Source organism: Campylobacter sp. RM19072 (assembly GCF_024723485.1).
In the GTDB taxonomy this organism is placed as follows: domain Bacteria; phylum Campylobacterota; class Campylobacteria; order Campylobacterales; family Campylobacteraceae; genus Campylobacter; species Campylobacter porcelli.
In genome coordinates, this window is the sequence record NZ_JANQCU010000006.1 from 1 (window position 1) to 86003 (window position 86003).

Annotated in this window: 95 protein-coding genes, 2 tRNA genes and 1 pseudogene; 72 read left to right on the forward strand and 26 right to left on the reverse strand. The window is 34.3% G+C overall.

Going from position 1 to position 86003, the window contains the following annotated elements; all coding sequences use genetic code 11:
- The 13 genes from CSUIS19072_RS04235 to CSUIS19072_RS04295 form a co-directional block, all read left to right on the forward strand.
- The coding region (locus tag CSUIS19072_RS04235) for an autotransporter outer membrane beta-barrel domain-containing protein (RefSeq protein ID WP_337212029.1) at positions 1 to 1278 on the forward strand (1278 nt) is incomplete at its 5' end.
- A gap of 13 nt (positions 1279 to 1291) precedes the next feature.
- Positions 1292 to 2431 carry an ABC transporter substrate-binding protein gene (locus CSUIS19072_RS04240; RefSeq protein ID WP_086237329.1) on the forward strand — a complete coding sequence of 380 codons (1140 nt, stop codon included), beginning with the start codon at positions 1292 to 1294 and terminating at the stop codon, positions 2429 to 2431.
- Positions 2428 to 3429 (forward strand): FecCD family ABC transporter permease, encoded by a 1002-nt coding sequence (locus CSUIS19072_RS04245; protein WP_236845292.1) that lies wholly within the window; start codon positions 2428 to 2430, stop codon positions 3427 to 3429. The genes CSUIS19072_RS04240 and CSUIS19072_RS04245 overlap by 4 nt, the downstream gene beginning before the upstream one ends.
- Entirely contained in the window at positions 3410 to 4189 is a 780-nt protein-coding gene (locus tag CSUIS19072_RS04250) for an ABC transporter ATP-binding protein (RefSeq protein WP_086237331.1), read from the forward strand. Before CSUIS19072_RS04245 ends, CSUIS19072_RS04250 begins: the two co-directional genes overlap by 20 nt.
- An 11-nt stretch (positions 4190 to 4200) precedes the next feature.
- Positions 4201 to 4746, forward strand: coding sequence for a DJ-1 family glyoxalase III (locus CSUIS19072_RS04255; RefSeq protein WP_086237332.1), 546 nt, complete (start codon positions 4201 to 4203; stop codon positions 4744 to 4746).
- A gap of 159 nt (positions 4747 to 4905) precedes the next feature.
- Positions 4906 to 5730: a polyphosphate kinase 2 gene (gene ppk2, locus CSUIS19072_RS04260; protein ID WP_086237333.1), complete on the forward strand. Its 825-nt coding sequence runs from the start codon at positions 4906 to 4908 to the stop codon at positions 5728 to 5730.
- Between the two features lie 46 nt (positions 5731 to 5776).
- Positions 5777 to 6253 (forward strand): 3-isopropylmalate dehydratase small subunit, encoded by a 477-nt coding sequence (locus tag CSUIS19072_RS04265; RefSeq protein WP_086293181.1) that lies wholly within the window; start codon positions 5777 to 5779, stop codon positions 6251 to 6253.
- A 9-nt stretch (positions 6254 to 6262) separates the two neighbouring features.
- Complete coding sequence (gene leuB / locus CSUIS19072_RS04270) at positions 6263 to 7333, forward strand: 3-isopropylmalate dehydrogenase (RefSeq protein ID WP_086293179.1); 1071 nt, start codon at positions 6263 to 6265, stop codon at positions 7331 to 7333.
- Positions 7330 to 7581: a tetratricopeptide repeat protein gene (locus CSUIS19072_RS04275; RefSeq protein ID WP_086237336.1), complete on the forward strand. Its 252-nt coding sequence runs from the start codon at positions 7330 to 7332 to the stop codon at positions 7579 to 7581. The genes leuB and CSUIS19072_RS04275 overlap by 4 nt, the downstream gene beginning before the upstream one ends.
- Positions 7578 to 8057 (forward strand): CiaD-like domain-containing protein, encoded by a 480-nt coding sequence (locus tag CSUIS19072_RS04280; RefSeq protein WP_086237337.1) that lies wholly within the window; start codon positions 7578 to 7580, stop codon positions 8055 to 8057. Before CSUIS19072_RS04275 ends, CSUIS19072_RS04280 begins: the two co-directional genes overlap by 4 nt.
- A complete protein-coding gene (locus CSUIS19072_RS04285; protein ID WP_086237338.1) occupies positions 8017 to 9111 on the forward strand; it encodes a CCA tRNA nucleotidyltransferase in 1095 nt (364 codons plus the stop codon). Before CSUIS19072_RS04280 ends, CSUIS19072_RS04285 begins: the two co-directional genes overlap by 41 nt.
- The gene (locus tag CSUIS19072_RS04290; RefSeq protein ID WP_086237339.1) at positions 9098 to 9943 is read left to right on the forward strand and encodes a Ppx/GppA phosphatase family protein; all 846 of its coding nucleotides are present in this window, start codon (positions 9098 to 9100) and stop codon (positions 9941 to 9943) included. The genes CSUIS19072_RS04285 and CSUIS19072_RS04290 overlap by 14 nt, the downstream gene beginning before the upstream one ends.
- Positions 9940 to 10383 carry a GatB/YqeY domain-containing protein gene (locus CSUIS19072_RS04295; RefSeq protein ID WP_086237340.1) on the forward strand — a complete coding sequence of 148 codons (444 nt, stop codon included), beginning with the start codon at positions 9940 to 9942 and terminating at the stop codon, positions 10381 to 10383. The genes CSUIS19072_RS04290 and CSUIS19072_RS04295 overlap by 4 nt, the downstream gene beginning before the upstream one ends.
- 30 nt (positions 10384 to 10413) lie before the next feature.
- Here the strand turns inward: CSUIS19072_RS04295 and CSUIS19072_RS04300 are convergent, their stop codons facing one another.
- The 7 genes from CSUIS19072_RS04300 to glmM form a co-directional block, all read right to left on the reverse strand.
- Positions 10414 to 11148, reverse strand: coding sequence for an SIMPL domain-containing protein (locus CSUIS19072_RS04300; RefSeq protein ID WP_086293177.1), 735 nt, complete (start codon positions 11146 to 11148; stop codon positions 10414 to 10416).
- Positions 11149 to 11438: 290 nt separating this feature from the next.
- Positions 11439 to 11515, reverse strand: a tRNA-Met gene (locus CSUIS19072_RS04305).
- 12 nt (positions 11516 to 11527) lie between these two features.
- A tRNA-Val gene (locus tag CSUIS19072_RS04310) sits at positions 11528 to 11603 on the reverse strand.
- A gap of 75 nt (positions 11604 to 11678) precedes the next feature.
- Positions 11679 to 12125: a protoporphyrinogen oxidase HemJ gene (hemJ, locus tag CSUIS19072_RS04315; RefSeq protein ID WP_086237342.1), complete on the reverse strand. Its 447-nt coding sequence runs from the start codon at positions 12123 to 12125 to the stop codon at positions 11679 to 11681.
- 50 nt (positions 12126 to 12175) lie between these two features.
- Positions 12176 to 12544 carry an NINE protein gene (locus CSUIS19072_RS04320; RefSeq protein ID WP_086237343.1) on the reverse strand — a complete coding sequence of 123 codons (369 nt, stop codon included), beginning with the start codon at positions 12542 to 12544 and terminating at the stop codon, positions 12176 to 12178.
- Positions 12545 to 12991: a signal peptidase II gene (gene lspA / locus CSUIS19072_RS04325; protein ID WP_086293175.1), complete on the reverse strand. Its 447-nt coding sequence runs from the start codon at positions 12989 to 12991 to the stop codon at positions 12545 to 12547. It lies immediately after the preceding gene.
- Positions 12984 to 14324 carry a phosphoglucosamine mutase gene (glmM, locus tag CSUIS19072_RS04330; RefSeq protein ID WP_086237345.1) on the reverse strand — a complete coding sequence of 447 codons (1341 nt, stop codon included), beginning with the start codon at positions 14322 to 14324 and terminating at the stop codon, positions 12984 to 12986. The genes lspA and glmM overlap by 8 nt, the downstream gene beginning before the upstream one ends.
- Before the next feature lie 159 nt (positions 14325 to 14483).
- On the opposite strand from glmM, the gene rpsT reads away from it, so the two are divergent.
- The 3 genes from rpsT to CSUIS19072_RS04345 are packed head-to-tail and all read left to right on the forward strand — an operon-like array spanning position 14484 to position 16383.
- Entirely contained in the window at positions 14484 to 14750 is a 267-nt protein-coding gene (gene rpsT, locus CSUIS19072_RS04335; protein ID WP_086237346.1) for a 30S ribosomal protein S20, read from the forward strand.
- Between the two features lie 8 nt (positions 14751 to 14758).
- Entirely contained in the window at positions 14759 to 15826 is a 1068-nt protein-coding gene (prfA, locus tag CSUIS19072_RS04340) for a peptide chain release factor 1 (RefSeq protein ID WP_086237347.1), read from the forward strand.
- Positions 15826 to 16383 (forward strand): manganese efflux pump MntP, encoded by a 558-nt coding sequence (locus CSUIS19072_RS04345; protein ID WP_086293173.1) that lies wholly within the window; start codon positions 15826 to 15828, stop codon positions 16381 to 16383. The genes prfA and CSUIS19072_RS04345 overlap by 1 nt, the downstream gene beginning before the upstream one ends.
- Here the strand turns inward: CSUIS19072_RS04345 and CSUIS19072_RS04350 are convergent.
- Positions 16372 to 16602 carry a replication/maintenance protein RepL gene (locus CSUIS19072_RS04350; protein WP_086293171.1) on the reverse strand — a complete coding sequence of 77 codons (231 nt, stop codon included), beginning with the start codon at positions 16600 to 16602 and terminating at the stop codon, positions 16372 to 16374. The two genes, CSUIS19072_RS04345 and CSUIS19072_RS04350, sit on opposite strands and share 12 nt — an antisense overlap.
- Before the next feature lie 12 nt (positions 16603 to 16614).
- Complete coding sequence (locus CSUIS19072_RS04355; protein WP_086293169.1) at positions 16615 to 18126, reverse strand: phosphoethanolamine transferase; 1512 nt, start codon at positions 18124 to 18126, stop codon at positions 16615 to 16617.
- Positions 18127 to 18252: 126 nt separating this feature from the next.
- Here CSUIS19072_RS04355 and CSUIS19072_RS04360 point away from each other — a divergent pair, with 126 nt between their 5' ends.
- Both CSUIS19072_RS04360 and CSUIS19072_RS04365 read left to right on the forward strand, forming a co-directional pair.
- Positions 18253 to 19011, forward strand: coding sequence for an exodeoxyribonuclease III (locus CSUIS19072_RS04360; RefSeq protein WP_086293168.1), 759 nt, complete (start codon positions 18253 to 18255; stop codon positions 19009 to 19011).
- Between the two features lie 15 nt (positions 19012 to 19026).
- On the forward strand, positions 19027 to 19530 hold the full coding sequence (locus CSUIS19072_RS04365; protein ID WP_086293166.1) for an isochorismatase family protein: 504 nt from the start codon (positions 19027 to 19029) through the stop codon (positions 19528 to 19530).
- A 2-nt stretch (positions 19531 to 19532) separates the two neighbouring features.
- Here the strand turns inward: CSUIS19072_RS04365 and CSUIS19072_RS04370 are convergent, their stop codons facing one another.
- The 5 genes from CSUIS19072_RS04370 to CSUIS19072_RS04390 are packed head-to-tail and all read right to left on the reverse strand — an operon-like array spanning position 19533 to position 25277.
- Positions 19533 to 19685, reverse strand: a complete 153-nt coding sequence (locus tag CSUIS19072_RS04370) for a hypothetical protein (protein ID WP_180379389.1) — start codon at positions 19683 to 19685, stop codon at positions 19533 to 19535.
- Positions 19678 to 21510 (reverse strand): mechanosensitive ion channel family protein, encoded by a 1833-nt coding sequence (locus CSUIS19072_RS04375; RefSeq protein ID WP_086237353.1) that lies wholly within the window; start codon positions 21508 to 21510, stop codon positions 19678 to 19680. The genes CSUIS19072_RS04370 and CSUIS19072_RS04375 overlap by 8 nt, the downstream gene beginning before the upstream one ends.
- Positions 21473 to 22108: a carbonic anhydrase gene (locus CSUIS19072_RS04380; RefSeq protein ID WP_086237445.1), complete on the reverse strand. Its 636-nt coding sequence runs from the start codon at positions 22106 to 22108 to the stop codon at positions 21473 to 21475. The genes CSUIS19072_RS04375 and CSUIS19072_RS04380 overlap by 38 nt, the downstream gene beginning before the upstream one ends.
- Before the next feature lie 47 nt (positions 22109 to 22155).
- Positions 22156 to 24570: a sensor domain-containing phosphodiesterase gene (locus CSUIS19072_RS04385; protein ID WP_141083160.1), complete on the reverse strand. Its 2415-nt coding sequence runs from the start codon at positions 24568 to 24570 to the stop codon at positions 22156 to 22158.
- Positions 24567 to 25277: a class I SAM-dependent methyltransferase gene (locus CSUIS19072_RS04390; protein ID WP_086237355.1), complete on the reverse strand. Its 711-nt coding sequence runs from the start codon at positions 25275 to 25277 to the stop codon at positions 24567 to 24569. Before CSUIS19072_RS04390 ends, CSUIS19072_RS04385 begins: the two co-directional genes overlap by 4 nt.
- 132 nt (positions 25278 to 25409) lie before the next feature.
- Between CSUIS19072_RS04390 and CSUIS19072_RS04395 the strand changes: the two genes are divergently transcribed.
- Both CSUIS19072_RS04395 and CSUIS19072_RS04400 read left to right on the forward strand, forming a co-directional pair.
- A complete protein-coding gene (locus CSUIS19072_RS04395; protein ID WP_086237356.1) occupies positions 25410 to 26171 on the forward strand; it encodes a metal ABC transporter ATP-binding protein in 762 nt (253 codons plus the stop codon).
- The gene (locus tag CSUIS19072_RS04400; protein ID WP_086237446.1) at positions 26171 to 26968 is read left to right on the forward strand and encodes a metal ABC transporter permease; all 798 of its coding nucleotides are present in this window, start codon (positions 26171 to 26173) and stop codon (positions 26966 to 26968) included. The genes CSUIS19072_RS04395 and CSUIS19072_RS04400 overlap by 1 nt, the downstream gene beginning before the upstream one ends.
- A 1-nt stretch (position 26969) precedes the next feature.
- Here CSUIS19072_RS04400 and pseB read toward each other — a convergent pair whose 3' ends face one another.
- Entirely contained in the window at positions 26970 to 27965 is a 996-nt protein-coding gene (gene pseB, locus CSUIS19072_RS04405) for a UDP-N-acetylglucosamine 4,6-dehydratase (inverting) (protein ID WP_086237357.1), read from the reverse strand.
- 14 nt (positions 27966 to 27979) lie between these two features.
- The gene (locus tag CSUIS19072_RS04410; protein WP_086237358.1) at positions 27980 to 28408 is read right to left on the reverse strand and encodes a copper chaperone PCu(A)C; all 429 of its coding nucleotides are present in this window, start codon (positions 28406 to 28408) and stop codon (positions 27980 to 27982) included.
- A 113-nt stretch (positions 28409 to 28521) separates the two neighbouring features.
- On the opposite strand from CSUIS19072_RS04410, the gene CSUIS19072_RS04415 reads away from it, so the two are divergent.
- Genes CSUIS19072_RS04415 through CSUIS19072_RS04425 form a run of 3 tightly spaced genes read left to right on the forward strand, consistent with a single transcriptional unit; the run spans position 28522 to position 30730 of the window.
- The gene (locus CSUIS19072_RS04415) at positions 28522 to 29490 is read left to right on the forward strand and encodes a L,D-transpeptidase family protein (RefSeq protein ID WP_086293163.1); all 969 of its coding nucleotides are present in this window, start codon (positions 28522 to 28524) and stop codon (positions 29488 to 29490) included.
- Between the two features lie 3 nt (positions 29491 to 29493).
- On the forward strand, positions 29494 to 29733 hold the full coding sequence (gene cmeU, locus CSUIS19072_RS04420; protein ID WP_086293161.1) for a CmeU family protein: 240 nt from the start codon (positions 29494 to 29496) through the stop codon (positions 29731 to 29733).
- Positions 29726 to 30730: an alanine racemase gene (locus CSUIS19072_RS04425; protein ID WP_086293159.1), complete on the forward strand. Its 1005-nt coding sequence runs from the start codon at positions 29726 to 29728 to the stop codon at positions 30728 to 30730. The genes cmeU and CSUIS19072_RS04425 overlap by 8 nt, the downstream gene beginning before the upstream one ends.
- A 56-nt stretch (positions 30731 to 30786) precedes the next feature.
- Here CSUIS19072_RS04425 and gdhA read toward each other — a convergent pair whose 3' ends face one another.
- Both gdhA and CSUIS19072_RS04435 read right to left on the reverse strand, forming a co-directional pair.
- Complete coding sequence (gdhA, locus tag CSUIS19072_RS04430; protein ID WP_086225327.1) at positions 30787 to 32151, reverse strand: NADP-specific glutamate dehydrogenase; 1365 nt, start codon at positions 32149 to 32151, stop codon at positions 30787 to 30789.
- Between the two features lie 118 nt (positions 32152 to 32269).
- Positions 32270 to 32944: an MqnA/MqnD/SBP family protein gene (locus CSUIS19072_RS04435; protein ID WP_086237362.1), complete on the reverse strand. Its 675-nt coding sequence runs from the start codon at positions 32942 to 32944 to the stop codon at positions 32270 to 32272.
- Between the two features lie 220 nt (positions 32945 to 33164).
- Here CSUIS19072_RS04435 and CSUIS19072_RS04440 point away from each other — a divergent pair, with 220 nt between their 5' ends.
- The 3 genes from CSUIS19072_RS04440 (at position 33165) to CSUIS19072_RS04450 (ending at position 36802) form a co-directional block, all read left to right on the forward strand.
- Positions 33165 to 34304, forward strand: a complete 1140-nt coding sequence (locus CSUIS19072_RS04440) for a hypothetical protein (protein ID WP_086237363.1) — start codon at positions 33165 to 33167, stop codon at positions 34302 to 34304.
- Positions 34305 to 34361: 57 nt separating this feature from the next.
- The gene (locus CSUIS19072_RS04445) at positions 34362 to 36299 is read left to right on the forward strand and encodes a hypothetical protein (RefSeq protein WP_086293157.1); all 1938 of its coding nucleotides are present in this window, start codon (positions 34362 to 34364) and stop codon (positions 36297 to 36299) included.
- Positions 36300 to 36361: 62 nt separating this feature from the next.
- Positions 36362 to 36802: a DUF411 domain-containing protein gene (locus CSUIS19072_RS04450; protein ID WP_086293155.1), complete on the forward strand. Its 441-nt coding sequence runs from the start codon at positions 36362 to 36364 to the stop codon at positions 36800 to 36802.
- A gap of 158 nt (positions 36803 to 36960) precedes the next feature.
- Here CSUIS19072_RS04450 and CSUIS19072_RS04455 read toward each other — a convergent pair whose 3' ends face one another.
- Together CSUIS19072_RS04455 and gltX are read right to left on the reverse strand one after the other, a co-directional pair.
- Entirely contained in the window at positions 36961 to 38208 is a 1248-nt protein-coding gene (locus CSUIS19072_RS04455) for a malic enzyme-like NAD(P)-binding protein (protein WP_086237366.1), read from the reverse strand.
- Positions 38209 to 38389: 181 nt separating this feature from the next.
- The gene (gltX, locus tag CSUIS19072_RS04460; protein ID WP_086237367.1) at positions 38390 to 39769 is read right to left on the reverse strand and encodes a glutamate--tRNA ligase; all 1380 of its coding nucleotides are present in this window, start codon (positions 39767 to 39769) and stop codon (positions 38390 to 38392) included.
- Positions 39770 to 39841: 72 nt separating this feature from the next.
- Between gltX and CSUIS19072_RS04465 the strand changes: the two genes are divergently transcribed.
- On the forward strand, positions 39842 to 40672 hold the full coding sequence (locus CSUIS19072_RS04465; RefSeq protein ID WP_086237368.1) for a SurA N-terminal domain-containing protein: 831 nt from the start codon (positions 39842 to 39844) through the stop codon (positions 40670 to 40672).
- A gap of 2 nt (positions 40673 to 40674) precedes the next feature.
- Here CSUIS19072_RS04465 and CSUIS19072_RS04470 read toward each other — a convergent pair.
- From CSUIS19072_RS04470 to CSUIS19072_RS04485, 4 genes and pseudogenes are all read right to left on the reverse strand, one after another.
- Positions 40675 to 41977: pseudogene (locus CSUIS19072_RS04470) on the reverse strand (coproporphyrinogen III oxidase family protein).
- Positions 41978 to 42039: 62 nt separating this feature from the next.
- A complete protein-coding gene (locus CSUIS19072_RS04475; protein ID WP_086293153.1) occupies positions 42040 to 42705 on the reverse strand; it encodes a disulfide isomerase in 666 nt (221 codons plus the stop codon).
- An 11-nt stretch (positions 42706 to 42716) separates the two neighbouring features.
- The gene (locus CSUIS19072_RS04480; protein WP_086237371.1) at positions 42717 to 43214 is read right to left on the reverse strand and encodes a YajQ family cyclic di-GMP-binding protein; all 498 of its coding nucleotides are present in this window, start codon (positions 43212 to 43214) and stop codon (positions 42717 to 42719) included.
- A gap of 2 nt (positions 43215 to 43216) precedes the next feature.
- Entirely contained in the window at positions 43217 to 44149 is a 933-nt protein-coding gene (locus tag CSUIS19072_RS04485) for a D-2-hydroxyacid dehydrogenase (RefSeq protein WP_086293151.1), read from the reverse strand.
- Between the two features lie 136 nt (positions 44150 to 44285).
- Between CSUIS19072_RS04485 and CSUIS19072_RS04490 the strand changes: the two genes are divergently transcribed.
- Genes CSUIS19072_RS04490 through CSUIS19072_RS04520 form a run of 7 tightly spaced genes read left to right on the forward strand, consistent with a single transcriptional unit; the run spans position 44286 to position 51541 of the window.
- Positions 44286 to 44603, forward strand: a complete 318-nt coding sequence (locus tag CSUIS19072_RS04490; protein WP_086237373.1) for a hypothetical protein — start codon at positions 44286 to 44288, stop codon at positions 44601 to 44603.
- A gap of 1 nt (position 44604) precedes the next feature.
- Positions 44605 to 44916, forward strand: coding sequence for a hypothetical protein (locus CSUIS19072_RS04495; protein WP_086237374.1), 312 nt, complete (start codon positions 44605 to 44607; stop codon positions 44914 to 44916).
- A 56-nt stretch (positions 44917 to 44972) separates the two neighbouring features.
- On the forward strand, positions 44973 to 45716 hold the full coding sequence (locus CSUIS19072_RS04500; protein ID WP_086293149.1) for a phosphatidate cytidylyltransferase: 744 nt from the start codon (positions 44973 to 44975) through the stop codon (positions 45714 to 45716).
- Positions 45713 to 46804, forward strand: coding sequence for a 1-deoxy-D-xylulose-5-phosphate reductoisomerase (gene dxr, locus CSUIS19072_RS04505; RefSeq protein ID WP_086293146.1), 1092 nt, complete (start codon positions 45713 to 45715; stop codon positions 46802 to 46804). The genes CSUIS19072_RS04500 and dxr overlap by 4 nt, the downstream gene beginning before the upstream one ends.
- Before the next feature lie 60 nt (positions 46805 to 46864).
- Positions 46865 to 48157 (forward strand): M99 family carboxypeptidase catalytic domain-containing protein, encoded by a 1293-nt coding sequence (locus tag CSUIS19072_RS04510; protein WP_236845296.1) that lies wholly within the window; start codon positions 46865 to 46867, stop codon positions 48155 to 48157.
- Positions 48154 to 49152: a tRNA (adenosine(37)-N6)-threonylcarbamoyltransferase complex transferase subunit TsaD gene (gene tsaD / locus CSUIS19072_RS04515; protein ID WP_086293144.1), complete on the forward strand. Its 999-nt coding sequence runs from the start codon at positions 48154 to 48156 to the stop codon at positions 49150 to 49152. The genes CSUIS19072_RS04510 and tsaD overlap by 4 nt, the downstream gene beginning before the upstream one ends.
- A 13-nt stretch (positions 49153 to 49165) precedes the next feature.
- Positions 49166 to 51541 (forward strand): tetratricopeptide repeat protein, encoded by a 2376-nt coding sequence (locus tag CSUIS19072_RS04520; RefSeq protein ID WP_086293142.1) that lies wholly within the window; start codon positions 49166 to 49168, stop codon positions 51539 to 51541.
- Here the strand turns inward: CSUIS19072_RS04520 and miaA are convergent.
- On the reverse strand, positions 51524 to 52405 hold the full coding sequence (gene miaA / locus CSUIS19072_RS04525) for a tRNA (adenosine(37)-N6)-dimethylallyltransferase MiaA (protein WP_086237379.1): 882 nt from the start codon (positions 52403 to 52405) through the stop codon (positions 51524 to 51526). The genes CSUIS19072_RS04520 and miaA overlap by 18 nt on opposite strands.
- 121 nt (positions 52406 to 52526) lie before the next feature.
- Between miaA and mqnP the strand changes: the two genes are divergently transcribed.
- The 24 genes from mqnP (at position 52527) to CSUIS19072_RS04645 (ending at position 70226) form a co-directional block, all read left to right on the forward strand.
- Positions 52527 to 53396 (forward strand): menaquinone biosynthesis prenyltransferase MqnP, encoded by an 870-nt coding sequence (gene mqnP / locus CSUIS19072_RS04530; RefSeq protein WP_086293140.1) that lies wholly within the window; start codon positions 52527 to 52529, stop codon positions 53394 to 53396.
- Positions 53390 to 53896 carry a hypothetical protein gene (locus tag CSUIS19072_RS04535; RefSeq protein ID WP_086237381.1) on the forward strand — a complete coding sequence of 169 codons (507 nt, stop codon included), beginning with the start codon at positions 53390 to 53392 and terminating at the stop codon, positions 53894 to 53896. The genes mqnP and CSUIS19072_RS04535 overlap by 7 nt, the downstream gene beginning before the upstream one ends.
- On the forward strand, positions 53886 to 54410 hold the full coding sequence (locus CSUIS19072_RS04540) for a DUF6115 domain-containing protein (protein WP_086237382.1): 525 nt from the start codon (positions 53886 to 53888) through the stop codon (positions 54408 to 54410). Before CSUIS19072_RS04535 ends, CSUIS19072_RS04540 begins: the two co-directional genes overlap by 11 nt.
- Positions 54410 to 55381 (forward strand): GTP 3',8-cyclase MoaA, encoded by a 972-nt coding sequence (gene moaA / locus CSUIS19072_RS04545; protein ID WP_086293138.1) that lies wholly within the window; start codon positions 54410 to 54412, stop codon positions 55379 to 55381. The genes CSUIS19072_RS04540 and moaA overlap by 1 nt, the downstream gene beginning before the upstream one ends.
- A gap of 2 nt (positions 55382 to 55383) precedes the next feature.
- Positions 55384 to 56109 carry a 7-carboxy-7-deazaguanine synthase QueE gene (locus tag CSUIS19072_RS04550; RefSeq protein WP_086242466.1) on the forward strand — a complete coding sequence of 242 codons (726 nt, stop codon included), beginning with the start codon at positions 55384 to 55386 and terminating at the stop codon, positions 56107 to 56109.
- Between the two features lie 3 nt (positions 56110 to 56112).
- Complete coding sequence (locus CSUIS19072_RS04555; RefSeq protein WP_086293136.1) at positions 56113 to 56694, forward strand: 6-pyruvoyl trahydropterin synthase family protein; 582 nt, start codon at positions 56113 to 56115, stop codon at positions 56692 to 56694.
- On the forward strand, positions 56694 to 56873 hold the full coding sequence (locus CSUIS19072_RS04560) for a hypothetical protein (RefSeq protein WP_086237386.1): 180 nt from the start codon (positions 56694 to 56696) through the stop codon (positions 56871 to 56873). Before CSUIS19072_RS04555 ends, CSUIS19072_RS04560 begins: the two co-directional genes overlap by 1 nt.
- Positions 56870 to 57277: a hypothetical protein gene (locus CSUIS19072_RS04565; protein ID WP_086293134.1), complete on the forward strand. Its 408-nt coding sequence runs from the start codon at positions 56870 to 56872 to the stop codon at positions 57275 to 57277. Before CSUIS19072_RS04560 ends, CSUIS19072_RS04565 begins: the two co-directional genes overlap by 4 nt.
- Positions 57274 to 57930: a 16S rRNA (uracil(1498)-N(3))-methyltransferase gene (locus CSUIS19072_RS04570; protein WP_086237388.1), complete on the forward strand. Its 657-nt coding sequence runs from the start codon at positions 57274 to 57276 to the stop codon at positions 57928 to 57930. Before CSUIS19072_RS04565 ends, CSUIS19072_RS04570 begins: the two co-directional genes overlap by 4 nt.
- Positions 57931 to 58260 carry a hypothetical protein gene (locus CSUIS19072_RS04575; protein ID WP_086237389.1) on the forward strand — a complete coding sequence of 110 codons (330 nt, stop codon included), beginning with the start codon at positions 57931 to 57933 and terminating at the stop codon, positions 58258 to 58260.
- Positions 58238 to 60862 (forward strand): DNA polymerase I, encoded by a 2625-nt coding sequence (gene polA / locus CSUIS19072_RS04580; protein WP_086242469.1) that lies wholly within the window; start codon positions 58238 to 58240, stop codon positions 60860 to 60862. The genes CSUIS19072_RS04575 and polA overlap by 23 nt, the downstream gene beginning before the upstream one ends.
- Before the next feature lie 68 nt (positions 60863 to 60930).
- On the forward strand, positions 60931 to 61701 hold the full coding sequence (gene motA, locus CSUIS19072_RS04585) for a flagellar motor stator protein MotA (protein ID WP_086293132.1): 771 nt from the start codon (positions 60931 to 60933) through the stop codon (positions 61699 to 61701).
- 8 nt (positions 61702 to 61709) lie between these two features.
- Complete coding sequence (motB, locus tag CSUIS19072_RS04590; RefSeq protein ID WP_086237392.1) at positions 61710 to 62426, forward strand: flagellar motor protein MotB; 717 nt, start codon at positions 61710 to 61712, stop codon at positions 62424 to 62426.
- An 87-nt stretch (positions 62427 to 62513) separates the two neighbouring features.
- Complete coding sequence (locus tag CSUIS19072_RS04595) at positions 62514 to 62798, forward strand: DUF362 domain-containing protein (protein WP_086237393.1); 285 nt, start codon at positions 62514 to 62516, stop codon at positions 62796 to 62798.
- A gap of 88 nt (positions 62799 to 62886) precedes the next feature.
- Positions 62887 to 63300: a nucleoside-diphosphate kinase gene (ndk, locus tag CSUIS19072_RS04600; protein WP_086237394.1), complete on the forward strand. Its 414-nt coding sequence runs from the start codon at positions 62887 to 62889 to the stop codon at positions 63298 to 63300.
- Positions 63301 to 63309: 9 nt separating this feature from the next.
- A complete protein-coding gene (locus CSUIS19072_RS04605) occupies positions 63310 to 63675 on the forward strand; it encodes a hypothetical protein (protein ID WP_086237395.1) in 366 nt (121 codons plus the stop codon).
- Position 63676: 1 nt separating this feature from the next.
- Entirely contained in the window at positions 63677 to 63823 is a 147-nt protein-coding gene (gene rpmF / locus CSUIS19072_RS04610; protein WP_086225358.1) for a 50S ribosomal protein L32, read from the forward strand.
- Positions 63824 to 63831: 8 nt separating this feature from the next.
- Positions 63832 to 64824 (forward strand): phosphate acyltransferase PlsX, encoded by a 993-nt coding sequence (gene plsX, locus CSUIS19072_RS04615; protein WP_086293130.1) that lies wholly within the window; start codon positions 63832 to 63834, stop codon positions 64822 to 64824.
- Positions 64821 to 65807 (forward strand): beta-ketoacyl-ACP synthase III, encoded by a 987-nt coding sequence (locus CSUIS19072_RS04620; protein WP_086242472.1) that lies wholly within the window; start codon positions 64821 to 64823, stop codon positions 65805 to 65807. Before plsX ends, CSUIS19072_RS04620 begins: the two co-directional genes overlap by 4 nt.
- 1 nt (position 65808) lies before the next feature.
- The gene (plsY, locus tag CSUIS19072_RS04625) at positions 65809 to 66426 is read left to right on the forward strand and encodes a glycerol-3-phosphate 1-O-acyltransferase PlsY (RefSeq protein WP_086237398.1); all 618 of its coding nucleotides are present in this window, start codon (positions 65809 to 65811) and stop codon (positions 66424 to 66426) included.
- Positions 66423 to 66740, forward strand: coding sequence for a dihydroneopterin aldolase (locus CSUIS19072_RS04630; protein WP_086237399.1), 318 nt, complete (start codon positions 66423 to 66425; stop codon positions 66738 to 66740). Before plsY ends, CSUIS19072_RS04630 begins: the two co-directional genes overlap by 4 nt.
- A gap of 81 nt (positions 66741 to 66821) precedes the next feature.
- On the forward strand, positions 66822 to 67493 hold the full coding sequence (gene hsrA, locus CSUIS19072_RS04635) for a homeostatic response regulator transcription factor HsrA (protein WP_086237400.1): 672 nt from the start codon (positions 66822 to 66824) through the stop codon (positions 67491 to 67493).
- 62 nt (positions 67494 to 67555) lie between these two features.
- On the forward strand, positions 67556 to 68743 hold the full coding sequence (locus CSUIS19072_RS04640; RefSeq protein WP_086237447.1) for a sensor histidine kinase: 1188 nt from the start codon (positions 67556 to 67558) through the stop codon (positions 68741 to 68743).
- A gap of 10 nt (positions 68744 to 68753) precedes the next feature.
- The gene (locus tag CSUIS19072_RS04645; protein WP_086242475.1) at positions 68754 to 70226 is read left to right on the forward strand and encodes a Ppx/GppA phosphatase family protein; all 1473 of its coding nucleotides are present in this window, start codon (positions 68754 to 68756) and stop codon (positions 70224 to 70226) included.
- A gap of 27 nt (positions 70227 to 70253) precedes the next feature.
- Here the strand turns inward: CSUIS19072_RS04645 and bamA are convergent, their stop codons facing one another.
- Positions 70254 to 72524 carry an outer membrane protein assembly factor BamA gene (gene bamA, locus CSUIS19072_RS04650; protein ID WP_086237402.1) on the reverse strand — a complete coding sequence of 757 codons (2271 nt, stop codon included), beginning with the start codon at positions 72522 to 72524 and terminating at the stop codon, positions 70254 to 70256.
- Positions 72525 to 72648: 124 nt separating this feature from the next.
- Here bamA and CSUIS19072_RS04655 point away from each other — a divergent pair, with 124 nt between their 5' ends.
- The 14 genes from CSUIS19072_RS04655 to CSUIS19072_RS04720 all read left to right on the forward strand — a co-directional run bounded on the left by CSUIS19072_RS04655 (position 72649) and on the right by CSUIS19072_RS04720 (position 85944).
- A complete protein-coding gene (locus tag CSUIS19072_RS04655) occupies positions 72649 to 73479 on the forward strand; it encodes a prephenate dehydrogenase (RefSeq protein ID WP_086237403.1) in 831 nt (276 codons plus the stop codon).
- Between the two features lie 63 nt (positions 73480 to 73542).
- Entirely contained in the window at positions 73543 to 74892 is a 1350-nt protein-coding gene (locus tag CSUIS19072_RS04660) for a M23 family metallopeptidase (protein WP_236845352.1), read from the forward strand.
- 18 nt (positions 74893 to 74910) lie between these two features.
- Positions 74911 to 75795 (forward strand): UDP-3-O-acyl-N-acetylglucosamine deacetylase, encoded by an 885-nt coding sequence (lpxC, locus tag CSUIS19072_RS04665; RefSeq protein ID WP_086293128.1) that lies wholly within the window; start codon positions 74911 to 74913, stop codon positions 75793 to 75795.
- A gap of 14 nt (positions 75796 to 75809) precedes the next feature.
- A complete protein-coding gene (locus CSUIS19072_RS04670; RefSeq protein WP_236847915.1) occupies positions 75810 to 76238 on the forward strand; it encodes a glycoprotease in 429 nt (142 codons plus the stop codon).
- A 9-nt stretch (positions 76239 to 76247) separates the two neighbouring features.
- Positions 76248 to 77129 carry a homoserine kinase gene (gene thrB, locus CSUIS19072_RS04675; RefSeq protein ID WP_086242478.1) on the forward strand — a complete coding sequence of 294 codons (882 nt, stop codon included), beginning with the start codon at positions 76248 to 76250 and terminating at the stop codon, positions 77127 to 77129.
- Positions 77130 to 77154: 25 nt separating this feature from the next.
- The gene (locus tag CSUIS19072_RS04680) at positions 77155 to 77397 is read left to right on the forward strand and encodes a hypothetical protein (protein ID WP_201789982.1); all 243 of its coding nucleotides are present in this window, start codon (positions 77155 to 77157) and stop codon (positions 77395 to 77397) included.
- Positions 77384 to 79894 carry a translation initiation factor IF-2 gene (gene infB, locus CSUIS19072_RS04685; protein WP_086237406.1) on the forward strand — a complete coding sequence of 837 codons (2511 nt, stop codon included), beginning with the start codon at positions 77384 to 77386 and terminating at the stop codon, positions 79892 to 79894. The genes CSUIS19072_RS04680 and infB overlap by 14 nt, the downstream gene beginning before the upstream one ends.
- Positions 79891 to 80259: a 30S ribosome-binding factor RbfA gene (rbfA, locus tag CSUIS19072_RS04690; protein ID WP_086237407.1), complete on the forward strand. Its 369-nt coding sequence runs from the start codon at positions 79891 to 79893 to the stop codon at positions 80257 to 80259. Before infB ends, rbfA begins: the two co-directional genes overlap by 4 nt.
- Positions 80256 to 80681: a ribosome maturation factor RimP gene (gene rimP, locus CSUIS19072_RS04695; protein WP_086242480.1), complete on the forward strand. Its 426-nt coding sequence runs from the start codon at positions 80256 to 80258 to the stop codon at positions 80679 to 80681. Before rbfA ends, rimP begins: the two co-directional genes overlap by 4 nt.
- 2 nt (positions 80682 to 80683) lie before the next feature.
- Positions 80684 to 81691 (forward strand): bifunctional diaminohydroxyphosphoribosylaminopyrimidine deaminase/5-amino-6-(5-phosphoribosylamino)uracil reductase RibD, encoded by a 1008-nt coding sequence (gene ribD / locus CSUIS19072_RS04700; protein WP_086293125.1) that lies wholly within the window; start codon positions 80684 to 80686, stop codon positions 81689 to 81691.
- Positions 81692 to 81700: 9 nt separating this feature from the next.
- The gene (locus tag CSUIS19072_RS04705; protein ID WP_086237410.1) at positions 81701 to 82225 is read left to right on the forward strand and encodes a TIGR00730 family Rossman fold protein; all 525 of its coding nucleotides are present in this window, start codon (positions 81701 to 81703) and stop codon (positions 82223 to 82225) included.
- Between the two features lie 57 nt (positions 82226 to 82282).
- Positions 82283 to 82669 carry a cupin domain-containing protein gene (locus CSUIS19072_RS04710; protein ID WP_086242482.1) on the forward strand — a complete coding sequence of 129 codons (387 nt, stop codon included), beginning with the start codon at positions 82283 to 82285 and terminating at the stop codon, positions 82667 to 82669.
- 220 nt (positions 82670 to 82889) lie between these two features.
- Positions 82890 to 83906, forward strand: a complete 1017-nt coding sequence (gene mnmA / locus CSUIS19072_RS04715; RefSeq protein WP_086293123.1) for a tRNA 2-thiouridine(34) synthase MnmA — start codon at positions 82890 to 82892, stop codon at positions 83904 to 83906.
- A gap of 439 nt (positions 83907 to 84345) precedes the next feature.
- Complete coding sequence (locus CSUIS19072_RS04720) at positions 84346 to 85944, forward strand: flagellin B (protein WP_086237413.1); 1599 nt, start codon at positions 84346 to 84348, stop codon at positions 85942 to 85944.
- Positions 85945 to 86003 lie beyond the last annotated feature (59 nt).

Below are 86003 nucleotides of genomic sequence, written 5' to 3' on the forward strand. Positions count from 1 at the left end.
CCAAATAATAACCAAAACAACCAGCAAGATCCTAGCAACAACCAACAAGATCCTAATAACAACCAAAACAATAACCAACAAAATAGCAACCAGCAAACCCCTAGCAATAGCCAAAATAGTGGAACAATAGTAGTAACTCCTGTAATCAAGCCTAATGCCTATAATAGCAACTCTACTACGCTTAGTCAGACTATGAGAAATATCAGAAGTGATGTGAATTTAAGTGAGAAATATAATCAATTTTTCAATACCCTTGATAGCAGTGATTCTAATACCTATCAAGAGACTATGAGTCGTATAGAGGGTAATTCTGTATTTGATTTGACATCAATTACTACGCAAAATCACACTAGCTTTTATCAAAACAATATGCTCTTTAGCATAAATCCAGTAAGCTCAACTCTATTTTCTTATAATTCAAATCCGTATGATAATGGAATTTTTGTCGCGTCTGTGGCTAGTGATTATGCTATAGATTTGGGATTTGATAGTTTAAAACCAAAAAATTATTGGTATATAAATCCAACTTATAAAAGATATAATGGTAATGGATTTGATGGCTATCAAAGCGGAGTTAGCTTAAATTTAGCCCATAAAATAGATGATGGGACTATATCTTATGGGATTGGAGCTAGTAAATCTAGCTTGGATTTTGATATTGGTGCAAAATCCAAAAGCGATACTTTAAGCTTAGCGTTAAATTATACATATGACCTTGGCTCATTTAAGCTATTAAGCGGTGGGTCAGTTTTAGTAGCCTTTAATGAGAATGAAAGAGAGCTAAGTGGCACTATAAAAGGTAAATATAAAAGCTATAACTCAAATTTAGAGCTTGGAGTAGCTAAGGATTATAGTGTAGCTAACCTTACTATATCGCCTCTTGCATATTTAAGCTATGGCTATATCTATCAAGATAGCTTTAATGAAAGTGGAGAGATATTTGCTAAAAGATATGATAGTATAAGCCACGATACCATCATAGCAGCAGCTGGGCTAAATGGCTCATATCAGATTAGCGATAATCTAAGATATATAGGTTATGCTCTATATGAAAGAATGCTACAAGGATATAATATGGATGCTAAGGCTGAATTTAACGACTTTAGAGGTGAGAAATTTACCCAAAGATACCACCTAGATAAAAATAGATTAAATATCGGCTTAGGGGCAGAGTATGCGGCAAATAGTGGCTATTTTTTCAAATTTGCAGTAGGTGGTGAGTTTGCTTCTACTAGCGATAATTTAAATTTATCAGCCACGATTGGCAAGAGATTTTAATAAAAGGAAATTTATGAAATTTGCCATTTTATCTATCATTTTAGCTATAAATGCTATGGCATTAAGCGTTGTTGATATGCGTGGCAAAAGCGTGGAAATTCCAGATAATTTAGAGAAAATCGCAACCATTAGCGATGGATTTGTAGAAGGGGTGCTTACCCATCTTGGCAAGATAGATAAGGTAAGCTCCATCGCATCTTGGTCGCTAAAAAGGGATTATAAATATAAAATACAAGGCAGAGATAAAGAGCTTGAATTTGCTGGATTAAATACTATGAGAGCTTTACACCCTTGGCTTGATGATTTGCCTTGTTTTAACTCTCCGCAAGGAAATATTATCAATTATGAAACCCTTATCAACTCATCTCCAGAGCTTATAATTTTGCGTGTTGGGGATTGTACTATTGGTGGGGCTGATAAAATGGCTTTAGATAAAACTATATCAACGCTAGAGGCTACTAATATACCTTTAATTGTCCTATACTCTCCTACATATACCAAGGATTTATCTACTATGAGAGATGAGATGGCTATAATTGGCAAGATATTTGGCAAGGCTGATGAGGCTTTAGGGTTATATGATTATTTAGCTAGTATAGAGAATTTGATAAAAGCCAAAGTAGCAAATGTCAGCTACGAGCCAAGAGTATTGTATCTAGGTTTAAGCCTAGCTATGAAGAAAAATGGAGCTAGTGGGATCACATATGGGATTGATACGCCAGAATCATTAATTTTAGAAAGTTTAATAAGAGCTAAAAATGCACTCCCAAACGGCAAGGGATCTAGGATAATGATTAGTGCTGAGCAGATATATGGGCTTGATCCAGATGTGATTTTACTCCCTACATATAATGGCTACCATCCAGCATTTGAAATTTATGAAAGTCCAAACTACGCCAATTTATCCCAGCTAAGAGCGTTAAAAGAAAAAAGAGTATATTCTCTTCCTTGGACGCCTATGAATTGCTCAAGGAGATTAGAGTATCCTTTGGAGCTTTTGATTATTGCTAAGGCGGCTCATCAGCAAGAATTTAAAGATATTAATATAGCAGAGTTTGCAATTGAGTTTTATAAAAAGCTATATAATATAGATGATGAGAAGGCTAAAATGCTTAGAAAAACTCAATTATTAGATTGGACACAGAAGTTTTGAGAGTTGTATGGAGTTGCTTTTTTCTCTTTATTTTACTCATATTTTCAGCCTTCTTTGCTCTAATTAGTGGCAATCTAGATCTTAAAATAAGTGATGTAATTAGCGTAATTTTATACAATATTTTTGGCATTGGTAACATAGATCCAACTACTCAAATCGTCATTTGGAATCTTAGATTTCCTAGAATTTTAATAGCGATTTTAGTTGGAATTTCTCTTGCTAGTGCTGGAGTGATATATCAAAGCATATTTAGAAATCCACTAGTTGAGCCATTTATCTTAGGAGCTAGTGCGGGAGCTAGCTTTGGTGCTAGTTTGGCAATTTTACTTCCAGCTATCTTTATTTCGCTTCAAATTAGTGCTTTTGCCTTTGGGCTTTTGGCTGTATTTTTAGCCTATATTTTAGCATTTCAAAAAGGCGTTACAAATAGCGTTGCTTTAGTGCTTTCAGGGGTTATAGTAGGCTCTATTTTTAGCTCACTTGTTGGGATAATGAAGTATTTAAGCGAGGATTCTCAATTAAGAGAGATTACATTTTGGATGATGGGTGGATTATATCAAGCTAGTTGGTATGATATAGCGGTAAATGCGTCATTTGGGCTACCTTGTTTTATTATAGCTTTTATCCTTGCTTGGAAGTTAAATTTGCTTAGCCTTGGAGATGAAGAGGCTAGATCGCTTGGGATAAATCCGCAAATTTATAAGATTATATTCATCATCATAGCAACTCTTATAAGCTCACTTAGCGTATCTAGTGTGGGGATTATAGCGTGGATTGGGTTGATGATGCCACACGCTGCTAGAATGCTTGTTGGTGCAGATAATAGAGCGATACTACCAGTAGCTGGGCTAATGGGAGCGATATATTTACTGATTTGTGATACCCTTGCTAGGACTTTAAGTAGTGGCGAGATACCTGTTGGTATCATAGTTTCATTACTTGGAGCACCATTTTTATTATGGATTTTAAAGGCTAGAAGTGCAAAACTCTTTGGATAAAATAGTTGTGGGAAATTTAAATTTTAGCTATGGTAAAAATCAAATTTTAAGCGGGATATCATTTGAGCTTGAGCGTGGTGATTTGCTTGGTTTGATGGGGTCAAATGGTAGTGGTAAAACGACGCTTATACGCTCTTTGCTTGGATTTTTAAATGCTAGTTATGATGAGTATAGCTTATTTGGAAGTAAATTTAAAAATTTAAGTATTTCGCAAATTTCAAAGCTCATATCATATGTCCCACAAGCACATAATCTAGCATTTAATTACACCCTTTTTGAAGTGGTATTAATGGGTAAAAAGCCTCATTTTGGCGGTGTATTTGGATTTAGTAAAGCTGATATAAAATCAGTATATGCGGCTATGGATATGGTGGGAATTTTACAGCTTAAAGATAGAAATTTTAGTGAGCTTAGTGGCGGACAAAAACAGCTAGGATTGATAGCTAGGGCTATTGCTCAAAACTCTGAAGTGATGATCTTAGATGAGCCTACTAGTGCGCTTGATTTTAGTAATCAAATTTTAATTTGGAAAGTTATGAATACCATATCTAAAAGTGGTAAAATTATCATAGTTTGTAGCCATGAGCCAAATCATATATTTTGGTTTGCTACCAAAGTTTTTGCTATTAAAGATGGCAAATCGTTAGCGTTTGGAAAAAATGATATAATAAATGAGATTTTGCTAGAGCAAATTTATGGAGCTAATTATAAAATTTGCTCTCTTGCAAATCAAAAAATTATATATTATTCAATCAATTAAAAGGAGACAAAATGGCAAAAGTAGCTGTAATTATGGCAGATGGTTTTGAAGAGATTGAGGCTTTGAGCGTGGTAGATATATTGCGTCGTGCTGACGCGGAAGTAAGCATGGTAGCACTTAGTAATAATCTAGAAGTAAGCGGCGCTCACGGCGTTACATTGAAGGCTAATGTGGCTTTTGATGAGTTTGAATTTAAAGATATAGATATGATAGTTTTGCCTGGTGGATTACCAGGTGCTAAGCATTTAGCCCAAAGCCAAAAATTAGCTCAAAAATTAAGAGAAGCCAAATCAAATGGCAAGAGATTAGCCGCTATTTGTGCAGCTCCATGGGCATTTAGCACGGCTGGAGTTTTAGGTGATGAATATACTTGCTATCCAGGATTTGAAGCTACTATAAATCACGCTGGATATAATCCAGATAAAAATGTAGTGATAAATGGCAATATCATCACTTCTCGTGGTCCAGCTACAGCGATGGAATTTGCTCTAGAGCTAGTAAAGGAGCTTTGTGGCAATCAAAAATATAATGAGATAAAATCTGGGCTATTATTTTAATTAGTGCGAAATTTAGAAGTTTTAGCATAATTACTCGCAAAAGTAGGGTATATCCCTACTTTATACTTACTTGTAACTTTAAAAATAGATATTTAAAATAAGCAAAATTTTAATTAAATAATTATAAAATATTTAAATTTTTACACCATAGGAGGCAGTATGGCAAATCAAGAGGAGTATGTAACAATAAAGGTTAAAAAATCAAAATTAAAATATGAAGAGGAGCTAAAAAAGCTTCAAATTGAGTTTTTGAAATTTCAAACCTATGTGAAAAAAGAGGGCTTAAAAGTCTTAATAATCTTTGAAGGTCGTGATGCTTCAGGCAAGGGCGGGACAATTAAGAGATTAATAGAGCATACAAATCCTAGAGGGTGCCGTGTCGTCGCACTAGAAAAACCAAGCGATGTAGAAAGAACTCAGTGGTATTTCCAAAGATATAATAGTCATCTTCCAAGCGCTGGAGAGATAGTAATATTTGATAGAAGTTGGTATAATAGGGCTGGAGTTGAGCCTGTGATGGGCTTTTGTAGTGAAGAGGAGCATAAAGAGTTTTTACGCCAGGTGCCAAAATTTGAAGAGATGCTAGTAAGTTCTGGTATTATCTTATTTAAATTCTATTTTTCAGTCTCAAAAGAGGAGCAAAAAAGACGCTTTAAAGAGCGTAAAAATGATCCATTAAAGCAGTTTAAACTATCTCCAGTTGATGAGAAGAGCCAAGAGTTATGGGATCAATACACACTAGCAAAATACTCAATGCTTTTAGCCTCAAACACCCCATACGCACCATGGTCGGTAGTAACTAGCAATGATAAGAAAAAGGCTAGGATTAATGTATTTAAGCATATTCTTAGCAATGTAAATTATGATAATAAAATTAGCCAAAAAGAGCTAAAAGTAGATAGCGATATTTATAGAAGTGGTAGTGCTGAGATACAGCGAATGGAAGAAAACTTCAATCAAGAGCGTATAAAAACTAGGGATTAAGATTAAATTTGGTATAATACCACGCAAAATTTTATCAAGGAAAAATATGTCAAAAGTATGGAAATTCGGTGATAATATAGACACTGATGTGATAATAGCTGCTAGATATTTAAACACAAGCGATCCAGAAATTTTAGCTAAGCATGTGATGGAAGATGCTGATAAGGATTTTAGCTCTAAAGTAGGAGCGGGTGATTGTATTGTAGCTGGGGAAAATTTTGGTTGTGGTAGTAGTAGGGAGCACGCTCCAATAGCGATTAAGGCCGCTGGGATAAGCGTCGTTATAGCAAAATCATTTGCTAGAATTTTTTATAGAAATAGCTTTAATACCGGTCTTTTGATACTTGAGTGCCCTCAAACTGATAGTATAAATGAAGGCGATGATTTAAAGATTGATTATAGCGGTGGGATAATTAAAAATTTAACCCAAAATTGCGAATATAAATTTGAGCCAATCCCTGAATTTATGCAAGAGCTTGTAAAAGCTGGTGGCTTGATTAATTATGCTAAAAGCACTATATAAGGATAATTTATGAAAAGTTATAATATTTGTGTGATAAAAGGCGATGGTATAGGCCCAGAGATCGCAGAAGAGGCTATAAAAGTTCTTGATAGCGTTAGTGCTAAGTTTAATTTTACATTAAATTATGAGTATTTTTTGATGGGTGGAGCTGCTATTGATGTATTTGGTGAGCCTTTGCCTGAAGAGACCTTACAAGGTGCTATGAGAAGCGATGCGGTGCTTTTTGGGGCTATTGGTGGAGAAAAATGGGATAATTTGCCAAGACATCTTCGCCCTGAAAGTGGGCTTTTAAAGCTTAGAAAATCTCTTGGTGCTTATGCGAATTTGCGTCCAGCGATGATATATGATGAGCTTATCAATGCCTCAACCCTAAAGCCTGAAGTCATAAAAGGCGTTGATATTTTAGTCGTTAGAGAGCTTACTGGTGGGCTATACTTTGGTCAGCCAAGACAGAAACTAGAAGATAGAGCCTATAATACCATGGCTTACACAGCACAGGAGATAGAAAGAATTGCTAAAATCGCCTTTGACGCTGCTATGAAAAGGCGTAAAAAAGTGTGTATGGTAGATAAAGCCAATGTGCTTGAGACTAGTCAGCTATGGCGTGAAGTTACCGCTAAAGTGGCAAAAGATTATCCTGAAGTGAGCCTAGAGTATATGTATGTGGATAATGCAGCTATGCAGCTTGTGAGATACCCAACTGGATTTGATGTGGTTTTGACTGAGAATTTATTTGGCGATATATTGAGTGATGAAGCTAGTATGGTGTGTGGCTCTATAGGGCTTTTACCAAGTGCGTCAATAGGTGGAAGCGTGGGTATATATGAGCCAATTCATGGAAGTGCCCCAGATATAGCAGGGCAAGGGATAGCTAACCCAATTGCGATGATTCTCTCAGCAGCAATGATGCTAAGATATGCTCTAGGCGAGAATGAGGCGGCAAATTGTATAGAAAATGCTATAAAATCGGTGCTAAAAGATGGATATAGGACAAAAGATATAGCCAAATTTGATGCTGTAGAGATCTGCACTACAAGCGAGATTGGCTCTATAATTAGTGATTATATTAAAAAGCAATGAGAGGGACGATTACAGAGGCCTTGATATATGAAAATCAAGGTCTAAGAGATGAGGCTTTAGAGGTTTATAAAAATATTTTAAAGCACGATCCAAGCAATGAAGAGGCTCGTTCAGCAATCAGAAGATTAAGTGGCTTAAAGCGTAAAAATGGCGAGTCAAATGAGCAAATGCTAGAGTTTTATCTAAATTTAAAAGAGGGCGACGCGGCTGGGATTAGAGAATTTAAAAGGTGGTTGATAAAGATATGAGATTAGAAGATATTGCGAAATTTACTATTGATGAGGTAAATGCTCAGCTACAAGGCACGAGCGATGCTGTGGCAAAAAATGGATTTATCGTAGAAGAGGCGAATGGGTATAGTGATTTTAGTAAAAAAGAGCCTATAAAAAGCGGGATTAACACTGCTAAAGAGCTAAGCAATCAACCTAAATTTCAATCCGAAAATATCACAATTTCCAAAGAGCCAACTACCCAAAATAGCTCTCAAATAAAAGAGGCATTAGCTGCTAAGGTGGCCTCTATAGATAGTATGCAAACCCCAAAAGATCTCGGATCAAGCGAGATGCTATATTTACAAGGATTAAAAGAGAGAATTGGTATATTATTTGAAGGGCTAAATAGTGCAGATGAGAGTAATCTTGAATTTAGGCTTGATATGACGATTAAATTTTTGGAATTTGCACTTGCGAGCATTGAAAATAGGCTATCAAATATCTCAAAATAGCGATTTTAAAGAGCTTAAAAATTTACTTTCAAAATATACAAAACGAGCATATTTAGTCGGCGGATCGGTGCGTGATCTACTTCTTGGGAGTAGTTCAAAAGATTATGATATTGAGATTTATGATATTAGCCCGGATAAATTTGATTCTCTTATGCAATCTTGCGGTGCTAGTGGCGTGGGTAAGAGCTATTTTGTTTATAAGCTTGGAAATTTTGATTTGAGTCTGCCAAGAAAGGAGTCTAAAAGCGGATTTGGTCATAAGGGCTTTAGCGTAGAGTATTGTAATGATGAAAAGATGGCTAGCTCTCGCAGGGATTTTACTATAAATTCGATTATGGTAAATATTTTTAGTGGTGAGATTTTGGATTTTTGGGGTGGAGTGGGTGATTTAATGGCAAAGAGGCTTAAGATCACAAATCCAGCAAATTTCAGCGATGATAGCCTTAGGGTTTTGCGTGGGGTGCAGTTTGTATCTAGATTTAATCTAATTTGTGAGCCAAAAAGCATGGAGATTATGCGAGACATTGATATAAGTGATTTAAGCTTAAATAGAGTTTATATGGAGCTAGAGAAGTTTTTTATGGCGAAATTTCAAATGCGTGGCATTCATTTACTAAGGGATCTTGGGCTTGATATTAGGCTTTTTGGGGTTAAATTTGATGATGGATTTTTAAAATTTATCTCTAATAAAATTAGCATAAATCAAGCATCATTTTTATACCATCTTATTAATTATTATAATATTAATGGCAAGGAGCTACTAGCTAAACTTGCTTTGCCAAACTCATACTCCATAGCCTACAAACAGCCATTTTATAACAAAATTAGTAAATTTAATATGATGAAAATTGCCCTTGATATGCCACTATCAAACTGGCTTGGGCTTGATAGCAAAGCTAGGATTAAGATGGCAAAAAAGCTAGGATTTTATGATATTAAATTTGCCCCACAAATAGACATTTCATCTATAAATCTAAGTGGAAAGGCCTATGGCGATGAGCTCAAAAGGCGTAAGATCGCAGCTATAAAGGAGCATTTAAGTGATCGCAATTGACCTAGGAAGCAATACAATTAGAGCTTGTAAAATGCGTTTATTAGATAGTGGCAACTTTGAGTGCGAATATAGCTTTGAGCGGATAGTTGGCTCAGCTAGAGGGCTTAATCATAAGGGTCTAGCTGATGATGCTATGAGTAGGATTAGGGCGGCTATTAGTGAGCTTGTGAGTGAAGCGAAATTTAACTCTAGCACCGCAGTGGCGACTGAGGCTTTTAGAAAAGCGGCTAATTCAGATGAGTTTTTTGCTAGGATTTATGATGATTTTGGGATTAAATTTAAGATAATTAGTGGCGAGTATGAGGCTTTTTTAACTAGGCTTGGAGTAAGCAATAGGGCTAAAATTTTAGGTCTTAAGATAGATAATTCTGTGTTAATAGACCTTGGTGGGGCTAGCACGGAGATTAGCTTTGGCGATGATAGCAAGAGCTTTGATTTTGGTATTATTACGGCTATTGAGAGTGATAAAAGCGGCACTATAAGTCAGGCTAAGAGCTTTATGGATAAATTTAAATTTAACAGTATTATCCTAACTTCAGGTGTGCCAACTACTGTGGCTTGTCTTAAATGCGGATTAAACTATTATAATTATAATGCGAATTTAGTAAATGGAACAAGGCTTGATAGGAGTGATTTTATCAACACGATAAATTTATTAAAAACTGCTTTTAATAAAGATGAATTAGTAGGCAAAAATAGGGCAGATTTGATAGTCAAAGGGTGCGAAATTTTGCTAGAATTTGTAGGAAATAGCACTTGCGTTGCGATCGATGATGGATTGCGTGAGGGGTTATTTATCGCTAATCAATTAAATTTAAAGGGGATAAAATGAGCGTAAAAGAGCAAATTTTAAATGATATAAAATCAGCCATGAAGGCTGGTAATAGCTTTGAAAGAGATACTTTGCGTATGATAAGCTCGGTATTTAAGCAAATTGAGGTTGATGAGAGAGTGCAGCTAGATGATGATAGAGTGTTTGTAATTTTACAAAGCGAAATTAAACGCCGAAATGAATCAGCCACGCAGTATAAAAACGGCGGTAGAGATGACTTAGCTCAAAAGGAGCTTGATGAGATTAGCATTATCTCTAGATACTTGCCAAAGCAACTTAGCGATGATGAGTTGAAAAGTAAAATGGAGCAGTTAGTAAGTCAAAATGGCTTAAGTGGGATTAAGGATTTGGGTGCTTTGATGAAGTTAGCTAAGGAGGCCATCGGCTCAGCGTGTGATGGAAAGCGTATGAGTGATGCGGCTAAAAAGGCACTCTCATAGCTGAAATTTGCCCCGATTAATGGGGCTTTGCTATTTACAACTATATGTGGCTATGGCTGATAGAGTTTGGTTTTGTTTTGATTCTATCGGGGTTGATTTTAGGTTTGTGTATGCTACTGGGTGGATAACGCTACTAAAATCAAGGCTATTTAATAGACAATTTCTATTTAGCTCTTTTGAGTAATATTGTGCTTTTGCTATGGCGTTATTTAGGATTTTATTATGAAGTATCTCATTGTTTTGCGATATTGTAGTAGGCGATGAAGATTGGGCTATGGCTGGTAGATTTATAGCTATAAATTCACTACTTTTTATAACTTCATTTAAGGCTTTGATTAGCCCTTCATATTTATCTATATCGTTTTTAGCAAATTCACATTTAATATTAAAATTCACAAGCTGACCGCTAATAATCCTAGCACCATCATTATAGCTATAGTTTGGCTCAATTGAGTAGGTAGAAGCTTTACAAATTTGGGAATTTTTAGCTAAATTTAATGCCTTATCTAAGGTGGCGGTGATTATCCCTAATTCATCAGTAGAGATTTGGGCTTTGGTGCGTAAGGAGTTGGTAGATTCAATATTTATATTAGCACTAAATCTATCTGGGATAAACTCCACACTCTCATCAATAGTGCGACTAAATTTAAGCTCTTTATCACTAAATTGGTCTTGAGATAGAAATTTAGCATCAAATACCACACCAGCGACAAAAACGATAAGCACAGCCAAAGCAAAAAGCGACTTAATAAGAAGATTTAACATATTTATCCTTAAGAAGTAAATTTATCTTGTATTTTACAATTTTAAATGAAATATTTGGTTAAATTTGGTTTTATTGTTGATTTTATCTAGTATTGTTTAGAAAAGAGAAGCTATAGCGATTTTATTAATTATAGATATTTATTAAATTTCTTAAACTTTGCTTGGGTATCCTTTAGCGTGAAAATAACTGAAATGATATCAAATGAAAGCTTAAATTAATGCTAGATTGCGTTTTTAAGGGCTTTTTCATAGTTTTGAAAGCTTAAGAGAAAAGTGTTGAAAAGGGCAATTGGTGCCTAGGGGGAGACTTGAACTCCCGACCTCCGGCTTATGAGACCAGCGCTCTAACCAGCTGAGCTACCGAGGCACAACTAAAATATGGTGGCTCTAACAGGACTTGAACCTGTGACCCCCACCATGTCAAGGTGATGCTCTACCAACTGAGCTATAGAACCTTTTGAGCTAAAAAGATTGTGATTATACAAATTCAAGCCTTAAATTTGTATAAATTTTGGGCTTGAAGTGAAATTTTATCCTAAATTAGCCTTAACGAGCATAGCATATAGGATAACAAACATTATAATTGTCGGGATTTCATTATATAATCTAAAGAATTTTCCACTTTTTTTGCATCTATTTTCTTTAAATTGCTTTAAAAAATATCCAAGGCTAAAGTGATAAATCACCAGTAATACAACACAGAGTAATTTTATATGAAAATAGCCTTGCTTCATTAGTTCTGGTTTTGCATGGACTAAAATGGATAATCCAGTAACAATGGCAATAATCATCGCTATCCAGCCAATTCCATGAAATAGCTTTGATTCTTGAATTTTCACTACATCGCAAAAGCCGTTATTTGCGATATTTTCAGCGTGATAGACAAATAGCCTAGGCAGATAAAAAAGCATAGCCATCCACGATATAAAAGCAGCATAGTGCAACCATTTGATCCATAAATATGTTTGGAATTCCATATTTTCTCCTTAAATTTTTTGAAAGTCTAGCATATGATTTATAAATAAATTTAAATATTTTTTAAAATCATATCCTTTCTATTTATATACTCCTCATAGCTTATGGCTCCATTTTTATATAATTCATATAATTTTTCTATATTTTCTAATTTTTTGCTATCGCTAATGCTATGCTCTAAGGATATTATCTCATTTATCCTAGCTACCCAGCTATGTATCAAAAATAGATCAATAAGCCACCACACTAGCCAAATAGCTAAAAATACATACCCTATCAAAAATACCGCCGTAGCACTACCAAACCAAAATAGCCCAAGTTGTAAAAAGCCACTTGTAATTCTACCGCAATAAAATCTATGCCCGCTAAAAGTAGATAGAAAAAACCACAATAAATATGCTATATAGACATTACGACCCATTTATCTTTTTTTCCTTAGGATTAGTGATTGGATTAATATTATTGCTACGCCTAAATTTATCATCACATCAGCAAAATTAAACACAGCAAACTCAAACCACTTATGCCAAAATATATAATCAACCACCCCAGAGTGGATAAATCTATCTAAAATATTAGAACACCCACCGCCTAAAATCAAGCCAAAAGCCGTAGTATGCGATCTTAAAAGCTCTTTTTGCCCTAGTAGATAACCAAGCAAAAGAGCGATTAATCCTAGTTGGATATATTTTAAATTCGCTCCTAAAAACGCAAACATAGAAAATGCCACGCCTTTATTATAGACAAGCACCAGATCAATGAAGCTACCATAATATCTAAATCCGTGTAAAAATACCCACTTTATAAGCTGATCTATAGCAAAAACTATAGCAAAAGAGCCTAAAAATCGTAAAATTACCCTATTCATTTAAAGCTTTTATAAAGAATTTTTCCACCTCTTCCATCTTTTTACTAACTAGATACTCATCTTTGCCTTCAAGAAGTAATCTAATTAAATTTTCTGTCCCAGAGTAGCGAAATAGTGAGCGAATATGGAGCTTTTCTAACTCTTTTTCTAGCTCTTTTATCCCTTCTATCTCATCAAGTGGGCGTTTTTGAGAGATTTTTAAATTTAGTAGTTTTTGTGGGTATGGCTTGATTTTATCAAAAATTTCACTAGCTTTTTTGCCGCTTTTTAATAAAGAAGCACTAACTTGCAAAGCTGAAACCAAGCCATCTCCAGTTTTAGAAAAATCGCTAAAAATTATATGGCCGCTTTGTTCGCCACCAAAGTTTATCCCATGCTCTTTCATCATATTTAGCACATATTTATCCCCGACATTTGAGCGTTTTATGGCGATTTTTCGCTTATTTAAAAAGTCATCTAAAGCCGCATTACTCATCACAGTTGATACAATCGCTTTTTTGCTTAGCATATTATTTTCATCTAAATAGCTTGCAAGCATACCAAGAAGCGCATCTCCATCAACCACAGCTCCCCTTTCATCGACAACTACGAGTCTATCAGCATCTCCATCAAATGCAAACCCAATATCAGCCCTTAATCTCCTAACCTCCATTGCCAAAATTTCAGGATGTAAAGCACCGCAATTTTCATTGATATTAGATCCGTTTGGCTTGTCATTTAGCACGATTATTTCAGCGCCTAATTCGCTAAATACCGTTGGAGCGACCTTGTATGCAGCGCCATTTGCCACATCTAAAACCACTCTTAATCCTTTTAATGTTAGCTCTTTTGGAAATGAATTTTTAATATGAACGATATAGCGACCTATAACATCATCAATTCTTTTAGCGCTACCGATATTTAGAGCGGTTTTTTGATTATTTTCTATTAAATTTGAATCAAAATATATATCTTCAATATCTTTTTCATCTGTTTCAGATAGCTTATTTCCACTACCATCAAAAAATTTAATCCCATTATCATAAAATGGATTATGGCTCGCACTTATCATTATACCAGCATCGCATCGCATATCTTCGGTTAAAAAAGCAATAGCTGGAGTTGGCATTGGACCAATCTGGACTACATCATACCCAACAGCCGTAAGTCCCGCTACAATAGCGGTTTCTATCATATAGCCACTTTTTCTTGTATCTTTGCCGACTAAAATTTTATTGGTCTTAGAGTGCTCTCTAAAGTATATTCCAGCTGCCATCGCTAGACGCATAGCCGTCATCGCATCTAGCTTTTTCCCAGCTAGACCTCTTACTCCATCAGTTCCAAATAGCTTCATTTTTCCCTCATTAGATAAATTTAATCGCAATTTTATCTAAAAATATTAAACTGATGAGAATGAAGGCAAATTTAATTAGATTAAAGGATACTTAAATTCAGTTTTGATTAATAATCATTTTGGTATAATTCCGAGCTAAAATTATGAAAAAGGTATGTTATGGCAAATCATAAATCTGCTGAAAAAAGAGCAAGACAAACCATAAAAAGAACAGAAAGAAATAGATTTTACCGCACAAGATTAAAAAATTTGACAAAAGCGGTAAGAGTAGCAGTCGCTAATAATGATAAAGAAGCGGCTTTGGTAGCATTAAAAGATGTAAATAAGAGCTTTCATAGTTTTGTAAGTAAAGGCTTTCTTAAAAAAGAGACAGCTTCTAGAAAAGTTAGCCGCTTAGCAAAATTAGTAAATACATTAGCTGCATAAGCTAGTTTATGCTTGCGCAAAAACTCCGTCCATTCATAGATCGCTTTAGTGAAATAGAGAATTTACTAAGCGATCCAGCAGTTATCAACGATATTAATCGCATGACTGAACTCTCCAAAGAACAAAGAAATTTAGAACCAATCAAAGAAGCTAGTGATAGATATCTAAGTATATTATCAAGCATTGAGGAAAATCGCGAACTTTTAGGCGATAGTGAGCTAGGGGAGCTTGCTAAAGATGAGCTTAAGACGCTTGAATCATCTCTTGAGAAGTTAGAAAATGAGATTAGGATTTTACTCATTCCAAAAGACCCAAATGATGATAAAAATATATTTTTAGAGCTTAGAGCTGGGACTGGCGGCGATGAGGCGGCCTTGTTCGTGGGGGATTTGGCAAATGCTTATATGCGTTATACCGAGCAAAGAGGGTATAAATTTGAGATTGTAAGCTCTAGCCAAGGAAGTGTTGGTGGGTTTAAAGAGATTATTTTGCTTATAAAGGGCGATGGTGCCTACTCAAGATTAAAATTCGAAGGTGGCACACATAGAGTTCAAAGGGTCCCAGAGACTGAAAGCCAAGGTAGAGTTCATACATCTGCTATTACCGTAGCGGTTATGCCTGAAGTTCAAGATAGCCAGATTATTATCAATGAAAACGACCTTAAAATAGATGTAATGCGTAGTAGCGGACATGGTGGTCAAAGTGTCAATACCACAGATTCGGCTGTTAGAATCACGCATAAACCAACTGGATTAGTAGTGGTAAATCAAGATGGCAAAAGTCAGCATAAAAATAAAGAGGCTGCGATGAAGGTTTTAAAAGCTAGACTTTATGAGATGCAAGAAAAGGAGCGTCTAGCAGCTCAAAGCCAAGAGCGTAAAGACCAAGTTGGGACTGGGGATAGAAGCGGTAGAATCCGCACTTATAACTATCCGCAAAATAGAATTAGTGACCACAGGATAAATTTGACACTTTATAGGCTTGATGTGATTATGGCTGGTGGGCTCTTTGATGAGATTATCGATCCATTAATAGCTGATTATCAAGCAAATGCTATAGCAAACGCTGGGTTATAATGGAACTTCTATTTTTAGCGATTGCACTCTCTATGGATAGTGCGGCGCTTAGCATCGCAAATGGTGCTAAGTGTGGAAATTTAAAATTACTTAAGATTATCAAAATTGCTTTTATTTATGGATTTTTTCAGGCTTTTATGCTGTTTATTGGCTATATTTTGGGGCTTGAGTTTATCAGATATGTAGAATTTATCGATCACTATATAGCATTTTGTATTTTGGTATTTTTGGGATTAAAGATGATTAAAGAGTCTAGAGATAGCGGAAATTTAGAGTGTAGTATAGATTTGAGTTTAAAATTATTAATCATCGGGGCAGTAGCTACTAGTATTGATGCCTTGGCTGTTGGTGTAGCACTTAGCTTTGAAGGTGGTAGTATTTTGCTTAGTCTAATCGCAGTTGGGGTAGTTTGTTTTATTATATGTATTGGGGCTGTTTATCTTGGTAAATATCTTGGTGAGGCCTTAGAGAGTAAGGCTTTGATTTTAGGTGGAGTTATTCTTATTGGGATTGGATTTAAAATTTTAATATCTCATCTTTTTGGGCTAGATATTTAGTTGATATACTCCATTTTTTATCTTTTTTATTACACGCTTTTGAGTTAGTAAATTTATAGTCTCTATGGCTGTTGGTTTGCTGATATTTAGCTCATCGCATAGCTCTTTTATAGTGTATTTAAATCTCTTATCATCATCTAAATTATTAGCTATAAATTCTATAATTTCTGATTTTTTCTCTCCTAAAATTATAGATACAATGCTTTTATATAACTCCATATTTTTGCCTATTTAGTTTATTATATCTAGGTTTTTATCATAAATGCTTGTTTGAATATCAAAAAATCCTAAAATAGTGTGAAAAATATTATCATGTGAGAAGCTATTATCTTTTATATTTTTTAAATTTTCTAGCTGATTTTTATCTTCTAGCCATAGCATTGCAGGGACTTTAGTTTGAAAATCTGGTGCTAAAAAGTATGGTGCTCCATGGAGATAAACCCCATTTTCTCCAAGGCTCTCGCCGTGGTCGCTTACATAGAATAAACCAGTTTGCATATCGCTTTGCTCTAGCATATCTACTATTTGGTTTATTATGTAATCTGTGTATAAAATTGTGTTATCATAGGTATTTACTATCTCTTGATAGGTGCAGTTTTTCAAAGTAGCTGTATCGCAAGTCGGGCTAAATTTAGCAAATTCTTTCGGATATCTTTTAAAATATGTTGGTCCGTGGCTACCTTGGAGATGGACGACTATTAGGCTACTATCTTTAGCATTTTGAATTTGGCTTTTTATCTCTTGTAGCATAACTCCATCATAGCTATCACCGCCAAAATCCTTAATATCATCTAAACGCGTACAGATACCTTTACACGATCCAGAGTTATTTCCTATCCAGCTTACTTTTACTCCAGCAGTTTTTAAGACATCTAGCACATTACTCATATTTGAAGCGGCATTGACTGAGAAATTATCTCTATTTAAATTTGAAAACATACAAGGCAAACTTATAGCAGTTGAAGTCCCACAAGAGCTAAATTTGGAAAAACTTAGCATTTCATTTGCTTTGGAGTACGGATTTGTATCGTTTATTTCATAGCCATTTAATGAGTAGTTTGCTGCTCTAGCAGTCTCTCCAGCTACAAATACAAATAGCATTTTTTGATCTGTTTGCATTGAGGCATCAAGCCCAATCTCCTTAAATTCAGCCTTTGGCGCTAGGGAATTTATATATTTATTTGCTGAGTATAAGGGATAAAAAGGGGTTGTGTAAAATCTTATTTGATTGTAAGTTCTAAAAAATGGAATGTAATCCTTACTCAAACTAGCAAAAATCACGCCAAAAAGTATGAGAGAAGTAGCACAGAGCAAACTTCTGTATTTTAGGGCTTTTAGTATATTTGTTTTGGTTATTTTTACTTTGATTATTAAAAATATAGCTATGGCGGCTAGGGCTACCCAAAATATCATATTTAAATTTAATAGGTCATTTACCTCTTTAGCGTCCGTTTGAAGTGCGTTTCTTATCATTTCGCTATCTATGATGACTGAGTAGGCATTCATAAAATACGCTCCGACAACGCCAATTATGGTTAAAAATATTGCTAAAGCTTTTGTTATGTATGGTAAAAATAGTAAGCTAAAAATAAAAACTACAAGAGAGAAAAATAGCACCGGCAAAGATAGTAATAAAATGGCATTATCTGTAAAGCCTACGCTATCAAAGGCAAATTCGAAAAATTTATAATTTAACGCTGTGATAAATAGTGCAAAATATATGATAAATTTATTTGAGCTCATTTAAATTTCCTTTAAAATAAAAGTTGGAATTATAAGCTTAGATTGTAATTTTATGATAAAGATATAGTTAATGATTGGAAAATATTTTAAATTTTGGATTATAATGGGATTAAAAAAGGGTGAAATGTGAAACTGATTTCGTGGAATGTAAATGGACTTAGGGCGGTTATAAATAAAGATGCTTTTTCGTGGCTTAGTGAGTATAAGCCAGATTTTCTAGCTCTTCAAGAGATAAAGGCAAGCGAGGATAAAATCCCAGCTCAAATATACAATCTAGGATTTGAAAATATATCTGTAAATTCAGCCAAAAGGGCTGGGTATTCAGGCGTGATGAGCTTGTCGAATTTAAAATCAACTAATCTAAAATCGCAGTTTTTTGATGATGATGAGGGTAGGGTTTTAGAGCATAGATTTGATAATATCCATCTTTTTAATATATATTTTCCAAATGGTCAGCAAGGCGATGAGAGACTAGCGTATAAGATGGATTTTTATGATAAATTTCTAGCTTATATCAAGGCTTTGGTTGGTGATGGTAAGGGGGTGATATTTTGTGGCGATGTAAATACCGCTCACAGAGAAATTGATCTAAAAAACCCAAAGGCTAACTCTAAAACAAGCGGATTTTTGCCATGTGAAAGGGAGTGGATAGATAGGGTTTTAGACGCTGGATTTATCGATACTTTTAGGTTTATAAATGGCGATAAGAAGGATGCGTATTCTTGGTGGAGCTATAGGTTTAATTCAAGGGCTAAAAATGTAGGTTGGCGGATTGATTATTTTTTCATCAGTTCAAATTTGAAAGATAAGCTAAAAGATGCTTTTATACTTGATGGTATAGAGGGTAGCGACCACGCCCCTGTAGGCATCGAGATAGATTTGTAAAATAAAGGGGAATTTATGGATAGTGTAGTTGTAGTAATAGATATGCAAACTAAGCTTTTAAATGTGATGAGTGATAAAAATTTGGTGGCTGATAGCGTTAAATTTCTAAAAATAGCAAATGAATTAGGGCTAAAAATAATCGCTACGCAGCAGTATAAAAAAGGTCTTGGCGACAGTGATGAGCAGATACTAAATTTAATAAACTCTAAGATATTTGATAAGTTAGAATTCTCAGCTTTTAACTCTATAAAAGATGAAATCTTAGGCTATAAAAGCGTGATTTTAATCGGCGTAGAGGCTCATATCTGCGTGTATCAAACGGCTTTGGATCTTATCAAAAACGGCTTTAGCGTAACGCTAGTTGATGAGTGTATAGGCAGTAGAGATCCGCAAAATAAGGCTTTAGCCTATTTGAATTTAAAAGAAGCTAAGGTAAAATCAATTGAGATGGTAGCCTTTGAATTACTCCAAAGTGCCACTCACCCAAGCTTTAAGGCTATTTCAAATTTAATAAAATAGCCTTACTCCATATCGTAGCTATCCTCTTCGTCCTCATCATCGTATGAGTAGTCGTTTTCATCATAGTTGTAGCTACGAGATCTATCCTTGTAGCTATCTTCGTAATCATCGTAATTGAGATTTTCATCTAGTTCATCATCATATATATCAGACACTTTTTTCTCCTTTGTGAATTTGAATTTCTGGTATGGATTCTATATATAAACTTCTGCTTGGGAAGGCAAAGCTCGCATCATCATATCGCTCTATTATCTCTATTATTTTAAGCATTACATCTTCTTTAGTGGCTAAGTATTCGCCCCAAATCACGCTTTTGCTAAAGCAGTATATCAAGATATTTATGGAGTTATCGCCAAATTCATCAAGCACGACAAAAAGATTACTTTTATACCCATCTAAGTCATCTACAGAGACCATATTTTGGCGATATTTTATCCGTGCGTCATTGCTATTTAAGGCACTATCTATACCGCTTTTAGCGATTCCTTCGTGGTTTAAAAGCATATTTCTTATATCATTTATGCAGTTTTGAATGCTTTGTTTGGAAGTTGTGTAGCTTAGACCTACTTGCATTTTGATCTGGCGGCCTATCTTTCTGCGATTCCAGTTTTTGATACTTTCGCTCATAATTTTGGAATTTGGCACAAATACTAAAGCATTGTCAAATGTTCTAATAGTTGTCTTTCTAAGCCCTATCTCAACCACCGTTCCTTCAATCCCACCACAAACAATCCAATCTCCTTGACTAAATGAGCTATCAAAAAGAAGCAAAATAGAGGCAAAAAAGTTGGCTATTATATCTTTTGTTGCTAATGCCACAGCTAGTCCGCCAATACCAAGAGAGGCGATAATCGTGCTAATATCAAAGCCAATTTTGCTTAAAATTACCAAAATTGTAATGATAATTACGATAAAATATAAGACTTTAATTATGAGATTTACCACCTCTTTGCGACCTGATTTTTGGGCGATTTTTGATAAGATGATAATCCCATACCCATCAAGTACTCCTATCACAAACCACGCTATAACCACGCTATAAGCAATATCAAAGTAGTTTTTCATCTCTATGCTTATGGTGGAAGGATAGTAGGCGATGATGAGAGATAAATTTAGTGCATATATGATAAAAAATATCACAACAGGTAGCTTGATGGCTGCTACGAATTGCTCTTTGAGCTCATTATTTGCATTTCTTGATCGAGATAAGATAGCGATAAGTATCCTATAAAGTAAAAGCGAAGCCACCCTTGGTAAGAGTATAAAAAATATACAAACTAAGGATATAATAGTGATTTTGCCTATATTTATGGATTTGGATTGTAAATTTACAGCCATATTTATCTTGTTGATTATATTTTGTAAATTTAGGCTAGTTAGCACAAAATTGCTATCAAAAAGCTCAGAATTATCTTTTAAATAATTTAGTATTTCGCTATATGTTTGACGCTTTATCTCAAGCGTGGTTAGCTCATTGGCGATATTTTGGCTATTTGGATCTTGGCTTATTGATTTTAACTCTTGATAGTTGGAGATTTGAATTTGAGTTATGGCATCGATTATGGCCTCATCTGGGGTTTTGCTATAATCTTTAAAAGCTTGAGATATTTGTGATAGCGACCAGTAGTAAATTTTATCTAAATTAGCAGAGGCTAGAGATATTTGCGTTTGAATGAAGTGAGTAGAGTTAGCTTGGTATCTTTTTAACTCCTCATTTAGTGCTCTTATGTATGAATTTATGTGGGTTTGATTAAAATCATTGCTACTAGTGATGAGTGCTGGCAAGCTTTTGATTAGGCTATTTTTCTCATTTTCTAGGATTGAAATCTCATCGTTTGTGCTAGCATTTTGCTCTTTTATTATGGTTAATTGCGAATTTAGCGATATAATCTTATTGTTTACATCACTTAGCTGATTTGCTAATAAAAGATTACAAAATAGATTAAAAATCAGTAAAAATTTGAGAGTAAATTTCTTCATAGTCTATGCTCTTTTCTAATAGTTTAAAGCTTTTTGTAGCGTCATCGTAGTTATATAATTCCCCAGTTTCTATGATATAGTGCCAGCCATATAGCTTTAACTCTTTAGCTTTTAGCTTATCTATCACGCCTGGGAAGGTCATAATATTTTGGAGTGAGTTTATGATATTTAGCCTTTCAGTTACCCAAGCTCTTTTGGCTGGAGTTATATCTTTATCTTTTAAAACCTCTTTTTTAATATCCTCAATTATCAAAAGCCACTTTTTAACAACTGGCGTACTCTTTAATTTATCATCGCTTTGATATAGTGCTTCGCAGCCACCGCAGTTGCTATGACCGCATACTATTATATTTTTAATCCCTAAAGTATTTATAGCATACTCAATGGCCGCTGTAGTGGCTAAAAACTCATCTACTAGCCTATATTGTGGGACGATATTTGCGATATTTCGCACGACAAATAGCTCACCTGGTAAGGTGTTGGTGATTAAATTTGGCACCACTCTAGAGTCAGAACATCCGATAAATAGCGTATGTGGCGTCTGCTTATTACCTAGATGTTCAAATAGCTCTTTATGCTCTATGAAGTTTTCTTCCATAAATTTAACTGCGCCATTTATTATATTATTATGCAAATTTACTCCTATTATTCTATATTATTTGGCAATACTGGTCTAGCTAGTAAGTAGCCTTGTGCGTAGTCTATACCAACTTCTTTGATAATGTCTAAGATTTGTGGAGTAGAGACAAACTCAGCCACGGTCTCATAGCCTTGCCTTTTGGCAAATTCGACAATGGTTGTTACGACACTTTTGGCATTTTTATCAAATGGCAATTTAGAGATGATAGAGCCATCAATTTTGATATAATCTATATTTAATTCAAGCATTCTATAGTAGTTTGAGTATCCACTACCAAAGTCATCAAGGCTAAGTTTGCAACCATAATTTTTAATCTCTTGGATAAATGGATTTATAGCATTATAGTCATCTACGCCTTCGCTTTCTAAGATTTCTATAGTGAGATTTTGCGGGTTTTGGCATAGGCTAAGCTTTTGTAAAAATAGATTTTTAACCGGCTCATTTAGCATATCTACACTTGAGAGATTTATAGAAAATCTCTTTTTATCGCCAAATCTCTCTAATAGCTCAAAAGCTCTATTAATAACTTGCTTTGTAAGTGCTAGATATAGCGAAGTTAGCTTGGCTACGCTTAAAAATTCATTTGGGTAGTGGATTTGATTTTGCTGGTCTAAAATACGGATTAAAATCTCATATGAGCTAATTGTAGGCTTGGAATTTCTAATATCAAAAATCCCTTGACACTCGACAATTACTCTATTTTCATTTAATGCATATTGGATTAATCTTGTTATTGTGGCGTTTTTTTGATAGCTTTTTTCTATTATATTATCATGGTTGTAAAAGCTAAAGCTTAGCTCTTTTTCTTTTGCTTCTTGTGCGGCTAGAATGCCTTGGGTTAGTCTGGTTAAATTTGGTTTATCGCTGTTAGAGCTTATACCCATTGTGATTGAGATATTTGGTAAGATTTCAAATCCGCCATCTGTTTGGATTGTAATGTTTTTGGATTTAAAATACTCTAAAATATATTTTATATCTTTTTTGATATTATCGCCCTTATACCATATGCAAAACTCATCAAGTTGCATTCTATAGGCTATAGCGTCAATTTTATATGTGCTAATGGCAAGTTTTATAGAGTTTGCAATGGCTATAAATATCATATCGATAAAGTCTGAACGATAAAAAAATCTTAAATTTGCAAAGTCTGTAATCATCATATAAATCAATACACCATCTTGATTATTTTTGATAGCGTCATTTAGTGCAGAGAGGTTTTTTAATCTAGTTAGATTATCTATAATTGAGCTTTCTTGAAGCTGTGAATTTCTAAAATTTAGCTCTTTTTTTATCAGTCTTTCTTTGGTTATATCTTGTTTTAAAATTATAGCGCCATTTATATCATTAAATTCATCTAGCATTGGGATTGCGACTATATTTTCATAGATTAGTATCCCATCATTTGATTTGCTGACAAACTCATCATAGCATTTGATCTCTTTACTTTGGCTAACTTCATCAAATATATCAATCCCTTGCATATTCATATTTAGTGAGCTTAGCTCCTTGCCAATTATGCTTTGAGCACTAAAGCTAGAGGCATTTACAAATGCATTATTAACGCTAGAGATTTTGCCGAATTTATCTAGGATTATTACTTGATTTGGATTGCTATCAATTAGATGTCTTAGCTGTTTTAATTTGAGTTTATTCTCTTTATTTTGTAGGTTTAAAACCCCATTTTTAGCCACTGCGAGTATAACTATGATAAGTAAAAATGCCGAGCTACCAATGAGAGCATATAAAGCAGAATTGAAATACTCAATTGAGATTTTTATAAGCTCTTGAATTTGTCTTTGAATATGCATATTATAATTTTGAATTTGTAAATTTGGAATGGTGATTAGATTATCATTGACATGTTGGATCATGCTTAAAAATTGATAATCAAATGGCGATTGCTCTTGAGCGATTAGTTTAGTTAGATATATATCAAACGAATCTCTATCAAATTCATCTATAAATCTTGAGTTCATCAGCAACGCGTAGGCATTACTCATCTCTTTGATATTTGTAGTTTTTGATAAATTTTGATTTAGCTCTATTAAGCATTTAGATATATCTTGACGGATTACATAGTAGTTTCTGATTATATCGGTTTGCTTTTTGATTTTGGCGTTTAAATTCTCTAAAAACAATATATGATCTAGCTTATAAAATAGCTTTGTGGTGATAAAATTTGAGCTGATTTTATCTAATATTGCATTGATTTTGGTAATGCTATCTTCGCTTTCTTCTATGGTTGTGTGAATGCTTTGTAGGTCAATTTGTAAAAATAGCTCTTGATTTAGCCTTTTAAGCTCGGCAAAATCATATAATCTCTCCTCTGTTTTGAGTAAAACTCTACCAGTTTCTATAATAAAATATAGACACGCAAGTGCGAAAAATAGCATTATAAATTTTAAAATATTTACCTTCAAAATACCATAACTTTCACGCAAGTAGTGATATTTTCAGTGATTTCATCACCATTTGCTAGGTTTTTTATCTTATTTTTTATCTCATCTTTTGTGTAATTTTGTCTGCTTATTTCTAAATGCCAAGCTAGATTTTCTACCATATCGTCTATGCTTCTTGTTACACTTCTATTTTCATTTATGATTTTGGATTTAAATTTAATATTTTTAGAGATTAAAAACTGCTCTAATATAGCCATAGGCGTTGCCATATCAGCTTTACAATCCATAAAAAGCTCTAATAAATTTGATCTTCTAGGCTTTAGCCAATTCATATATATATGCTTATTAGCAAGGTTATAAAATATCTCAAAATTCTCATAGCTTTTAAGTGCTGGGGACATAGTCAAAAATCCTATATCAAATTTACTATTTTTAATATCATTTATCGTGCCATTAAGGGTTTGAATATTGGATATATTATGCTCTTTAGCACTTAATATTAAAATCTCTAGCATCGCATCACTAATATCTAATGCCAAAACGCTTTTACACATTTTAGCTAAATGCAAGCTATACACTCCAGTTCCAGCACCTATATCTATAACGCTCTTGCTGCTAAAATCCACGCCACACTCATTTAAAAAGGCGAAAAATTCAGCCTCAAATGGACGCATAATAGGGCTAAACCTAGGATATGTTTTGGACTTTTTATTCCAAATATCTTGCATATATACTACCTTGGGATTATTTTACTAAATTCTATCAAGTTTTTCTTTAAATAAATTTAAGTCAAATCAGATATAATTTTAAACTCAAATTTCTAGGAGAAATGTAAAATTGCTTATCTTAAAAGTGCATTTATGAAAATCAAAATTGAAAACTTAAGCTTTGGCTATGATGATGGCTATATATTTGAGAATTTAAATTTTAGCTACGATAGTAAAGATTTTTTAGCTATTATTGGCCCTAATGGCGGTGGAAAAAGCACCCTTTTGCGTCTAATGCTTGGCATTTTAGAGCCTAAATCTGGCAAGATTAGCATAGATTCAAAGTCGCCAAAATTAGCAAAAGAGCTAATAGGCTATGTCCCGCAATACATACCGGTAAATAAGAGCTTTCCGATGAGCGTTTTGGAGGTGGTATTAATGGGAAGGCTAAGTGGTGGACTATTTAAATTCTACTCAAAAGCTGATAAAAATATGGCTATACAGGCTTTGGATATGGTCGGTATGAGGGAGTTTAGCTCTAGGGGCATTGGCGCATTAAGTGGGGGGCAAAGACAAAGAGTATATATAGCAAGAGCTTTGGTAAGTGGGGCTAGAATTTTAATGCTAGATGAGCCAACAGCTAGTATAGATACGCAAGGTCAGGCTCAAATTTACACCGCATTAAAAGAGATAAATCAAGCAAATGTCGGCGTTATCGCCATCAGCCACGATATTAATATGGCTATTAATTTTGCTTCTAAGGTCGCTTATATAAATAGCGGTAGCGTCGTGCTTCATGATATTTCAAATTTAGATAATAGAGATTTTATAAGCCATCTTAGCAAGGATCATACGCATTTTTGTGATGTTGAGCTAGCGCTTAATAGCTGTGGTTGTGCTTCGCATAAGGATTGATAGTGGAAATTTTAAGCTTTAGTTTTATGCAAAATGCCTTATGGGCTGGAGTTTTAGTTAGCGTAGCTTGTGGTGTGATTGGCTCATTAATTGTGATAAATAAGATGACATTTATCGCTGGAGGTGTGGCTCATGGGGCTTATGGCGGGATAGGGATCGCATTTTTCTTAGGTGCTTCTCCGCTTTTTGGTGCGGCTGGATTTGCTGTGGCTATAGGGCTTTTAATAGCCTTTATCAGCGGACAAAATCGTGATAGGATAGATAGCGTAATTGGTGCTATTTGGGCGTTTGGTATGGCTGTTGGGATTATTTTTGTAGATCTTAGCCCTGGGTATAATGCTGATTTGATGAGCTATTTGTTTGGTTCTATTTTGGCTGTAAGCACAGAAGATCTTATATTTATGAGTGTTTTGGATACTGTTTTTGTATTATTTGCACTGCTTTTTTATACTCAAATTTGTGCTTTTTGTTTTGATAGTGAATTTGCTAAGCTTCGTGGGGTAAATGTCAGCTTCTTATACTATTTGATGAGCGCATTAATCGCACTTTGCGTGGTTAGTACTATTAGGGTTGTGGGGCTGATTTTGGTGATTGCTTTGCTTAGCATTCCGCCATATATAGCTGAGAAATTTAGCCCAAATTTGGCTATAATGATGATTTTATCAGCTATTTTATCAGCTATTTTTATATTTTGCGGATTGATACTTAGCTACTATTTTAACCTAACAAGTGGAGCTAGTATAATCGCAGTTGCTACCATAATATTTTTTATTGTGGAGCTTTGTAAAAGAAGATAGATTATATCTTCTCTATCATCTCTTTTAGTGATTTATCATCTAGCCACTGGGTGTTATTATCAGAGCGATACTCAAATTCGCTACTAACTCTATAGCCTTTTTCTCCAAGTTTATTAATAGCAAAATTAGCCTGTTTATCATAGAATTTAATAGAAGGCGTGATAACATAGTGATCGCTAAATTCCAAGCTATGCAAGGCATCATCAGCGCTTATCATCATCTCATGGAGCTTCTCTCCTGGTCTAATGCCAATTATATTAATTGGCAAATTTGGCGCTAAAGTGGCAGCTAAATCTGTGATTTTCATAGATGGAATTTTAGGGATAAATAGCTCTCCACCTTGCATTCTAGCAAAGTTTTTAAGGACAAATTTAACCCCATCTTCAAGCGTAATCCAAAATCTAGTCATTCTCTCATCAGTAATTGGCAGCTCTTTTGCCCCATTTGCTATTAATTTTTTAAATAGCGGCACCACCGAGCCTCTAGAGCCAACGACATTACCATATCTAACGACGCTAAATCTAGTTGGCCCTGGACCTACTATATTATTTGCCGCTATAAATAGCTTATCGCTAGCTAGTTTGGTAGCACCATATAAATTTACAGGATTACACGCTTTATCGGTGCTTAGTGCGATTACCTTTTCTACTCCATTTTTAAGGGCGGCATTTATGACATTTTGTGCGCCGTGGATATTGGTTTTTATACACTCCATTGGGTTATACTCAGCTATTGGCACATGCTTCATAGCAGCGGCATGGATTACAAAATCAACCCCATTCATAGCAGTGTTTAATCTACTCTCATCTCTTACATCGCCGATGAAATAACGCATGGATGGGCTATTAAATTCCTGAGCCATCTCATATTGTTTTAACTCATCTCGTGAGTAGATTATTATCTTATTTGGCTTGTAATTTTCTAATAAAATTTTAGTATATTTTTTGCCAAAACTGCCCGTTCCACCGGTTATTAGAATGTTTTTATTATTAAACACAGCTTAGCTCCAAATTAATGCATTTTAATAGGTATAACTTTTTTAACTGGGATATTTTTTAATTCATATGTTTTGCCATCGCTAAAAGTTAAATTTAAATCGACATTTCCATCATTTATATCTCTTTTTAAGCCCAAAAACATAACATGCAAACCACCTGGTTTTAGCTCAACTTTAGAGTTGGCTGGTATCTTAATGCTTGGGATTTGAATCATCTTTTTCATGCCATCTTCTGTGATATGAGTGTGAAGCTCGGTAGCTTTGCTTATATTGCTACTAGCTGAAATTAGCTCAATATCTTTTGAATCTTGATTTTCTATACTCATAAAAGCGGCGCTATTTTTCGCATTTGGCGGGGTATCTTTGATATATGAATTAGTAATTAAAATTTGAGCATTTACGCTAAGTGCAACTAGAGTTGAGGTAAATAAATATTTAAACATATTTTATCCTTTTTTGATTGAAGTGAGCTAAATTATACAAGAATTTAAATTAATTTTCAACCGATTTTGATATAATTTCAAGCTTAAATATTTAATTAATTAAGGTTAAAATAGTGAAAAAATTACTCTTTTTATTAGTAGTATCAACATCTTTATTTAGTGGGGAGTTAGAGGAGTTATATCTTAAAGGTGGCATATCAGCAGTCCAAGATAAGATAGAGAAGAACTTACAAAGTGTGGAGTATTGGAGCGATAGCTTAAAAAATAAAGAGCTAAAATATGGCTATCACGATGATAAAAGCAGATTAATCATAGTAGCTGATAAAACTGCTAAGAATATATCTGTAAATCAATATGAAGATGGTAAATTAAAAGAGGTTAAAAATAGCGAGATAATCACTGGTTTAATGGGCGAAAAGCTATTAGAAGGGGATCTGAAAACCCCAGTTGGTGTATATGATATAACACGCAGATTTACTCCGCCTACTACATATTATGGGCCGGTTGCTTTTAGCTTATCTTACCCAAATTTATATGATAAACTTCGCAAAAGAACAGGCTATGGCATATGGATTCATGGCTATCCTATGGAGGGCGATGTAAGGGAAAATGAGCTAGAGACTAAAGGCTGTATCGCTATGAAAAATGATATTTTAGAATCTTTTGAAGATATAGTGCAAAATAATTCAGCTATCGTGATAATAAGCGAAGATGGTAAACCAAAATCTAGTAATCTTGATATAGCTGTGATATTTGCCCAGCTTTTTGCGTGGAAAGATGCTTGGACTAAGAGTGATTTGGATAGATATATAGGATTTTATCATAGTGATTTTCGCCGTTTTGATGGGATGAAGTTGGCTGAATTTACTCAGATGAAAAAGAGAGTTTTTAGTAAAAATGAGAGTAAAATAATTGAATTCCAAAACTTCAATATAACCCCATACCCAAATACAGATGATAAAAATATATATCGTGTAAATTTCAGCGAAAAATATAGAGCCGATTCATATAAGTTCAATGGCGATAAAACTCTATATGTAGAAGTAGCGGATAATAAGATGAAAATTTTAGTAGAGGAGTAAAATATGGATGAAAAAGAGCTAGTAAAAAAACAGATTGAAGAGTTTTTGGCCGCTAGGGGGAGATTTTTTGATGTTTTAGATGCAAGTGTGCCAAAGCAAGGCAATAGCACAGCCTTTGACTTTGATGCTTGTAAAGAGCCAAGCTTAAAAGCCTTATATAAAGAGTTTTACGCATATGATTATGCAGTAAGAAAGATGCTACCACATATATATAAAAAATTTGATTTGAGCTTTAATGTCTGAGATTTTACTCTCAAAGAGTGCTTATATACACAATCTAACTCAAATAGCCAATAAAATTGGCTCCAAAGATAGAATCATCGCTGTATTAAAAGACAATGCTTATGGGCATGGGGCGCTTTTGATGGGTAAGATCGCTAGTGAATTTGGGATCAAAATAGCTTGCGTTAAAAGTGAGCTTGAAGCAAGGGAACTATCTAGATTATTTAAGAGCATTATAGTGCTTTCTCATTTACCAACTGGTGCTGAGAATGGCGAGTTTATCTATGCTATTAATGAGCTTAGGGCTTTAGAAAAGATAAGACCAAATAGCCAAATTCATCTTGCCATCGATACTTTAATGCATAGAAATGGTATAGACATTACTGAGATTGAAACTGCTATTAATATTATTAAAAAACGAAATTTGATATTAAAGGGTGCTTTTACTCATTTTAGAGCTAGCGATGAGCATAGTGGGGATTACTTTGTTCAAAAAGAGAATTTCAAACAAGCTAAAGATAAGATTAAAGAATTTTTTGATGGCGAGCTTATATTTCACTCTCACAACTCAGCTGCGATTGAGAGAAGCTCAGATATAGGTGATGAGTATGTGCGTGCTGGTATGGCTCAATTTGGATATTTTGGGTTTAATGAGAGCCTAGAGCTTAAAAAAGTCTTAAAGCTTTATGCCGATCGTGTAAGCTCAAGAGTCTTATATGCTGGTCAAAGTGTAGGTTATGGTGGCGCATTTACTGCTAAATATGATATGAATATCGCTACATATGATCTTGGCTATGGCGATGGGTTATTGCGATATAATGGCAATGGAGAGCTAAAATTAGCCAATGGAAATCCAATTTTAGGCAAAATGTCTATGGATAGCTTTAGCTCAATTGATGGTGGAGAGCGGATATGTGTATTAGATAATGCTGATATTTGGGCTGAGTTTTTTGGGACTATTAATTATGATATTTTAGTTAAGCTTAGTCCTATAATTAGTAGAAGGGTAGTGGAGTAAAATTAAAATAATTAAATTGATTAAATTCTAGCCGACATTAAGCCGGCTAAATTCTATTATACATATCCTTGATCTATCATTGCATCAGCAACTTTTCTAAATCCAGCGATATTTGCTCCTAGAACAAGATTGCCTGGCACTCCAAATTCAACAGAAGTCTCATAACTAGCTTCAAAGATATTTGTCATAATGCGGTGAAGTTTGCTATCTACTTCATCAAAAGTCCATTTTTGCATGCTTGCATTTTGAGCCATCTCTAGCCCACTAGTAGCCACGCCACCAGCGTTTGCAGCCTTAGCTGGACCAAATAAGAAGTCTTTTTTGCTTAGCATAAAATCAATAGCTTCAAGTGTGCTAGGCATATTTGCGCCTTCACAAACCAATCTACAACCATTATTATAAAGCGTTTTAATATCTTCTAAATTTAGCTCATTTTGAGTAGCACTTGGGAAGGCAGCATCACATGGAACGCTCCAAATACCATTTGTTCCAGCTTTATACTCGCTAACTGGAGTAAATTTCGCACTTGGTTTAGCTGCTGCGTATTCGCTAAGGCCTTTTCTCTCAACCTCTTTAATGCGTTTTAATAGCTCGACATCTATACCTTCGCTATCATATATAAAGCCAGTTGAATCGCTTACTGTTATAGGAAGTGCGCCAAGTTGATATAGCTTTTGAGCTGTGTATATAGCCACATTTCCAGCACCACTTATTGAGCATTTTTTGCCCTCTAGGCTGCTATTTTGTTTTTTAAGCATCTCTTGAGCAAAATATACTGAGCCATATCCAGTAGCCTCTACCCTTACTAAGCTACCGCCCCAGTCTAGACCTTTACCAGTCAAAGCACCATCAAAGCGATTTGTTAATTTTTTATATTGACCAAACATATAGCCGATCTCACGACCACCAACGCCAATATCGCCAGCTGGGACATCTTTTACATCGCCGATTAATTTATATAATTCATTCATAAAAGCTTGACAAAATCTCATAATCTCGCCATCGCTTTTGCCTTTAGGGTCGAAATTAGCACCACCTTTGCCGCCACCCATATTAAGTCCAGTAAGTGAATTTTTAAAGATTTGCTCAAAACCAAGAAATTTGATTATATCTAAGCATACTGATGGATGAAATCTCAAGCCGCCTTTATATGGGCCAAGAGCAGAGTTAAACTCTACACGATACCCAAAGTGTGAGCAAGGTTCGTTTTTGTCATTCATATAGGTTACTCTAAACATCGTAGTTCTTTCAGGCATTACAATACGATCTATGATTTTGTGATCAAGATACTTTTTTTCTTTTTCTAAAAGTGGTTCTAAAGTATGTAAAACCTCTGTAGCGGCTTGTAAAAATGTTGTTTGACCAGGACTTGACTTTTTGATATTTTCAAGTGTTTGGTTGATATACTCATGTACTGACATCGTAACTCCTATTGTGAAAATGTTTGTAGTTGGATTATATTTAATTTATCTTAAATTTAATCTTAATATAGAAAAAGTTAGGATATTTTTTGTCCGTATTGTTACAAATTTACTCACTTTATGGCTGAAAATTATACTTTTTTGCTAGTGAAATAAACTTTTTTAGTGCTCGTTTTTCCTTAAATTTTATATTATAGCTAATATGTTCTAAATACCATAAAATCATATTTGGAGCGATATTTCTACTTTTTGAATATTCGTTGAGTATGTATTTTGGTATCTTTATTTTTTGCTTTAAGAATTGATTAATAATTTTTTTATACAAATTTTGATTTTTATTACAGCAAAATAGTCCAAAAACAAAAGGTAGCCCCGTTTTTTGATACCAAATTTCACCCATATCATAAAATTTATCCCCACCATCTTTTATATATTGTCTTAATGCTTCATCTCCTATTATTATCTCTCCATTAAGCGACAAAATTTTACCAAGCATATTTGAACTCTTAGATGCTGGGTCTAGTTTTTTGGGGCTATTTTTACGCGCTAAGACAGATTTTACTGCACCTTTGGCGCATATTCCTAAATTTAGTTTTGTGTATTTTGGATTTCTGCTCTCTATGCTTGAGATGATGGCGGCATCGATTCGTCTTTTGCTTAGATCTTCGCATAATTTCGCTGGGGTGCCTTTTTTGAATTCAATAGATTTTTTAGTTTGATTGCTTAGTGGGTAGCGCTTTAAAAATACATGAAATGGAAGCAAATTTAGATAATCAATCTTGCCAAATAGCATATTTAAACCCTTTATTAGTGTGTTATCTTCAGCGTCTTTAAGGACTGAGATTTGTAGCCTTTATGGCTTAATATTTGGATTAAATATATGGATTATATCCTAAATTTGCTTAATTTTTGAGTGTTAGCGTAGGGAATTATATCTAAAATAAATCAAAATATATTAAGCTATTTTTCTTATCGCCGATTTATGGATTATATTTTAAATAAAAGGAGATTTGATGAAAAAAATTGCTTTAGCAACTATTTTTTTAGTTTCTGCTCTTTTTTCAGCAGATAGTTTTACTTTTGAAAAAGTAAATAACCCAAAAGAGATTTTAAGTAAAATTTCTACTAAAAAGCCAAGCAGATCCAAGCTAAGTGTTCGCTCTTATACCCCACTTCCTATAGATCAGTTTGTATTTGATTCAAATTTAGATGAGCTTACGAGCGTTTCAAGTGGCGGACAACTTTTATTTTATTTGGCTTATAATAAAGTTCAAAACGACCCTACAATGCCTAGAAGCGAACTTCTAACAAATTTATCTGAAAGTGAAAATTATGCTTGCGATTATATAGCACAACAAGCATCGATATGTAACTATGAAGATTACTATTCTCAAGTGCAATACGCCCTAAATAGCATCGGCGGTTGGTTTTATTTCACACAATATCCATCTAGCGATGATGAATTTGTTTTAATCAATAGAATAAATACAAAAAGAGGAAATGCTGGTGGATCTCAAAAATTTATGGGTGGCAAACCGCATTTTAAAGTATTTGTTGATACTTATGGTAAGCTTAGCGTAACATTTACCTTGGTAACTGGTGGCACTCAAACAGTATCAACACCACAAGCTATACCGTTAAATACTAAAGTTTATCTACAAGCTAACAATAGTGGAATAAACTATGAAGTAGGCTGGACTACGCTTGATGGAGTTAGCTCAAGAGCAAGTGGAAGCCACCAAGGATTTTCTATCCCAGCTGATATAGATGAGCATAGGGTAGCTAGAAATAATAAAGTATCTTGTCAGTCTGGACCAAATCTTACTGGGATTAATGAAAGAAATTCCGGTTGTATAAAAATTGATTTCGGAAGTAAAATGCAACAAACAGTAGAATTCTATAATCAAAAAAAGAATAGTCATTTGATATCTAATTTCTTTTGGAATGCTTCAACTGGTATGTTTGCAGATATGAATAAAACAGATATTAGCAATAATACGGTTTTTCAACCAAATACAAGCCTTGTTGTGGATATAAACTTTATAAATAAAGTATATGGCGATCTATTTATGGGGCAAAATAATTTTAATGCTAATCAGCTTAGGGTTTATGTTGCAGATAATTATATTATTGCTGATGTTCGAGAATACTAATATATTTTAGACTGGTTGCGTTTAGCAATCAGCCTAGTTATCAAAGAGGAATAACCTATGGATATAAAATCTTTTCAAACAAATTTAGATTTAACTAACTTCAAATTCGACAAATATGCAGACATTGTAAAGCAAAATGAAGAAATATCTAAAAAAAGAGCCGATATTTATAAAACTGATAGAAATTTTCATATAATTAGCGAAAATGAGAGCGAAAACTATATCGGTATCAAAAACAATGAGCCAATAACAAGCAAAAAATATAAAGATTATATTATATACTCAGACAATGAAAATTTATTGTATTATGAAGGCACTAACGCATATTATGCTATCACTAAAGATACTGATATAAATTTGCTCTCAAAGATTAGCTTGGCTGATAAAATGTTTTTACTTAATAAAAATGATACAACAGATGAAAAAGTCGTAGTAAAAGATGAAGCATATTTTATGCAAAAAATGCTTGATGATATGATAATAGAACAGACATCTTTTATGCTAGGTAAAAAGCTTGACCAAAGCTATGATGTATGGCATTCTTTGGGTTTTGGCAGAAGCTACAGCTACGCAAATAAATTTAGCCCAAATGCTGGGAATTATAAGGCTGATAACTACTCAAATCAAAACCCCTTAATCCCAAACTCCTACTACCTAAACTCCTACGCAAACTCAAATTTAATTGATACTAAATTTGGTAAAGCAGAGCTATTTTTAGATTTAGCTGGAGATAATGATAGATTAGGAGTTGGAAGCTTTAGCTCAAATTCACAACTTTTTAGATTTGATAGTGATGGAAATGGATTTGTAGATAAAAATGACACCTACTTTGATAAATTAAAAATAAGAGCTTATGATAAAGATGGAAATGAGATTATCAAAAAACTTAGCGAAGTAGTTGATAGTATAAATTTAAAAGATTTTATAGATAGCAAGAGCAATGCCTTAAAAAAACTTGAAGCTCAAAAAGATAATTATGGAACAATAGAAGGCTATGAACGCTCTTTAGAATTGCTAAAAGATTACAATCCATACTCTATTTTTAAGCCTGAAGTAAGATATGAGAGCCTTACTCAAAATGACTTAAACGAGCTTTCAAAACTAGCTGATGAAGATGGCTGGATAGATATAAATTCAAATTTGGGAGCTTTTAATGGATTACTTGGGATTGCTTATGCTAAGCAAGGGGTTGATGGGAGTTATAGATTAGAAGAGTTATCGAGTTATCCGCATACTACAAATTTTGGCTTTAATAATGTATTTGATACAACAACCAAAGAGTACTATTGGCGAGATAGCGATAAAAACTCTTATCAAAATCAACAATACACGAGATTTATGAATTTATATAATGATTATATGAGCGAGCTTAAAAATAGAGATGATTATATAAATGAATTTGATGATGAAACAAAGGCAAAATATAAAAATGTAAAATCTAGCGTTATGCTATCTATAGAGCGTGAATTTAGCTCAGCAACCGGACTTAACTTCACCCTAGACAATCTACAAAAAGTCAAAGATAGCTTTGAAAAAGATAGAGCAAATACCTCAAATATGCTTAAAAACACAGATGCATTAACAGCTATAAGAATCAATAAAAATGGCACATTTACCCTTAAATTTAACAGCGGAAGAGAGATAATCGTAAATGAGCTTTATAAAGATAGCGGTAAAGCTTTTGATGTGGAGCTAAATTTAAATGCTAAATTCGCCACTTCAATAGAGCTAAATCAAGATATAGATTTGGTGGTGAGCGCAGCTAAAATCCAAGATAAAATCACAGGGCAAATCGAGATAAAATCCCTAAAAGATCTAGGCGTGGAGATAATCAAAAAGCTATCAAATAATAAATTTGCACTCCAAACAAACGATGGTAAAACCATAATCGTAGATCAAATTTACACTAGATTGATGCCAAATAATCAAAATGATATAAATTTAATAGATGATAAGGATAAATTTTACCCAAAACCGCTTAGAATTTGGGTTTAAAATAGCTTTAGTATCTATGTATTATAAAAAGTATTATTATACAAGATATAAAAGGAAAAATAGTGAAAAAGTATATTTTTGCTCTTGCTTTGGTTTTACCTTTGTTTGCTCAAGAGAGATTAATCCATGTTTATAAGTCGCCATCATGTGGTTGTTGTGGGCTTTGGGAAAGTTATATGGAGAAAAATGGCTATAAAATCAACTCTTATGCTAAAGAGGATTTTATGAAAATCAAAGAGAGTCTAGGTATCAAATCTCAGTATCAAAGTTGTCATACCGGCGTTATCGATGGCTATGCTATTGAGGGTCATGTGCCTAGTAGTGCTGTGGTTTGGCTACTAGAAAATAAACCCAGTGGTGTGATAGGAATTTCAGCCCCTGGTATGCCTATGGGAAGTCCTGGAATGGAGCAAGGAGCACCAGAGAAATATCCAGTAATTTTAATGAAAAAAGATGGCTCAAGTGAGCTTTTTGGTTATTATATAGGCGATAAAAAGATTTAAATTTTTAGCAAATTTAAAGGCTTAAATATCAGTTATTTAAACGCTATTGATTTACTAAAAAGCTGATAAAAGCTATAAATTAGTAATTTAAATTGTATAAATTTGATTTTATTTTGAGTATAGCCATCAAATTTAGATGGCTATTATTAATTTTTTAATTAAAATAATTTTTTAAGCTTTTGTATGTAAGAGGCCTCATCAAACTCTTTTACCAATGCCACTCCATCTTCTACGGCAGCTTTTGCTACAGCTGGAGCAACTGTGAATAAAACTCTAGGATCAAATGGTTTTGGGATTATGTAATCTTTGCCAAATTTAATTTGACTTACATTATAAGCTTTACAAACTTCGCTAGGGACACTCTCTTTGGCTAGTTTGGCTAGGGCAATAGCGGCGGCTATTTTCATATTTTCGGTGATTTTTGTCGCTCTTACATCGAGCGCACCACGAAATATAAATGGAAATCCTAAGACATTATTTACCTGATTTGGATAGTCGCTTCTGCCTGTACCGATGATGATATCATCTCTAATCTCATGAGCGATCTCTGGTCTGATCTCTGGCTCTGGATTGGCTAGAGCGAAGATTATAGGATTATTTGCCATGCTTTTGACCATTTTAGCGGTTAGAAGTTTGGCTTTGGAGAGGCCTAAAAACATATCAGCACCCCTTAAAGCATCGCTCAAAGTTCTATCATCTGTATCTATGGCAAATTCCATTTTTTGCTCGGTTAAATCATCTCTTTTTGAGTGGATAACACCCTTGCTATCGCACATAATTATATTTTTAACGCCTACGCTTTGATACATTTTCGCACACGCTATTCCGGCTGCTCCACTACCGCTTACTACGACTTTGATCTTGCTAATATCCTTGCCATTTATCTCTAAAGCATTTAATAATCCCGCCGTTGTGATGATGGCTGTGCCGTGCTGATCATCGTGCATTACAGGGATATTTACGCTTTCTTGAAGTTTTTTCTCTATGTAAAAGCATTTTGGTGCGGCGATATCTTCTAAGTTTATACCACCAAAAGTTGGGGCTAGAGCTTTACAAATTTCAACTATCTTATCTGGGTCTTTCTCATCAAGTTCGATATCAAAGGCATCTACATTGGCAAATTTTTTAAATAAAACAGATTTGCCCTCCATAACAGGTTTTCCAGCGATAGCACCGATATCACCAAGGCCTAAAACCGCCGTGCTATCTGTGATTACGGCTACTAGATTGCCTTTGTTTGTGTATTTGTAGGCTAATTCGTTGCTTGACTCTATCTCTATACAAGGTTCAGCCACGCCAGGAGAGTATGCTAGGCTAAGGTCTTCAGCGCTAACGCAAGGTTTTTTGACATTGATTTCTATCTTGCCACCTATATGATAGTCAAGAGCTTTTTGCTTTAAACTCATGGTATTTCCTTAAATTTAACTTTAAATTTTTAAATAATATTTAATTATAACCTAAATTTATTTGATAGGAGGTAAATATTTTAATAATAGATAAAATTTATTATTTAGGTGTTACTTTTTGTAAATTAAGCGGTAAATTTGGCTATTTTTAAAAAGCTAGAGCTTTTAACTCTAGCTTTGTCTATAGTGATTTTAGGAAGTTTTGTATTCTTAATTTTAACTCATCGAGTCCGATAAATTCAATAACTTCAAATATACTAGGGCTTACTGCACCGCCTGTTATTGCGATTCTGATTGGCTGGGCTAGATCTTTTAATTTTCTCTCTTTTTTGGCTAAAAATTCATTTACCATCTCTTCTATAGCCTTAGCGTCCATCTCTTGGCTTTTAATAAAATCAGCAAATTGGCTTAAAAGTAATTTATTATCATCATTTATAAATTTTTTCACAGCATTTTGGTCATAATCTGTTGGTTGATTGATGATAGCAAGAGCCGAAGCTTTTAGTTCTAAGAGAGTTTTTGAACGCTCCCTTAGCAAATCTAGGAGCATTTGACCTTTATTAATAGCTCTAAAATCTATCCCAAAATATAGCATATCATCTGCAAGTCTCTCAAATGGCAATGATTTTATATAGTGCGCATTTAGCCACTCTAATTTTGATTGATTGTATGTAGAGGCTGATTTGCTAAGATTATATGGGTCAAATAGCTCTATCATTTGGTGTAAGCTAAATATCTCATCATCGCCGTGGCTCCAGCCTAAACGCACAAGGAAATTTAAAAGTGCTTCAGGCAAATAACCCATATTTTTATACTCCATAACATCAGTAGCCCCGTGCCTTTTGCTTAGTTTAGCCCCATCACTTCCATTTATCATAGCCACATGGAAAAACTGCGGAATTTCAAACCCAAGAGCCTCATATAAGATAATTTGCTTTGGAGTGTTGCTTAGATGATCGTCCCCCCTAATGATATGCGAAACCCCCATAAGTGCATCATCTATAACTACACAAAAATTATATGTAGGCGACCCATCACTTCTAGCGATGATAAAATCATCTAGTATATCGCTACAATTAAATTTAATATCCCCTTTAACTCCATCTTTAAACTCAATCACTCCATCAAGCGGAGCCTTTATACGAATTACAGGCTCAATTCCTTGTGGTGGAGTGCCAGTAAAATCTCTATATCTTCCATCATATTTTGGTCTTAATTTCTTAGCTTCAGCATCAGCTCTCATCTTTGCTAACTCATCTTGAGTTGTGTAGCATTTATAGGCTTTGCCACTTTCTAATAGTTGATTAATATATTTTTTATAAATATCAAATCTTTTTGATTGATACTCTACGCTTCCATCATAATCTAGCCCACACCAATTAAACGCCTCTCTAATAGCGATTGTAGCCTCTTGCGAGTTTCGCTTAAGATCGGTATCTTCAATGCGAAGAAGAAATTTGCCACCATTTTTACGAGCGTAAAGATAGTTATATAGTGCCGTTCTAAGTCCGCCAATGTGTAAAAATCCAGTTGGAGATGGAGCAAATCTTGTAGTTATCATTATGATTATCCTATTATTTATTGAAATTTGGATATAATTTTAGCTCAAATTTGCTTTAATAAAGGTTTGATTATGATAAAAAATTTAATTTTTGCTTTGCTATTTTTAGCCCTTAATGCTAGTGCTAGATATGTAGGTGGGCTAGTTGCGACTGTGGATAATGAGCCAATTACTACCTATGAGCTAAATAGCGTGATGAATAAAACAAAATTAAATAAAGATGAGGCGTTAAATTTATTAATAAGAGATAAATTAGAACTAGCTCAAGTAAAAAAATTAAATATCACCGTGAGCGAATTTGAAATAGATCAAAAAATTGCTCAATTAGCCGCAGCTAATAATATGAGTGTTAATAGCTTTAAATCTGTGGTAAAATCAAGAGGCACGAGCGATGAGCAGCTTAGAGAGGATATGCAAATTTCGATAAAAAAAGAGAAGCTTTATGCGAGTATTTTAAATGCTCCAAACCAAAATATCACCCCGCAAAATGCTAGGAGATTTTATGAGAATAATGCGGGGATGTTTTTGCGTTTTGATAGTATTAGCTTGATTCGCTATATCTCTAATGATAATGAAGCGTTAAATTTACAAGCTAAGGATTATAAAGCAGATATTAAAGGGGTGAAAAAGGAGCATTTAAATTTAAGCTCATCTAAGATCGCTCCAAATCTTATATATATCTTTAATAACACTCAAAATGGCGAATTTACTCCTATTTTAGAAAGCCCTGTTGGGTTAGAGAGATTTTATATCATATCTAAAAACGGATCAGTTTTACCGCCATTTGAAGCTGTGGAACAATCCGTGGTAAATGCGATGATAGAGCAAGAAAGAGAGGCTGCTATGATGGATTATTTTAACAAGTTAAAGGCAAAAGCAAATATAAAATATATCCAAAAATAGTCTTAAATTTGTGTTTTCATTATATTTATTTTAGAGCTATTTTTGATCTTGCTATCATCTTTGAAAATAGCTCTTACTCTATCCATTCCAGTGTAAAACTCCTTCATCAAGCTAAGCCACAAATATCTGCCAAATTGGGTTGATTGGATTATATTATTTTGAATTTTAATAGCTTTAATTAGTTTTAATAATTTTAATTCTATATTTAGCATTTTTAAAAGATCTGTATTGTTTGTTTGATTAAATTTTGAAATATCGATAAAACCGCTAAAAATTTCAGTTAAAAATAGGTATTTTATCCGCTCTTTTTTATTAAATTTACAATTTGCGATTATGGAGCTTTGGTGGTTTTGAATTTTGCTATTATACTCATTTAGGTTAAAAGCATTTATAAAAAGCTCCAAAGCCAAATCCACCACTTCCTATCCCTAGATACTCGTGCTTTGAGCTGACATACTCATCATTTAAGGCTAATTTCTTTTTAGCATATGACCACGCATTACTCTTATAATAATCTTTAAAACTCTCTTCTATAATGGTGTAAAACTCATACTCATTGTCATTTTTACTTAGGCCAAGAGCAGAGGCGATTTTGTCTTTTGTAAGACTAGATTTCATCAGTGGGTAGAATGTGATTTGGTCTGCGTCAATGCTTTTGGCTAAATTTATATCATTAATTAACATATCTTTTGTTTGATTTGGGAAGTTAAATATCAGATCAATGCTAGTAATTGGCAATACATTAATAGCGTTTTTTAGCTTTGTGATTAGAGTTTGGCTTGAGCCAAATTTATCATACCTTCCAACTTTTTTTAAAATCTCATCATTAAAGCTTTGCACCCCAATACTTAGACGCTTAATTAACCCTTTAAAACGATTGAGATTTTGAATTTCAATGTGATTTGGGTCGCTTTCGCATGAAATTTCATCTATATTAAATAGCTTTTTGGCTAGCTCAAGTGTTTTTATAAGCTCACTTTCGTTTATTAAAGTTGTCCCGCCACCTACATACATAGAGTTGAATTTGTATCCTAATTTATAAATTTGCTCCATCTCTAAACGCAAATTTTTAAAATACTCCTTAGCCAAGCTCTCATCATAAGCATATTTGTGAAATGAGCAATATGGACAAAAAGTATGGCAAAATGGCACATGAGCATATAGCATATAGTTTATATTTGGGTCTGGGGTTTTGGTCTGGTAATTTGGTAAAAGATCTAAATTTAGTTGAGATTTTAAGGATTTATTTAGAGAAAATTTAGCATATTTGATAACTAAATTTTGGATTAAAAATAGAGATTTCATCTGCTATAACTCTTTAAATTTATTTAAACTGCAAATTATAGCAGAGATTTAAAAATTTAATACTATTTTAGCTTGATTATTTCAGAGATTATCTCTACTAGCTCCTCTTGACTATTTACATGTTCGATATTGATTAAGTATTTGCCATTTACTACAAAGCCTGGAGTTCCACTGATTTTAGCCACTTCTAGAGCTTGAGAGGTTAGCTTGGCATAGGCTTTGCCATCTTTTGAGTTAGCGTAGTCTATTATGGTTTTTACACTAGCATTTTGGACGCCATTTGCTTTTAGGATACTTGCGGCTCTTTGATAGAATTCTTCGCCATTTTTATATGATTTTTTATTTACAAAAGCATCTTCAAAAAAGCCTTTTAAAACTTGGTGAAAATTTGATTTTGCACTTAGAGTGCTTACACCATTTTTCTCATCTAGGCTTTTAGCATAGCCTAAAACATCGCTCATCTCAAAGCCAAATACACCCATTTGATGCACTTGCCACTCATCATATTTAAGATCTGGTAACATTTCAGATACAAATTTAAGCGTGCCATTTTTGAAGTGATTATAGCAGTGAATGCACCCATAGCTAAAGATCTCAATAACGCTATTTTGTGCATTATTAAATTCAGCCTGTTTTGGTAGTTTTATATACTCTTTGCCTTCAGTAATTGCGTTTGCACCAACAGCAAGTAGCAAAGAAAATGCTAAGAAAAGTTTTTTAAATTTCATTATTTACTCCTTTATTTTAGATTTTTAAAGCTTAGTGGAAGCTCTAAATTTAGCTCTTTTACAAGCTTAATTGTATTTTGTAACTCATCAATTGATTTGCTAACAACCCTAATCTCATCACCTCTAATAGACGCATTTACTTTGATTTTAGAATCTTTTATGGCTTTTGTGATCTTTTTAGCGTTATCGCTATCAAGGGTATCATTTAGCTTTAAAATAGATTTAATATTACCACCACTTGCGTTTTCTACGCTCTTTTGGCTTAGTGCTACTGGCGGAATTTCTCGCTTTATAAGTTTGCTTATTACAATATCTTTTAACGCTTCAATTTTAGAATCGCTTGAGCTAATGAGAGTTATGGTTTTATCCTTTTCATTTAGCTCAATTTCAGCCTTTAAACCCTTAAAGTCAAATCTATTAGCCACCTCTTTTTTAGCCGTTTCGAGGGCATTTTTGACCTCCATCATATTGACACTTGCACTTATATCAAAGCTATGCTCATCAGCCATTTTCACCCCTTTAAGAAATCTTCTATATTTTTAGCACTTAGCTCAATTAGTTTTTTTCTAGCCTCCACACTAGCCCAAGCAATATGCGGAGTAATCATCAATCTATCTTTATTTTTGACTTTTAATAAAGGGTGATTAGCTCTAATTGGCTCTTTTTCAAGCACATCAGTGATAAAATAAATCTTACGCTCATCGATTAAATTTGCGATTTTTTCCTCATCAACGATCCCGCCACGACCGCTATTTACGAGCATTGCTCCATCTTTTAACTCATCTAAAGCCTTAGCATTAAAAAGATTTTTTGTATTCTCATTAAGTGGTGCGTGAATGCTGATTATATCGCATTTTAAAACCTCTTTAAAGCTAACTCTTTTGAAATTTGGATTTGAGTTATTATTGCTTGTTGAGTAGTAGCAGACTTCACAACCAAAGGCTTGTGCTACCTTAGCCACTTCAAGACCAATCGTTCCAAGACCAACAACGCAAAATTTCTTATTACTAAGCTCAAATATTGGTCTATCTAAATTTACAAATATCGGACTTTTAGCCCAGCCATCGCTACTTTTACCATAATTTTCATAGTAGCTTGTGCTATTTCTAATGGCTAAAATATTAGCAAAAGTTTGTTGGACTACGCTATTAGTGGAGTAGCCAGCGACATTTTTTACTACTATATTTGCATTTTTAGCCGCTTCTAAATCTATATTATTTACACCAGTTGCCGTAACGCAAATTAATTTTAAATTTGTTTTTGTAATTACATCTTTTGTGATTAAAACCTTATTTGTTAGCACAATATCAGCACCTTGAAGTCTATCTATAGTCTGATTTTCATCAGTCATATCATAGCTGATAAACTCCCCAAATTTGCCAAATATGCTCTTTAAATCCACATCATTACCCAAGGTATTAGCATCTAAACATACTATTTTCATATTTTTCCTTTTAATGAGTTGGCATAAATATTAACATTTTTTTATTAATTAATAGCTATATTTATTGTTTAAATTTGCAAATATTATTAAATTTGCCGATTTACTTGGTAAAATATGCAAAATAAAAAGGAAAATTATGGCAATCAGCCCCATCTCAAATGCGATTTATGTCAATCAAAATACTCCTGCAGCAGCTTCAGTTCAAAGTGATTTCCAATCAAAATTAGATATGCAAATGGCGATGAATGCCGCAGCTTCGGCTGAAAAGAAAAAAGAGGTAGAAGAGGTTCGCCCCACTGAAGAGACCTATAAAATTGATCCAGAAAATGAGCATGAAAAGCAGACGCAAAAAGAGGATTTAAACGAGCAAAATCATAAGCGTAAACGCAGCGATGATGAGGTAGATGATGATAGCGAAGATGTTAAATTTCAAAAGCTTGATATAGTGGTGTGAGATGAGAATTTTTATTTTAGCGATTTTTTGTGTGGTTTTAAACGCAGGGAGTATCTCTAAGATTGATATAGTGGTCGCAAAGCGTGGAGCAATGGGGGCTTATATATATGGAAGTGATACAAATAGCGTTCAAGTAAGCTTTGAAGGGCAGATTATAGATAGTTGCCGTATAGATGGGATAAAAAACCCTTTAGATAGAGTGGTGCGTCAATGGGCGTTGCAGTGTAGGCTGCCAAATATGGCTGGAAAGGTGGAGATAAAATATTTTGATCTACATAATAAGCGTCAAAGTGTTTTTAAATTTATAGAATAAATTTGGTTTAATTTTAGCTAAAATTAGATAAAATCACAGCTTTTAAGGAAGGTTTTATGAGAAATAGAATTATGGTTGGCATAGCCTTATTTGTGGCGTTTTTGGTTATAGCGGTGCTAGATATTTTTTGGCTCAATTTCATAATTTTTGGTGCTATTTTAGCTTTAGCGGTGCTAGAGAGCTTAAATCTTTATAATCTTAAACAAAAGTCTATAGTTGTGATTGCGGTGGTGTTTTTTACCTTGCTTCCATTTGTTGGTGGGATACAAGATGTTTTTAAGATTATTATCTTAAATTTAGTTGTGGTAGCTAGTGTTTTAGCATATTCTAAAAATGAGAATTTAAAGCTTATTTTGCCTTTCATCTATCCAGTTGCGCCTATTTTTATACTATTTGCGATATATCAAAGTTATGGTGTTTCGGCGTTATTTTGGCTGATTTTTACTATTATTGCTAGTGATAGTGGGGCGTATTTTGTGGGAAAATTTTTTGGTAAGAGAAGTTTTAGCCCATCAAGCCCAAATAAGACGCTTGAGGGGGTATGTGGCGGATTGATTATAGGTATAATTTTTGGGATAGTATCTGGGCTATTTTTAATGGATATTGCTTTTATTATCGTTGTTTTATGTAGTGTTGGGGTTGTGATTTTTGGTATATTTGGCGATCTGTTTGAGAGCTATTTAAAGCGTTTAGCTGGCGTTAAAGATAGCGGAGTGCTACTTGGAGAGCAAGGTGGAATTTTAGATAGAATTGATGGATATTTATTTGGTGTTTTAGCGATGTATATGGTGCTTATATGATAGTTCTTGGTAGTAGCGGGAGTATCGGTTTAAATGCTTTGAGATTAGCTAGAGAGCATAATTTAAAAGTAGAAGCCTTAGCTTGTAAAAGTAATTTAAAGGTTTTAAATTCGCAAATTAAAGAGTTTGCTCCAAAATTAGTATATATAGATGATGATAGCTTAAAACCTTTGGTTAATCATAAATTTGTCTTTAGCAAAAATGATGGAATAGAGAGCTTTTTAAAGGCGTGTAGTGATGAAATTGGAAGCACAAAGCTTATAAATGCTTTTGTAGGATTTGATGGATTAACTCCTAGTGTGCTAGCTTTAAAGCTTGGATTTGATTTAGCCTTAGCAAATAAAGAGAGCCTTGTAGTAGGTGGGCAATTTTTAGATTGTGCAAAAATCACTCCAATTGATAGTGAGCATTTTGGGCTTAAATTTCTATTAAAAGATCGCCCTAAAATCCATAGATTGATTATCACAGCAAGTGGTGGGGCGTTTTATAATCGCGATATTACTACATTAAAAGATGTAAGTGTAGAAGATGCCCTAAAGCACCCAAATTGGAATATGGGGGCAAAGATTACCATCGATAGTGCCACGATGGTAAATAAGCTATTTGAGGTTATTGAGGCATTTTGGCTTTATGGATGTAAAAATATAGATGCCTATATAGAGACAAAATCTCTAATCCACGCATTAATCGAGTTCAAAGATGGCTCCACGACAGCTCATATCTCAAAGCCAGATATGAGATTAGCCATAGCTCATGCCATTGGTCTTAGCAATCAAAGGATAATTGAGAATTTAGATATTCAAGCCTTACAAAATATAACTTTTGAACTGGTTGATTTAAATAGATATAGAGCATTTAGCTTAAAAGATGAGTTATTAAAAAATCCTAAAATTGGTGCTATTATAAATGCGGCTAATGATGAGATTGTGGCTGGATTTTTGAGTAAGAAGGTTAAATTTAACTCCATTAGCGATGCGATTTTTGATGCTTTGGATAAATTTAGTAGCTTTAGATTAGATAGCTTAGAGAGCGTAGTTGAGATAAATAAAAAGGTAAAAGATTATATCAAAATTAGATATAATACCTAGATTTTACCAATTCTTAACAAAAAATTATTAAAATTATGAGAAAATTATAAGGAAATTGTATTGCGTAATCTTACTATATTTTTGACCATTTTTATCTTTTCTAGTTATGCTTATGGCGAGTTTTCTTTGATAAAACTTGGGGTTGATGATAATAATACCGTGCTTGTAACTGGCGGAATTCAAGGCGATGAGCCAGGTGGTTTTATGTCAGCGAATTTACTTGCTAGAAAATATGAGATTATATCTGGCTCTTTATATGTAGTCCCAAATTTAAATATGCCAAGTATTTTGAAAAAATCTCGCGGTGTAAATGGGGATATGAATAGAAAATTTGATAAAATTTCAGATAAAGATCCAGAAAAAGATGTTGTAGAGCAGATTAAATCCTTAGTCTTACAACCAAATATTAGTATGCTTGTGAATTTACATGATGGAAGTGGATTTTATCGCCCAAAATATATAAACCAAATGATGAATCCAAATCGCTGGGGAAATATAGTTATTATCGATCAATCCACCCTTGATGGTGCGTTATATGGCGATTTAGAACAAAATGCCAATAAAGTAGTAGATAGATTAAATAGCAAGATTTTAGACCCTAAGCATAAGTATCATCTTCGCAACACCCGCACCTCTGATGGGGATAAAGAGATGTTAAAGAGCTTATCATATTTTGCGATAAAAAATGGCAAATCCGCATATGCAAATGAGGCTAGTAAGAGCTTGCCAATTAATGAGAGGGTATATTATCATTTAATCGCAGTTGAGGAGTATTTAAAGTTAGCTGGGATAGAGTTTAAACGCGATTTTGAGCTAACCCCACAAGGAGTTAAAAAGGCCTTAGATGAGGATTTATCCGTGCTTGTGTGCGGTAAATTTCTATTTTATTTGCCAAAATCTAGGCTAGGATATATCCCGCTTTCTAGCGATGGTAAGCTTGATTTTGATTGTGATAATGCTCTTGTAGCACTTACAAAAACTCAAGGTATTTATAATATCCACTATGGCAATAATATTATCACTAGATTTACTCCTGAGTTTTTTGAATACTCAAATTTGATTGATGAGATTGGCATTAGAATTGATGATGATGAGCCTAAATTTGTTAAACTTGGTCAAAAAATTGTAGTCGATAGTAGTTTTATGATTATGCCAAAAGATGGAGTAAGGGCAAATATAATCGGATATGGCACCACTATATCAGATGAAAGCGGTATTAAAATAACCAAAGATATGATAAAATCACGCTTTTCAATGGATAAAAAGGAGCAAATTTATAGGGTTGAATTCTATGAAATGTGCGATGGTAAAGATAAATTTATTGGTATGATTTTAGTGGAGTTTGCTAAGTGATATTAGGGATTGAAAGTAGCTGTGATGATAGCTCTATAGCGCTTATGGGGTTGAATTTAGATCTTATTTATCATAAAAAGATAACCCAAGAGTTAGAACATAGCAAATATGGCGGTGTGGTTCCTGAATTAGCTGCAAGACTTCATACTGCTGCTTTACCAAATTTAATTAAAGAGATTAAGCCATATTTTAAGGATATTAAAGCCATTGCTGTAACAAATAGCCCAGGGCTTAGCGTTAGCCTTGTTAGCGGTGTTAGCGTGGCGAAGGCTTTAAGTATCGCTTTGAAGCTACCGCTTATTGAGATAAATCACCTAGTTGGTCATATATACTCGCTATTTTTAAACTCTCCTGCAAGGTTGCCTCTTGGAGTGCTTTTAGTAAGTGGTGGTCATACTATGGTTTTAGATATCAATGAAAATGGCGATATCGCTGTGCTTGTGGCAACTAGCGATGATAGTTTTGGTGAGAGCTTTGATAAGGTGGCTAAGATGATGGGGCTTGGCTATCCTGGTGGGGTGGCTATAGAGAATTTAGCTACAAAATCCACTAAAGATAGATATAAATTTACTATTCCATTAAAGGGAGATAGCCGTTTGGAATATAGCTTTTCTGGGTTGAAAAATCAAGTTAGAATAGAGATAGAAAAAAGCTTAATAAATGGCAATAAGGATTTTGCTGATATAGCATTTGGGTTTCAAAGGGCTGCTTGTGAGCATATAATAGATAAGCTTAGTAAGATTTGTAATCAAAGAAAATTTAGTAGCTTAGGCGTTGTAGGTGGAGCGAGTGCAAATAAATATTTAAGAGGTAGATTGCTTGAGATTTGTGATAAATTTGATATGAGTTTGCTCCTTGCTCCTATGGAGTTTTGTAGCGATAACGCAGTTATGATAGCAAGGGCTGGTGTAGAAAAATACCAAAAGGGAAATTTTATAAATTTAAATGATTTAAAAATCAGCCCACGCTCGAGTCTAAGCTCAATTTATTTATGATATAATTAAAGTTATGAGATATTTAGTTTTTTTCATATTTTTTTGCTCTTGTTTAAATGCCTTTACATTTAGCATTAATAGTGGAAAGCATAGTGGCAATCCCTACTATATAATACATCTTCAAGATGATAAGGAGATGATATGTGATGAGCGTAATAGCGAAGAGAATAAGATATATAGTTGTAAGGTATTTACTAAATTAAATCAGAATTTAAAAAACCAAGATTTGCCATTTGCTAAGATTAGCTTTCATCCTTTAGATGATGGATTTGTGGTAATAATTGAGCCTAAAATCACTTCTAGAATATTTAATGCTAATAATAGACTTTTTGACTCACAAAACTCTAAAGCCAATAAATCTAATCGCTCTAAGCACTTTACAATCAATATAAATAAGCAGTTAAATGAGCTAGATACAAGTTATATTAATGGGATTGAGTTTCCTATCAAATATCCAAATTTACTTCGCCCAAGCGTCGGTGCGTTGGATTTAAATAAAGAGCCAATTACTTATAATGAAAATGGGGATATGGGTATCTATCTTTTGATAAAGAGAAACTATGAACGGCAAAATTATAAAGAGGTGATATTTGAGAGTCAAAAAGCTATGAAATCCCACCCTGATAGTATATTTTTAGGGGAGTTTTTATTATACCAAATTCGCTCTATGGATAAGCTAATCAAAGAAGAAACCCAGTATCAAGCTATACAAAAGATGAACTCAAATATAATTGAGTTAGCTAAGGTTTGGATGAGATTTAATGGCTCAGATAGGAATTATCCAGAAATTTTATATATTAATATGATGGCAAATCTTAGTAGCGATCTATTTGATGATGCGGAGTATATATTAGATATTTTAATGACCGAACACAGCAATGATACATGGACAAATCGTGCTATAATAGGCTATGCTGATCATCTAGTATCTCGTGGCAAATTAAATGACGCAATGAGATTTTACGAAGATGTTTTATATAGCTCAAATGATGTTGATGTGGCTAGTGAGGCATCATTTAAATTAGTTAAAATTTACCTATCGCAACAAAGATTTTCTGAAGCAGCCCAGTATATAGACAAGGTCGTAGTGGCAAATCCCAAATATATTATAAACGATAAGGGCTATAGTATGGAGGTTGCTGATGAGCTAAGGGTGAATAATCTATTTGATACAGCGGCTAAGATTTATAAAGTAGTTTTTGATGATTCTCATCTTCATGATGGATATTATGAGATTAGTCTTAGACGCCTTGGGACTACGCTAGTGCGTGGAGTAGAACCAGTAAGCTCATATGAGTATTTACAAAAGTATAAGCAAGAATTCCCAGATAATGAATTTAGTAGCGAGATAGAGTATGCACTTGATCGTCTATTTTTTGATATGCCAGATATGAGTAGCGATGAGAAGCATGCGCATTATAATAAATTATTAGATAAATACCAAGGACAAGAACTAGCCAAAATAGCTCTCATCGCAGAAGTAAAGCTTAGCTTTGATGAGAAAAGATATAATGATATTTTAAATTTAAATAGCCTAATAGTTGATTTAAATCAAAGTGATATTACTGATATGATGAATACTTCTGCTTTAAATCTAGCAAATAGATATAACCAAAATTTGGATTGTTTAGATGTGGTTGGTTTAGTAGATAAGTATGAAATAGAGAATCAAATAGTAGATAAATTCAAATTATTTAACTGCTATTATAGAACAAAACGATACACGCAAGCCTATAACTTAGCTAATGAAAATATAAATGATCCAAATTTAAATAATAGAGTTGTTTGGCTAAATAATTTAACTAAGATTAATTATAAACTATCTCAATTTATTGCTGCTATAGATAGTAGTTTTAAGGCTGTAGAGCTTGCTAGTAAGGTGCCATATAGCGATCCAAGCGAGGCTATAATATATAGATTTTACTCACTTTTAAAATTAGATAGATTTGATGAAGCCACCTTGGCATTAAGGGCTGTGGAGGATAATAAGGGTATTGATATTATGCTGATTGAAGCTTATGACGCTGCTATGATTTATGCTAATGATAAGGGTAATAAACTAGCTAAAAACTACTCAAAAAAAGTTTTGGATCTACAAACTAAGTTAAATATCGATACATTTAGCCCAGAGGCAAATTTTATATATATTGATAATTTAGTGGCGGACTCGGAGCTATTAGAGGCTAAAAATATGGTTTTAGATCTCTTAAATAGAAATTTAAAACCACAAAATAGAGCTAGAGCCTTGCATACAATTGCGCAAATAGAGATCTCGCAAAACAACCCAAAAGCCGCTACCCCCTATATAAATGAGTGTTTAAATATCGCTCAAGATAGTCAGTGGAAAGCCCTATGTAATGAGCAAAAAAGATTAGTTGATGGAATTTGATATTTGAGCTAAAAAATTATCTAAATTTAAATTTTTACCATCAATTTTTATAGAGTTAAAGCTTTTATTAAAAGTTCTTTGTCGTTTGGCTAATTGCGTTGTGTGGATTGTGATTAAATTGCTAAGCTCATCTATATCTATTTTTCCATCAAGATACTCTTTAGTCTCTTTAAGACCTATGGAATTTAGCGGTTTTAACGCACTATTATAGCGTTTAAATAGATCCTTTGCCTCATCTATTAAGCCATTTTTAAGCATATTTTTGGTGCGAATTTTTATGCGTTCTATTAACTCAAATTTATCCCATACAAGCTCAAAAATAGTTAAATTTTTAATAACTGGCTCACCAGTATTAAGGCGTAGCCATTGAGATGGAATATTACTAGTTTGAGCGTAAATTTGATACCATTTGCGTAGTCTAAATTTATCATTTTTGCTAAATTTAGCACAAAATTCCCTATCAATTTTCATTGCCAAATCCCAAATTTCATCATCACTTATCTCAATCTTTATTGGCTCAATTTTTGGTGCTAAGCCACTTAACATAGATTTGAGATAAAATCCACTTCCGCCGGTTATGATAAGTGGGATATTTTGGCTTTTTGCATAGGCTAAAGCGTGATTATACTCATTGATAAAATCCCCCACGCAAAACTCCATATCAGGGCTAACAAGATTAATCCCAAAGTGCCTTATAAGCTCTAATTCATCTTTTTTAGGCTTAGCACTTGCTATATCTATCTCTTTGTATAAACATAAAGAATCAAGGCTTAAAATCACCGCATTTAATCTCTGTGCTACATTGATAGCTAGGTCGCTTTTACCACTTGCGGTGGTGCCTATGATGGCAAATTGATAAAACATTTCACACTCTTTAATTTTTGATATTTTATCCAAACCAATGCCCTAATATGCTTAAAATCACTATTTTATCAATCAAAATTTAGATAAATTTCGCTAAAATACAAACCTTAAAAGGAAAAATATGGCAAAATTTATACAAATTTTAAAAGATATTAATGAATTAATCGTGTTTAAGCACTCTATTTTTGCCTTGCCGTTTATATTTGTAGCGATGATTGTGGCATCTAAAAGTGCGAATGACTCAATATGGTTTGGCTGGGAGCTATTGATTTTAGGTCTTTTGTGTGCTGTGAGTGCTAGGAATTTTGCTATGGCAGCAAACCGATATCTAGATAGAGATATTGATAAAGATAATCCCAGATGCGCCTCTCGCCCAAGCGTAGATGGTAGAATTGGTAGTGGGAATTTATTGATTTTTATCTGGATTAATGCTCTTATTTTTGTGATTGTGGCGTATTTTATCAATTCTCTTGCTTTTTGGCTTAGCTTTGTGATTTTAGCACTTCTTGGTGCTTATTCATATTTTAAGAGATTTTCAGCTTTAGCGCATATTATGCTTGGAGTTTGCCTTGGACTTTCGCCGATTGCTGGGGCGATTGCTGTGTTGGCTGAAGTGCCTTTGTGGGTGCTTTTGCTCTCATTTGGGGTTGTATTTTGGGTGGCTGGATTTGATATTTTATACTCACTTCAAGATATGGAGTATGATAAAAAGATGGAATTATTTAGTATTCCTAGCATTTATGGAGCAAAGGCCTCTATGTTTATTTGTGGGATTTTTCATTTTTTAACTATACTTTTTTGGTTGCTATTTGTAATTAGTGCTAATCTTGGATTTATAGCATTTTTAGGCGTGGTTGTAAGTGGGGTGATTTTATACTTTGAGCATAGGATTGTTAGGCGTGATTTTAGTAAGATAGATAGGGCATTTTTTACTCTTAATGGCTATTTGGGGATAATATTTTTTATTTTTGTATTGGTGAGTTTATGGTAGATTTTAGATTAATTAATGGGAGAGTTGAGATTAGCTTTGAGCCTGATGAAGAGTATGGATACGAGGCTGAATTTAACCAAAGTAGAAGTAGTATAGATGAGTGGCTTAGCCATGAAAAGGTGCGTGGAGAAGGTGAGAATAGCGATCCGCTTACAATAAAATTGCTTGTGGAGCTTTATAAAAAAGTAGATGAATTGTCAAATATTATTAAAAATCAGCATAATCCACCAAAGCCACTTAAATTTCACCACCAAACAAGCAAGATTGGGTATGAGGGATTTGAGTTTGATGATGAGTGTTTAGAAGTTGGGGTGATTTACTTCGCTAGAGTGAATTTACCACTATTTATAAAGCGTGAAGTTTTGATATATTTTAAAGCCGTTACGCCAAAATGTGCAAAAATTTTAAAAGTATCAAGAGGGAATGAAAAAGAGTGGAATGCCTTTGTGGCTGAGAGTGATAGATTAGAGATAAGAAAGGCAAAAAATAGTGAGCAATGAGATATTACTTTACATCGCTTTTATACTGCTTTTAGGCGTTTTTGGGGCAATTTTTTGGCTAAGGGATAAGCAGATAAATGCGAAATTTTCTAAATTTGAGTTGGCTATAGAGGGGCTTATTAAGGAGAATTATCAGCTAAAAAGGCAGATAAAAGAGATCCCAACCGCTGGGCCAATTATACAAAATGAGATAGATATGAATGAGATAAATAGCCAAATTGAGCTAAAAATCAGCGAAGGATTAACGCAGAAAATCTCCCCAATCTTACAAAATGTCCATATCATAGAACAAGCCGTAAATGAGATAAAAGATGAGCAACAAGAGAGACTTTATAGTCTAGAAGAACGCACTAAAAGCATAGGCAAGATCACTCCGCCAAGCTTTGAGGCAAATAATGAAAATAGGGTTGTTGAGATGTTTAGAGCTGGTAAGACTCCAGAGGCCATAGCTAGGGATTTACAGCTTGGGGTGGGGCAGGTGACTATGATTTTGAAATTTAAAAAAGAGATATGATGTTAGTAGATAAATTTGGCAGAGTGATTGATTATTTGCGAATTTCAGTAACCCAGCTTTGTAATTTTAAGTGTAGATATTGTATGCCTGAAGATGGTGAGTTTAATAATATTGGAAGAAGTAATATTTTAAGCTATGAAGAGATGTTTGATTTTGTTAAAATTTGCCTTGATAATGGAGTTAAAAAGATTAGATTAACTGGCGGAGAGCCTTTAGTAAGAAGAGATATAGAGAAATTTGTAAAAATGATAAATGATTATAAGCCAGATCTTGATCTAGCAATGACGACAAATGGATACTATCTAAAACAAAAAGCTAAGGTGCTAAGAGAATCTGGATTAAAAAGATTAAATATCTCTCTTGATACTTTAGATGAGAAAAAGGCAAATTTCATAGCTAGAAAAGATGTTTTAAATCAAGTTTTAGATGGAATTAATGAGGCTGTAAAAGAGGGATTTGGGATAAAGCTAAATAGCGTTGTGCTTAAAGGGATAAATGATAATGAGATTATAGATCTTTTGGAGTTTGCTAGGAGTAAAAACGCACAAATTAGATATATTGAATTTATGGAAAATACTCACGCCAGTAGCGATTTAAAGGGGCTTAGAAAGGATGATATTTTAGATATTTTATCTAAAAAATATAGCATAAAAGAGATTACCAAAAGCCCAAATAGCCCATCAAGCCTATTTGAGACTAGCGATGGGTATAAATTTGGCATTATCGATCCGCATAAGCATGATTTTTGTGCTAGTTGTAATAGGCTTAGATTAAGTGCTGATGGGCTTTTGATACCATGTTTATACTATGAAGATGGAAAGAGTATAAAAGAGGCTATGAGAAGTGGAGATTATGATAAGGCTAAGCAAATTTTAAAAGATGTCCTAGAGGCAAAGCCAGAGAAGAATAAATGGGAAAATGATGGCAAAGGCGAGATCTCAAGTAGGGCATTTTATCAAACTGGTGGTTAGAGATGGTTGAGGTTGTCGAGTATTTTAACTCTATTCAAGGAGAGGGTAAATTCCAAGGTAAAAACGCCTTTTTTATCCGTCTTGGTGGTTGTAATCTAAAATGTCAAGGCTTTGGCTCTAAGCTTATATCGCCTAAGAGTGGAGAGATTTTGCTAGGTTGTGATACCATTAGAGCAGCGCAATCATCGCATTTTAATTATGAGAAATTTGATTTTGAGCGTTTAAGTAGTCTTCTTTTTAGCCTAAAGCATAAGCCTTTGATCGTTATAACTGGCGGAGAGCCACTTTTATACCATAGTGATAGAGATCTGCTAAAATTTCTTGAATATGCTTTTAGCGTTGGATTTAGCATTCAGTTTGAGACAAATGGCACGATTGAGATTGATTTTACTAAATTTCCAATTTATAAAAAATGCACCTTCGCAGTGAGCGTAAAGCTATCTATAAGCGGTGAGCCACTACACAAAAGGGTTAATAAAAAGGCATTAAAATCGCTATTTAATAATGCTGATTGCTTTTATAAATTTGTAAGCACATCTAGGGATTTAGCTGAGATTAAAGATATTTTATCTATTCAAAATGGCGAAGTTTGGTGTATGCCACTGGCTAAAAACCAAGATGAATTAAACCAAAATGCCAAAAGTGTGGCGAGTTTTGCCATAGAAAATGGATTTAACTATAGCGATAGGTTGCATATTAGAATTTGGAATGATTTAGATGGAGTTTAGAGTATGATAATTAGGAAAATTTATGATTTTGAAAATGCTCATATAGTTAGATTTTGTAGTTCTAAGAGATGTAAAGAGAGTATCCACGGCCATAGCTACAGGTGCGAGGTGCTGCTTAAATCTGACTATTTAGACGCTGCTGGAATGGTGTATGATTTTGGTCTGATGAAGCAGCATATTAGAATGATTATTGATAGTTTTGATCACACTACCACGCTTTATGCTAATGATGATACTCAGTATAAAAATGATATGAAAAGGCACTCTAAGCGTTGGATAGAGCTACCTTATAATCCAAGTGCTGAACATTTTAGCCGTGTGTTTTTTGTGCTTATTGATAGATTGCTTAATCAGTGCGTAATGCAAAATGGCGAAAAAGGCGTGGAGCTATATAGCATTATTGTTCATGAGACCGCTACAGGCTACGCACAATGCTTTAAAGAGGATGCTTATAGCTATAAAATGGGGATAATAAATTTAGATGATATAATCTTTAGTGATGGGATTAAGGCTGAATGGAGTGATTTTGACTTTTACGAAAAGCTCAAAAATGGTAGTAAATTTATAAATCCAAAGGAGTGCTAGTGAGAAGATTGGCTTTAATATCTTTGATAATTTTTAGTTTTTATGGTTGCGATAAAAAGGAGGTAAAAGAGAATTCAAATAACGCAATAGAGATCCCGCCACCAGATGTCCCAATAGCCAAAAGCGATGGCAACGCAAGTATAGATAGTGATTTCCCTCCTATGCCGGTGGTAGAATGATAGAGACATATGATATGAGCATTAGCTTGCATCTTGGATTTATCAAGATACTTTTGGGGCTGTTGGTGCTTCATTTTGGGCTTGTGTTTATCGGCGATACGACTAAATTTAGCTATATTAAGCGGCTTATGTATTTTTTACCCACATACTATCTATTTATGGCATCTATATTTTTTACAGGTATGCTTAATTTGGCATTTTTACACTTTTCTATGAGCTTATCAATTTGGATAATGATTATCTGCTGGATAGCGCTCATTCCACTTGGGGCGATTGGATTTAAGAGATTAAAAGCAGTTAGGATAAGCAAGGAATTTGGTAAATTTAAGAGATTTATGGCTATTAAAATAGCTTGTGAGATAGTAATTGTCAGCTTTGGAACTTATATTGGGATTGTGCTATGAAATTTATCTATCACAAGGGTGCTGGGAGCGAAAATCTTAAGATTGATGGCGATGGATTTAGCCATTTAAAGGCTCTTAGATTGAGCGAGGGCAAGAGAGTTGATATTAGAAATTTAAAAGATGGCTATAGCTATATCTATGAAATTTCTACTATAGATAGGCATGTGGCTACTCTCTTGCTGATTTTTAAATCTCTTATTTTGCCTATGGAGCATAAATTTGAACTAGCCTGGGCTGTTGTCGATAGTAGCGTGATAGAAAAGAGTTTGCCAAGCTTAAATGAGCTGGGTGTGGGGCGATTGAATTTAGTATATTGTGAGTTTTCTCAAAGAAATATTAAGTTAAATTTGGAGCGATTTGAGCGGATTTTAATCAGTAGCTCACAGCAGTGCGGTAGAAACTCTTTGATGGAAATTTCAATTTTTCATAGCGTTGATGAGCTTTTGGGTTATAAAAAAGATATTGCGTTGATTGATTTTGGTGGGAAAAATTTAGATAATTATAAGATGGATTATATGCTTTTTGTAGGGCCTGAGGGTGGATTTAGCCAGAGTGAAAGGGAGAAAATAACTATGAAATTCGCATTAAATTCCCCATATATTCTTCGCTCAAATACCGCTATTATTAGCGTTGCAAGTAGGTTTTTAATATAAATGGAAATTATAATAGTCTTAATAATTAGTTTAGTGCGCGCCATTATCTGTGCTTTGCCAGGCTTTATCATCGGGTTTTTTTATGATATACAAAGGTGGAAAAAGTGGATATTTTTAGTTTGTGCGACTATTTTTAGTATCTATCTACTATCTACAAGACCTAATGATATTGGATTTTGGGGGCTTGTGGTTGGATTTTTAGAGGATTTTGGCGGAATTTATATTGGCATTTTTATTCTAATTGGATTTAGAAATATGGCTCAAAGATTTGGAATTTGTAAAATTTGTGATAAATTTAGGAGAAAGCGTGAAGACTCTGACAATAATTGATACTTTTGGATTTTTTTTCCGTCTTTATTATGCGATGAGTGGGCTAAAAAACGCAGATGGCAAACCAAGTGGAATGGTGCATGGATTTGCTAATTTCATAGCAAATTTAAAGCAGGAATTTCATAGTGATTATATAGTTTTTGCTCTTGATAGCGGTGGTAAGACCTTTAGAAATGATATAGATCCAAACTACAAAGCCAACCGCACAGAAGCACCAAAAGAGCTTAAAGAGCAGCTACCAATCTGTATTGATATGATCGAAAAGATGGGATTGTGTAGCTTAAGGGTTGAAGGATATGAGGCTGATGATATAATAGCAAGCTTTATCAAAAATAACCCACAAGAAGATCTATTTATCAAAGTTGTAACTCATGATAAGGATCTATATCAGCTAATTAATAATAGAGTAAGCATATATAGCCCAGCTAAAAAGGAGCTATATGATAGAGATGGTTGCTATGAGAAATATGGCGTGTATCCAGAGCAAATTCGTGATTTCTTAGCTCTTACAGGAGATAGTGCTGATAATATCCCAGGGGTTAAGGGCATTGGCGATAAGGGGGCTAAAAAGCTCTTAGATGAGTTTGGTAATATTGAGAATTTATATGAAAATTTAAACCAAGTCCGCAATGAAAGAACTAAAAATTTGCTATTTGAGGGCAAGGAAAATGCCATTATATCTAAAAAATTAGCCACCTTATACGATGGGCTTGAGACTCCAAATTTACAAAATGCCAAATTCCCAACAGATAATCCGCTAATTAAAATCCAAGATATATTAAAAGAGTATTCGCTAAATAGGCTTTTAGCCACTCTTGATATTGATAATACGCAAAAAAATTTAAGCTTTGAGCCTATTTTGATAACTGATGAGAGTAAGCTTGAGGAAATTTTACAAAATATTGATGGTGATACCATTATCGCATTTGACACTGAGACAACTAGCGTAAATGCAAGGGAGGCTAAGATAGTTGGATTTAGCTTTTGCTTTAATGAGCAAAAGAGCTATTATGTCCCTATAAACCATAGCTATTTAGGCGTCCTAAATATGGTAAGCCACAAGGCGGCTTTGTGGGCTATAAAGCGGATTTATTCAGCCTTTGTGATAGGCCATAATCTAAAATATGATTTTAAAATTATATTAAATAATTTTAACTTAAATCCGCCAAAAAATTATGCTGATACGATGATAATGGCGTGGTTAGATAATCCTAGTGCTAGTGTGGGTATGGATACTTTAGCTAAAACGCTTTATGATTATGATACGATTAAATTTGAAAATGTGGTAAAAAGGGGAGATAATTTTGCTAGTGTGGAGCTAGAGAGTGCGGCAAAATATGCAGCTGAAGATGCTTGGATAACTTTGAAATTTTACAAAACGCTTAGCAAAAAGCTAAGCAGCGATATGCTAAAAATCGCTTATGATGTGGAGTTTAAATTTATCCTAACCTTGCTTGATATGGAAGATAACGGCATAGCCATAAATAGGGCAAAATTAAGGGATTTAATAAACCAAAATGAGATCACGCTTGATATGATAAAAAGCGAAATTTATAAGCTTTGTGATATGAAATTTAATATCAACTCCACAAAGCAACTTGGCGAAGTGCTATTTAATGAGCTAAAACTCCCAAGTAAAAAAAGCACTAAAACCGGATATAGTACCGATGAAAGCGTGCTTAAAGAGCTTATTGACGCTCATCCATCTATAGCTAAAATTTTAGAATACAGAGAGCTTTATAAGCTCCAAAGCACATATTGTGAGCCTATTTTAAATTTAGCCTTAAATGATGAAAATAGCAGGGTTTATACTAGTTTTATCCACACTGGCACAGCCACTGGACGCCTAGCTAGTAAAAATCCAAATTTACAAAATATCCCCGCTCGTGGAAATTACGCTAAGCTATTTAGATCTGTTTTTGAAGCAGCAGATGGATATACTCTTTTAAGCTTGGATTACTCTCAAATCGAGCTTAGACTTTTAGCTCATTTTAGTGGTGATAGTGCCTTAATATCGGCTTTTAAAAGTGGCAAGGATATACACGCCCAATCAGCAATCAATATATTTGGCGAGTTAAATGATACAAACCGAAGTATCGCAAAATCCATAAATTTTGGTTTGATTTATGGAATGGGGGTTAATAAATTAAGCGGTGATTTAGGTATAGATAAAAAGGCTGCTAAGGAGTATATCGCTAGATATTTTGAAGCTTTTAGTAGTGTTAAGGATTATTTACAAAGCATTAAAGACCAGGCCAAAAGCGATGGATTTGTCCAAACATTGATTGGCAGAAGAAGGTATTTTGACTTCTCTAGTGCTTCGGCTATGCAGCTTGCAATGTATGAAAGGGAGGCTGTAAATACTAAATTTCAAGGCAGTGCAGCTGATATTATCAAGCTTGCAATGCTAAAAATTATGGAAGTTTTAAATGAAGAGAAGTTGCTTTTACAAATTCATGATGAGTTAATCTTTGAGGTTAAAGATGAAAATGTAGATGAATTTAGCGCTAAAGTGGCAAATATTATGAGTAGTGTAGTTAGCTTAAATGTGCCTTTGGTGGTAAATTATAATGCGGCTAAAAACTGGGGCGAACTCAAATAATTTGCCAAATTCAGTTAAATTTTGGTTACTTTATGTAATAATTTAATATTTTTTTAAATGGGGTTTTTATGGATCTTTCTACTATTTTAGGAATGGTGCTTGCTATTACGAGTATATCTGTGGGCGATATTTTAGAAGGTGGCAATCCTTTACATGTTTTACATATTAGTTCTGTTCTTATCGTTATTCCTACGGCTCTATTCTCAGCTATGACTGCAACAAATAAGAAATATATCAAAGCAGCTTTTAAGGAGCTTAAAGTTGCTTTTAAAGGCTCTGGAGTGGATATGGGTGCTAGGATTACTGAGCTTGTGGAGTATAGCACTTTAGCTAGGAAAAATGGAATTCTCTCACTAGAGCAAAAAGCTGCTACAATAGATGATGAATTTTTAAAAACCGGTCTTAGCATGCTAGTAGATGGTCAGCCTATTGATGAGGTTAAGGAGCATTTGGAGCTATCTATTGAGACAACTGAGGAGTATTATCATGAGTGTGGGCACTTTTGGATACGCACAGGTGAGAGTTGTCCGACATTTGGGCTAGTTGGTGCGGTTATGGGGCTTATGCTTGCACTTCAATTATTAGATAATCCTGCAGCTATGGCAGCTGGTATCGCTGGGGCATTTACAGCGACCGTTACGGGAATTATGGGGGCATACGCATTTTTTGGGCCTTGGGGAATGAAGATAATGGGAAATGCAAAGGATATAGTAAAAGAAAAAGTTATGATTTTAGAAGCGTTAGTAGGCATTGCTGAAGGGGCAAATCCAAGGAGCTTAGAGGCAAAATTATTTAACTTTTTAGACAAAAACGAACCAAGAAATTCACAATTTAATTAAGGTAAAATATGGCGAAGAAGAAAAAATGTCCAGAGTGTCCAGCAGGTGAGAAGTGGGCTGTGCCTTATGCGGATTTTCTCTCTTTGCTTTTGGCTCTTTTCATCGCACTTTATGCGATTTCAGCGGTGAATAAGGCTAAGGTTGAAGCACTTAAAACAGAGTTTATAAAGATATTTGAATTTCCAGATACCAAATCCCTTAAAGAAAGCAGCAAAACATCAAATAGCAGCAAGGAGTTTGATAGCCCTAGTATAGCGGTGCAGGCGCAAAATCAAACATCTGTAAATGTAAATTTAAATAATGAAAGATATAAAGTTACGCTAGATCAAGCTGAAAATCAAGTGGCAATTGATTTGCCAGCGAGTATTAAATTTGATTACCAAAGCTCCAAAATTTATAATCCAGATATGATAAACTTTATCAATATTGTAGCTATGATTATTAATAAAATTCCAGAATCGGTAGTGGTAGATATTAGAGGATATGCTGATGATTTTGGCGATTATGAGACTGATTATAGGCTAGGAATCGAGCGTGCTTATAGCGTATTTACAATGCTTGCAAATGGTGGTGTGGAGAGCAAGAGAATGAGAATTACATCATTTGGAGATAGTGTAAATATAATAAATAGTGATTTAAAAATTGCTAAAATATATTTTAAAATAGATGTTAAAGATAAGGCTTTGCAAAAATCAGTTTTAGATATACTTAGTGAGCTTAAGTAATAATCATTATCATTTCATATTAAGTTATATATAAGTTTAAATTTGATAACCTACCGCCCAAATCTATTTAAATTTAAGGAGAGTAAGATGGCGGTAAAAATTACTGATATTTGTATTAGTTGTGGTTCTTGTATTGATGAGTGCCCAGTAGGTGCAATTGTAGATGATGCAGATAACCCAACTGGCGAAGATGCGTATTATGTATATGCTGATAAATGCGTTGAGTGTGTAGGTCATAATGATGAGCCAGCCTGTGCAAACGCCTGTCCAACTGATGGTTGTATCGTGTGGAGCGGGGTGGTTTCAGGACAGCCAAGCAGAAGTGATATCGGCGAAGAGTTAAGAGATGGCACAAACGCGGTAGTAGCTTAATTTAATTTAAATTATAAAGATTACTATTTTTTTAAGTTTAGTTTTGATATAATCACGCTTTTAAAAAACCTTATTGTAGGAGATCTATATGGAAAAAACTCTATCGATAATCAAGCCTGACGCAACCAAAAAGGGTGTAATAGGTAAAATTATAGATAGATTCGAAAGCAATGGGCTTAGAATCGCAGCAGTTAAAAAACTGCAATTAAGCGTAGAAAACGCTAAAAAATTTTATGAAGTGCATGCTAGCAGACCATTTTATAATGACTTAGTTGAGTTTATGACTAGTGGTCCAGTAGTTGTAATGGTGCTTGAGGGCGAAAATGCAGTGCTTAAAAATAGGGAATTAATGGGTGCTACAAACCCTAAAGAGGCTGCACCTGGGACTATTAGAGCTGATTTTGCAGATAGCATTGATGCAAATGCAGTTCATGGTAGCGATAGCTTAGAAAATGCTAAAATCGAAATTGCGTTTTTCTTTGCTAATACAGAGATCCTTTAAGGTTTAATATTGAAAATTCGCTTTGATAGGCTAAGCAATACACCTGTTAATTTTCAAAGCAGTATTGATATGGTTGAATTTAGTGGAAGTATCAAAAAATCTTCCCTAAATTTGGCTAAATGTAGCGGAAAACTCAGTGGTAAATTAGAGCATATTTGCGATCGTTGTGGAGCTGATATAGTTTTAAATTTAGATGAAGAGTTAAACCTAAATTTAAGCGATGGCATATATAAAGATATTGATAATGAACTAAGCAATACTATTGAATTTTACGACGGACAGATTGATACTGATGAAATTTTAATTAGTGAGTTAGAAGCCTTTAAAAGCGACTATTTTTATTGTGATAATTGTAAAATTTTAGAAGGAGAGTAAAATGGCAGTACCTAAGCGTAGAGTGAGTCATACTAGAGCAGCAAAACGCAGAACTCACTATAAAGTTACATTACCTATGCCTGTAAAAGACAAAGATGGCAGCTGGAAAATGCCTCATCGTGTAAATAGAACAACTGGCGAGTATTAATATAGATAATGACAAAAATAGCAATTGACGCTATGGGCGGGGATTTTGGTGCTGAGCCGATTATAGCTGGAGTGATTGAGGCTTTAAAGCTAAGAGAATTTCAAGCTTATTTAGTTGGAGATGAAGCTAAGCTAAGATCCCTTATACCACAGAAGTATTTGAAATTTATAACCTTTATTCAATCTAGTGAAATCTTTGCTATGGATGAGATTGCAACTGATGTGCTAAAACGCAAAGATAGTAGCATATATAAGGCCGTTGAGTTAGTGCGAAATGGTGAGTGTAAAGCCGTTGTATCTGCTGGTCATAGTGGTGCTAGTATGAGCTTAGCTACTTTGCGTATAGGAAGGCTTAAAGGTATTAGCAGGCCTGCTATTGCTACTTTAATGCCTACAACACAAACTAATAAAAAAACTCTTGTTTTAGATGTGGGCGCAAATGTAGATTGCAAGGCGGAAAATTTATTTGAATTTGCTATTATGGGTTATGCTTATGCTAAGGAGATTATGAAAATCAATAATCCCAAAATAGGCCTACTTAGCAATGGCGAAGAGGATTGTAAAGGAAATGAGATCACAAAAGAGGCATTTGATATGCTCAAAAAACTCGATAGTTTCATCGGAAATGTAGAGGGTAATCAAATTTTTGATGGGAGTGTTGATGTTATTATATGTGATGGTTTTGTCGGTAATATACTATTAAAAACTAGCGAAGGCGTAGCTAGTGCGATTACTAAAATTATTAAGCAGAATATCAAAAAGTCGCTACTTGCTATTTTTGGTGCGACGCTTATGAAGGGCGTTTTTAAAAGGCTTAAAAATCAGATTGATTATGATGAATATGGTGGTGCACCACTTTTGGGGGTTAAGGAGTGTGTGATTATAAGTCATGGCAAATCTAACCCAAAAGCCATAAAAAATGCAATTTTTCAAGCCCTAAAATTTTTAGAATCAGATATAAATAAGGTAATTTTAGATGAGCTTACAAAGTTTGAAAAATGATTAAAGCTTCATTAATATCTATTGGAGCTTATGCTCCTGAGAATATTCTTACAAATTTCGATCTAGAAAAGATGGTAGATACTAGCGATGAGTGGATTAGAAAACGCACTGGTATCCAAGAGCGACGAATTGCTAAGGATGAATTTACAAGCGATCTTGGCTATAAGGCAGCTTTACAAGCTTTGGAGCGTTCAAATTTGGATAAAAGCGATATTGATGCTATTGTTTGTGCTACTATTACTCCAGATTATTTTTGTATGCCATCTACTGCGTGTGTGATTGCTAATAAGCTCGGATTAAAAGATATAACCGCATTTGATATAAGTGCGGCTTGTACGGGCTTTATCTATCTTTTAGACCTTGCTAAATCCATGATAGAAAGCGGCGCAAAGAAAAATATTTTAATAGTAGGTGCTGAAAAGACTAGCACTATTATGGATTGGAGCGATAGGAGTATTTGTATATTGTTTGGCGATGGTGCGGGGGCTGCTGTGATAAGTGCTTCTAACATTAATCCAATTATTGATGTTCATACCTCTAGCGATGGGAGTAAGGGAGATCTGCTTATAACTCCTGGGTGTGCTATAGTAAATCCAGCAAATAGCCATACTATTGATAATAAATTAAATTTTATGAAAATGTCTGGCAATGATGTCTTTAAAATTGCCGTAAATACCCTAACAAAAGATGTAGTTGATATTTTAGAAAAAAATCAAATTTCCCCTGATAGAGTTGATCTTTTTATTCCTCATCAAGCAAATTTAAGGATAATAGAAGCTGTGAAGCAAAGGTTAAATTTTAGTGATTCTAAGTGCGTTGTAACTGTGCAAAAATATGGCAATACAAGCTCGGCTTCTATACCTATGGCGATGAATGAGGCCTATGAGAGCGGTAGATTAAAAAATGGTTCATTAATGCTGCTTGATGCTTTTGGTGGTGGATTTACTTGGGGTTCAGCGTTACTTCATTTTGGTGGAGAGTAATATGAATGAGAATTTAATAGCCTATTTATTAGCTTATTTAATTGGGGCGGTGCCTTTTGGACTGCTTTTTGGACTGCTTTTTGGTGGTGTAAATATCAAAAAAAGCGGTAGTAAGAGCATAGGCGCGACAAATGTTTTAAGAGTGATAAAGCAAGATAACCCAGCTTTAGCTAAAAAGCTTGCTATTTTGACTATTATTTGTGATGCTCTAAAGGGGATATTGCCGATTTTAATAGGGCAATTTGTATTTAATCTTGATATTTCTACTCTTTGGGTGATGGGGGTTTTGGCTGTTGTGGGCCACTGCTTTTCGCCTTATTTGATGTTTGAAGGTGGCAAGGGGATTGCTACTGGGGCTGGAGTTTTGGCATATTTTTTACCAGTTGAGCTTATAATCGCAGTTACTGTATGGTTTATAACTGGTAAAGTGCTTAAAATATCTAGCTTAGCCTCGCTTTTTGCCCTACTAGCTATGGTGGTTTCATCATTTATATTGCATTATGATATGCCGCATATCAATACTCATGCTCCAGTTTTGATAATTGCATTTGTAGTGGTTTATAAGCATTTGCCAAATATTAAGCGTCTTCTTAGTGGTGCTGAAAGTAAGGTTATTTGATTAGCGTTTTTGTTGATGAGCTTGAATTTGATACTATAATTGGTCTTTTGGATTTTGAAAGAGTAAGTTTCCAAAAGATCTGCGTTAGTATGGAATTTCAAGCTAGTGAATTTGTGGATTATGCAGTTGTTTGTAAGATTACCCAAGAAGAGTTTAACCATCAAAAATTTTATAAGGTAGAAGATGCGCTTGAGTATTTTTCTACTAAATTTAAAGACCTTTATCCTACTTTAAAAAAATTTTATATGAAAATTTCAAAGATTAATATCATTTCAAATGCTGTAGTCGGAGCAAAAATAGTAAAGAATTATTAAAAATTGTTTAAATTTTCTTGAATTTTGGCTTAAATTTTGCTATAATTTCGCATTAAATTTTTTACTTTTAAGGAAAAGCTAATGAGAATTTTGATAGTAGAAGATGAGACAACGCTAGGTAAAACTATAGCTGAAGGCTTACAGGAGTTTGGTTATCAAACAGATAATTCAGAAAATTTTAATGACGCAGAGTATTTCATCGGTATTCGCAATTACGATCTTGTGCTTAGTGATCTTATGCTTCCAGATGGAGATGGTATTGATTTAATCAATGTTATTAAACAAAAATCTCCACGCACATCTGTGGTGATCATCTCAGCAAAAGATGATAAAGAGAGTGAAATCAAAGCATTTAAAGCTGGCGCTGATGACTATATCAAAAAGCCTTTTGATTTTGATATTTTAGTTGCTAGATTAGAAGCAAGACTTCGCTTTGGCGGGACAAATGTGATTAAAATAGATGACCTTACTATAGATCCAGATGAGGAAAAGATCACATATCAAGGCACAGAGATCGAGCTTAAAGGAAAGCCGTTTGAGGTCTTAACTCATCTAGCTAGACATAGCGATCAAATTGTGAGTAAAGAGCAGCTTTTGGATGCTATTTGGGAGGAGCCAGAGCTTGTAACTCCAAATGTAATTGAGGTAGCAATAAATCAAATTCGCCAAAAAATGGATAAACCGCTAAATATTTCGACAATAGAAACAGTAAGACGCCGCGGATATAGATTTTGTTTTCCCAAAAAAGCTTAAGAGCTAAATTCGCTCTGCAATTAGCATCTGCTTCTACGATGCTAATTGTCATATTTTCGGTAATGCTTTATCACTATATCAAGATTACAATTTTTGAAAATGTAGTTCAAAGCCTAACACTTGACGCTAAAAATATTTCAGCAAGATTAGATATCTTTAGTCTAGAGTATAAAAATAAAAATTTTGATCTTATAGAGATTGTGCCTAATGATAGCAATCTAACTAGAGCTGAATTTATCACTACAAAAGATGATAATGCCACCTATCTTACTTTGTATTATCCATATCAAAGTCATCTTTTAATACTTACAAAAGATACTAGCGAGTATAGTTTGATTGTGGAGCAAATTTTGGTTGATATTTTGATTATTAATGCAACGGCGATATTCTTAATACTATTTTATGCTCTATTTTTATCTAGAATGCTACTTGCTCCACTCCGCTCTTTTTGCTTAAAGCTTGGAGAGTTAAATGAGAGATTTTTACAAGAGGTGGAGACTAGTGAATTGCCGATTGAATTTAAGCCTTTAGGCGATGGGGTAAATAGGCTAATTGGCAGAATTTTGACATTTGTTCAGTATCAAAAAGAGCTTTTTATAGGAGTTGCGCATGAGCTTAAGACGCCACTTTCTGTGATGAAAACTAAAAATGAAGTTACGCTAATTAAAGAAAGAGACACTCAAAAATATATTGAAACGCTAAAAAATAATAATGAAGCCATCAATCAGATGAATAAGATGATTAGCTCTATTTTAGAAATTGGTAGGCAAGAGGGTGCACAGTTTGAGCAGCCGGTGATGACTGATATGATAGCTTATATTAATGAAATTGGCAATAACTTCTTGATTCTTGCAAAGGGCGATGATAAAAATATTAAGATGAGTTTAAGACCGCATAGTTTAAGGATAATGATTCAGCCTACTCTATTTTTACATGTATTGCAAAATTTTGTCCAAAATGCTATTAAATTCTCTCCAAAAGGAGCTACTATTGATATAAATTCTACGCTGATTAATGGGGAATTTATAGTTAAAGTGATTGATGAGGGCATAGGAATTGATGAGAGTAAGGATCTATTTGCGCCATTTAAGCGTTATGGCAATAGCAGTGGTGCTGGATTAGGGCTATTTCTAGCTAAGGGTGCTGCTCAGGCTCTTGGTGGTAATATAGAGCTTCGAAATCGCACAGATAGAAGTGGGACTATAGCTACATTTATCTTGCCAATTAGAAATAATAAGTATAAAAAATAAAAGAGATTTAATGTCAAAAAGAGTTGCAGTCATCGATTTGGGATCAAATTCAGCTAGAATGGCTATATTTGAGCGGACAAGTAGGCTTGGATTTTTCATACTTCGTGAGTATAAGGTTAAGGTTAGACTAGGGGAAGGTGCATATGAAAAAGGCGGAGTCTTACAAGATGAGGCTATGAGTAATGTCTTAAATGCTTTTAGAGAATTTAAATATTTTTTAAATATTTATAAGGTTAGCAAGATTTTATGCACTGGCACATCGGCCCTAAGAGACGCACCAAATTCAAATACATTTATAAATTTAGTAAAAAGAGAATTAGGCTTTAATCTACGCGTGATAAGTGGCGATATGGAGGCATTTTATGGCGGTATAGCTGCTTTGAATTTGCTTAGTCCGCTTGATGAGGCTACTACTATTGATATTGGCGGTGGCTCGACAGAGCTTGCTAAAATTAGTAATGGTAGGATTGTTGATCTTATATCTTTAGATGTGGGTACAGTAAGGCTTAAGGAGCTATTTTTTGATAAAGATGATATAGACGGGGCTTTGAGATTTACCCAAGATATAATTAATAAAATTCCACCGCATTTTGCTAGTAGGGATTTGATCGCTATAGGTGGAAGTCTAAGGGCGATATCTAGCTCAATTATGCAGCTACAAAATCATCAAATCAGATTAGTTCATAATTTTACCTATAAGTATAGTGATTACGCAAATTTAATTAGTAAAATAGCTACCGATAAAGAGCTGGATTTAAAGAGCATAGCCATTAAAAAAGATCGCTTTGATACCATTAGACAAGGTGCGATGATATTTTCTAATGCGGCTAAAATTTTAAAAGCTAAGACGATTTATACAAGTGGAGTAGGGATTAGAGAGGGTGTCTTTTTAGTTAATTTGCTTGGTCCAAATTTAAAATCTAAAGATTTAATCAAGATGCCCCAAGAGCATAAAATAGCTTTCCCAAAAGGTTTTAATCCAAGTCTTAGAAGTATTCAAGATAGATTTGCTAAACGAGATAATAGCACAACTACAAGGCACGCAAAGGCTCTATTTGAGGTTTTAGCCCCACTCCATAAGCTAAAACCGAGCTATTTAAATGAGCTTATAGTAGCCTCAAAGCTTTATAATATTGGGCGAAGTATTGGATTTTATTCAGAAAATGCCCATAGTGGGTATTTGGTTAAAAATGCGTTGAATTACGGCTACACTCACCAGCAAAAGGCCTTGATAGCTGCTATGATAGAGTATCAAGGCAAGGCTATAAACACTCTGGGAGAAAATTTACTTCCAGATATTGATACCCTTAGGTGGCTTAGCTTTTTGCTTGGTCTTGCTGGTGCTTTGAGTTTAAGTCCAAATATAAGCTTTGATTTCTTTTCTAACACGCTATATATAAAAGGTGCAAAAAATTTCTTTATGTTAAAAGATGAGATAAGAAAGTTGATTAAACCAGCGATTTTTGCTATTTCGTTTGAGTAGATTGAATTTGGCTAGAGCCAAATTCAACTAAAATCTCCTACCGATTGTAAATTCAAAGCTACTAGTATCATCTCCTTGTTTATCATCAAGAGCTTGAGCGTAGAATAGTTGTAGCGGCCCAATAGGCGTCATCCACTCTATCCCAGCCCCTGCACTAGAGCGCTTAATCTCATTTATATCGCTGTGACCTATCATACCATAATCATAAAATAAAACCCCACGCATTTTAAGGCGATTGATTATAGGAAAGCTTAGCTCAAATGAGTTATTAAAGCTGATTTTACCGCCAGTTTCTATGATTTTACAACCAGGTATTATCCCGCCACTATTTGATTTAGGATTACAAATATTTTTCTTAGGAGTAACAGATCTGCTATCGTAGCCTCTAATAGAGTTAATTCCACCTAAAAATAGCTTTTCGTTGATTGGAAGCTTGGAGCTATCATCATTAAATATATATCCAAATCCAGATTTATATCTAAAGATAAGATCCATATTTATATAATCTTGCAAGCCTTGATATATGTTAAATGTAGTTCTATTTTTAAAAAATTCCATATCTCCACCAAGCCCAGCATACTCTAGGCTAGTTGAAGCGATTATACCACTTCTTGGGATATAGTAATCATCTGTGTTATTAAATGATATGCTTGGAGTTATCGCACTTTTTATATTTATACCATTTTTGTATCCAGCATCTCTGTAAAATTCATCTAGTCCATCTATTTGGCTACGCTCTATTTGATAGCTTATATATGCATTGATGTATCTACCAATTTGCCTACCAGCTACGATATTAGCACCATAATTTCGCTCATCATACTCATCCCAGTTGTAATCATTAGCAAATATCCCTCCACCAAGGCTATATAAAGAGTCATTAACTCTTGGATTGGTTAAATTTATATTTCCGCTTAAGGTATCATCACTCTTATCTACCATAATGCTACCTTTATATCCAGTCCCAAAGATATTTGAGTCGCTCACTCCAGCATTTAATAAAAGCCCATCGCTACTTCCATATCCTATACCACCAACTATACTACCTGTATTCGTCTCTTTAACTGCTACTTCTAAATCTATTTGATCTTTGCTTACTCTTTTTTCTATTATTTGGACATCTTCGAAATATCCAGTTCGCTTAAGTGCATTTTTAGAATCCATTAAGTCAGTTTTATTATATAAATTTCCTTCAGTTAGGTATAATTCACGCCTAATAATGCGATCTGCTGTTCGGTCATTTCCACTGATTACAACCTCTCTTATATATACCTTTTCTTCAGGAATCACCTCATAGATTATATCTGCTGTATAGTCGCTATTTTTATTTGTTCTTGGATAGACTTTTGCATAAGCAAAACCTTTATTTGCCACTAAATCTTCAAGCTTTTGAGCGTCTAATTTCATCTTGGATGAATTTAAAATATCCCCTTTTTGCAGCTTAAAATCGCTAATTATATTTTCAGTATCAAGCTCTAAAAATTCAGGAGCATTAATTGAGATATTACCAGTTTTATAAATTTCACCCTCGCTAATATAATATGAGAGATCAGCCTTATAATTATCAAAATGGGTATTTAGGCTAGGTGCCGATACGATCGCATCTAAATAGCCCTTCTTTAAATACTCATCTTGGATTTTTTCGCTATCACTTGGGAGCTCATAAATTTTTGCTTTACCATCGTTTAATCCCCACATCCAGCCCATAAATTCACGGCTTTTATTTGCTACTACTGGTTCTATATCTGAGTAATCTAAAGCATTAGAGCCGATTAAATGGACATTTTCAATGGTAATATTCTCACCACGATTGACTATTAGAGTTATGTGAAGTGAGTTTTCATTCTCATTAATTGGAGATATATCTGTAGTTACTACGGTATCAAAATACCCACGAGCTTCATAGAATTGGCGAATTCTAATCTTAGTATTGTTTAGGGCAAACTCATCATACATTTGACCTTTTTTAATATCAATGATCTGCTCAATTGCCTTTTGGTCATTTGTAACAACGCCATTTATATCTATTTTTGCAATTACTGGCTTTTCGGTTAAATTTACTACGACATTACCATCATTTTCTTCTATATATATATTTTGAAAATAACCTTGTTTGTATAAATTTATAATAGCTCTATTGGCAATTTCATCGCTGAATTCACTACCAACCTTAAGTCCGCTAATCTCAGAGGCACTCTCATCTGATAGGTGTAAAAGACCATTAAATTTAACACTTTGGATTGGCATAGCATTTATCGAAGTGGCTATAATAAAGCTTGAAAGTATTGCTTTTTTCATATAAATTTACCTATTTATAAAATTATCGCCAAAATAGTATCATAAATTGATAAACATTTGAATTATTAAGTAGTATTTTTGGCTAAATTTGATATAATTCTGGGCTAAAAATCAAGGAAGTATTATGAATGTGGGTATTATTGGACTTGGGCTTATTGGTGGCTCTTTGGGTCTAGCCTTAAAAGATATGAAGTTAATCTCCAAAGTAAGTGGCTATGATCTAAATAAAGATAATGAAAAGGACGCCTTAGATCTAGGATTAGTAGATGAGATAATTAGCTTTGAGAGTATGAAAAAGAGCTGTGATATGATATTTTTAGCCATTCCAGTTGAGGCAATTATCAAGGTAATGCAAAATTTAAAAGATATACCATCAAGCACTACAATTGTAGATTTAGGATCTACAAAGGCTGAGATTCTCCGCTCGTGTCCGCTTGAAATTCGTAATAATTTTGTAGCGGCTCATCCGATGGCAGGGACTGAAAACTCAGGGCCAAAATCAGCTTTTAAAACCTTATTAAATGGTGCTGTGGTCGTGGTTTGCGATGATAAAAATGCTAGTGAATTTCATGTTAAAAGAGCTGTGGAGATCTTAAGCCATGCTGGAATGAAAATAGTATTTATGGATTCAAAAAGCCACGATCATCATGTAGGCATAATCTCTCATCTTCCCCATGTCATTAGCTATAGTTTGGTAAATTCAACCTTAAAAGAGGAGGATAAGCGAAATATCTTGCTTTTAGCTGGCGGGAGTTTTAGCGGTATGGCAAGGATAGCAAAATCCAATCCACAAATGTGGAGCGATATTTTCAAACAAAATAAAGATAATCTTTTGAGTGCAATTACCTCTTTTAAAAATGAGCTTGAAATTTGTGAGAATATGATTAAAAATGAGAAGTGGAATGAGCTAAAAGGGTGGATGGAAACCGCAAGTGGCTTAAGAGAGATATTATAAAATACCATTTATTGAATTTTTTTAGGTAGAATTCAAGCGTTTATTTAAATTTAAGGATAAAGCGTGAGAGACTCAAAGATTAAAACTTTTATATTTGCTATAATTTTTATCGGATTGATATTTGGCATTATAGGTCTGTTTAACTCCGATTCTATGGATAATCAAGCACCAACCATATCTATTAGTGATAGAATTTACTGGAATCAAAAAAGTCCAATTGATCTAAACATATCAGACAACTCATCTTTACAATCAATTAAGGCTATAATATCAGATTCTAATACATCTATTGTGATTTTAGATAAAAAAATTGATGAGCCAAAAAGTAGCTTGGAGCTGAGTTTAGAGCTACCAAAGGGTATGATTTTACAAAGAGATAAAAGCTATAAGCTCACCATTGAGGCTAGGGATTTTAATCTATTTGGTGCAAATGTAGCCTCAAAGAGTGCGGATTTAATAATTGATAATAAAAATCCACAAATTCAAATAATAAATCAATCATATAAGATTACTAAAGGCGGCTCAGCCGTTGTAGTTTTTAAGGCTACTGATGAAAATTTACAAAATTTATATATAGAGAGCGATGGGTATATTTTTAAACCAACCAAATTTGTAAAAGATGGATATTGGGCGTCGCTTGTAGCGTGGGATATACAAAATCCAAATTTTAAAGCTAGGATTGTAGCTATAGATAAAGCTGGAAATAAAGCTGTATCAAATATCGGATTTTACCTACAAGATCGCAAATATAAAGAGTCAAGAATTACTTTAAGTGATAAATTTTTAGATGGCAAGATAGATGAGTTAGCTAGTCAATATGCAAAAAATTACTCCCAGCTTGATAGATTAGCAAAATTTAAATTTGTCAATGAAACGCTAAGAGCCTCAAATGAGGATATTATCCGCAAGGTTACTTCTACTGTGCCTGAAGAGATGATAGATAGCTTTTATATAGAGCCATTTTATCCGCTTAGAAATGGTGCTGCTGTAGCGAGCTTTGGCGATCATAGATTTTTTATTTATGATAATCAAGAAGTAAGCCAAAGCTGGCATATGGGGCTTGATCTAGCTAGCACGGCTATGGCTGTGATGACTACTAATAACCCTGCATTTGTGGCTTTTAATGATTTAAATGGAATATATGGAGAGAATATAATTTTATATCATGGATTTGGACTTTATACGCTTTATGGCCATTGTAATGAAACATCAGTAAAAGCTGGAGAGCATATCGGTCCAAAGCATATAATAGGCAAAACCGGAACAACCGGTCTAGCCTTAGGCGATCACTTGCATTTTGGGGTTTTAGTCCAAGGTATTGAGGTAAGACCTGAGGAGTGGATGGATAAAAAGTGGATGAAAGATAATATATATGATGTATTAAATTCAGCCAAAAAAGCGATAAAAGGTTAATTAAATTTAAGGAATATCGTGAAACAAAGAACTATAGGAAAAAGAGTAGAAGGGGTCGGTATAGGACTTCATAAAGGTGAGCCAATTAAGCTAATTTTGGAGCCTTTAGAAGCTGATAGTGGTGTTGTCTTTTATAGAAGTGATAAGGCAACGAGTTTTAAGGCTGAGCCAAGTAGTGTGCTAAATACGCAGATGGCAACGGTAATTGGCAATGATAAAGCTACAGTATCTACTATAGAGCACTTAATGAGTGCGATAAATAGCTATGGAATTGATAATATTAGAATCACCCTTGATGCTAATGAAGTGCCAGTTATGGATGGTAGTGCTATTAGCTTTTGTATGATGCTTGATGAGGCCGGAGTAGTCGAGCTTGAAGCTGATAAAAAAGTAATAGTCGTAAAGCGTGAAGTTGAGGTAAGAGAAGGGGATAAATATGTCAAGCTTGCCCCATCGAATAATCCTAAATTTCGCTATACGATTAAATTTGAAAATCCAGTAATTGGCTTACAAAGTTATACTTTTGAGTTTAGCAAGGAGAATTTTATAAATCAAATTGCAAGGGCTAGGACATTTGGCTTTTTAAAAGATGTCCAAAAGCTAAATTCAATGGGATTAGCACTTGGTGGTAGCCTTGATAATGCAGTAGTGATCGATGGTGCTAAGATTTTAAATCCTGAAGGATTGAGATTTGATGATGAGTTTGTCCGCCACAAAATTTTAGATGCGATTGGGGATATTAGTCTGCTTGGATCGCCTATGGTTGGGGATTATGAGGCGTATGCTGGAAGCCATGATCTAAATCACAAGCTAACTTTAGCACTATTAAGCGATGAGAGAAATTATGAGATAGTAACTCTAAGCCAAGAGGCGCAAAAAGAGTATGAAAAGGCATTTGCATAAAAAAGATTGATATATTGGTAATTTGCCTTAGTTCGCCATTAGTTATTGGTGTATATTTTGAAGGAAATTTGATTGAGAAGATAATCAGCGATGATAAGGCGAGTGAGGCTTTAGGGCAGATTATAAGCGATTTAGATAGTAGGTATGAGATTGATAGGATTATCTATGCTAATGGCCCTGGAAGCTTTATGGGATTAAAGGTTGCTTACCTTACTCTTTGCGTGTTTTGCGTAGTTCGTAATATCAAATTTTATGGTATTGATGGATTTAGCTTAAATGGCTTTAAGCCAATTAGAGCCAATAAAAATATGAGCTTTGTGCTTAAAGATGGTAAGATAAATTTAGAAAAAATCGAGCCTTGTGAGCTTGAGCTACCATCAAATTTAGATGGATTTGATTTGATTGTTGATGCGTTGCCAAATTATGTTATAGATGCGGTTTAGGAGATTATGATGAGGATATTTACGCCTGCTACTAGTGCGAATTTAGGCCCTGGATTTGACTCTTTGGGTTTGGCACTGAAGCTTTATAATGAAGTTAGTATCACAGAGCAAAAGATCAGCTCTATCAACATAATAGGCGAAGGAAGTGATAAGATTGCCTTAAAGAAAAATAATACATTTGTAAATATTTTTAATGAGACAATAGCCTTATTAAATGGGAAAAATTTGAATTATAAATTTAATTTTGTTAATAATATTCCATTTTCAAGGGGGCTTGGTAGCTCTAGCTCGGTAATTGTAGGTGCTATTGCTGCGGCGTATCATATGGCTGGATTTAAGGTAGATCGTAGCGTGATCTTAGATAGGGCATTAAAGTATGAAAATCACCCTGATAATATATCACCAGCTGTTTGGGGTGGATTTACTGCTAATATTGTAAGTAACTCATCGGTCTATACCCAAAAGTGCGATATAGATCCAAATTTAAAAGCTGTGGTGGTGATACCAGATGAGCCGATGAATACCAAGCAAAGTCGTGGCAAATTACCTTTAAACTACACAATGAGCGAATGCGTAAGCAATCTTAGCCACGCAGCATATCTAAGTAGTTGTTTTATTAAAAAAGATTATGATAATTTGCGTGTAGCTAGTATTGATATGATGCACGAAGAGCGTAGAATGAGTGCTTTGCCAGAGCTTTTTAGGGTTAGAGAGATTGCCTATGCTAATGGTGCCTTGATGAGCACACTCTCAGGGAGTGGCTCAAGCTTTTTAAATTTAACTTATCAAGATAGAGCAAAAAATTTAGCTGAAATTTTACAAGCCAATTTTACTAAATTTAGGGTAAAAATTTTAGATATTGATAATGATGGATTTAGCATAAAAAGCTAAAAATAAAGAAAACTAAGATATAATAGTGAGAAAATTTCATAAACCTATTAGAATGTGTGTGGTTTGTAAGGGTAGATTTCATCAAAAAGAGCTTTATAAATTCCGATCATTAAATGGCGAAATAGTAAGAAATTTAGGTAGTGCTAGATCATTTTATATTTGTATAAATTGCATCAATAAAGATCCAAAAGATCTAAAAAAACCACTTGCAAAATTTGGAAAAAATAGTATAAATTTAAAGGAGATAATAGTCAATGGCAAAGATTAGAATTCACGAAATAGCAAAAGAGCTAGGCTCATCATCTAAAAAAATTTTAGAGAAGGCAAAAGAGCTAGGCTTTGCAGTGACTACGGTCTCAAGTGCTGTAAGCCCAGAAGATGCTGCAAAGCTATATGATTATGTCCAATCTGGCATAACCCCAGAGACAAAACCAGCTAAAAAATCCTCTCCAAAGCAACTAGTGAAAGAAGAAGCACCAGCATCTGTAGCTAAAGATGAGCCAGCTAAAACCTCTAAACCGCAGATAAAAGCTAAAGAGCCAGAGCCAAAAGAGCAGACTTTGGCAAATTCAAGTCTAAATAAACGAAGAGGGCTAGTGATTGTCAAAAAGAAAAAAGATGAACAACCACAACCAAAAGATGAAAAACCAAGCTCTTTAGTAGTTAATAAGACTTTAGAATCTATGTTTGGCAGTAGCGATGAGAGCTTAAAAAAGAAGAAAAAAGATAAAAAGCAATTTCAAGCAACTAAGAAAGAGAGCTCATCAAAGCTTGATTTAATGGGGCTTAGCGAATTTGGTGATGATATTGTAATTGATGATGAGAATGTGGTTGTCTTGCCTGATTTGACTCTAAAACCAATCGAAGTAGAGAGACAATCAACTACCAAAAAGCCATTAAATATCTATAAACAATCGCAAAATAGTGGATTTAATTTTGAAGGCGGAATTCAAAGAAGTAGCCGTAAAAAGCATAAAAAAGTGGTAAAAGATAGCCAAAATGAGAGCGTAACAAGCGTAGATATACCAAAAGAGATTAGGGTATATGAATTTGCTGATAAGATTAAAAAATCCCCAAGCGAGATTATCGGTAAGCTATTTATGCTTGGTAAAATGACTACTAAAAATGATTTTTTAGAAGAAGATGAGATTGAGATTTTGGGTGCTGAGTTTGATATTGAGATTAATATCGTAGATACTCAAGGGGAATTTGACTATGTCAAAGCCTATGAAGATGGCGATGATACGCATTTTGAGCCTAGAGCACCTGTGGTTACTATTATGGGGCATGTCGATCATGGTAAGACAAGTTTGCTTGACTATATCCAAAATTCCAGAGTAGCAAGTGGAGAAGCTGGCGGCATCACTCAGCATGTTGGTGCTTATATGGTGGAAAAAAATGGCAAAAATATAACATTTATAGATACTCCAGGGCATGAGGCATTTACGGCTATGCGTGCTAGGGGTGCTAGTGTGACCGATATTGTTATTATCGTAGTTGCCGCTGATGATGGTGTAAAACCACAAACCAAAGAGGCGATAGCTCACGCTAAAGCTGCTGGTGTGCCAATTATCATTGCTATAAATAAAATGGATAAAGAGAGTGCTAATCCTGATTTAGTAAAAACTGGACTTGCTGAGCTTGAGATTATGCCTACAGAGTGGGGCGGTAGTCATGAGTTTGTGCCAGTTTCAGCAAAGACTGGTATGGGTATAGAGGATTTGCTTGAGATAGTGCTTTTACAAGCTGAAATTTTAGAGCTAAAAGCAAACCCAAATAGAGAGGCCAAAGCTACAATTATCGAGAGTTCATTACAAAAGGGTCGAGGCCCAGTAGCTACTGTGATCGTTGAAAACGGCACATTAAAAGTAGGCGATACTATCGTAGCTGGCGTAGCATATGGCAAGGTAAGGGCTTTAAATGATGATAAGGGTAGAAGCTTAAAGGCTATTAAGCCTGGAGAGTGTGGGGTGCTTATAGGTTTAAGCGAAGTGCCTGAGGCTGGAGAGACGCTAATTAGCGTAAAAAGCGATAAAGAAGCACGAGAATACGCACAGAAAAAATATGAGTATCTACGCCAAAAAGAGCTAAGCAAATCTACAAAGGTTACAATCGATGAATTAAGTGCTAAGATCGCAGAAGGGGAGTTAAAAAACCTACCTGTGATAATCAAAGCCGATGTCCAAGGCTCACTTGAGGCCATTAAAGCAAGTCTTGAGAAGCTTAGAAATGATGAGATTAAGGTTAATATCATACACTCAGGCGTAGGCGGCATAACTCAAAGTGATATATCACTAGCTAGTGCTAGTCAAAATTGCGTTATACTAGGATTTAATATCAGACCAACTGGAGAGATCAAAGAAAAAGCTAAAGAAAAAGGCGTAGAGATCAAAACCTATAATGTAATCTACAATCTTTTAGATGATGTTAAAGCGCTATTAAGTGGCCTTATGAGTCCAGTTATCACTGAAGAAGATTTAGGTCAAGCAGTCATTAGACAAGTTATTAATGTTCCAAAAGTCGGTCAAATCGCTGGCTGTATGGTAACTGAAGGCATTATAAGCAGGGGAGCTAAAATTCGTGTTATTCGTGATGGCGTAGTGGTATTTGAAGGCAATATCAGCTCACTAAAACGCTTTAAAGATGATGCTAAAGAGGTTGCTAAAGGCTATGAGTGCGGTGTAGGAATAGAGGGTTATAATGATATGCGCCAGGGAGATTATATCGAAAGCTATAAAGAAGTAGAAAATAGGGCTCAGATATGAATCCAGCTGAGCTAAAAAGACTTCGCACTCAAAGCATATTAAAAGAGTTAATCCCAGAGGCCTTAAGCACTCTTGAAGATGAGTATTTAAAGGGGCTTTGCGTAACTGATGTAGAGTGTAAAAAGGGCAGATATGATGCCTTTGTCTATTTAGATAAGATGGGTTTTGATGAGAAAGAACAGGCCTATATCCTCTCTCATCTTAAAAAAGTCAGTCGCCATATACAAAATCACTGCATGGCAGTTGAAGGCTGGTATAGGGCTCCAAATTTACATTTTATATTTGATGATAGATTAAAATATCAAAACCATATAGATGCCTTATTTGCTAAGGTTGCAGATGAGTTACAAAAGGGCAAGAAGTGAATTTAGAAGAGTTAGAAAAGTTATTACAAGGTTGTGGTGTAGCCCTATATGATACAGAGATAGCAAACGAAAATGGGCGCCAAATTTATAGAGTTTATATAACTAAAAGCGGTGGAGTAAGCTTAGATGATTGCGAAGTAGTTAGTAAGCTTTTATCGCCTATTTATGATGTTATGCCGCCAGTTAGTGGGGATTGGGTTTTAGAAGTTTCTAGCCCAGGGCTTGAGAGAAAACTTAGTAAAATAGATCACTTTGCTAAAAGCATTGGCGAGATGGCAAAGATAACTTTAAATGATAAAAGTCAAATTATTGGTAAAATAACTAGCGTAAATGGCGATGATATAGCACTTAGTAGCGATGAAGGGAGCTTGAGTTTAAATTTTAATGATATTAAAAAAGCCAAAACTTTTATCCAGTGGTAGCCATGAGTGATGAGTTTTATCTATCCTTAGCTATTGATAAAGCGTGGAATTATCAGCTTTTAACCTATCCTAATCCAGCTGTTGGGGCTGTGATTTTAGATGAGAATGGCAAGATTTTATCTATTTGTGCTCATCAAAAAGCAGGGGAGGCTCACGCTGAGCTAAATGCGACTAAAGAGGCCTTAGTGGCTAAAGATTATAGGCTAAAATCGCTTTTTGATAACGCAAAAGATCCAAATGAGCTATATAGTCTAATTATTCAAAATCATCAAAATTTACTTAAAAACTCCACATATTATGTTACGCTAGAGCCTTGTGCTCATCAAGGTAAGACCCCAGCTTGTGCTAATTTACTCCTTGCTGTAGGGGCAAAACGGGTTGTGATTGGCTCAAGGGATTTTGGTGAGCATGCTAAGGGCGGAGCTAAGCTCTTATCGGATAATGGCTTGGAGGTAGTTTATGGAGTTTGTGCTAAGGAGTGTGATGAGCTACTTGAGCCATTTCTTAGGTGGCAAAGTGGGAATTTTACATTTTTTAAAATCGCCTTAACGCAAAACGCGGTAGCAACTGGTGGAGTAATATCAAATTTAGCCAGCCGCACTCATACTCATCAAATTCGCTCTTTAGTTGATCTTATGGTTGTTGGTGGTAATACAGTTCGCACAGACAGACCGATTTTAGATGCTAGATTAGCTAGTGATAAATCTCCAAATATCTTAATATACTCATCTAAAGATAAATTTGATAGTCAAATTCCGCTTTTTAATGTGCCAAACAGGGAGGTTTATATCTCAAATTCATTAGAATTTGCTTTTAAGCAAAGATTTGTAATGGTTGAAGGTGGGGAGAATTTCTTAAAAAATTTGGATTTTAGGATAGATTGGATTTTGATATATCGCTCAAATGAGTTTAAAATTGGTAGTAGTTTGAGTTTAAATTTAAAATTAAAAATTATACATAGAACTACTCTTGATGATGGGGAGTTGCTTTGGTATAAAAGGGTAAATTGAGGATAATTGATGAAATATATAACAATTTTTGGCTCATCTAGAATTAGCAGTGATAGTGATTATTATAAAAAATCATATGAGATCGCCACTACTCTATCAAAGGCTGGTTATGGCATTATCACTGGCGGTGGTGGCGGTATTATGGAAGCGGCAAATAAAGGAGCATTTGAAGCCAAAGGAGAGAGCATAGGGATAAATGTAATCTTGCCAAACGAACAACGGCTAAATCCATATTGCACCAAATCATTAACTCTAACTAGCCTAAGTGAGCGTAAAAATGCTCTAATCAAAGATAGCTTTGCTTTTATTGTTTTACCTGGTGGATTTGGGACTTTAGATGAGGTTTTTGAGGTGATGACCTTAGCACAAGCTAGGGTAAAAAGATATAAAATTATATTTGTAGATAGTCAATTTTGGTCGCCACTTTTTGACTTTTTTAAGCAGTTGCTAGATGGTGGATTGATAGAGGCTAATAGTGATTTTTATAAATTATTAGATAGTATAGACGATATTCTAAACTTTTTAGATACTTAATAGTAAAGGCAGTGCCATGAATTTGGCTTGAAATATTTGAATTTAAAAGGATTAAAAATGACAAAAATAGGTAAAAATTATAAGATGATCTCATCGCAAAACGCTCCTAGAAGCGAGTTTCACGATGAGTTAAGCTTAACAGGCTGTGAAGTATCCATAAACCACTTAAAAGCTGGAGAGAGTGTGCCTTTTGTCCATTCTCATAAGCAAAATGAAGAAGTTTATGTGGTGATTGAAGGGAGTGGAGTTTTGTATATAGATGGCGAGGAGTTTGAAGTTAGCGCTGGTGATATTTTGCGTATAGATCCAGATGGCAAAAGATGCTTTAAAGCAAGCTCTAGCAGTGATTTAAAATATATCTGTATCCAATGTAAAGCTAGTAGCCTAGAGCAATTTAGCGATGGTGATGGCATATTAAATACAGAAAAACCAAGCTGGCTTTAAATCAGTAGATCTCTTGCTTTTAACGCAAGAGATGATCCTAAATCACTCTTTTAAAAATTCACTAAAATCATTATATATACTTAGCAAGGTATACTATAAAATTTACACTAAATTTTATAGTATACTATTTTAATATACTATAAAAGAATTTTTCATTTTATTCTATTGTGTTAATAATTATCTTGTATAATTTGCCAAAAATATTGATAAAAGGATAATCGTGAAAGTTCTAATGGCATTAAGCGGTGGAGTAGATAGTTCAATGAGTGCGAAATTTCTACAAGATCAAGGCTATAGTGTAGTAGGTTGCTATATGATGTTACATGGCAGAGAGGATTATCATAAAAAAAATATTGAAAATGTAAAAAAGGTAGGCGAGTTTTTAGGTATTGATACCCATGTGCTTGATCTGCAAGATACATTTAAAAAAGAGGTTTATGATCTATTTGTAAATTCATATAAAGATGGAATCACCCCAAATCCTTGTGCTCATTGTAATAGGCTTATTAAATTTGGAGCCCTTTGGGAGTTTGCTAAGAGTCTTGGCTGCGATAAGATCGCTACTGGGCACTACGCTAGAATCGATAATGGCTTGATAAAATCAGCAGCCGATGAGAGTAAAGATCAAAGCTATTTTTTAGCCAATTTAGATCCAAAAATTCTACCTTATATAATATTTCCTCTTGGGGATAAATTTAAAGTTGATATAAAAGCCGCCGCTGCTCAAATACCGCAAATATCATCACTAGCTACGCAAAAAGAGAGTAGTGAAATATGCTTTGTTGAAACCACCTATATAGATGTATTAAAACAGCATTATAATACCAATTTACCAGGTATAGTGCGCAATGCAAATGGCGAAGCCATCGGTACGCATGAGGGCTATATGCACTATACGATTGGCAAACGAAAGGGCTTTAAAATCACAGGGGCACACGATCCACACTATGTAACAGCCATCAATGCTAGCGCTAATGAGATTATAGTAGGTAAAAAAGATGATTTAGAGTGCTATAGCTTTAAAACTCGCAATTTTAATAATTTTACGCAACAAAACGATTTTAACGCATTAGTCAAAATCAGATATAGATCTAAGCCGATACCATGCGTAGTCCATGAGAGCAATGGCGTTGCAACTGTGGAGCTAAAAGATAATGCCGGAGCCGTCGCAAGCGGTCAATTGGCAGTCTTTTATGATGATAATCAAAGAGTATTGGCAAGTGGATTTATAGCCTAATCCACTTTTATGCGTTAAATTTCAAAGATTTGCTAGATCACTTTTATTAGGAGTTTATCTCCTAATAATTTTTATCTTTTTACCGGTATGGAAAATAATTCATTTTAAAATATTGCTTGACTTTCTTATTAATATAAATTCACGCTTAGAAATATTAGATAAATTAAATTTAATTATATAAATATTACATTTTAATATCATAGCTAAATCATCTAAAATTTTTTAAATTCCAACTCAATATAAATCTATCGAATTTCCTTAAAATAAGTTAAATTTAATCTTATTTTTATAAAACAGCCTAAAAATTCCAAAATTTAACTAAAAAAATATCAAAATACCCCCCCCCACAATATAAACAAATTTAATATTCTATGCGATATAATAATGTTAGATAATCAAGGATCAAATTTAAGTAGTATTTGGCTTTTAAAGAGCAAAGATGAGTTTTAGGATTAATACCAATATAGCGGCTATGAATGCCCACGCCAACTCTATTGTCAATGATAGGAAGCTTACTAGCTCACTAGGTCGCCTTAGCTCTGGTCTTAGGATACAAAGTGCAGCTGATGACGCTTCAGGGCTAGTTATTGCTGATAATCTAAAGAGCCAAGCAAGCTCTCTAGGTCAAGCCATCTCTAATGGCAATGACGCTATAGGTATAGTCCAAACAGCCGATAAGGCTATGGATGAGCAGATTAAAATCCTTGATACTATTAAAACCAAAGCCATTCAAGCAGCCAATGATAGCCAAAACGCAGACTCAAGAAGAGCTATCCAAAATGATATTTCTAGGCTCGTTGATGAGCTTGATAATATCGCAAATACCACAAGCTTCAATGGTCAAAATCTACTAAATGGCAACTTCTCAAATAAAAATTTTCAAATCGGAGCTAGTAGTAATCAAACAGCTAAGGTAAGTATAGAAAATACCAACTCAAAAGCTATAGGCCACACCTATTATCTATCTACTACTCCAATGGTTTTTGATAATAAAAACTTTGGCACCGCCAAATTTGAAATGACACTAAACGCCGTGCCAAATAATATAAATGGGATTAAATTTGATACTATCTCTGGTCAGGAGATACTAGATAATGGGCTAGGAGTTATCGTTGATAAGATAAATTCTTATAGTGATGAGACTGGGGTAAAGGCTAGTGTGAAGAATGAATTTATTAGTAGTGCTAGAATATTTGGGACAACCTTTTTCCCAGGGACTATCTCCAAGTTAAGTATAAATGGAGTTGAGATAGGGAGAAATATAGGTTTTACGGTTGGAGACCCTGCAAATGTCTTAATAGACGCTATAAATTCTAAAAGCGATATAACTGGAGTTACGGCCTCTAATACTGGAGAGCGTCTATCAATGAGCTCAAGCAATGGTAGGCCAATGCTAATTGAAGTAGGAAGCGTGGATGACTCCAAAGCTATGGGTTTATCAATGAAAGATGGCAATGGGGCAGATAGCACAAGTGTATTAATTCTAGGTGAGTTATATTTACAATCAAGCAACGGCTCACCGGTATCTTTGGATTTACAAGAGACTACAGGCAATATAAAAGGTGCTGGAATAGATGGTTTAAATCCTAAGGTAGCCGACCCAAAAGATATAGTAGGCTCTCAACTAAGAGATCAAATAGCACTTAGCTTAAGCGATATAGTAAGAAATAAGCTAGATGAGCATACTCTAAGAGTGATGGGTAAGGTGGAGTTATTAAATCCGATTTTGCAGCTACCAGCTGGGGCTAATACCTATGTAGGCGCTCAAGCTTTGATAGATATATCCTTAAATGCGCTTAAGAAACTAGATAAATTAAGAGCAGACCTAGGCTCAGTCCAAAACCAATTAGTAGCTACTATTAATAATATCACAGTTACCCAAGTCAATGTCAAATCCGCCGAAAGCCAAATAAGAGATGTTGATTTTGCTAGCGAGAGTGCGAATTTCTCTAAATTCAATATCCTAGCCCAAAGTGGAAGCTACGCTATGAGCCAAGCTAACGCCGTCCAACAAAATATATTAAGATTGTTACAGTAAATTTAATATATTTTAAATTTTTTACTTCGCTAGAGCAAAGCTAGTCTTTGCTACCAAAG

Bases quoted from the DNA above. Each gene is read 5' to 3' on its own strand.
- rpsT (WP_086237346.1), top strand. From the start codon at position 14,484: ATGGCAAATCATAAATCTGCTGAAAAAAGAGCAAGACAAACCATAAAA.
- CSUIS19072_RS04390 (WP_086237355.1), bottom strand. From the start codon at position 25,277: ATGCAAGATATTTGGAATAAAAAGTCCAAAACATATCCTAGGTTTAGC.
- CSUIS19072_RS04465 (WP_086237368.1), top strand. From the start codon at position 39,842: ATGATAAAAAATTTAATTTTTGCTTTGCTATTTTTAGCCCTTAATGCT.
- CSUIS19072_RS04570 (WP_086237388.1), top strand. From the start codon at position 57,274: ATGAAATTTATCTATCACAAGGGTGCTGGGAGCGAAAATCTTAAGATT.
- dxr (WP_086293146.1), top strand. From the start codon at position 45,713: ATGATAGTTCTTGGTAGTAGCGGGAGTATCGGTTTAAATGCTTTGAGA.
- thrB (WP_086242478.1), top strand. From the start codon at position 76,248: ATGAGGATATTTACGCCTGCTACTAGTGCGAATTTAGGCCCTGGATTT.
- infB (WP_086237406.1), top strand. From the start codon at position 77,384: ATGGCAAAGATTAGAATTCACGAAATAGCAAAAGAGCTAGGCTCATCA.
- CSUIS19072_RS04320 (WP_086237343.1), bottom strand. From the start codon at position 12,544: ATGGGTCGTAATGTCTATATAGCATATTTATTGTGGTTTTTTCTATCT.
- CSUIS19072_RS04395 (WP_086237356.1), top strand. From the start codon at position 25,410: ATGAAAATCAAAATTGAAAACTTAAGCTTTGGCTATGATGATGGCTAT.
- CSUIS19072_RS04645 (WP_086242475.1), top strand. From the start codon at position 68,754: ATGTCAAAAAGAGTTGCAGTCATCGATTTGGGATCAAATTCAGCTAGA.
- CSUIS19072_RS04295 (WP_086237340.1), top strand. From the start codon at position 9,940: ATGAGCGTAAAAGAGCAAATTTTAAATGATATAAAATCAGCCATGAAG.
- hsrA (WP_086237400.1), top strand. From the start codon at position 66,822: ATGAGAATTTTGATAGTAGAAGATGAGACAACGCTAGGTAAAACTATA.
- gdhA (WP_086225327.1), bottom strand. From the start codon at position 32,151: ATGTCAGTACATGAGTATATCAACCAAACACTTGAAAATATCAAAAAG.
- prfA (WP_086237347.1), top strand. From the start codon at position 14,759: ATGCTTGCGCAAAAACTCCGTCCATTCATAGATCGCTTTAGTGAAATA.
- CSUIS19072_RS04280 (WP_086237337.1), top strand. From the start codon at position 7,578: ATGAGATTAGAAGATATTGCGAAATTTACTATTGATGAGGTAAATGCT.
- CSUIS19072_RS04455 (WP_086237366.1), bottom strand. From the start codon at position 38,208: ATGAGTTTAAAGCAAAAAGCTCTTGACTATCATATAGGTGGCAAGATA.
- CSUIS19072_RS04480 (WP_086237371.1), bottom strand. From the start codon at position 43,214: ATGGCTGATGAGCATAGCTTTGATATAAGTGCAAGTGTCAATATGATG.
- CSUIS19072_RS04350 (WP_086293171.1), bottom strand. From the start codon at position 16,602: ATGGAGTTATATAAAAGCATTGTATCTATAATTTTAGGAGAGAAAAAA.
- cmeU (WP_086293161.1), top strand. From the start codon at position 29,494: ATGGATGAAAAAGAGCTAGTAAAAAAACAGATTGAAGAGTTTTTGGCC.
- CSUIS19072_RS04495 (WP_086237374.1), top strand. From the start codon at position 44,605: ATGAGAATTTTTATTTTAGCGATTTTTTGTGTGGTTTTAAACGCAGGG.
- CSUIS19072_RS04710 (WP_086242482.1), top strand. From the start codon at position 82,283: ATGACAAAAATAGGTAAAAATTATAAGATGATCTCATCGCAAAACGCT.
- mqnP (WP_086293140.1), top strand. From the start codon at position 52,527: ATGGCAAAATTTATACAAATTTTAAAAGATATTAATGAATTAATCGTG.
- CSUIS19072_RS04705 (WP_086237410.1), top strand. From the start codon at position 81,701: ATGAAATATATAACAATTTTTGGCTCATCTAGAATTAGCAGTGATAGT.
- CSUIS19072_RS04345 (WP_086293173.1), top strand. From the start codon at position 15,826: ATGGAACTTCTATTTTTAGCGATTGCACTCTCTATGGATAGTGCGGCG.
- CSUIS19072_RS04410 (WP_086237358.1), bottom strand. From the start codon at position 28,408: ATGTTTAAATATTTATTTACCTCAACTCTAGTTGCACTTAGCGTAAAT.
- CSUIS19072_RS04655 (WP_086237403.1), top strand. From the start codon at position 72,649: ATGAATGTGGGTATTATTGGACTTGGGCTTATTGGTGGCTCTTTGGGT.
- CSUIS19072_RS04555 (WP_086293136.1), top strand. From the start codon at position 56,113: ATGATAATTAGGAAAATTTATGATTTTGAAAATGCTCATATAGTTAGA.
- rpmF (WP_086225358.1), top strand. From the start codon at position 63,677: ATGGCAGTACCTAAGCGTAGAGTGAGTCATACTAGAGCAGCAAAACGC.
- CSUIS19072_RS04720 (WP_086237413.1), top strand. From the start codon at position 84,346: ATGAGTTTTAGGATTAATACCAATATAGCGGCTATGAATGCCCACGCC.
- leuB (WP_086293179.1), top strand. From the start codon at position 6,263: ATGAAAAGTTATAATATTTGTGTGATAAAAGGCGATGGTATAGGCCCA.
- motA (WP_086293132.1), top strand. From the start codon at position 60,931: ATGGATCTTTCTACTATTTTAGGAATGGTGCTTGCTATTACGAGTATA.
- CSUIS19072_RS04565 (WP_086293134.1), top strand. From the start codon at position 56,870: ATGATAGAGACATATGATATGAGCATTAGCTTGCATCTTGGATTTATC.
- CSUIS19072_RS04535 (WP_086237381.1), top strand. From the start codon at position 53,390: ATGGTAGATTTTAGATTAATTAATGGGAGAGTTGAGATTAGCTTTGAG.
- gltX (WP_086237367.1), bottom strand. From the start codon at position 39,769: ATGATAACTACAAGATTTGCTCCATCTCCAACTGGATTTTTACACATT.
- CSUIS19072_RS04475 (WP_086293153.1), bottom strand. From the start codon at position 42,705: ATGAAATTTAAAAAACTTTTCTTAGCATTTTCTTTGCTACTTGCTGTT.
- CSUIS19072_RS04255 (WP_086237332.1), top strand. From the start codon at position 4,201: ATGGCAAAAGTAGCTGTAATTATGGCAGATGGTTTTGAAGAGATTGAG.
- motB (WP_086237392.1), top strand. From the start codon at position 61,710: ATGGCGAAGAAGAAAAAATGTCCAGAGTGTCCAGCAGGTGAGAAGTGG.
- CSUIS19072_RS04500 (WP_086293149.1), top strand. From the start codon at position 44,973: ATGAGAAATAGAATTATGGTTGGCATAGCCTTATTTGTGGCGTTTTTG.
- CSUIS19072_RS04640 (WP_086237447.1), top strand. From the start codon at position 67,556: ATGCTTTATCACTATATCAAGATTACAATTTTTGAAAATGTAGTTCAA.
- CSUIS19072_RS04365 (WP_086293166.1), top strand. From the start codon at position 19,027: ATGGATAGTGTAGTTGTAGTAATAGATATGCAAACTAAGCTTTTAAAT.
- ppk2 (WP_086237333.1), top strand. From the start codon at position 4,906: ATGGCAAATCAAGAGGAGTATGTAACAATAAAGGTTAAAAAATCAAAA.
- CSUIS19072_RS04485 (WP_086293151.1), bottom strand. From the start codon at position 44,149: ATGAAAATAGTATGTTTAGATGCTAATACCTTGGGTAATGATGTGGAT.
- plsX (WP_086293130.1), top strand. From the start codon at position 63,832: ATGACAAAAATAGCAATTGACGCTATGGGCGGGGATTTTGGTGCTGAG.
- CSUIS19072_RS04520 (WP_086293142.1), top strand. From the start codon at position 49,166: ATGAGATATTTAGTTTTTTTCATATTTTTTTGCTCTTGTTTAAATGCC.
- CSUIS19072_RS04620 (WP_086242472.1), top strand. From the start codon at position 64,821: ATGATTAAAGCTTCATTAATATCTATTGGAGCTTATGCTCCTGAGAAT.
- CSUIS19072_RS04300 (WP_086293177.1), bottom strand. From the start codon at position 11,148: ATGTTAAATCTTCTTATTAAGTCGCTTTTTGCTTTGGCTGTGCTTATC.
- CSUIS19072_RS04435 (WP_086237362.1), bottom strand. From the start codon at position 32,944: ATGCTATTTGGCAAGATTGATTATCTAAATTTGCTTCCATTTCATGTA.
- CSUIS19072_RS04425 (WP_086293159.1), top strand. From the start codon at position 29,726: ATGTCTGAGATTTTACTCTCAAAGAGTGCTTATATACACAATCTAACT.
- CSUIS19072_RS04275 (WP_086237336.1), top strand. From the start codon at position 7,330: ATGAGAGGGACGATTACAGAGGCCTTGATATATGAAAATCAAGGTCTA.
- CSUIS19072_RS04445 (WP_086293157.1), top strand. From the start codon at position 34,362: ATGGATATAAAATCTTTTCAAACAAATTTAGATTTAACTAACTTCAAA.
- glmM (WP_086237345.1), bottom strand. From the start codon at position 14,324: ATGAAGCTATTTGGAACTGATGGAGTAAGAGGTCTAGCTGGGAAAAAG.
- CSUIS19072_RS04490 (WP_086237373.1), top strand. From the start codon at position 44,286: ATGGCAATCAGCCCCATCTCAAATGCGATTTATGTCAATCAAAATACT.
- CSUIS19072_RS04355 (WP_086293169.1), bottom strand. From the start codon at position 18,126: ATGAGCTCAAATAAATTTATCATATATTTTGCACTATTTATCACAGCG.
- CSUIS19072_RS04550 (WP_086242466.1), top strand. From the start codon at position 55,384: ATGGTTGAGGTTGTCGAGTATTTTAACTCTATTCAAGGAGAGGGTAAA.
- lspA (WP_086293175.1), bottom strand. From the start codon at position 12,991: ATGAATAGGGTAATTTTACGATTTTTAGGCTCTTTTGCTATAGTTTTT.
- CSUIS19072_RS04440 (WP_086237363.1), top strand. From the start codon at position 33,165: ATGAAAAAAATTGCTTTAGCAACTATTTTTTTAGTTTCTGCTCTTTTT.
- CSUIS19072_RS04380 (WP_086237445.1), bottom strand. From the start codon at position 22,108: ATGGAAGAAAACTTCATAGAGCATAAAGAGCTATTTGAACATCTAGGT.
- CSUIS19072_RS04240 (WP_086237329.1), top strand. From the start codon at position 1,292: ATGAAATTTGCCATTTTATCTATCATTTTAGCTATAAATGCTATGGCA.
- rbfA (WP_086237407.1), top strand. From the start codon at position 79,891: ATGAATCCAGCTGAGCTAAAAAGACTTCGCACTCAAAGCATATTAAAA.
- moaA (WP_086293138.1), top strand. From the start codon at position 54,410: ATGTTAGTAGATAAATTTGGCAGAGTGATTGATTATTTGCGAATTTCA.
- CSUIS19072_RS04575 (WP_086237389.1), top strand. From the start codon at position 57,931: ATGGAAATTATAATAGTCTTAATAATTAGTTTAGTGCGCGCCATTATC.
- ribD (WP_086293125.1), top strand. From the start codon at position 80,684: ATGAGTGATGAGTTTTATCTATCCTTAGCTATTGATAAAGCGTGGAAT.
- CSUIS19072_RS04595 (WP_086237393.1), top strand. From the start codon at position 62,514: ATGGCGGTAAAAATTACTGATATTTGTATTAGTTGTGGTTCTTGTATT.
- plsY (WP_086237398.1), top strand. From the start codon at position 65,809: ATGAATGAGAATTTAATAGCCTATTTATTAGCTTATTTAATTGGGGCG.
- hemJ (WP_086237342.1), bottom strand. From the start codon at position 12,125: ATGGAATTCCAAACATATTTATGGATCAAATGGTTGCACTATGCTGCT.
- CSUIS19072_RS04375 (WP_086237353.1), bottom strand. From the start codon at position 21,510: ATGAAGAAATTTACTCTCAAATTTTTACTGATTTTTAATCTATTTTGT.
- bamA (WP_086237402.1), bottom strand. From the start codon at position 72,524: ATGAAAAAAGCAATACTTTCAAGCTTTATTATAGCCACTTCGATAAAT.
- CSUIS19072_RS04265 (WP_086293181.1), top strand. From the start codon at position 5,777: ATGTCAAAAGTATGGAAATTCGGTGATAATATAGACACTGATGTGATA.
- ndk (WP_086237394.1), top strand. From the start codon at position 62,887: ATGGAAAAAACTCTATCGATAATCAAGCCTGACGCAACCAAAAAGGGT.
- miaA (WP_086237379.1), bottom strand. From the start codon at position 52,405: ATGTTTTATCAATTTGCCATCATAGGCACCACCGCAAGTGGTAAAAGC.